Origin of the sequence: Noviherbaspirillum sp., from assembly GCF_036563305.1 — a bacterium.
Lineage (GTDB): Bacteria > Pseudomonadota > Gammaproteobacteria > Burkholderiales > Burkholderiaceae_D > Noviherbaspirillum.
In genome coordinates this window covers 55,057-166,702 of record NZ_DATCMQ010000004.1, presented here as the reverse complement: position 1 = coordinate 166,702, position 111,646 = coordinate 55,057, and the positions used below count along the sequence as shown (strand labels likewise).

The window sequence follows — 111,646 nt, the reverse complement described above, 5'->3', positions numbered from 1 at the left end:
GCCGCTCCCGGTATCGGAGACCGAAATCAGCACATAGTCGCCTTCGCCGCGCTCGGGATAGTTCGCCTCGTCTCCGCCGGGCACCGCATTCTGCGCGCGGATCGTCAGGCGACCGCTCGGCCCCATGGCATCGCGCGCATTCAGCGCGAGGTTGAGAATGACGTTCTCGAGCTGGCTGGGATCGACGCAAATGTTCCATAACGCGTCTTCCAGCAGCGTTTCCACCGTGGTGAGTTCGCCGAGGGAGCGCCGCAGGAGTTCCGACATGTCTCGCAGCAGCCGGCCGGGGTTGATGACCACCGATTGCAGCGGCTGCCGGCGGGCGAAGGCGAGGAGGTGCGCCGCGAGCTTGGCTCCACGGTCGACACCGACCGAGGCGGCCGCGATGCGGCTTTGTGCGGCATCGTTCCCGCGCGTCATCAGGCGCAGCAACTCCAGGTTGCCGCTGATGACCTGCAGGACATTGTTGAAGTCGTGCGCGACCCCGCCTGTCAGCTGGCCGATCGCTTCCATTTTTTGCGCCTGATGCAATGCCGCCTGGCTCTGCGCAAGTTCTTCCGTGCGCTGCAACAGCTCCTGCTGGCTGCGCCGCAGCGACAGGAAGGCCTCGTCACGCTGCTTGCGCGTGAGGTGGGCGCCGGCATGGTAGCGAATGCGGGCTGCGAGTTCGCGCTTGTCGGGCCACTTCACCAGGTAATCGTTCACCCCTTCGGCAAAGGCGCGCACCTTGACATCGGCGCTGTCCTCGGATGACAGCAGGATGATGGGCAGCTCCTGCGTGCGCGGATCCGCACGCATTGCAGCCGTGACGCCGAAGCCGTCGAGTCCCGGCATGCGCAGGTCGACCAGCACCACGCTAGGCAGCACGCTGGCGGCGGTCGCGACTGCGGCAGTCGAATCTGCCAGGTACTGCAGCCGGATGTCGTCCTGCTCGACGAGCATCTGCCCGACGAGGTCTTCCGCCATCTGCTGGTCGTCAATAAGGAGGACGGTATGGAATGTCGATCCTGTCTTCATTGTTCGGAGACGGTCACCGGAAAGGGCTAGGCGGCAGCGCCGAAGGGGAACTGCAGGCGTTCGGTGGCGAGGGCGATGCGCAATCCGCTACCCTGGCTGCTGCCCGGCGCCGCGGCGCTTGCCGCGCACGTCGTCCAGCACTGCCTGCATTTGCGCAAATTTCACCGGCTTGGCGAATACCCGATCAAAACCGGCCGCGATGGCCTGGTCGCAGGTCTCGGCGTTGTCGTATCCGGTCACCGCGATCAGCCAGGTGCGCTCGAGATCGGGCATGGCGCGGATCTCGCGTGCGACGTCAAATCCGTTCTTTTCGCCCGGCATGCTGATGTCGCAGAAGATGATGTCGGGGCGGAGGCTGGCCGCCTTCTCCAGTCCTGCGACGGCGTTCCACTCGATGTCGGCCTTGCACCCCAGCACTTCCAGCAGATCGCTGAACAGCCTGGCGAGGTCGCGGTTGTCCTCGACGATCAACGCGTGCAAGGGGGCGGAATTTTGATCGGACATGTCAATGGTGGTTGTGCGAGGGCGAGCCGGCAGGACGCCACGCAGGGTTCAATGGACTTCGTATTCTAACGGATCGGAAATATTGATTCTTGTCATACGTTAAAAAAGGCGGGCTGCGCCATTGTAAAAGCTGCCGGTCCCCCAGCCGATCCTGCGCGCGGTGGAGAAGGGCGGCCTCCCGGGCCTGGCTTTTGCATCAGCGGCAGCACATGTTTTTGACAGGAGGAACAGTGGAGAGATTCAAGGACAAGGTGATCATTGTCACCGGGGCCGGCTCCGGCATCGGCGAGGCGACCGCCCGCAGGTTTGCCGCCGAGGGCGGGGTCGTGGTGCTCGCCGGGCGTACTGCCGACAAGCTGGAAGCGGTAAGGCGTGCGCTGCCGCAGGAACGGACGATGGTCCGGGTGACGGATGTGGCAAAGGGCGAGGACGTCGAGGGGCTGGTGCGGGACACGGTTGCCCGGTTCGGCCGGATCGACGTCCTGGTCAACAACGCCGGCATCGCGCCGGAAGGGAAGATTACCGAGGCCAGCGTGGAGGACTGGCGGCGGGTGATGGCAACCGACGTCGACGGCGTCTTCTACGGCTGCAGGGCAGCGATGCCGGAACTGGTCAGAAGCAGGGGCTGCATCATCAACGTGTCGTCGGTTTCCGGGCTGGGCGGGGACTGGGGGATGAGCTACTACAACGCCGCAAAGGGCGCGGTCACCAACTTCACCCGTGCGCTCGCGCTGGACCATGGGCCGGATGGCGTGCGTGTCAATGCGGTCTGTCCAAGCCTGACGCGCAGCAATCTCACGCAGGACATGTTCGACGATCCGCGGATCATGGAGAAATTCCGGGAGAGAATACCCGCGGGGCGGGGCGCCGAGCCGGAAGAGGTGGCGGCGGTCATCGCGTTTCTGGCCAGCGAGGATGCACGGTTCGTGAATGGCGTGAACCTGCCGGTCGACGGCGGGTTGACCGCTTCCAATGGTCAGCCGCCGATGGTCTAGCCTCTAGTGCCGGTGCCGGTGCACCGCGAGCGTGCCGGGGCGGTCGCCGCGCATCCACTGCGCGAGACGCGCGATGACGAACGACAGCAGTGCGACGGCGGCAACCGAGACGACCACGACGCCGGCGAGGGCGACCATCAGTACCAGACCGATGGTACCCAGCGCCGCCAGGGCGGCAAGCTTCAAGCGCCACCACGGACCCAGCATGTTCTTGATTGCCGGCCCCGGTTCGGGCGCGGCGCCGGGTTTCGTTGTCGTCTCGTCGACGACTTCCCATTCCACTTTGTCACTCATGTGTGCTTCCTGAAAAACTGAAGACAAGGCCGTATGCTAAACCACGGGATCGCCCCGAAAAAGCGCATAAAACTGCGCGATGCCTTCGAAAAAACGGGCGGCGGCGATACTCCCGGGAGCATCGCGCCTGTCAGCCGTTTTCCAGCAGCGTACGCAGCTTGTCGGCGCGGGACGCGTGGCGCAGCTTGTTCATCGCCTTCGCCTCGATCTGGCGGATGCGCTCGCGCGTGACGTCGAACTGCTTGCCCACTTCCTCGAGCGTGAAGTCGGTCGCCATGTCGACGCCGTAGCGCATGCGCAGCACCTTGGCTTCGCGCGGCGGGAGCGAGTCGAGTACTTCGCGGATCACTTCGCGCATCGACGCATGCATCGCCGCATCGGCCGGCGCCACGGTGATTTCGTCCGCGATGAAGTCGCCGAGCAACGCGTCGCCGTCATCGCCCATCGGCACGTCCATCGAGATGGGTTCCTTGGCGATCTTCATGATCTCGCGGATCTTCTTCTCGGGCATGTCCATTTTCGCCGCGAGCGTGGCGAGGTCCGGTTCCGATCCGGTCTCCATCAGGATCTGGCGTGAGATACGGTTCATCTTGTTGATCGACTCGATCATGTGCACCGGCACCCGGATTGTGCGCGCCTGGTCCGCGATCGCCCGCGTGATCGCCTGGCGGATCCACCATGTCGCGTAGGTCGAGAATTTATAGCCGCGGCGGTATTCGAACTTGTCCACGGCCTTCAGCAGGCCGATATTGCCCTCCTGGATCAGGTCGAGGAACTGCAGTCCGCGGTTGACATACTTCTTGGCGATCGAGATCACCAGCCGCAGGTTCGCTTCCGTCATCTCGCGCTTGGCCTGGCGGGCACGCTTGTCGCCGGTGGCCATCTGCTTGTTGATGCTGCGCAGGGCGGTCAGCGGCAGTTCAACGCGCTGTTCGAGGTCGAGCAGCTTCTGCTGGTATTCACGGATGGCCGGCGCGTTGCGACGCAGGATCGCGCCATAGGCGGCGCCCGCATCGGCCTCGCGTTCCACCCAGTCGAGGTTGGTCTCGTTGCCGGGGAAGACCTCGATGAAATGCGTGCGCGGCATGCCGCATTTATTGACCGCGATGTCGAGGATCTGCCGTTCGACCTGGCGCATTTCTTCCACCTGGGCGCGCAAGGTGTCCGACAGGCGCTCCACCACCTTGGCGGTGAAGCGCATGCCGAGAAACTCCTGGGCGATGGCCGATTGTGCCTCCCGGTAGGCCGGCGAGCCGTAGCCGCCGGCGGCGCGCGCCTCGCGCATCGTTGCAAAGCGCGCCGCGATCGCGGCGAAGCGCGCCAGTACATCCTGGCGCAGCTCTTCCATCTGCTTCTCGGTCATTCCAGCCGCGGGCGTCACGGCACCGTCGTCATCGTCTTCCAGGTCCTCGTCCTGCTCGTCGGCATCGCCGTCGTCATCCGCGTCGGCATCGGCCGCCACCGCGGCAACCGGCTCATCGGCGTCGGCCAGCCCGTCGATCACTTCGTCGACCTTGGTTTCGTCGCGACCGATGCGGTCGGCCATGGCAAGCAGTTCGGCGATGGTGGTCGGGCACGCGGAGATCGCCTGCATCATGTCCTTCAGGCCATCCTCGATGCGCTTGGCGATGTCGATCTCCTGCTGCCGGGTGAGCAGCGGCACCGAAGCCATTTCACGCATGTACATCCGCACCGGATCGGTAGTACGGCCAAAATCGGAATCGATCGCCGACAGCGCGGTCGCCACCGCCGCCTCCGCCTCGTCTTCGCTCGAACCGCTCACCACGTTATCGGACAGCAGCAGCGTCTCGGCGTCGGGGGCCTGGTCGTAGATCTCGATGCCCATGTCGCGGAAGGTGCTGACGATGCCGTCGATCGCCTCCGGGTCGACGATATCTTCCGGTAAATGGTCGTTGATTTCCGCATAGGTCAGGTAGCCGCGTTCCTTGCCGAGGCTGACCAGCACCTTGACCTGGGCGCGCTGCGCTTCGAGGTCACGCTCGGTGCGGGGTGCCCCGGCCTGCGTATCGCGCGACTTTGCCCTGGACACCGCTTTCAACTCGGCGCGCTCGACCGCGTTCAGCGCGGCGATCTCGTCGTTCTCGGACGGGAATTCCGAAGGGCGGCGGCCGCGGCGGGCCGGCACCTTGGCGCTCGGCAGCGCATAGGAGGACGTGTCGATCTCCGCGAGGGCGGCAGGATCGGTGGTCTGGGTAACGGCGGACTGGGTGCCGGCAGCCGGCGTTTCCGGCGTCGCTGCCGGCGCCTTGGTTACTGCGCGCGCAGTCTTGCGCACGACGGTCTTCGGCTTGTCGGCGGCTTCCGCCGGGCGCTCCTCCGGCACCTGCGCGGGCGCGCCGAGCGCCGGTGCGCTACCGGCGTCCGGCGCGTCCTGCAGCGCGGCGCGACGCGGCCGCTTGGTCACGACCGTCACCTTGGCTGCCGCTTGCTGCTCGGTGTCCGTGCTTTGTTCGACTACGCGCGCCCCCTTGGCAATGCGGGATCGGGTCGGCGCATCGCCGCTGGGTTTTGCGGCGAGGGTCAAAGTCTTGGCTTGTTTGGTCATTGCGTGGATATCTGTACGAACTCGTGCCCTTGTTCAAGTAGCGACCATCCAGCCGATGGCGGGGCGCGGCGGGGACGAAGCGTGTCGCCGCATGCGTGGTCTCTACGTGACGGAGGCAAAAAAATAGAACGAACGAAGTGGGAGTTGAAGCTCGACGATTGGTTCAGAAAACGTGCGGCCGCCTGTGCAAACCGGTTTTTCCGACGGGAGCAAAAAATGCGAAGGCCGAATTATGTTTCATTGTGTCAAAGAAGTCTATCGCTACCGTCAGGTTTAGGACCGCCACTCGCATCAAATAGTTGCGACAGGCGGTGCCGTTCTGCGCGGTGGCGTTCTGCGCGGTGGCGATCGACGGTGTCGTTCGACCGCGGGATTATGTTGGTCTTTTGTGTCTGCTCAATCAGGTTCGTGTCGCCTGTCACGCGGCGGTCATTCCCTGCTTCCTATAATTTCTGCTAGATGCGTTGCAGCGATTACGGAGGATGCGATGGGCAGGACCTTGCACAACAAAATTCGACTCGGGAGCCGCCTGTCCCTGATGCGCCTGATCCGGCGCGCATTCAGCGCCGCCAGGTGATCCGTCGTTTACTGCTATCAGCACCGCCCTCCGTGGTTCGCTGGGTTCGCAGCAGCTGATAATTGGTGGCGGAACGCGCGCTATCAAGTGCATCCGGCGCCGGCGCGGCCCGGCGAAACCTTCGGCGTTTGCCTTGATCTGACCAGCCGTGCACCGCATGCCCGGCGGCGCTCCCCTTACCGGCTTCTGCGCCACGTCCGCCGGTACAACAAGCTCCGCCGGTGTGCTTTTCCGAACGCGTTCCTTGTCGCCGTGCCAAGCGTCGACCGTGTCGCATCGACTTGTTTGTCGTACGTGAAAATACCGAGGGCGAGTACCGGCAGCGGCATGTCGCAGGCGGGAAGGCAGGCGGGCAGCGCGACGATGGACAAGGTCGGCGGTGGCCATGGCGGAAATGCCGCGCGCGTCTTCGAAACCCGAGCAGGAGCAGCTTGATGAGGAATCGCTTCAAGGCGGCATTGCAAAGCGGCAGGCCGCAGATCGGCTACTGGCTCTCGCTGGCCAGCCCCTATTCGGCTGAAATTTGTGCAACGGCGGGCTTCGACTGGCTGCTGGTCGATGGGGAGCATGCGCCCAACGATGTGCGCAGCATTCTGGCGCAGCTGCAGGCACTGTCCGCCCATCCCTCGCAGCCCGTGGTGCGGCCGGTTTCCGGCAGCACGCCGCTGCTCAAGCAACTGCTCGACGTCGGCGCCCAGACCTTGCTGGTGCCCATGGTCGACACGCCGGAGCAGGCAAGGGAACTGGTGCGCGCCGTGCGCTATCCGCCGGAAGGCGTACGTGGCGTCGCGGCGTTCATCGCGCGCGCCTCCCGCTGGGGCCTGGAGCCTGACTACATGGCGCAGGCGAACCGCGAGGTCTGCCTGCTGGTGCAGGCGGAGACCCGGGCGGCCATCGACAACCTCGACGGCCTGTGCGCCGTGGATGGCGTGGACGGCGTCTTCATCGGACCGGCCGACCTCGCGGCCTCCCTTGGCCACCCCGGCGACCCCGGTCATCCGGCGGTGCGAGCGGTAATCGACGACGGCCTGCGGCGTATCATCGCCAGCGGCAAGGCGGCAGGCATATTGAGCACCGACCTCGCGCAGGCGCAGCGTTACGTGCAGATGGGCTGCCACTTCGTGGCGGTCGGCATCGACGTAGTGACGCTGGCGGCCGGAGCTCGCCGCCTGCGGAAGGCGTTTGGCGGCGACGACGCAGCGGCACCGGTCGCCGCTTACTGAGGAACATTGCCGGGCCTGAACTGTTACAAAGATTTCCCGGCGGTCCCGCTCGCTTTGTCCTTTAATATAAGAATCAAAGGAGCAGACATGAACAGGCAAATTTTTGGCGCAAGCGTGGTTCTGGCAGGCTGCCTTGCAGCGGGTGCGGTTCAGGCCGGTGGCGGTACCCAGTGGTCAATCACTGCGGGGAGCCAGTCGCGCGGCGTGGTGATGGTGCCGCAAAGTCAGTTCAGCTACGGGGCGCCGCCCTCGGTTTACAGCCCGCCGCCCCCGGTCTATGCGCCACAGCCGACGTATGGCCCGCCGCCGGTCATCTATGTCCAGCCGCCTCCCTACCCGGTCTATGTCCACCCGCCTGTGCGCGTCGAGTCTTATCCCCATCCCCATGACAGGCACGGCTATCGTGACCATCGTGACCACGGGAGACGCGACTGGAATGACAACCGTCAGGGGCAATGGGGCTACGGATACGGGCAGGGGCAGCAGGGACATGGGCACGGCCACTACCGGCGCTGACCGGGCAAACGGTTTATGATGCGGACTGCGCCGGGACCGGAAGCTCGCGGCGCTTTCGTCCATTGCCTGTTGCCAGAACATGAGTTTCAAACCTGCCCGCACTCTCACCTTCAAATGCAAGAAATGCACGAAGCCGGTCACCGTCTTCCTGCAAAAGGTTTCCGCCTGCTCCCATATCCAGCCGTACCAGGGCATCTGCGCCTGCGGCGAGGTGCACCGCCATGCGACCGGCCAGAAGGAGGCGGTAGCCGCCTACCTGGCATCGGACGGGGAATGGACGCACCATCATCACCACTGATGCACCGCCTTACTGCGGCTTCACCTTCTCGCTGAATACCGGCAGCCATTTCTGCAGGATCCGATAGACGTCGCGGTCGAAGCGGCGGCGTCCGCCTTTCAGCAAGTCTGCTTTCTCCATTTCGTTGTGCGCCGTGCCCAGGTAGGCCCAGCCGTCGACCAGGTGCCACGCGCCGTTCTCGGGGATGGCCACCGGGCCCGGGTAGGGCCAGGCCTGCAGACGCTGCGACTGCAGCGCCGCCCGTACCCGCTGATTGTGTTCCTCCACGCTTTCCAGCCCGATGCATGCGCCGCGGCAGTGCCCTGCCGCACGGGCGCTGCAGGACTTGCCCGCCCGCGTCTTCTCCAAGCCCAGCAGCGCGTGGCATAGCCCCTGGCTGTCGGCCACGGCTCGCAGCGCCTCCCGCGCCTTGGCAGGGTTCGCGTACAGGCCGTACAGCTCCGGATCGTAGGCAAAGAACAGGTCGTCGCTGGTGGCGACAGCACCCTGCAGGGCGCCGCCGCGGGGCAGCAGCCGCCATGCACACGTCTCGTCATCGCCCCGGACATGGTTGTACGGCGTCGCATGCTGGCGCAGCAACGCGGATTCCAGCAGCAGCGCCCCGAGCTCGCCGCTGGTCTCGATCCAATCGACCTCTGCCGTCTCCGCGGCCAGCAACCGGTCGCGTCCCGTCATCCGGTCCTTGCCGAAGAAACCGTAGACCCGCGCCTGCAGGTTGACCGCGCTGCCGATGAACAGCGGCGTACGATCGGCGCCGCGCAGGATATAGACGCCATGCGAGGCGGGCAGGCGGTCGAGTTCCAGTTCTTCGATGCGCGATGGCAGGGCGGGACGGCTGAGCAAGCGCCGCACCGCTTCTTCGATCTGTTCCGGCGCATGCAGATCGTGGATCTTCTGCCAGAACTGCCAGAGGAGCTGCGCGTCGCCCAGTGCCCGGTGCCGTTCGGTCACGTGCAGCGCGTGCCGCTCCGCCACGCTGTCGAGGTTGTGCCGCTCGAAACCGGGAAACAGCCGGCGCGACAGCTTGACCGTGCACAGCACTTCCGGGTGGAAGTCGCGGCCGGTGCGGCGGAAGGCCTGGCGCAGGAAGCCGTAGTCGAAGCGCGCATTGTGCGCGATGAAGATGCGGTCCTCCAGGCGGCGCGCGATGCCGGCCGCCAGCTCGGCGAAGGTCGGCGCGTCGCGCACCATGTCGTCGGTGATGCCGGTCAGCGTCTGGATGAAGGGCGGAATCGGCACCTCCGGGTTGACCAGGCTGCTCCACTCGCGCACGCCGTCCTCGTCGACTTCGATGATGCCGACTTCGGTGATGCGGTCCATGCTTGCGGTGCCGCCCGTCGTCTCCAGGTCGACGAAGGCAAGGCGTGGAAACCGGTGGAGCGATACGTTGTTCAAGCTGGTCCTGTCAGTGTCTGGGCGCCGGGATGTGGCGGAATGGATGTGACTTAGGCGCCGTGCTGCCCGCAGCACGGCCGCGGAATTGGACAGGCAAGCGGGGAATGTCGTTCTGGCCGGCCCGCGTGCCGCCCGGGGTCCGGAAGCCGGCAAAGGAAAAGGCTGTATGCATGCACAGTATTCTAGGGCATTGCCGAACAGGACGTGCGCCGATGTCTCGGGAAAGCAGAGCCGCAGGCATGAAATTGTTATCATAAGCGGTTGTTTTTCCGATCATTGCTTGCCCGTTTCCCTTACCTTCAACAAGAAAAAATCTCCATGAAAAACTTCCTGCGACTGACGCTTGCCGTCGCCACCCTGATGTTTGCCGGCCTCACCCATGCACAACAGGTGCTCCGGGTATCGGCCATTCCGGACGAAGCGCCGACCGAATTGCAGCGCAAATTCAAGCCGCTCGGGAGCTACCTCGAGCAGAAACTCGGCATGAAGGTGGAGTTCGTGCCGGTCACCGATTACGCCGCTTCGGTCGAGGGCCTGGTCAACAACAAGCTGGACATGGTCTGGTTCGGCGGCTTCACCTTCGTGCAGGCCAGCGTGCGCAGCAACGGCAAGGTGATTCCGCTGGTGCAGCGGGCCGAGGACGAGGAGTTCAAGTCGGTCTTCATCACCACGGACAAGTCGATCAACCGGCTGGAGGACCTGAAGGGCAAGACCTTCGCCTTCGGTTCCGAGTCATCGACCTCGGGCCACCTGATGCCGCGCTACTTCCTGCTCGCGGCCAACATCAATCCCGACAGCGACATGAAGCGCGTCGCCTTCTCCGGCGCGCACGACGCGACGGTCGCCGCGGTCGGCGGCGGCAGGGTGGACGCCGGTGTGCTCAACATCTCCGTCTGGGAGAAGCTGCTCTCCCAGGGAAAGGTCGCCAGCACGCTGCGGGTGTTCCACACCACGCCCGGCTACTATGACTACAACTGGTCGGTCCGCAGTGACATGGACCCGGCACTGCGCAAGAAGATCTCGGATGCCTTCCTCGCGCTCAATCCCAACGATGCGCAGGGCAAGGAAATCCTTGCGCTGCAGCGTGCCAGCCGCTTCATCCCGACGCGCACCGAGAACTATGCGTCGATCGAGAAGGCGGCGCGCAACGCCGGCCTGCTGAAGTAATGAGCTTCGACTTGCAGGCCGTCACCGTCCGCCACCGCGTCGGCGGTGACGCGCCCGCGCTGCATGGCATCGACCTGCATCTGGATGCCGGCGAGCAGGTTGCGCTGATCGGCCCCTCGGGCGCCGGCAAGACGACCCTGCTGCATACCCTTGCGCTTGCGCAGCGGCCCGCGAGCGGCAGTTTCGCCGCTTTCGGCCGCGCCGCGTGGTCGCTGTCGGAACGCGAACGCCACCGTTTGCGCGCGCAACTGTTTCTTGCGCCGCAGACGCCGCCGCTCCCGCCGCACCAGCGGGTGGTGGCGGCGGTGCTGGCGGGCCGCCTGCCGCGCTGGACGCTGCGCCGGGCGCTGGCCTCGCTGTTCCGGCCGGCCGAGCCCGAGGTCGCCTACCAGGCGCTGGCCCGCTTCAGCCTGGAGGACAAGCTTTATGCGCGCGTCGACCGCCTGTCCGGCGGCGAGCGCCAGCGCTGCAGCCTTGCACGGCTCCTGGTGTCGGATGCGCGGGCACTGCTGGTCGACGAGCCGCTGTCCGCGCTCGATCCCACGCTCGCGGTGCAGACGCTGCAGGTGCTGCAGCAGGAGGCTGCGGCGCGCGGTGCGCTGCTGGTATGCAGCCTCCACCAGGTGGAACTGGCGCTCGCGCATTTTCCGCGCGTCGTCGGTCTGCGTGGCGGAACGGTTCTGTTCGACGCAGCCGCATCCGACGTCAGCGACGCGATGATCGCCGCGCTCTACCAGAATGACGGCAGCCCCGGCAACGGGGACACGGCGGACGAAGCACGGGATGCAGGTGCGGGCAATCCATCATTGCCGACCGCCCCGGTGACGCGTTGCTTCTGAACGCATGCAGACGCTGCGCATGACTATCCTTTCCCGTCCCGGCCCGCCCCATGCCGACCCCGCGTGGCGCGGCCGGGTGGCTGCCTGCATCCTGCTGCTGGCCATGCTGTGGCCCTTGCTGGTCTGGAGCGAGTTCAAGCCATGGGTGCTGCTGGACGCGCAGAGCCTTGCCGCCACCGGGCTGTTCCTTGCCGCCTTCTTTCCGCCCGCGCATTCCGCGGATTTCCTGCTGCTGATGGCGGAGGCGGCCTGGCAGACGGTAGCGATGGCGACCGCCGGCATGACGCTGGCGCTGGCGGGTGCGATTCCCCTCACGCTGGTCGCCACGGACCGCCTGTCGGTCTCCCGCCTGTCGGGACGCATGCGTTGGCAGGCACGCCTGGTGCGCCAGTGTGCCCGCTGGTGGCTGGTGGTGCTGCGCAGCGTGCCGGAGCTGGTCTGGGCGCTGCTCTTCGTGCGCATCGCCGGCCTCGGCCCGACCGCCGGCGTGCTGGCGATCGCACTGACCTACTGCGGCATGCTCGGCAAGGTGTACGCCGAGATCATCGAGTCCTCCGATCCGCATGCCACCGAGAGCCTGCTGCGTAACGGCAGCGGCCGGCTGGCGGCATTGTTCTACGGTGCGCTGCCCGAATCCGCATCGGAGCTGGTTTCCTACACCGTATATCGTTGGGAGTGCGCAATCCGCGGCTCGGTGGTGATGGGTTTCGTCGGCGCCGGCGGCCTCGGCCAGCGCATGGATGAGTCGATGAAGATGCTGGCCGGCGGCGAAGTCGCGACCATGCTGATCATCTTCATCCTGCTGGTGGCCGCCGCCGACTGGGTCAGCAGGTTTCTGCGGGCGAGGCTGGCGTGAAGCATCCCGCACCTCCTTCGCGCACCGCGACGCTGCTGCTGCTGGCGTTCCTGCTGCTGCTGGTGGTGGCGAGCTTCGCCAGCCTGCCCTTGCAATGGGGAGCCTTGCTCAGTGCCGATGCGCTGCGCGGCGCCACCGAATTCCTGGCCGGGTTTGCCCCCCCCGAGACCGCGCCGCCCTTCCTGCGCAAGACCCTCCATGCCATGCTCGAGACGCTGGCGATGTCGGCACTCGGCACCGGCATCGCCGCCATCGCCGGCGTGCTGCTCGCGCTGCCGGCGAGCGGCCGCACCGGTGGCGCGGCGCGCGCGGCGACGCGGCTGCTGCTCAATGCCACGCGGTCGGTGCCGGAGCTGGTATGGGCCTCGATCCTGCTCGTCGCAGCAGGGCTGGGTCCGTTCGCCGGCACCCTGGCGCTCGCAGTGCACACCAGCGGGGTGCTGGGCAGGCTGTTCGCCGACGCACTGGAGAACACGCCGCCACTGCCGGAGGCAAGTCTGCGCACCAACGGCGTCTCGCGCGCCGCGGCCTTCTTCTATGCGACGCTGCCGCAAATCCTGCCGCAGCTGATGTCGTACACCCTCTATCGATGGGAAAACAATATCCGCGCAGCCGCCGTGCTCGGCGTGGTCGGCGCAGGCGGGCTTGGACAGATGCTGAAGTTCCACCTCTCGCTGTTCCAGATGCAGCAGGCGGCAACCGTCATCATCGCGATGCTGGCCCTGGTGGCCCTGGTCGATGCCCTGAGCTTCGGCCTCCGCCGTGGCCTTGCGCGTTGAGTGCGCGGAGGAATTGCCGAAAGGACTCCGGAACTCCGCTACGCTTTCTGGCATCGAACAGGCGCAGGGTGGGAATTCCTGCGGACAATACGAAGAATGCAGTTGGATGTAAACGTGCAGCCGCACGCGCCTCGCGCCGCTGCGGATTGCTACCTCTTCACATTACAGATTGCCAGCCATGACTACCAAGCCGAAGAAGGGCCGGGTGGGAGTGCTGTTGTTGCTGTCGCTGTGTTTGGGTTCGACAGCCTTTGCGCAACAGTCTTCCGCAGGCGAAAAGAAAGCGTCCTCCTCCCTCAAGTACGAGTCGCCGCACGTCAAGCGCAAGCTCGATCGCTCCGGCAAGGCTCGCCACGGAAAGGCGTCCTACTACCATCAGAAATTCGCGGGCCGCAAGATGGCGGACGGTACGCCCATGGACCCGAATTCGAATATCGCCGCAAGCAAGACCCTGCCGCTCGGGACCATCGCCAAGGTCACCAATCTCGAGAACGGCAAGAGCGAGGTGGTCGAGATCCGCGACCGTGGACCGTACATCGAGGGTCGCATCGTCGACCTTACGCCCAGGACCGCGAAGAAGCTCGAGATCCAGGAGCAGGGCGTCGCCCCGGTCGTGGTCGAACCCATCGAGGTGCCGCAGGCGGACGGCAGCAAACTGCGTGGCGTCGGCTCGGACGTCGAGCTGGCTTCGGGCGAATAGGCGCTCGCCCCAGATTCACGCAGGCCGCATCTCCACGGCGACGCCGCTCAGCACGGCGTTGCCGGAAAGCGGATCGCGCAGCCTCTCGTCCAGGACCTGGTTCAGGTTCGCGCCCGGCCGTTCGGCGGCGACGTGCATTTGTGTCCCCGGCTGATCGTGCCCCCAGCCGTGCGGCAGGCTCACCACACCCGGCATCATCTCGTCACTGATCTGCACCGTGGTTTCGACTGCGCGGCCATCGCGGCTGATGCGCGCCTTGCCGCCATCCTGCAGCCCCAGCCGCTGCGCGTCCGCCGGATGCACGAGCGCGGTGCAGCGGAAGGGCCCCTTCGCCAGGGGCGGCAAATTGTGCATCCAGCTGTTGCAGGAGCGGACCTGACGGCGGCCGACAATGACCAGCGATGCAGGCGGTTCCGCCACCGCCGCACGCACCCGCTGCAAGTCCTGGAGCAGGATCTCTGGCGCAAGCTCCACCTTGCCGCTCGGCGTGCGCAGGATCTCGGGTATGCGCGGCCGCAGCGGGCCGAGGTCGATCCCGCCCGGCGCCTGCCGCAGTTTCTGCAGGTTGATCCCGTCCTCGCGCATGCCGAACATGTCGCCATACGGCCCCATCCGCAGCGCGAAATCGACCTGCCGCTCGGGCCCTTCGAGGTGGGCGGTCGCGGCGAGCACCGCATCCGCATGTTCGCCCGCCACGCGGCGCACATCGGCGGCAAAGGCCTCGTCGTCGAGGCGCAGCACGTCGGCCTGTGCGCCCAGTCCCTGCACGATGGCGGCAAGCCGCAGCAGAATCTGCCATTCGGGCGGGTGGGCCGGATCGCGGGGCAGGACGGGCGCACTGTAGCGCGCATAGTTGCGATACGCGAACTGCGGAAAGGCGACGTCGTAGTGCATCTCCTCCAGCGGCGACAGGCCGGGCAGGATCACGTCCGCGTGGCGCGAAGTCTCGTTGAGGTAGATGTCGACGCTGACCATGAAGTCGAGCTGTTCCAGCGCGGCCGAGAGGCGCGCGCCGTTCGGCGCGGAGAGTACCGGGTTGGCGGCGATCGCAATCAAGGCCCGGACCTGGCCGTCGCCCGGCGTCTCTATCTCTTCGGCCAGGCAAACCAGCGGCAGCTCGCCCATCACTTCCGGCGCGGCCGAGACGCGGCTCCGGCGGCGGCCGATGCCCACGCCCTTGCCGATGCCCGGCTTGCCGGCGGTGTTGGCCGCAAAGGCCGGCGCCTTGGCAAACATCGCGCCGCCTTCGCGGTCGAGATTGCCGGTCAGGACATTGAGTACGTCGACCAGCCAGCTGCACAGCGTGCCGTACTCCTGGGTGCAGGTGCCGAGGCGGCCATAGACGGCGGCGCGCGGCGCTAACGCCAGCTCGCGCGCGATGGTGCGGATCGTGCCGGCCTCGATGCCGCAATGCGGCGCCATGCGTTCCGGCGAAAACGCCTGCGCCGCCGCGCGCACCGTTTCAATCCCGTTGACATGCTCCGCCAGCGTGCCCGGCCGCGCCAGGTCTTCATCGAACAGCGTATGCACCAGGCCGAGCAGGAAGAACACGTCGCCGCCGGGGCGGATGAAATGATGCGCATCTGCCGCCAGCGCGGTCTCGGTCCGGCGCGGATCGATCACGACGATGCGACCACCGCGCAGGCGCATGGCCTTGGCCTTGCCGTGATAGTCGGGCACGGTCCATAGGCTGCCATTGGAAACCAGCGGGTTGGCGCCGAGGACCAGCAGGTAGTCGGTCCGTTCGATATCCGGCACGGGAAAGGAAAGCCAGTGCCCGAATAGCAGTCCCGAGGACAGCTGCTTCGGCATCTGGTCGAGCGTGGAGGCGGAGAACAGGTTGCGCGTGCCGAGCGCGCGCGTCAGGCGCGCGTAATACAGCAGCAGTCCGATCTTGTGCGCCGAAGGATTGCCGATGAGCGCGGCCGCCGCGTCCGGGCCGTGCGCCGCAAGAAGCGGCGGCAGCCGGCGTTCGACTTCCGCGAACGCCTCGTCCCAGGAAACTTCGACGAAGCGGCCGTCGCGTTTGACCAGCGGCCGGCGCAGGCGGTCGGGGTCTTCATGCAGGTCATCGAGAGACGCGCCTTTCGGACAGATATAGCCGCGGCTGAACACGTCGGCGTCATGGCCCCGTATCCCGACCACCTTGTCGCCCCGGATCTTCAGTTCGAGCCCGCAGCATGCCTCGCAAAGAGGGCAGATGCGATGCGCAATGCGTTCCACGGCCTGTTCGTGCATGCCAGTCTCCTCGTGTCGTCCTTGATTGTTGCCGTGCGTGTCGCGGCCACTTATTGTCGGCCTATTATGCGCGTCGCGCGATGACCTTGCAGGGACTTGACTTTGCGTCCGCCCATGCTTGCGCGAAGCGGGCGGGCCTGGATGGGAACCTTCCCCTGCGCATGCTCCTCCTACCTGTGCAGCCGCATTACCCAGTCCCGTTGCAAGCAGGTCCTTACTGTCAGCCGGAGCAAGCAATGCCCTCATCCGCACGCGCCCCCAAGCATTTTTCCATGATCCGCGGCTTCCACCTCGCGGACTTCTTCACGCTGGCCAACGCCGCCTGCGGCGTGGCCGGCGTGTTCCTGGCGATGCTCTACCTGAGCAGCAGGGAGCAGGTGCACTTCCTGGCGGCGGCGGCGATGGCACCGGCAGCCTTCCTCTTCGACGTGCTGGACGGACGGATCGCCCGGTGGCGGCGGCAGCATTCTGCACTCGGGCGCGAACTCGACTCGCTCGCCGACGTGATCTCCTTCGGCGTGGCGCCGGCGGCGCTGGCATTTGCAGCCGGCATGGGCGGCTTGTGGGACTGGGTCGCGCTGATCTACTTCGTCTGCTGCGGCGTGAGTCGGCTGGCACGTTTCAACGTGACGGCGGAAAGCCTCGCGGAAGGCGGCGACAAGGTGAAGTACTTTGAAGGCACCCCGATCCCGACCAGCGTGCTGCTGACCGCGATCCTGGCATTTGCTGCCTGGCAGGGGCGGATCGGGAATGCGCTGTATTGGGGAGAATGGCAGCTTCCCGGCGGCGTGCTGCATCCGCTTTCGCTGCTGTTCGTGCTATCGGGCAGCCTGATGATCAGCAAGACATTCCGGATTCCGAAGGTCTGAGCGCCGCCTCCGACCCTTGCTGCCGCTCAAACCGGGCACCCCGCCTTGCTCTAGACTCGTGCCACTTGGAACAGGAGAACCAGATGACACGCCAGGAAACGCCGTTCGAGCAGGTAAGCTACGACCTGAACAAATTCAGGGAACGCAGGATGGCGGAGCGCCGCGCAACCCCGCGTGGCACAGCCGATCGGCGCGCCGCACCCGCGGGCGATGATGCTGGCGCACCCGGCGGCGCCGGAGTCACGCAGGAGCCTGATTCCGACGAGACCCGGGCCTGATCCTTCAGGCGTGCGCCGCCTGGTCGTGGCGGCGCTGGGTGCGGTAGGCCCGCACCGGCGTGGACTTGCGCTCGGGCAGGCCGTGCCCCATGTTGCCGAGCCAGTAGCGGGTATTCGTATCCCCCATCATCAGCCGCAGTTCACGGATGCTGATCTCGGTTGCCTCGTGCGCCGCCAGCAGCAATGCGGAGTTGACCGCCACCTGCTTGTGGCGGATCTTGCTGATCGTCGAGGGCGGGATATGCAGCATGCGCGCCAGCGCGGCGTCGCTGCCGGCCTCGAGTTTTTCCATCAGCGTGTCGAGCAAATGGTTCGGCGTGTAGTTGGCCTGATCGACCAGTCCGGATTTTTTTCTCATCAGATGCTCCCTGTTCAAGAACGAGCAATTTTGCCTTGGCGAAACATCTTCCGAACATCCAACGCGAACGGAGCTTGATTTCGCGCAAGCTCCGCCCTGTCCCGGACAAGGTTACTGCGACTTCTCCGCTTCATCCGGCGCGTACCGGGTGTTCTCCAGGTCGGCGCGGGTCGAATGCCTGCGCATCCTGATATTCAGCATTTCAACGACGACCGAGAACGCCATCGCGCTGTAGATATATCCCTTCGGGATGTGATGGCCGAAACCTTCGGCAATCAGCACCACCGACACCACTACCAGGAAGGACAGCGCCAGCATCTTGATCGTCGGATGCTCGGACACGAAGCGGCCAATCGGGCCCGCAAAGAACATCATCAGGGCCACGGACACGATGACTGCCGCGATCATCACCTCGATCTGGTCGACCATGCCGACGGCGGTAATGATGGAGTCCAACGAGAACACCAGGTCAATCACCACGATCTGCAACACGATGCCGGTAAAGGTGGCCTTCACGGCGCTCTGCTTGGTCCCGGTCGCACCCTCGAAGGATTCATGGATCTCGCCGACGCTCTTGTACAGCAGGAACAGGCCGCCCAGCAGCAGCACCAGGTCGCGTCCCGAGAAGCCCTGCCCGAGCACCGTGAACAGCGGCTGCGTCATGCTGACGATCCACGACAGGGTCAGCAGCAGGCCGATACGCATGAACATCGCCAGGAACAGGCCGAGGCGGCGGGTGAATTCCTGCCTTTCCTTGGGAAGCTTGTCGACGAGGATGGAAATGAAGATGATGTTGTCGATGCCGAGCACCAGTTCGAGTGCGGTGAGCGTGAAGAATGCGATCCATACCTGCGGATCGGCGAGCAGTTCGACCATGTGATTTTCCTTTGCGTAAACGAACGATTTCTCACAGTCCTGCCAGGCTTGGACTGTGAGAAGCCGCTCTGGTTTGAAAAAGGCGGCGCCGGATGGCGCCGCCTGGATCGGTATCGGGTACCGTTTACTCGTTGCTGGCGAAACCGAGCAGGTGCAGCAGGCTCGTGAACAGGTTGAAGATCGCCACGAACAGGCTGACCGTCGCCATCACGTAGTTGGTCTCGCCGCCCCGCACGATCTGGTTGGTCTCGTACAGGATCAGGCCCGACATCAGCAGCACGAACACGGCGGAGACGGTCAGCGACAGCGCCGGGATCTGCAGGAACACTGCCGCCAGGCCGGCCAGGAAGGCAACGAGGATGCCGACCGTCAGGAAGCCGCCCATGAAGGACAGGTCGCGTCGCGTCGTCGTCGCGTAGGCCGACAGGGCGACGAAGACCGCGGCGGTGCCGCCCATGGCCAGCATGACCGTCTGGCTGCCGTTGGGCATGCTCAGGTAGTGGCTGATGACCGGGCCCAGGGTGTAGCCCATGAAGCCGGTCAGGGCGAACACCAGGGCGACGCCGAGGCCGCGGTCACGATAGCGCGTGACCAGGAAGAGCAGGCCGAAATAGCCCGCCAGCGTCAGCAGGATACCCGGGCGGGGCAGCTGCAGGGCGGCGGCGGCGCCGGCGACCAGGGCGCTGAAGCCCAGCGTCAGGGACAGCAGCAGGTAGGTGTTGCGCAGCACCCTGCGGGCGCTGCCGTCGATGACGGCGGTGGAAGCGGCAGCTCCAAAGGCGGTGCTGCGCAGCGGGGTATGGCGGTCGTTCATGATATGTCCTTTCGTGATGTTGAAACAGTCAAGCCGTGAAATTGCATCTCTTGCATCGGGACCCTCCTGTCAAATCATGGCAGACATGATATAAGGGCATGCTGTGTTCGGAAAAGCGAACATAAACGGACAATGACTTCGGAAAATACAGTATGAAGACCACCGGCCTCAATTTTCGCCACCTCTACTATTTCTGGGTGGTGGCCAAGGAGGGCAGCGTCACCCGCGCGGCCGAGCGCCTCGACGTGGCGATCCAGACCATCAGCGCGCAGATCGCGCTGCTCGAACAATCAATCGGCAAGTCCCTGCTGGCGCCGCAGGGCCGCCGGCTGGTGCTGACGGAAGCCGGCCGCATTGCCCTTTCCTACGCCGACCAGATCTTTCTGCTGGGCGAGCAGCTGCAGGAAGTGCTGACCGAAGCGGACATCGGCAAGACCATGCGGCTGACGGTCGGGCTGTCCGACTCGCTGCCCAAGCTGACCGCCTCGCGCCTGCTCGAAGCAGCGCTCAAGCTGCCCCAGAAGGTGAAGCTGGTGTGCCACGAGGACGACTTCGAATCCCTGCTCGGCGATCTCTCGGTGCATAAACTGGATGTGGTGCTGACCGACCGTCCGGTTCCATCCGGCACCACGCTGCGGGTCTTCAGCCACCTGCTGGGGGAAAGCGACATCTCGCTGTTCGGCAGGCCCGAGCTTGCAGAACGCTACATTGCCGGCTTCCCCGGCAGCTTGAAGGGGGCGCCCGTGCTGCTGCCGACGCGCAACCACGCGGTGCGCGGCCGGATCGACCACTGGTTCGAGACGCATGACGTGCGGCCGGACGTGGTCGGCGAGTTCGACGACAATGCACTGCTCAACACTTTCGGCAGCCATGGCCTCGGGCTGTTTCCGGCGTCGTCCGCGCTGGGGGAGGCGGTGAAGGAGGAATTTGGTGCGGTCGCGGTCGGCGAGCTGACTGCCGTGCATGAGCAGTTCTATGCGATCTCCAACGAGCGCAAGATCAAGCATCCGGCGATCGAAGCGATCCTCAGTGCAAGCCACGGCGGCGTGTTCGGACGCGGGTAGGAACTTGCGCGGCGGCGCGCTGCTCGAACCCGGACGAAAGTACAAACCGGGAGAGAACGTGCGCCGACCACCGATCCGTCATGCCGCGCTGCTCGCGGCACTCCTGTACTGCATTGCGCCGGGGCCCTACGCCCAGGACGGGCAACAGCAACCGCAACAGCCGCAACAGTCCCAACCTTCGCAACAGACGCCATCGCAGGGAGAGACCCGGGCTCCGGTCGAGACGACGCTGGAACTGGCGGCGTCCGCGAAGCCGGCGCGGGCGGCGACGGGCGGAACGGTCCAGTTCATCGGCAACGCCACGGTGCTGATCCGCTACGGCGACCTCACCATCCTCACCGATCCCAATTTCCTGCACAAGGGCGACCATGTGCACCTCGGCTACGGCCTCAAGTCACAGCGCCTCACCGATCCCGCGATCCCGTTCGACAAGCTTCCCGCCATCGACCTGGTGCTGCTGTCGCACCTGCACGGCGACCATTTCGACCAGCTGGTGCAGCAGAAGATGCGGCGCGATGTGCCTATCGTGACGACGCCGGAGGCGGCGGAAGGCCTGCGCGAGCTGGGCTTCGAAAAGCGCCACGCGCTGCGCCACTGGGACTCGCTGCTGGTCCGCAAGGGCGGGACCACCCTGCGCATCACCGGCATGCCGGCGCGGCACGGGCCGCCGGGCGGGGCGGTCGCGCTACCGGAAACCATGGGGTCGATGCTGGAGTTCGAGGCCGGCGCCAACGCCCCGCGCTACCGCATGTACATCAGCGGCGACACCCTCGTCTACGAGGACATCGAGGCCATTCCGCGCCGCTATCCGGATATCGACCTCGCGCTGCTGCATCTGGGCGGCACCCGCATCCTCGGCGTGGTCAAGGTGACGATGGATGGCAAGGACGGCGTGAAGATGCTGCAGCTGGTGGCGCCCCACCACGCCATCCCGATCCACTACAACGATTACGACGTGTTCAAGTCGCCGCTTTCCGAGTTTCAGCAGGAGGTGAAGGCGGCCGGGCTGGACGGCAAGGTCACCTACCTGAAGCACGGCGATACCTACAAGTTCCGCCTGCGCAAGCCCTGATGCTCAGCCTGCCGCACGGGCGTCGGCAACCAGTCCCGCCGCGAGTGCCAGCATGACGAGGCCGATGCAGCCGTCCAGCATCCTCCATGCGGCCGGACGCGCGAACCACGGCGCCAGCAGGCGCGCGCCATAGCCGAGCAGCGGAAACCAGGCAAAGGCGGCACACATCGCGCCGAGCGCAAACCACCACTTCCCCTGGTCGCCCTGCTGGCCGCCGACGGCGCCGAGAAGCACGACCGTGTCCAGGTACACATGCGGATTGAGCAGGGTGACGGCAAGCGTCGCCGCCAGGGCGCCGCGCAGGCTGCCGTCATCCCCGGCGTGCTCGCGGGGATGCAGCGCCCCGCTACGAAAAGCGTTGCGCCATGCACGCAAGCCATAGGCGGCAAGAAAGAGGGCGCCGCCCCAGCGTGCTGCAGCCAGCAAGGTCGGGTTGGCCTGCACCGCGCCCCCGACGCCTGCCACGCCGCCGGCGATCAGCATTGCCTCGCACAGCATGCAGACCGCGACCACGAGGCCGACCCGCCGGCGCAGCAATCCCATCCGCAGCACATGCGCATTCTGCGATCCGATCGCGAGGATCAGTCCGGCGCCGAGGCCGAGGCCCTTGAGGTAACTCGACAGCATGCATCCTCCTGTGTTGGCATGTCCGCATTCTGCCCTGTCGTCCGTCTTCCATTAAGCGCATTAAGTAGAATTGGGCAATGCTTAGCAATTTTTAAGAAAGCGAGGGGGAGGCGATGGATCTCGACGGCAGGCAGTGCGCGGCCCTGCAGGCGGTGCTGCAAAGTGGCAGCTTCGAGCGGGCGGCGGAGATACTGCACATCACGCCTTCCGCCGTGTCGCAGCGCGTGCGTGCGCTCGAGACCACGCTGGGCGAACCGCTGGTGGTGCGCAGCCGGCCCTGCCGTCCGACGTCGTCCGGCCGCCGACTGCTGCAATTCCTGCTGCGCGTGCGGGCGCTGGAGCAGGACCTGCAGGCCGACCTGGACAAGCGGGAGGACCTTCCCGTGGCGCTGGCGATCGCGGTGAATGCCGATACCCTGGGAAGCTGGCTACTGCCGGCGCTGGCGCCCTTCCTGCGGCGCGAGCGTATCCTGCTCGACCTCGTGGTCGACGACCAGGACCACACCTACGCGTTGCTGGAGGCCGGCCTCGCCCTTGGCTGCATCTCGACCGAGGCGCAGGCGATGCGCGGCTGCACGGCGGCGCCGCTGGGGAGCATGCGCTACCGCTGCATGGCGTCGCCCGCCTTCCGCGCCGAATGGTTCGCGCAAGGCATGACCAGGGCAGCGGCGCGCAAGGCGCCGGTGGTCGCTTTCAACCGCAAGGACCGGCTGCAGGCCGATTTCCTGCAGCGCCACTTCGGCCTTCCCGACGGCGCCTATCCGGTCCATGCGATTCCCGCGTCCGAACCGTTCATGCAGGCGATCGCCCTCGGCCTGGGCTGGGGCATGCTGCCGGAGCTGCAGGCGCATGCGCTGTGCGCGGAGGGCAGGCTGGTCGACCTGGCGCCGCAGCGCGCGGTGGACGTCGCGCTGTACTGGCACTGCTGGAAGGTGCAGGCCCCGCGCATGGAGCGGCTGTCGGCCGCGGTGGTGGACAGCGCGCGGCGGCTGCTGCGGTGACGTCCCGGCGGCGCCGCGCTACACTGCGGTCATGTCCAGCAAGGAACCCTGGCGCATCGTCCGCCTGCTCGCCCTGACACAGCTCGTCTCCTGGGGGTCGCTGTTCTATGCGTTCGCGATCCTGGCGAACGACATCGAGCGCGAACTCGGATGGCGCACGGAAGCGGTGTTCGGGGCCTATTCCTGGAGCCTGTTGCTGGCCGGGCTGGCCGCGACGCCGGCCGGCATGCTGATCGACCGTTTCGGCGGCAGGACGGTGATGGCGTGCGGTTCGGTGCTGGCGGCAGCGGGCATGGCGCTGGTGGGCAGCAGCGCGTCTCTGTCCGGATACTTCCTCGGCTGGAGCCTGGTCGGCGTCGCCATGGCAGCCGTGCTGTACGAGGCGGCGTTCGCCACCATCAACCGGGAGTTCCTGCATGCGGCGCGCAAGGGCATCTCCCTGCTCACGCTGTTCGGCGGACTGGCGAGCACGGTGTTCTGGCCGCTGACGCTGAAGCTGAACCAGCTGGTCGGCTGGCGCGACACGCTGCTGATCTATGCCGCCGTGCAGCTGTTGCTGTGCGCGCCGGCGCACCTGCTGCTCGGTGCCCCCGGGCCGCGGCGCCGGCATGCGAAACCGGATGCCGCGGGAGCCACACTGGGCGAGGCGCTGCGCACGCCGGCCTTCTGGAAGCTGGCAATCGCCTTCTCCTGCAACCTGTTCATCTTCTCCGGGCTGGCGGTGCACCTGATCCCGCTGCTGCAGCGGCTCGGCCATAGCGCGACCGCCGCGGTGCTGGTGTCCACGCTGATCGGCCCGATGCAGGTCGCCGGGCGTATCGCCGAGCTGGCCTTCGCGTCGCGGCTGCGTGCGCAGACCGTCGGCAAGCTGACCTTTGCCGTGTTGCCGGCGGCGCTGCTGGCGCTGCTGTTCTTCGGCGAGCACCAGCCGGCGGTGGCCCTGTTCTGCATGCTGTACGGCGCCAGCAACGGCGTGTTGACCATCGTGCGCGGCACCCTGCCGCAGGAATTGTTCGGGCGCGACAACTACGGCGCGATCGCGGGCGCGCTGGGCGGGCCGGCGCTGGTGGCCAAGGCCGCCGGCCCGCTGGCGGCGGCAGCCATTGTCGGTTGGAACCCGTCGCCTGTCTGGCTGCTCGGCATCATGCTCGCCGTGTCGCTGTTCTCGCTGCTGTGCTTCATGGCGGCGACCGGGCCGACCCACGCGCGCGCCGCCGCCTCTGCGCCGGACCTATAATCGGCGCTTTCAACGGAGGCAGCCGATGGACAAGACGCAGCAGGACGAGCAGTTCGAGCAGGGCTTGCAGAAGCGCAAGCAGGTGATGGGGGAAGACTTCGTGGAGCGCGCCTTTGCCGGGGCCGACGACTTCACGATGCCGCTGCAGGAGTTCGTCACCCGCAACGCCTGGGGCACGGTCTGGTGCCGCGACGGCCTGGACATGAAGACACGCAGCCTCATCACCGTATCGATGCTGACCGCGCTCGGGCGCGCCCAGGAACTCAAGGGCCATCTGCGGGGCGCGCTGAACAACGGCGCCACGCCGGAGGAGATCCGCGAAGTGCTGCTGCACGCGGCCGTCTATTGCGGCGCGCCGCTGGCGGTCGACGCCTTCCGCACGGCGCAGGAAGTGGTCGCCGCCTGGCAGGCATCGCGCTCCGCCAAGGACTAGGGCGCAGGCACGTTCCCTGCATGGCCCCGGTGAAGCGCCGCGTCGCAGGCGCCCTGCCGAGGAGGACTTGTCATGGCCATGTTCTTGCACCGGTTCATGGCTGCGCTGTGCGCAGCCTGTCTGCTTGCCGCCTGCGGCGGCCACGACGACGACGTTCCCCTTGTCACCGCCACCATCCTCAACGGCGAGGAACAGGTGCCGGCAAACGGCAGTACCGCACTGGCGAGCGGGGCGGCCACGTTCGACTGGGACGGCGGCCTGCTTATCGCCAGCGTCTACAGCCCCGACGTCACGCCGACCGAAGTCCACCTGCATGACGCGTCCGGCGGCGGCGGAACGGTCGTGGCGCCGCTGGGCAGGGTTGGCGCAACGGCAGTGTGGCAGGCGAGCGTCGTGCTCAGCGACGCACAGTTGCGTGCCCTTGAAGTCGGTAATTTCTACTTCGACGTGCACACCGCAACCTACCCGGCCGGCGAGATCCGCGGCCGGCTGTTCCGTGCCTTCCCGCCGCAGGAGCATGTGCTCGCGTTGCAACAGGCGGCGCCACAGTCGCTGCTGCTGGCGGAACAGTTGCGCCAGCTGGACGACTATGAAGACTGGTGGCACGGCGGCAGATCGGGCGTCGGTCTTGGCCTGAGCTTCGGCTTCTGACGCGCGCCCACCCTTATTCCTTTTTGATCTGGATCAAATCCAAAAGCCTCCCGCATCCGCTATAAACGTTGCTATATGGAAACACGTTCGGCGGCGGGACCAGGTGCGCCGGGCCAAAAGAGGAGAGCAATTGCAATGCGTACCAACCTGCCCGTCACCGCCCGTGAATATCAACTGCGGGACGGCGTGTCCATCGTGTCGAAGACTGACCTCAAGGGCAGGATCACGTACGTCAACCCGTATTTCATCGAGGTCAGCGGCTTCTGCGAAGATGAACTGCTCGGCGCGCCGCACAACCTGGTGCGGCATCCCGACATGCCGCCGGCGGCGTTTGCCGATCTTTGGCGCTGCCTGAAGGCGGAGATTCCGTGGACCGGCATGGTCAAGAACCGCCGCAAGGATGGTGACTTCTACTGGGTGCAGGCCAACGTGACGCCGGTACGCGAAGCGGGACGGGTGGTTGGCTACCTGTCGGTGCGGACGCGTCCCAGCAACGACCAGGTGGCGGCGGCCGATGCGCTTTACCGGCGCATGGGCGACGGCGATACCGGCGTGGCGTTACGCCACGGCGCTGTCGTGCGAACCGGCTGGCGCGGGACCTTTGCGGAATTGCTGCAGCTGTCCACCGGCATGCGGCTCGGCCTCGGCCTGGGATTGCCGGCGGTGCTGACCGCGGTCCTGGCGGCGGTTGCCGTGGCGGAGGGGGCGCCTGCCGTGCAGGCGGGCGGGCTTGGGGGCGCGGGCGTGCTGGCCTGCATCCTTGCCTGGCGATCCCTGCATGCCGGTCTGGTGAGGCCGATCGACGCGGCGACGGACGCCGCCAGGCACATCGCCAGCGGCGACATGACCGCCCGCTTCGGCAGCGGCGGGCGCGACCAGCTGGGACAGATGCTCAATGCGCTGCAGCAGATGAACGTCAACCTGCAGGCCGTGATCGGCGACGTCCGCGACAACGTCGGCGGCATCCACACCGGCAGCCGCGAAATCGCGCTCGGCAACCACGGCCTGTCGAGCCGCACCGAGGCGCAGGCCGCCAGCCTGGAAGAGACCGCCTCGAGCATGGAGGAACTGGCGAGCGCAGTGAAGCAGACGGCAAGCCATGCGGCCGGCGCGCACCGGCTCGGCGTCGAGGCATCGGCGATCGCGGGCCGCGGCGGCGACACCATGCGCGAGGTGGTGCGCACGATGGAGGACATCAGCGCCGCATCGAAGAAGGTGATGGACATCGTCGGCATCATCGACGGCATTGCATTCCAGACCAACCTGCTGGCGCTCAATGCGGCCGTCGAGGCTGCCCGCGCCGGCGAGCAGGGCCGCGGCTTCGCGGTGGTGGCGGCCGAGGTGCGCGGACTGGCGCAGCGCAGCGCCGGCGCCGCGAAGGAAATCAAGCAGTTGATCGACAGCGCCGTGCACAAGGTCGACGACGGCATGGCGCTGGTCGGGCAGGCCGGGGAAACGATGAGCGGGATCGTGCAGGCGGTGCAGGGGGTGACGACGCTGATGGCCGATATCTCGACCGCCAGCGCCGAACAGGATGCCGGCATCGAGCAGGTCAACCGCGCGATCGCGCAGATGGACGAAGGCACGCAGCAGAACGCGGCGCTGGTCGAGCAGGCCGCCGCGGCGGCGGAATCCCTCGCGGAACAGGCGTCCCGACTGACGCAGGCGGTGGCCATGTTCCGCTTTGGCGACTCGCCTGCGCAATGAGAGCGGGCTTCAGTCGGCGGCGGTCATCGCGCGCAGGGACAGTTCCAGTCCGCGTACCGCCAGCGCCAGTCTTTCGTAGTCGAGCTTGTCCGCCGTGTCTTCCGGAGTGTGATAGTACGGATAGCGGTAGAAGGCGGTGTCGGTGACCATCAGCGCGGGAAACCCCGCTTGCCGGTAGGCCCAGTGATCGGACCAGTCGACGCCCCGCAGCGAAGCCGGCGCGGCGACGCCTTCGGAAGGCAGGCTCGCATGGCCGCGAAAGGCCTGGATGACCCGGTGCAGCAGGTCGCGCGAGCCGAGATCGGCGACGAAGCCGAGGAAGTTGCCGGTGTCGGGATAAATGCGGTCGAGCGGCTTCGGGTAACGCTGGCTTCCCTTCTGCTGCGCGTAGTAGCCCATCGTCTCCAGCGACAGCATGCCGGTCACCTTCTCGCCCCGCTTGCGCAGTTCGCGCGCATGCACCAGGCTGCCCATTTCGCCGGTGCCGAAGTAGGGCGCTTCCTCATTCACGAACAGGACCAGCCGGATCTCGTGGCCGTGTACCGGCGGCGCGTTGTGCAGGCCGCGTGCGAGCTCCAGCAACGCCGCGCAGCCGCTGGCATTGTCATTGGCCCCAGGCGTGCCCCGGGCGGAGTCGTAGTGCGCCCCCACCACCAGCACCGGCGGCGCCTGCAGCCGCGGCGCCCGCGGCGGAATGGAGACTTCCAGGTTGCGCACCCTGACACCGTCGGCCATGAATGCCTGCTCGCGCACCGAGAGGCCGAAGCCGGACAGGGTTGTTTCGAGATACTCGGCCGCGGCTTCCAGGTCCGCCGGCCGGGAAGTATTGCGTTCGCTGCGGGCGAGACGCTCCACGTGCGCATGCAGGCGTTGCGCCAGCAGCTTCTCCTCGGCCGTCGGCGCGGGCAGCGCCCCCGGGTAGCTCTGGCCTGGCATCTTCAGCATGTAGCCGGCGCCGCTTCCCGCCAGCGCCACCGCCCCCAGCAGGGGCGCAAGCACGGCGCCGCCGGCGGTCGCCCGCCACCCGCGGAAGGGATTCCTCATGAGGTGATCCATGCACTGCAGCCGGCCGGCAGCACGGTGCCGCTGACCAGCAGCGCGCCGTGGGCATACAGCCGGTAGGCGTCGCGCGGCCGTTCCAGCGCCAGCACCCAGACCTCGCCGCCGGCGCTGCTCCATACCACCCGCGCGTCCTCGTCCAGGCCTTTCAGCAGATCGGCCGGCGCGGCGCCGGGGCGCAGCACGACCGTAACGCTGCCGTTGTCGGGCATGCGGGCAGCGAACGCCCCGGCGGTCAGGGCGGCCACTGCGAGCAAGGGCGCGACCCAGCCGTACATGCGCGACTCGGCAGCGGCGCGCTGGCGCAGGAGCGCTACGCCGCCCGCAATGAACAGGATGCCGAACAGCGTGAACCAGAGCAGGTCCCAGAACAGCGGGTTGGGAACGTCCATGCGGATCCGGTGGATGCCCAGCAGCCAGTGCGAAAGGACGCCGTCGACCACGTGCCAGCTGCCGAAGCCGATGAGCGCATGGGCGGCAAGATCACGGCCGGCTCCCGGGGCGGCCAGCGCCCGGTGCGCCCGCAGCAGTTTCCACAGCCCGACGGCGGCGACCAGGTACATCACGCCATGAAAGGCGCCGTCCGCAAGGATCTGCACGCGCAGGTCGTCGAAGGGCGCGGAGGGAACCGCGCTCAGCAGGTGGTGCCACTGCAGGATCTGGTGCAGCAGGATGCCGTCGAAGAAACCGCCCGATGCGAAGCCCAGCAGGAAGCCGGCGCCACCGAAGCGTTGCAGGCGAAGTACGTTCATTTCACCACTCCGGAAGCGGGATGACCACCGCCGCCGATGCAGTTAGCATGCCATGCGACCGGGGGCGCCGCGATGCCGACGTACCCCGGCCGCGGCCGGCTTCCCCGCTGTAATGCTTACCCGGTCTGCCTGTAAGAGCTGCCGCGCTACTTTGGATACAGCTGGTAGATCGCGCCGGCCAGGTCGTCGGAGATGAGCAGGTTGCCGCGGGCATCGGCGATCACGTCCACCGGGCGGCCCCAGGCCGAGCGGGCGTCGGGATCGGTGACGAAACCGGTCACGAGGTCGATCTCGGCGCCGGCGTTACCGCTGGCATCGAAGGGGAAATAGGTGACCTTGTAGCCGGCGCGTAGGCTGCTGCAGTTCCAGCAGCCGTGCTGCGCGACTGCCGCGCCGCGGCGGTAGGCTTCCGGTACGCCGCTGCGGTGCAGGAAGCTGAACCCGAGCGGCGCGGAATGCGCCCGCATGCCTTTGGCCGGACGGTCGATCGCGGCGCAGTCGAGCACGCTGTTGTCCGGATTCAGGTCCAGGTCGAACACCGAGTCCAGGTTGCTCATCGTGGGGTTCGGCTGCGCGTTGCAGAACGGCCAGCCGTAGTTGCCGCCATCCCGTACCGATGTGAAAGGCTCGATGGGATTCTCGTCAATGTACTGCGGCAGCTGCTTGCCGCGATCGCTCTCGCCGTCGCCGTCGATATCGGTGTCGGTAGGCACGCGCAACTGGTCCCGGTTGTTGACCGCCACCCAGAGCGTGCTGGTGCCGGGCAGGAAATCCAGGCCCTCGGCGTTGCGGATGCCGCGCGCGAACAGCCGCCCGTCCTTGCCGTCCGCACTGTACTGGTAGATCGCGCCGCGCACCGGATCGGCGGTCGTGTCCTCCGCGCAGGCATTGCAGGCGGAGGCGATCGATACATACAGCTTGTCGTCGGGCGACAGCGCGATGTTCTTCAATGCATGCTCATAGGTGCCGCGCAGCTCCGAAAGCGAAGCATCGGGCAGGTCGCCCACGACGGTCTGCCGCTCCGCCGTCGCCGTCTCTCCCGAACGGTAAACCGAGCGGGTGATCCGGTTGGATTCGGCCACATACAGCCAGGTAGTGTTGCCGATGGTATGGAAGACCATGTCGTGCGGCTGGTTCAGGCCGCCGGCAAAGGTGAACTCCTCCGGCGTGTCGTTGGGCCGCTCGCGCAGCAGCGCGATACGGCCTTCACTCGGCACCGAGACCAGCACGTCGCCGTTCGGCGCCAGCGCCATGAAGCGGGGCTTGTCTAGCCGTGCCCACACCCGTATGCCGAAGCCCGGCGGCACGGTCAGGTTGCGTTCGTTATTGATCAGCCCGCCGCGCAGTGTTTCGGGAGATTCAAGCGGCTGGGATACGGATGCCGCCGTCGCCTGCCGCGCGGTCGCGCCGCTGTCGGCGGCGCTGTCGGCGGTGCTGTCGCCGCCGCCGCCACCGCCGCCGCAGCCGTTCAGGAAAGCAGCGCACAGGAGCATGCCAAGCCAGCGCGCAGGGGTTGGGCGCGCCATCGTGTTCGAGGTCATTTTCATTCCGGTAGTCTCTCTATTGATTCGAATTTGATACAGAATTCGGATATTCGCCTGCCGCTTTGGTTCAGGCGTGAGAGCAAAATTGAGACACATCGGGACCGTGCAGCCCGAGCGCGGGCCGCAGGCATGTTGCGGAGGAAATCGGCGTTGCCGGACGGGCCGGCAGGTGAAGGGTGGACAGTGCAACCGGCCAGCGGTTGCACCAGGGGCGAAGCGTTATTTGGCGGGCGCGGCGGCGGGCACGGCGAGCGGCTTGTCCTTCTCGACGACGAACACGCCGACCAGCTTGAAAGGCCCGCTGCCGGTGTTGCGCGCATCGTGCACCTTGCCGGCGGGAATAACAAATGCGTCGCCGGCTTTCAGCTTGCGCGCCGGCTCGCCGTCGATCAGCAACTCGCCTTCACCCTCGATCACGTAGCTGATCTCCTCGCCGTGATGGCTGTGCCGGCCCGCCATCACGCCGGGAGATACTTCCACCCGCGCCACGATCGCTTCGCGGCCGGGGACCGAAAGGTCGGCGCGCTGCACCATCTCTCGCTTGATGCCGCTGCCCTGGGAATGGGCAGCGGGAAGGGCGGCGAAGCCCCCCAGGCAGGCCAGCAACATCAGCGCGGTCGTTTTCATTTTCATGGTCATCCTCTCTTTGATTGGCTTGGCGTTCGCGGTGCGAACGCACCGATTATAAGAGGATGACCCCGCGTGACGGCACCGTGACCGACGGCGCGGAAAAGGCGGCGGCGGCCCGGCGCCGGACCTACAGCCAGTATTCGAGCAGGCGCGCCGTCCATTCCTTCAGGCGATGCTGCAGGCCGCGGTTCCGCCACTGCGCGGCAGTCACCTCGACCGAATCCTGCAGGTCGCGGCGGAACAGGTCTTCCATGCGCGCAGCGAAATCGACATCCAGCACCACCGCGTTGACTTCGTCATTGTGCAGGAAGCTGCGCATGTCGAGATTGGTCGAGCCGATGGTGGACCAGACGCCGTCGATGACGGCGGTCTTCGCATGGAGCATGGCCGCCTTGCGCTCGTAGATCCTGATGCCTGCCTCAAGCAACTGGTCATAGTAGGAGCGGCCGGCATACAGCAGCATGCCGACATCGGTGAAGCTGGGGAAGATGATGCGCACGTCGACGCCCCGCCGGGCGGCGTCGACCATCGCCTGCACCACCTGCTGGTCCGGAACGAAGTACGCGGTCGTCAGGAAGACGTTGCGGTCGGCGCTGGCGATGGCGGAGACGTAGGTCTTGTACACCGCATAGTCACCGCGGTCGGGCGTGCTGGCGATGGCGCGCAACAGTGCGCGGCCTTCCGCCTTCAGTGGCGGAAAGAAATTGGCGTCGGGCAGCGCCGCACCGGACTGGCGCTGCCAGGTATCGAGGAACATGCGCTGGAATTCCGCCACCGCCGGTCCCTCGATCTGCATGTGGGTGTCGCGCCAGGCAGCTTCCTGCGCATCGTTCGGGGCAGGGGCGCTGCGGCGGCTCGGCAGGAACGAGCTCTTGCCGTACACGCGGCTGATGTTGACGCCGCCGGTGAAGGCAATCCGGCCATCGACGACGAGCACCTTGCGGTGGTCGCGCTGGTTGATGTCCCAGCCGCGACGGGCATTCGCCGGGTTGACGGGATTGAACTCCAGCACCCGCACGCCGGCCGCGCGAAGACGCTCGAAGAATTCCGGCGGCGTGCCAAGCGAACCGACGCTGTCATAGATCAGGTTGACGTCGACGCCGGCGCGACGCTTGTCGATCAGCAATGCGGCGAGCGCGTTTCCGACCTCGTCCGCTTCGATGATATAGGTCTCGAGATTGATGTGCCGCCGGGCTCCGCGCACCGCGTCCATCATCGCGCGCATTGTCGCCGGACCGTCGTCCAGCAGCAGCACCTTGTTGCCGGAGATCAGCGGACGGCCGCTGATGGCTTCCTCGACCGCGGCGTGGCGCGCGAGGATGTCGGTCGCCCCGGCGCGCGCTTCCATGCGGTCCAGCATGGCCTGGGTCTTTTTTCTCGATATCTCGCCGCCGTTCGCGGTGACCACCGTCGGCGCCTGGCCGGGCAGGAGCTGGCGGTCACGCAGGTAACTGACCTCGGGCAGGCTGGCGCAGGCGGCGAGCAGCCATGCAACAAGCAGCACGCTGCCGCGTGCGAGCAGGGAGGAGGATGCGCTGGGGCGGGCCACGACGTGCCTTGTTGTTATTGATTCAAGCGTTGGAGTTGTTCCTTGTTCAGATAATTCCGGCAATGCGCACAAGGATTGAAGTAGAGCATGCCATGGCGGCATGCCTTCCCGGGAACGGCTCGCTTACACTGCGTCCATGAACATCATCGGCGTCGATTTCACTTCCGCTCCCCGCAAGGCCAAACCGATCACCGTCGCCCACGGCGTCGCCGACGGCACACTGTTGCGGATCGAGCGCCTGGTCCGGCATCCCGACTGGGCCTCTTATGAAGCATGGCTTGCGCAGCCGGGCAACTGGATCGGCGGCTTCGATTTTCCGTTCGGGCTGTCGCGCGAGCTGGTCGACTTTCTCGGATGGCCCGGGGAGTGGGACGCGCTGGTCCGCCATTGTGCGGCGATCGATCGCGCCGCCCTGCGCGCCATCTTCAAGGCGTATTGCGACGGCCGGCCGGCGGGCAGCAAGTTTGCACACCGCGCCACCGATCGCCCGGCTGGATCCAGTCCCTCGATGAAATGGGTGAATCCGCCGGTCGCCTACATGTTCCACGAGGGGACGCGGCGGCTGCTGCAGGCCGGGGTGACGGTGTTCGGGCTGCACGACGGCGATCCGGATCGCATTGCACTCGAGGCCTACCCGGGCCTGCTCGCGCGCGCGGTTACGCGTGCCTCATATAAGAGCGACGAGCGGGCTCGCCAGACGCCAGCGCGACGGCAAGCGCGCGTGGCGATATTGCAGTCGCTGTTGCAGGACACGCATCCGTTCGGCATCCGGGTACGCATGGAAGCGGGGCTGTCGGCAGAAGTGCTGGAAGACGGCACTGCGGATCTGCTCGATGCCGTGCTGTGCGCGGTCGCCGCCGCCTGGGCTGCGCGGCGGGCGCGCTTCGGCATGCCTGAGAGGATGGATCCCGTCGAAGGCTGGACGGCGGGCGCCGCGCACGACGAGACCGGATGAGGAGAACCGGGTCGGTCGCACCCGGTACCGGGCCTCAGGCGCGGGAGCTGCTCCCCGCGTGCGACTTCACGCTCGAAATCGCATACCCCTTTGCGCTGATCTGGGCGAGCGCATCATCGGCCGACATGCCGTCGATCGACTGGTTGTCCGGGTCGAGGTCGATGTTGTGTTCCGCGGTCTCCCAATCCACCGCGGTGGCTTCCTCGGGAATCGGCCTGCCCTGGGGCACGGCCAGGTAGGAATATTTTCCATTGGTGTCAGGGCGTTTGTACACGTCGACTTTCATGGTTCCATCCTTATAAAAACAGTGTCCGGGATTGACCCTCGGACAACGCAAAGGTTGCGCCTTTCATCCGCGCAGGTCCTTCATGCAACGTCCCCAACCGTTCCCCCCCATCCTGCTTTTCTTGCCAGTACTTTCATGGATGCGGCCGTTCGTTGATCACATCACAATGAATCCGTAAATAAATGTTTCGGAGTTGCATAAACATGCATTGACCACAGGAATCCGGTCTTTAGAATGGGTAACGTTGTCGCAGGTCAAGATTGACGCGCGGCACTCCGGCGGTCCGCCACGCGGGCCGATGTTATTCCTTCGACGTGTACCGGACGTATGTCAGAACTGCATCAGAATCAAGACGCGACGAAGCGCGGTAAGCTCGGCAAGTTTCTCGGCCTGTTCGCCATCGCTGCAAGCCTCTTCGCTACCGGCGCCCAGGCGCAACTCCTCGAAACCGCATTCAACGAGCAGGTCGTCATGGTGCCTGCCGCTGCCGGCAACGCCGCGATCGAGCTGGAGACCACCGTATTCCGCCCGACCGGCGACGGTCCGTTCCCGATCGTCATCATGAATCACGGCAAGGCGCTCGGCAATCCGCGCAACCAGAGCCGCGACCGCTTCGTCGTCCTGAGCCGCGAATTCGTCAAACGCGGCTACGCCGTCGTCATCCCGATGCGCAAGGGCTTCTCCAAATCCAGCGGCGAATACGTCGATCCCGGCTGCAACATGACCGCGCACGGCAATCAGCAGGCGGAAGACCTGCAGAGCACCGTCGCCTGGCTGCAGACGCAGGCCTGGGCCGACAGCGAGCACATGATCGTGGCCGGGCAGTCCTATGGCGGGCTCACCGCGCTGGCCTTCGGCACGCAGCAGGTGCCCGGCGTGCGCGCGCTGATCAATTTCGCCGGCGGTCTCAAGATGCACGGCGGCAGCTGCCGCTGGGAGCAGTCGCTGGTGGACGCCTTTGCCGCCTACGGCGGGCAGAGCCGCCTCCCCAGCCTCTGGTTCTACGGCCAGAACGACAATCACTTCGGGCCGGAACTGGCGTCCCGCCTGTACCAGGCCTATACCCAGGCCGGTGGACAGGCGCAGCTGGTCGCCTTCGGCCCGTTCAAGAAGGATGCGCACGGCATGAGCGCGAGCCGCGACGGTGTCCAGATCTGGTGGCCGGAGACGGAGCGCTTCCTGCGACAGGTCGGCATGCCGACCGAGACCGTGTTTGCGCTGGCGGACGAGGTCAAGATCCCCGAGGTCGAATATGCGTCGATCGACAATTTGGACGCCATTCCCTACCTGCGCGGCAACGCGCGTGAACAGTACCGCGTCTTCCTGAGCAAGACCGGACGCCGTGCGTTCGCCGTATCGCCGACCGGCGCCTGGAGCTGGGCGGAGGAGGGGGACGACCCGGTGTACCAGGCGCTGTCCGACTGCCAGAAGCACAGCAGCGAACCCTGCCGCCTCTATGCCGTCGACAACCATGTGGTCTGGGCCAACGAGGCGCAGCCGGTGACCGCCTCCGCCAATCCGGTCGCTGCGCCTACCGCGGCCATTACCGGCCCCTGATCGCGCGTATCATGGTCGTCCCTCAGAAGGATGACCATGACCCTTGCCGCATGCGGTGTCGATTTCGGCACCTCCAACTCCACCATCGGCTGCCGCCGGCCCGGGCAGCCGCTGCTGCTGCCCCTCGAGGACGGCAGGCCAACCCTGCCTTCCGTCGTCTTCTTCAACGCCGATGACAACACCGTCAGCTTCGGGCGCGCCGCGCTTGCCGATTACCTGGAAGGCCATGAAGGCCGCCTGATGCGTTCGCTGAAGAGCCTGCTCGGCAGCGGCCTGATGGATGGCTATACCGAGGTCAACGGAAGGGCGCTGCGCTTTCGCGAATTGCTGGAGCAGTTCCTGCGCGAGCTGAAGCGACGCGGTGAACACGCGACCGGCAGCCGCTTCGAGCATGCGGTGTTCGGCCGTCCGGTCCACTTCGTCGACGACGACGAAGCCGCCGACCGGCTGGCCGAGGACACCCTGCGCGAGATTGGCCACGCGGCCGGCTTCCGCGATATCCATTTCCAGTACGAGCCGATCGCCGCCGCTTTCGCCTACGAGGCCGGCATCACGCGCGAGGAACTGGTGCTGGTGGCCGACATCGGCGGCGGCACCTCGGACTTTTCCCTGGTGCGGCTGGGACCCGGCCGCAGCGGCCCGGACCGCCGCGAGGACATTCTCGCCACCGCCGGGGTGCACGTCGGGGGCACCGACTTCGACAAATACCTCAGCCTGTCCAGCGCGATGCCGATGCTCGGCTACCGTTCCGTCATGGCCAACGGCAATGAAGTGCCGTCGAGCTACTACTTCAACCTGGCGACCTGGCACACCATCAATCTCGCCTATACCCGCAAGGTCTGGACCGAGCTGCAGGACGTGCGGCGCGACGCGCGCGAACCCGACAAGATCGAGCGGCTGCTGCGGCTGGTGTCGCAGCGCGACGGCCACTGGCTGGCGATGAAGATGGAAGAGGGAAAGATCGCCCTGTCGCAGGCCGACGAAAGCCTGCTGCCGCTGGAGCGGCTCTCGCCGGATACCGCGCTGCGGCTGCAGCGCCCGGTCTTCGAGCAGGCGGTCGGCGAGCTGGTCGACAGCGTTGCCGGTGCCGTCGCCGCGTTGCTGCAGCGCAGCGGCATTGCCCGCGACAAGGTGGACACCCTGTACTTCACCGGCGGCTCCAGCGGCGTGCCGCTGCTGCGCGCGCGCATCCGTGCGCTGCTGCCCGCCGCGCGCGCGGTCGAGGGAGACTTGTTCGGCAGCATCGGCGCCGGCCTGGCGCTGGACGCGGGCAGGCGCTTTTCCTGAAACGTCTTGCCGTTTCGCATGAACAGAAACTTCAGCAAGGCCCCATTGTCATTTCATGCATTGCATGGGGATTGCAGATGCTCGAACAGAAATGGCCGCAACAAATCTGGATCGTCCGCCACGGGCAGAGCGCCGGCAACGTCGCGCGCGATGCGGCGGAGGCCGCCGGCCTGCCGCTCATCGACATCGCCACGCGCGACATCGACACCCCGCTGTCGATGCTGGGGAAGCGCCAGGCCGAGGCGCTCGGCCACTGGTTCGGGCAGATGCCGCCCGGGCAGCGGCCGAACGTGGTGCTGTGCTCGTCCTACGTGCGGGCCCGTGACACTGCCCGCATCGCACTCGAGGCTGCCGGCATCGAGCGCGAGGAGATCAGCTTCACCGTCGACGAGCGCTTGCGCGAGAAGGAGTTCGGCATCCTCGACCGGCTGACCAAGCACGGCATCATGCAGAAATACCCCGAGCTGCACGAGCAGCGCGCCCATGTCGGCAAGTTCTATTTCCGGCCGCCCGGCGGCGAAAGCTGGTGCGACGTGATCCTGCGGCTGCGCAGCGTGCTCGACACCATCAGCCGCGAATACCGCGGCGAGCGGGTGCTCATCGTCGGCCACCAGGTCATCGTCAACTGCTTCCGCTACCTCCTGGAGCGGATGGACGAACAGCAGATCCTGGACGTCGACCGCATGGCCGACGTGCCCAACTGCAGCGTGACCTCGTATGAATTCGACCCTGCGCGCGGCCGGCGCGGCAAGCTGGTGCCGCGCCTGGTGAACTTTGTCGCGCCATTGAGGGAGGCCGGGGCCCCGGTCACCGTCGAGCCGGACGTGCCGGCCGCACCCAAGTCCTGAGGATGGCATGACCGGAGACACAAGCACGCCCCGCTCGATCAACGACGCGCTGCTGCGGGCATGGCCGCTGCCGATGCCGGCCCGCGAAGGCGACAAGGAGGAGCGCGGGCGGGTGCTGGTGATCGCCGGTTCGCGCGAGATCCCGGGGGCCGCGCTGCTGTCGGCCACCGCCGCCCTGCGCGCGGGCGCCGGCAAGGTCACGGTCGCCACCGTCGCCGGCATCGCCCAGCCGCTGGCGTTCGCCATACCCGAGACCCGGGTGGTCGAATTGCCGGAGACGGCCGCCGGCGGCATCGCGCCCGCCGCGGCGGAGACCATCGGCCCGCTTGCCGCGCGCTACGACGCGGTGCTGATCGGACCGGGCCTGCAGGATGAACAGGCGACCTGCGCCTTCGTGATGGCGCTGATGCCCCACCTCGGGCAGGCGCGACTGATCCTGGACGCCGCCGCCATGAGCGTCGTGCGGCGCCAGCTGCAGGCGGTCGATGCCTGCCACCATGCGCAGCAGAAGTTCATTGCCAGCTTCGGATCGCCGGCGTTGCTGACGCCGCATCCGGGCGAGATGGCGCACCTCGCATCGCTCGACAAGGACACGGTGCTGGCCAATCCGATGGAAGCCGCGCTGCAGGCGGCGCGCCGGTGGAATGCGTTGATTGCGCTGAAGGGGGCGATAACCTGGATCGCCGCACCCTCCGGCCAGCTCTGGCGGCACGAGGGCGGCAACGTCGGCCTTGCCGTCTCCGGCTCGGGCGACGTCCTGGCCGGCGTCATCGCCGGCCTCGCTGCGCGCGGGGCGCCGCTGGAGCAGGCCGCCGCCTGGGCGGTGGCGCTGCACGCGCGCGCCGGCGAACGGCTCGCGCAGCAGCACGGGACGCTGGGCTACCTGGCGCGCGAACTGGCCGCCGAGGTGCCGGCACTGATGCATGGACTGGCGGCGCGGTAGAATCGGCGCCATCGTCCCGAGGGGACGTCTCCCGCTTGCCGCCATGACCACTGACAATCCGCACCGCTGCGCCTGGGCCAATCCCGCCAATCCCCGCTACCTTGCCTACCATGACGAGGAATGGGGCGTGCCTTGCCGCGACGAGAACCGCCTGTTCGAGATGCTCAACCTCGAAGGCGCGCAGGCCGGGCTCAGCTGGGAGACCGTACTCAACAAGCGCGAGCACTACCGCAAGGTGTTCGACGGCTGGGATGCGGAGAAGATCGCGCGTTACGACGACGCCAAGGTCGCCGCATTGCTGGCCGACCCCGGCATCATCCGCAACCGGCTCAAGGTCGCGGCGACGATCGGCAATGCCCGCGCCTACCTGGTACTGAGGGACGAGGCCGGCGGCCTCGCGCCCTTCCTGTGGGCGTACGTGAACGACAAGCCGATCGTCAACACCTGGGCGCCGGGCACGACGCCGGCGAAGACCGCGCTGTCGGATCGCATATCGAAGGACCTCGGCAAGCGCGGCTTCAAGTTCGTCGGCTCCACCATCATCTATGCCTACATGCAGGCGGTCGGCATGGTCAACGACCACGCCCCCGCCTGCTTCCGGCATCCGGCGCAAGCGTGATCACCGCGGCGAGTCGCCGGTCCGCTCGCGCAGCAGTCCGCCCAGCATGCCGTCCTGCCTGATCACGAATGCCCGCAGCAGCGCCGGATAGTCCGGACCGACCGCGTTGCGCACCGACGGACGGGCGGCGAGGGCGGCGCGCCAGGCCTGCAGCTTCGGCAGTCCCGCCATGAGGTCGACGCCGCCGGCGGCGTCGAACACCTCGAAGTAGCGCCAGGCCGGGGCGAAGGCGGCATCCACCAGCGAGAACGCCTCGCCGTTGAAATACGGTCCGTCCCCGAGGGCCGCCTCCACCTGCAGGAACATGTCCCGCAGCGCCGCAGCCGCCTGCCCGTAACCCGCTTCGTCGCGCGCGGTATAGAAGCGCCAGATGGCGTTGAGGACGGCAGACGAGAACTCCATCCAGGAGCGGTTGCGCGCGCGCTGCAGCGGATCGGCCGGATGCAGCGGCGGGTCCAGCGTGTCCTCCAGGTACTCGCAGATCACCGCCGACTCGAACACCGTCTCCTCGCCTACCCGCAGCAGCGGCGTCTTGCCGAGCGGGGACAACGCGAGGAACCACTTGGGCTTGGCCGCCAGGTCGATGTCCACCCGCTCGTAGGCGGCGCCCTTCTCCTCCAGCGCGATGACCGCGCGCTGGACGTAGGGGCACAGCGGGTGGCTGATCAGCACCGGCTTCATCATGCATCCCCGGCCGGCGGCTGCAGGCCTTCGGCTCGCATCGCCGCCTGCACCGCCGGACGCGCGCCAATGCGCTTGCGGAAGGCGACGATGTGCGGCCAGCGGTCCAGCGACAGCCCGACGAAACCGGCCCATCCCGTTACCACGAACAGGTAGGCGTCGGCGATCGAGAATCCGCTGTCCAGCAGGTACGCATGCTGCGCCAGCCGCTGCTCGACGTAGTCGAGGCGTTGCCCGATCAGGTCCTTGAACTGGGTCTTCGCCTCGGCCGGCATGCCCGGCTTGAACAGCGGGGTGAACGACTTGTGCAGCTCGGTCGTGATGAAGTTGAGCCACGACTGCAGCCGGTAGCGGTCGATGCTGCCGTTCTCGGGGGCCAAGCGGGCCTGGGGCGCGAGGTCGGCGATGTACTGCATGATCGCCGGGCCTTCGGTCAGCACCAGGCCGGGCCGGATCTCCAGGGCCGGCACGTAGCCGTGCGGGTTGACCGAGCGGTAGGCGGCGCGGTTACTGTCGTCGACCTTCTCGAGCTGGACGTCGATGCCTGCCTCGCGCAGGGCGATATGGGGTGCCAGGGAGCAGACGCCAGGGGTGAAGTAGAGTTTCATGATGTTTCCTTTTCGGTTGAGGTGGTGCTACTGTATGTAGGCAACCGTACAAAGAAAATAGGCATCCATGAAAACTTCGTATGCAGGAATGCAATCGACGCCCGACCCGGCCGACCTCCAGCTGCTGCTGGCGCTGGTGCGCGGCAGGACGCTGGCCGGCGCGGCCGAGCGACTGAAGGTCGACGCCTCTACCGTGTTCCGCTCGGTGCGGCGGCTGGAGCGCGCGCTCGGCGGGCCGCTGTTCGAGCGCAGCCGCCAGGGATACGCGCCGACCGAACTGGCACGCACCCTGGCGGTCCACGCCGAGCGCATCGAGTCGCAGCTGCAGGAAGCGCGCGAGGCGGCATGGGGCCGCGGCGGAGAGGCCGCGGGGCTGTTGCGCATCACGACCACCGACACCATTCTCAACGGCCTGCTGCTGCCGGCGCTGTCGCGCTTCGCCGGCCAGCATCCGGCCATCGAGCTGGAGCTCCTGGCCAGCAATGCGCTGGCCAACCTCAGCCAGCGCGATGCCGACGTCGCCATCCGCGCCACCCGCAAGCCGCCCGAGCAGGTGGTGGGCAGCCGGCTGGGAAGCATTCCGTCGGCCGTCTTCGCCGGCAAGGACTACCTTGCGCGGCATGGTCATCCGCTCGACCTCGAGCGGGCGGACTGGATCGCCCTCGACGACACGCTCATCGACCATCCGTCGGTGCGCTGGCGCCGCCAGCGCTATCCGAAGGTGATCCCGCGCATCCGCTGCAACAGCGTGCTCGCGGTTGCGGGCGCCATCGTCAACGGACTCGGGACCGGCGTGTCGCCGCTGTTCCTGCTGCGCGACCATCCCCGCGTCGAAATGATCGGCGGCCCGGTGGCGGAACTCGAGACCGACCTGTGGATGCTGTCCCATCCGGAGGTCAGGCACTGGCAGCGGGTCAGGCTCCTGTTCGACTTCCTGAGGCAGGACCTGCAGCTCGCGGCTGCCTGACCGCAAGGCGGCCGTGCCGGTCGCTTGCGCGTCCTCAAGCAGCCCCGCCGCCGCTTCGCTACTGTTGGCAAATCCCCGCCAACTCCCCGTCTTCCGCCATGACCGCACTGCGCCTGCATGCGCCGCCTGCCTTGCTCGCCCTGTCCCTGCTTGCCGCGGCTTTCCCTGCGCGGGCCGACACGTCCGATTTCAGCGGCGCATGGCAGGCCTGGCTGTGCCCGGAGGGCGTGCAGCGCGAGTCCGGCAAGTGCTCGACCTTCGTGCTCGAGCTGCATCAGAAGGGGGAAAGGCTGTGCGGCGTGCATACCTTCTCGACAGCCGACGCCACCCGCGTCGACGAGGGCGTCGCGCCTTCCCTGTCGGGAACGATGTCGGACGAGGTGGCGACCGTTACGGTCACCAGCACTTTCGGCCGGGCGCCTGTCCCGGTGAAGGCCGAATTGCGACGGACCGGGGCCACGCTGCAGTGGCTGCGGCTCGACGCGCCGAAAGGCGATTTTCTGCTGCCGCAGAAGGCGCGCCTCACCAGGGCGAAAAAGAAAAGCCTGTTCGCCCCGCTGTTCGCGCAGGAACTGCAGGCGGTCTGCCTGTCCGCGTTCAATGCCGCCGAGCTGACGAATGCCCCGGCCACGGCAGGTCAATCGCCCGGCAGCGCCGGCAACGCCCCGTCCGCGGGGCCGCTTCCGAAAGAGTGAACCCCCGCCGCGCGGCCTGAATTTTCTTGGCTGGCGCCGTGTTTCTTCCGGATTTTCTCCGGCATGCCGCCTGCTACATTTCCCGCACGATGGACGGTTATTTCCGTCCGCGGGTCTCGTTCGTTTCCGATTACCTCAGTGTCTCCTGAGGTTTTGGGGGTGGGGGACGGCGTCCTCCACTCCGTTTTTTCGCGCCCGCGGGTTCTATAATCGCCAGGTGCGGCGCCTGGCCGCATGCCGCAGGTGCCCGCACATGCCGATCCGTTATCTCGCGTCCCTTACCGCCCACGAGCGCACCGCCCGCGCCAACCTCCACCTGGGCGCGGCGCTCGCCTTCGTGGCCGGGGCGCTCAATGCGGGCGGCTTCCTCGCCATCGGCCAGTACACCTCGCACATGACCGGCATGCTCTCGTCGGCCGCCGACAACCTCGTGCTTGGCCAGCTGCCGCTGGTGGCCGGCGCCTTCCTGTCGGTCCTGGCGTTCGCCGGCGGCGCCGCCTCCACCGCGCTGATGGTCAACTACGCCCGCCGCGACGGCGCGCGCAACGCCTACATGCCGGCGCTGCTGCTGGAGGCGATGCTGCTGCTGGTGTTCGGCCTGCTGGGCGCCAACCTGCGCCAGCATGAACTGGTCGACCTGTCGCTGACCGCGATCCTGCTCTGCTACACGATGGGAATGCAGAATGCGCTGATCACCAAGATCTCGAACGCGGAGATCCGCACCACCCACGTCACCGGCCTGGTCACCGACATCGGGATCGAGCTCGGCAAGCTGTTTTACTGGAACCGGGAAGGAGAGGGCACAGGCCGCCGGCTGGTGCGCGCCAACCGGGAGAAGCTGCGCGTGCACCTGGCGCTGGTTTTTTCCTTCCTGCTTGGCGGCGTGGCGGGGGCATCCGGGTTCAAGTACGTCGGCTTCTCCTCCACCGTTCCGCTGGCACTGGCCCTGGTCGCCCTGTCCGCGGCGCCGTTCTTCAGCGAGCGGAAACAGCAGTAAGGGCGCTGCCCGCCAGAAGGCGCATCGCGGAGGGCGTCATCCGCGGATCTCGACCGCGGTGCCGGCCGGCACCAGGTCGAACAGTTCGATCACGTCGTCGTTGCGCATCCGCACGCATCCGTGCGACAGCGGCACGCCCATCGGCGCGTCGTCCGGACAACCATGAATGTAGATGTAGCGGCGCATGGTATCGACCGGTCCCAGCCGGTTGCGGCCGGGTTCGCAGCCGGACAGCCAGAGGATGCGCGACAGTATCCAGTCGCGCTGCGGGTACCGCGCCGCGAGCGCGGCGTCGTGGATCTCGCCGGTCGGCCGGCGGCCGACGAATACCGCCCCCCGCGGCTGCCCGGCGCCGATCCTCGCGCGCACCACGTGGCGGCCACGCGGGGTGCAGTTGCTGCCGGGGCGCTCGCCGGGGCCGTTGGCGGCGGTGGATACCGGATAGCTGCGCAGCGGCTGCCGGTCGTCGCCGTACAGCTTGAGCACCTGCTGCGGAATGCTGATGACGATGCGGGGCATGCGGGAAAGGAAGGCCGGGATGGCGGCTACGATAGCAGCCGCCGCGGCCCGGCACAAGCAGGCGTCAGGGCTGCGGGTGTCCCGTTTCTCTGCGCCACGGCAGCAGCCGGCCGAAGGACAGGCCGAGGGCCAGGGCCGTCGCGCACAGCACGATTGCGATTCCCGCCACCGTGCCGCCGGTGACCGGCTCCGCAAGGAACAGCCAGGCCCAGACCGAGGCGGTGGCCGGCACCAGGAAGGTGACGGTGATCGCCTTGGACGCTCCCTCGCTGGCAATCAGGTGGAAGAACAGCGCATAGGCGAGGCCGGTGCACAACACCCCGAGCACCGCGGCCGCGCAGAGCGCGGCAAGCGAGGCGCTGAGCAGTGCCGGCGCCGCGGGCAGGCCGAACGGCAGCAGCACGAGCGCGGACATCAGCTGGCTGCCGGTGGCGACCGCCAGCGAGGGAAGGTGGCCGGCCCGCATCCGGGTGTAGGTGGCGGCGAAGCCATAGCAGACCGCGGCGCAGATGCAGGCCAGGACGCCCAGCACCGCCAGCGGGGTGACGCTGGTCGGGCCGACGCCGACCAGCACCGCCACGCCCGCCATCCCCAGCAAACAGGCGCCCGCCCTGCGCAGGGTGAAGCGCTCGGCCAGCAGCAGCACGCCAAACAGGCTGGTGAAGATCGGCGCCAGCGAATTCATGGTCGCCATGTAGGCCGACGGGATATGCAGTGCCGACCAGGCAAACAGCGCGAACGGCACCGCGGTGTTGAACAACCCGATCACGAGGTAGGTCAGCGCGTTGGCCCGCCACGCGAACCGGATGCCGCGGCTCCGCGCGAACAGGTATAGGGCAGCGGCGCCGAGCGCCGCGCGCAGCAGCGTCGTCAGCATCGGTCCCAGTTCCGGCACGGCGATCCGCATCAGCATGAAGCTGGTGCCCCAGATGGCCCCGAGCAGCAGCAGGCGGACGATGTTCGCGGTTTTCATTGTTGTCCTTCATGTGTGCCGGCAGGGGGCGCAATCCGCCGATTGTAGGCGCGCCCCGCGGGCACGGCTAACGAGATATTTTGGCAGGAGTTGTTAATAAAACTAACAACGCGACGGTGAGCGGATCGTCCGCATGCGACACCGCCTGCGCGCGCCGCGCTTGCGCAAACCGGTACAAGCGCCTGGCGGACAAAGGCAGTACCATGCCGGGCTGAAAGGAAACCGCATGTCCCATCCCACCCGACTATCCAGCCTTGCCGCCGGCGCACGCGACACGCTGCCGATGCTGGTCGGCGCCGCCCCGTTCGGCATGATCTTCGGCACCCTGGTCAGCGCCGGGCCGCTGGCGCCCTGGCATGGCCAGATGATGTCGCTCGGGGTCTACGCCGGATCCAGCCAGTTCATCGCCGCCGGCCTCGCCGCCGGCCACGCCGGCATGCTCGTGATCTGGCTGACCACCTTCATCGTCAACCTGCGCCACATGCTGTATGCCGCGTCGCTGCTGCCGTACGTCGCGCACCTGCCGCCGCGCTGGCGCTGGACGCTCGGCTTCCTGCTCACCGACGAAACCTTCGCGGTGATGAACGGCTATTACCGGCAGCACCCGGCGGCGCCACTCGGCCACTGGTACTTCCTCGGCTCGGGCCTGTCGATGTACCTGAACTGGCAGCTGTGGACCCTGGTCGGGCTGGTGTTCGGCGCGGTGTTTCCGCAGCTGCAGTCGCTCGGCCTCGACTATGCGATGGTCGCCACCTTCCTCGCGATCGTGGTGCCGCAGCTCGGCCGCCTGCCGCACCTTGCCGCCGCCCTGGTGGCGGGGACCTGTGCCTTCCTGCTGCGCGACCTTCCCTACAAGCTGGGGCTGATGTCGGCGGTGCTGGCAGGGGTGGTGATGGGCATGCTGCTGACGCAGTGGCAGGAGCGCTCGCGCGCGGCGCAGGAGGCGGCATGAACTACACATTGATGGTGCTCGGCATGGCGCTGATCACGTTTGCGATCAAGGCGACCATCTTCATCCTCGGCGGCCGGGTCGCCTTTCCGCCGCTGCTGCAGCGCGCGCTCGGGTTCGTGCCGGTGACGGTGCTCACGGCGATCATCGTGCCGATGATCCTGGCGCCGCACGGCGAAGGGCTGGAACTGCACTGGCGCAATCCGCAGCTGGTCGCCTCGATCGTCGCGGTGCTGGTCTGCGCCGCCACCGGACGGCAGCTGCTGACCATCGTGCTGGCGCTGTTGGTGTTCTTCGGCTGGCAGCTCGCGCTGCCATGAAGCCGGACTGGCGGCGCGCGGCCGCCGGCGCCTGAAAGATTTTTGCAGGGCAGGTACACTGGCGGCAGCCCGGCCGCGCAATGCGGCCGGGCCTGCACCGCGGGGACGACCCTGCGCGCGGCGCCCGCCGCGGCATCTGTGCGTGGACGGCCACGCCTATCATCAATGAGGACAAACATGGCGTGGATCATCCTGTTGCTGGCCGGCTTGCTGGAAGTCGGCTGGGCGGTCGGACTGAAATATACCGAAGGCTTTTCGCGGCTCTGGCCGTCGGTATGGGTAGGGCTGTCGATGCTGCTCAGCGTCGGCTTGCTCAGCATCGCAATGAAGAGCCTGCCCGCAGGCACCGCCTACGCGGTATGGACCGGCATCGGTGCGGCCGGCACCGTCATCCTCGGTGCGGCGCTGCTCGGCGAGCCGCTCGGCATCGGTCGCGTGGTATGCCTGGCGCTGATCCTGTGCGGCGTGATCGGCCTGAAGCTGGTGAGCTGACCCGCCTTCAGCGGGTGCTCTTCCTGCGCTTGGGGGCCAGCAGCGTCTGGCGGCAGCTTGGCGTGCCGCACAGGCAGCGGTAGGCCTTCTTCAGGGCCGGGGTATATCGCTCTTCCATGATCAGTCCGTAGTCGTAGTACAGCTCCTCGCCGCGGGCGATGTCGCGCAGCGCGTAGATGTGGACCCGGCCGTCTTCTTCCCGCGCCTCGCAGTTCGGCTCGCAGGAGTGGTTGATCCAGCGCGCATCGTTGCCGTCGTCGCCGCCGTCGATGATCTTGCCGTCGTCCAGGCTGAAGAAGAAGGTATGGAAGTCGTCCGCCGCCTTCAGGTTCTCGCGGCGCACCGCCTCCTTCCAGCTGATGCGCTTGCCGCCGTACTCGATGATGCGGGTACCCGCGGCGATCTTGCGCGCCGCGAAGACGCCGTTGCCGTGGATCTTGGAGTTGCGGACCTTGTAGAGGGGAGAGGGGCTGGCTGCAGGCGTGCTGGTCATGTTCTTCGGCGGGTGGGGAAAGGCGGCGGGGCCGCGGCAAAGGCTGCAGTGTAAACAATCATGGGCACGGGCGCACGTTCCGCATGCCGCCGCTACAATGACGCGTCTCGTGTCGTCACGCCCCCCGTTCCGTCCTCCGGCCACACTACCGCACCATGTCCAGCCCGCGCCTGATTCCCGCCACGCTCGCCTATGCCGGCGGCGTTCCCTATGCCAGTGCCTACGGCGACGTCTATCACTCGGCGGACGGCGGGCTGGAGCAGGCCCGTCACGTCTTCATGGGCGGGAACGGACTGCCGGCGCGCTGGGCGGGCCGACCCGACTTCACCATCCTGGAAACGGGATTCGGGCTCGGCCTGAACTTCCTCGCCACATGCCAGGCCTGGCAGGCCGGAGAGGCAAGCGACGCCCGCCTGCACTACATCGCCATCGAGAAGCATCCTTTCGTCGCGGACGACCTTGCGCAGCTGCACGCCCGCTGGCCCGAACTTGCCACGCTATCGGCTGCACTGCTGGCCGCGTGGCCGCCGCTTACCGCCGGATTCCATCGCCTGCTGCTGGATGGCGGCCGCATCACGCTCACTTTGGTCTTCGGCGACGTCGCCGACTGCCTGCCGCAGATCGACGCCGCGGTGGACGCCTTCTACCTCGACGGTTTCGCCCCCAGCCGCAATCCCGACATGTGGTCGCAGGCGGTGCTGTCGCGACTTCGCCGGCTTGCGGCACCCGGGGCCACCGCCGCCACGTATACCGTGTCAGCGGCGGTGCGCGGTGCGCTGTCCGGATCCGGATTCGTCTGCGAGAAGCGCCCGGGCTTCGGCCGCAAGCGCGACATGCTGGCGGCGCGTTATGCACCGCGCTGGCCGCTGCCGCCCGCAGCGCCGCCGCCGCAACGCCGGGCAGTGGTGATCGGTGCGGGCATCGGCGGCAGCGCGGCGTGCGAACGCCTCACCGCGCGCGGCTGGGAAGTCACGCTGGTGGAACGGCATCCCGCGCCGGCCGCCGAAGCGTCGGGCAACCTGGCCGGCATCGCCATGCCGCTGCTCTCGCGCGACGACAGCCTGCCGTCACGCCTGGCGCGCGCCGCCTTCCTGTTCACCGTGCACCTGTGGGAGCGGCTCGGCGGGGTCGGGCGGGCGTTCGCCGGCGAAGCCTGCGGCGTGCTGCAACTGGCGCGCGACCCGGACCATGCGCGACTGCAACGGGAGACGGTCGAAGCACTCGGCCTGCCAGCCGACTATGCCCGTTTTGTCGACGCCGCCCAGGCCGCTGCGTTGAGCGGCAACCCCGGCGCGCACGGCGGCTGGCTGTTCCCGCGCGGCGGCTGGGTCACGCCGTCCAGCCTGTGCGCCGCCATGCTGGCGTCGTGCGGCGAGCGCCTGCAGCGGCGCTTCTCGTGCAGCGTGCAGGCGCTGCAGCACGACGGAGACGCGTGGCGCGTGTGCGACGACACCGGCGCCGAGATTGCGCGCGCACCGGTGGTCATCGTTGCAAGCGGGACGAACGCGGCGCTGCTGCCGCAGACCCGCGACCTGCCGCTTGCGTCCATCCGTGGCCAGATCACCCATCTCGACGCAGCCGAACTCCCGGCCCTGCCGGTCGTATTGTGCGGCGAGGCGTATCTCACCCGGCCTGTCGGTGGCATCTGCTGCGCCGGCGCGACCTACGACTTCGACGGCGATCCGGCGCTGCGCCAATCGAGCCAGGGCGAAAACCTGCAGCGCCTGGCGCAGATGCTGTCGTTGGAAGACCGCGACGGAATGGTCGGCCGTGCCTTGACTGGCCGTGCCTTGACCGGCCGTGCCTTGACTGGCCGTGTCGCCTTTCGCAGCGTGGCGCCGGATCGGCTGCCGCTTGCCGGCGCCTTGCCCGATCCGGCGGGGCGCATCTCCGGCAGCCGCCTGCGCGACGTACCACGCTTGCCCGGTCTGTATGGCCTGCTCGGCTACGCCTCGCGCGGCATCATCTGGGCGCCGCTGGCCGCCGAGCTGCTGGCCGCGCAACTGGAGAGCGAGCCGCTGCCGGTCGAGAACGACCTGGTCGCCGCGCTCGATCCCGCCCGCTTCGCACTGAAAGCCTGGCGGCGCAACACCGGCTGACCCATTCTTCCCGCGCGCATTTCCCGCGCATCCCCGCACGCCATCGAATCTTCCGCAGCATGCCGTTTCCGGGCAGGGAAGCGCACGCGCGCATGCGGGCAGCGTGCACAAAAAAAAGGCAGTGTCAGGAAGGGAAGAATCGGTGGGAAAAGCGCGCGCATCCGGCATTGCCTGCGCCGGTGCAGCTATCAATATAAGTGAAGTTTTCCATTCCGCAAGAAAAAAGCTGCGTCGCCGTGAGAACGGCGATACGACAAATCCGGTGTGGCATTTTCGACGCGTCGCTGCGCCTTCCGACAGCGGTCGCGAAAGGCGGGTGCATCCGCGTTTTCCCCGCATGGGAGCAGGGCAAACGCGCACTGCACCAGAAGAATAATCAATTGAATAGCGGATTTGAGAAGCTATTTTTGCAAGCGTTTCACACACATAAAAAAAGTCGGAAATTCTCCTATGTACGCCAGGCAAGCGGGCGTATTATTAAATTGCGGGTTGGAAATCCAATCGAACATCCGCCCCGGCTTGTACCCCGTAGATCCATATCAAAGGAACCCCATGAAAATCTTTGACAACTACGCAGCACGGTATGAAAGGACTCGGGAGGAGGAATACTCACTGCAAGAATATCTGGAGCTGTGCAAGCGCGATCGCCTTGCATATGCAACCGCCGCGGAGCGCATGCTGGCCGCGATCGGCGAACCCGAACTGCTCGACACTCGTCACGACTCTCGCCTCTCCCGCATCTTCGCCAACAAGGTCATCAAGATCTATCCCGCCTTCCGCGACTTCTACGGCATGGAAGAGGTCATCGAACAGGTCGTCTCCTATTTCCGCCATGCGGCCCAGGGCCTGGAAGAACGCAAGCAGGTGCTGTACCTGCTCGGCCCCGTAGGCGGCGGCAAGTCGTCGATCGCCGAGAAGCTGAAATCGCTGATGGAGCAGGTGCCGTTCTATGCGATCAAGGGATCGCCGGTAAACGAGTCGCCGCTCGGCCTGTTCAGCGAGGAGGAGGATGGCGCGATCCTCGAGGAAGATTTCGGCATTCCGCGCCGCTACCTGAAAACCATCCCCAGCCCGTGGGCAGTCAAGCGACTGCACGAGTTCAACGGCGACATCAACCAGTTCCGCGTGGTCAAGCGTTATCCGTCGGTGCTGAAGCAGATCGCCGTGTCCAAGACCGAGCCCGGCGACGAGAACAACCAGGATATCTCCTCGCTGGTAGGCAAGGTCGACATCCGCAAGCTGGAAGACTATTCGCAGGATGATCCCGACGCGTACAGCTATTCCGGCGGCCTGTGCCTCGCCAACCAGGGCCTGATGGAATTCGTCGAGATGTTCAAGGCGCCGATCAAGGTGCTGCACCCGCTGTTGACGGCCACGCAGGAAGGCAACTACAAGGGCACCGAGGGCTTCGGCGCGATTCCGTTCGACGGCGTGGTGCTGGCGCACTCGAACGAGTCGGAGTGGAAGGCCTTCCGCAACAACAAGAACAACGAAGCCTTCCTCGATCGCATCTACATCGTCAAGGTGCCGTACTGCCTGCGCGTGTCGGAAGAGATGAAGATCTACGACAAGCTGATCCGCGGCTCCTCGCTGGGCAATGCACCGTGCGCGCCCGGCACCCTGAAGATGATGGCGCAGTTCGCGGTGCTTTCACGCATCAAGGATCCGGAAAACTCCAGCATCTTCTCCAAGATGCAGGTGTACGACGGCGAGAACCTGAAGGACACCGACCCGAAGGCGAAGTCACGCCAGGAGTATGTCGACTACGCCGGTGTCGACGAGGGCATGAACGGCCTGTCGACCCGCTTCGCCTACAAGATCCTGTCGCGCGTCTTCAACTTCGACAACACCGAAGTCGCGGCCAACCCGGTGCACCTGCTGTACGTGCTGGAACAGCAGGTCGAGCGCGAGCAGTTCCCGCCGGAGGTCGAGCAGCGCTACATGTCCTACATCAAGGACTTCCTGGCGCAGCGCTACGTGGAGTTCATCGGCAAGGAGATCCAGACCGCCTACCTCGAAAGCTATTCCGAGTATGGCCAGAACATCTTCGACCGCTACGTGACCTTCGCCGACTTCTGGATCCAGGACCAGGAATTCCGCGATCCGGACACCGGCGAGAGCTTCAACCGCGAGGCGCTGAACAACGAACTCGAGAAGATCGAGAAGCCGGCAGGGATTTCCAACCCGAAGGACTTCCGCAACGAGATCGTGAACTTCGTGCTGCGGGCGCGCGCGCAGAACAACGGCAAGAACCCGAGCTGGACCAGCTACGAGAAACTGCGCACGGTGATCGAGAAGAAGATGTTCTCCAACACCGAGGACCTGCTGCCGGTGATCTCTTTCAATGCCAAGGCCAGCGCCGAGGATGCGAACAAGCACCAGGAGTTCGTCGCGCGCATGGTGGCCAAGGGCTACACCGCGAAGCAGGTCAGGCTGCTGTGCGAGTGGTACCTGCGCGTACGCAAGTCCTCGTGACCTGACGCCGCGCCGACGACGTTGTAGATAAGGCGCCGCCCACGCAGGCGGCGCTGGCTCCCGCGCCGCCGGGCGGCGCGGGAGCGTGAACGCCCATACAGTATCAGGAGGCATCTTGGCTTACCTCATCGACCGGCGACTGCAAGGCAAGAACAAGTCCGCTGGCAACCGCGAGCGCTTCCTCAGGCGCTACAAGGGCCAGATCAAGGATGCCGTTGCGCGCGCCATCAAGGGCCGCTCGATCACCGACATCGAGAAGGGCGAGAAAATATCCATCCCCGTCAAGGACATCAACGAACCCAGCTTCGGCCACGCGCAGGGCGGCGTCTGGGAAGTGGTCCGCCCGGGCAACCGGGAATACCAGAAGGGCGACCTGGTGCAGCGGCCGAAGGGCGGCAGCGGATCGGGCAAGGGCCGTGCGGGCAACAGCGAGGAGATCACCGAGGACGACTTCACCTTCGAACTGACCCGCGAAGAGTTCATGAATTACTTCTTCGAGGACCTCGAACTGCCCAACCTCGTCAAGACCCAGCTGAAGTCGATCACGGAGTTCCGTACCCAGCGCGCGGGCTACACCATCTCCGGCACGCCGACCAACATCCACGTGCTGCGCTCGATGCGGGGTGCGATCGGCCGCCGCATCGCGGTCGGCGGCAAGTCGCGCAAGCGACTGAAGGAGGCGGAGCAGGAGATGGCCGAGCTGTCGCGCACCGCGTTCGAGGACGATCACCGCATTCTCGCGCTGCGCAAGGAAATCCATGCGCTGCGCATCAAGCTCAATGCGATTCCTTTCCTCGATCCGATCGACCTGCGCTACAGCAACCGCATCAAGGTGCCCAAGCCGTCCAGCCAGGCGGTCATGTTCTGCGTGATGGACGTGTCGGGCTCGATGGACCAGCAGAAGAAGGATGCCGCCAAGCGCTTCTTCATCCTGCTCTACCTGTTCCTCGAACGGGCCTACGAGAAGATCGAGCTGGTGTTCATCCGCCACCATACGCAGGCGACCGAGGTCAGCGAGGACGAGTTCTTCAACTCGCGCGAGTCGGGCGGCACCGTCGTGTCCTCGGCCCTGCACCTGCTGGGCAAGATCGTCGAGGAGCGCTACGCCAGCAGCGACTGGAACGTGTACGTGGCGCAGGCATCGGACGGCGACAACTGGGACAACGACTCCACCACCTGCCGCGAGCTCCTGCTCAGCCGCATCCTGCCGATGGTGCAGTACTACGCCTACGTGGAGATCACCGAGGGCGAGCCGCAGAACCTGTGGGAGGAATACACGCAGATCCCGCCGCTGTGCCCGCACTTCGCGATGCAGAAAATCGAGTCGCCGGCAGACATCTATCCGGTATTCCGTGAACTGTTCAAGAAGCAGCCGAAATGACGACAACCATCACCGCAGATCCGGGCCGGAAAACGGCACGCAAGCCCGGCCGCAAGAAGGCGCAGCGCTTCCGCCTGCCCGACCAGTCCGAATGGACCTTTGAACTGATCGAGCAGGTCCACGCCGAGATCGGCCGGGTGGCGTCGGACTTCGGCCTCGATACCTATCCCAACCAGCTGGAGGTGATCACCGCCGAGCAGATGATGGATGCCTACGCGTCGGTCGGCATGCCGGTCTCCTACGGCCACTGGTCCTTCGGCAAGCAGTTCCTGGCAACCGAGAAGAGCTACAAGCGCGGCCACATGGGCCTGGCCTACGAGATCGTCATCAATTCCAATCCCTGCATCGCCTACCTGATGGAGGAGAACAGCCTGACGATGCAGGCGCTGGTGATCGCCCACGCCTCCTACGGCCACAACTCCTTCTTCAAGGGTAATTACCTGTTCCGCACCTGGACCGACGCGGAAGCGATCATCGACTACATGGTGTTTGCCAAGAATTACATCGCCGAGTGCGAACAGCGCTACGGCGTGGAGGAGGTGGAGCTGCTGCTCGACTCCTGCCATGCGCTGCAGAACTACGGCGTCGACCGCTACAAGCGCCCGGCCAAGCTGTCGATGGCCGAGGAGCGCGAGCGCCAGGAGGAGCGCGAGCGCTACCTGCAGTCCCAGGTCAACGACCTGTGGCGCACGCTGCCGCGCAAGGAAGTCGTGGAGCAGGAAAAGGAGGTTCGCCGTTTTCCGGCCGAGCCGCAGGAGAACCTGCTGTACTTCATCGAGAAGTACGCGCCGCTGCTGGAACCCTGGCAGCGCGAGGTGGTGCGCATCGTGCGCAAGATCTCGCAGTACTTCTACCCGCAGCGGCAGACCCAGGTGATGAACGAAGGCTGGGCGACGTTCTGGCATTACACCATCCTCAACCAGCTGTACGACGAGGGCGTGGTGGGCAACGGCTTCATGATGGAGTTCCTGCAAAGCCACACCAATGTCGTCTACCAGCCGCCGGTGACCAGCAAGTACTTCAGCGGGATCAATCCCTATGCGCTTGGCTTCGCGATGATGCGCGACATCCGTCGCATCTGCGAAGACCCGACCGAGGAGGACCGCCGCTGGTTCCCGGACATGGCGGGGTCGGACTGGAAGAAGACGCTCGATTTTGCGATGCGCAACTTCAAGGACGAAAGCTTCATCGCCCAGTACCTGTCGCCCAAGCTGATCCGCGACTTTCATTTCTTCTCGGTGCTGGACGACGACCAGGACGAGCACCTGAAGATCGCGGCCATCCATGACGAGGATGGCTACCGGCATGTGCGCGAGCAGCTCGCGGGCCAGTACAACCTCGGCAATCGCGAGCCGAACATCCAGGTGTGGTCGGTCGACACCCGCGGACAGCGGTCGCTGACGTTGCGCCACAACCAGTACCTGCGGCGCCCGCTCAATGGCCAGACCGACGAGGTGCTCAAGCATGTGGCCCGGCTTTGGGGATTCGACGTGGTCCTGGAGACCGTCGATCCTGCCGGGAAGGTGTTGCATACGCAGGAATGCAGAAGCGAAAAGAGGGAGCGTAGCTGAGGCTTGCAGGGGTGCCGCCTATGGGGAGCGCCGCGAGGCGCGCGGCATCCTTCGCCTACCGGCACGGCTTGTGCTCGTCGCTTGCCCTGCCTGGCTATGTACTTCTCTTTCATGGGCGCTTGCCGGAGCAATCCGGCAAGAGTTGATGCCAGGGTGAGAACCCTGGCATTTTTTTTTGCAGTGGGGCGGCAGCGCCGTCCCCATGGCAATCTCATTCATTCCGCGGCGGCGGCGCCTGGAGCGCGCACGGCGGGTCCGCTTGCGCCCGCTGTAATTTTTTCCGGGTGCATTGCCCGCTTCTACAACTTCCCTGCGCCAATCGCCCGGTAAGCCACTGAGGATGCGCACCTTGCAAGACTGGCATGCGGATTGCGTCACGTTCTCGCTGTTTCATCCCGCAGGTTAATGCTTTGTTGCTTACCAAGGAGAACTGAACATGAAGAAATCCCACCATTTGCTCAGCGTCGCCGCCCTGGCATTGCTGTTCGGCGCCACATCCGTCCATGCCCAGTCGTCCGCAGGCACGACGCCGGCAGGCGGCGGCGGAGCGACCCAGTCGAGCGCCGCCAAGGGCGATTCCGCCAAGTCATCGCTGAGCAAGGCCGAGCAGAACATGATGCGCGACCTCGCCCATGCCAACCTGTCCGAGATCGCCACCGGCGAACTGGCGCTGAAGCAGTCACAGAACGACCAGGTGAAAGCCTTCGCGCAGAAGATGATCGACGACCATACCACCGCGCAGAAGGAGCTGGAACAACTGGCCCAGTCCAAGGGCGTGACCCTGCCGACCGAGCCGGACGCCAAGCACAAGGCGGCAATGAAGGCCCTCTCCGTGCTCGAAGGCGAGAAGTTCGACAAGATGTATATGGCGCAGGGCGGTGTCCGCGACCACAAGAACACGCACCAGCTGCTGACCAAGGCGCAGAAGAGCGCGAAGGATCCGGAACTGCAGGCACACGTGAAGAAGGTGACGCCGATCGTCGAGCAGCATCTGACGATGGCGCAGGAACAGAGCGGCAAGAAGGGCTCGGGCGGCAAGTCGTCCGGCGCTAGCGGCAGTTCCTCGGGTGGCGCAGGCAGCGCAAGCGACGGCTCGTCCGGCGGCTCCGCCGGCAGCGGCTCCTCCGGCTCGGGCAGCTCGCCCGGCGCCACCAGCAGCGGTGCAACGAGCAGCAGCTCGGCCAGCCCCGGCGGCGGCGCGCCCTCCGGTTCGTCGGGCGTGAGCGGCACCAGCGGCTCGTCCAACAGCGGCGGCGGCAGCCGCTGAGGCACTTCCACTTCCTTCATCCAGCATGCGCAGCCCCCGGCCACGCCGGCCGGGCGCCTGCGCCCTTCAATCGAAACGGGAGCACAAATGAACAACGACGACATCATCTCGACCCTGAACGACCTGATCGAAACCAGCAAGGACGGCGAAGACGGCTTCCGCAGCTGCGCCGACCACGCGACAGACCCTTCCCTGAAGACCTTCTTTGCCAACCGGGCGCAGAGCTGCGCGGCAGCCGTGCTCGAGCTGCAGCAGGCAGTGCGCAACCACGGCGGCAACCCGGAGACCTCGAGCGGACTGGGCGGCGCCATCCACCGCCGCTGGCTCGACGTCAAGTCCATGCTGACCGGCAAGGACGACAAGGCCGTCCTGCAGGAATGCGAGCGCGGCGAGGACTATGCGAAATCCAGCTACCAGGCGGCGCTGAAGAAGGATCTGCCGGCCGAGATCCGCAGCATGATCGAGAAGCAGTACCAGGGCGTGCTGAAGAACCATGACCAGGTGAAGAGCCTGCGCGACCAGTACGGGGGCTGAGGCCGCCTCCGCAGCAGGGGGCTGGGGTAGAATGGCGGCCTGCCGGCGCAGGCGATGCACTCCATGCCGGCGCGCCGCCGCCCGGCAGGGCCGGCCGGCCCCATCTACCCGGAATACCCCGCATGCTGCGACTGACCAACGTAATCCTTCCGCTCGACCATCCCGAGGCGGACCTGACCGCCGCCATCCTGGAACGCCTGCAGATACCTGCGCAGGACCTGCTCGGTTTCACCATCTTCCGGCGCGGCTACGACGCCCGCAAGCGTAGCGCGATCACGCTCGTCTACACGCTGCATGTCGAAGTGCGGGACGAGGCGGCGCTGCTGGCGCGGCTCGGCCCCGTCGCGCATGTCGGCATCGCGCCGGACACCAGTTACAAGTTCGTCGGCCAGGCGCCGGCCGCGGTGAAGGAGCGGCCGGTCGTCATCGGCTTCGGCCCCTGCGGCATCTTCGCCGCGCTGATCCTGGCGCAAATGGGCTTCCGGCCCCTGGTGCTGGAGCGCGGCAAGGTGGTGCGCGAGCGCACGAAGGACACCTGGGGGCTGTGGCGCAAGCGCGAGCTCAACCCGGAATCGAACGTGCAGTTCGGCGAGGGCGGCGCCGGCACCTTTTCCGACGGCAAGCTGCACAGCCAAATCAAGGACCCGAAGCACTACGGACGCAAGGTGCTGACCGAATTCGTGAAGGCCCATGCGCCCGAAGAGATCCTGTACGTGAGCAAGCCGCACATCGGCACCTTCCGGCTGGTCAAGATGGTGGAGGCGATGCGCGCCACCATCGAGTCGCTCGGCGGCGAATTCCGCTTCGAGTCCCGGGTGGTCGACCTCGACATCGAGAACGGGCAGATGCGGGGCGTGGTGCTGGAAGGCGGCGAGCACATCGCCACCGGCCACGTGGTGCTCGCGGTCGGCCACAGCGCGCGCGATACCTTCCAGATGCTGTACGACCGCGGCGTCTACGTGGAGGCCAAGCCGTTCTCGATCGGCTTTCGTGCCGAGCATCCGCAGTCGCTGATCGATCGCGCCCGCTTCGGCAAGTTTGCCGGCCATCCGCTGCTCGGCGCCGCGGACTACAAGCTGGTGCACCACGCGCGCAACGGCCGCTCGGTCTACAGCTTCTGCATGTGCCCGGGGGGCACCGTGGTCGCGGCGACGTCGGAACCGGAGCGCGTGGTGACCAACGGCATGAGCCAGTACTCCCGCAACGAGCGCAACGCCAACAGCGGCATCGTGGTCGGCATCACACCCGAGGACTATCCGGGCCATCCGCTGGCCGGCATCGACTTCCAGCGCGAGCTGGAGTCGCGGGCCTTCGTGCTCGGCGGGCGCACCTATGATGCGCCCGGCCAGCTGCTCGGCGATTTCGTGGCCGGCAGGGCGTCCACGCAACTCGGCTCGGTCCAGCCATCCTACAAGCCGGGCGTGCACATGACGGACCTGGGTCCGTCCCTGCCCGATTATGCGATCGAGGCGATCCGCGAAGCGCTGCCGGCGTTCGACCGGCAGATACGCGGCTACGCGCTGCATGACGCGGTCTTGACCGGCGTCGAGACCCGCACCTCGTCCCCGGTGCGCGTCAAGCGCCTCGACAACTTCCAGAGTCTGAATACACGCGGGCTGTTCCCGGCAGGCGAGGGCGCCGGCTACGCGGGCGGCATCCTGTCGGCCGCGGTGGACGGGATCAAGGTGGCGGAGGCGCTTGCGCTGAGCATGCTCGGCCATACCGACGTGCGCGGCGGCGCGCAGCAGGGCGAGCAGCTCTACTAGGCGGCGCGTAACGCAGTGACGCCGCTGCAGCGAGACGCGGCGACCGCGGTGATTGCGGGGTGAAAACCTGTCTGCTACTGCGCCGCTGCACACCCTTCCGGTTTGTACACCCGCTCGTTCGATGCCGGATAACGCGCCAGCTTTTCGGCCGGCCGCCGCGGACGCGCCAGCAGCTCGCCGCCGCAGTTGGGGCATACGCCCTTCAGCCGCACATCGGCGCACTCGGCGCAGAACGTGCATTCGAAAGTGCAGATGCGCGCCTCGGTGGTCGCCGGCGGCAGGTCCTTGTTGCAGCATTCGCAGTTCGGTCGCAGTTGCAGCATGTGATCCTCCTTCGTGTCGGGAGGCCATCTTAACCGAATGCCCCGCGTCCCGAGCGGAGGCAGGGGCAGGACGGATACCGATATCCGCGGCACGCCCTGAACCGGCACGACGGCACGGTGTCACACTTGGGCACCGTGCGCGCCGCTCCCGCCGGGGATGGCGTTGCACATGCTGTGGCCGGACGCGCCCGCAGCGAGTAGCCAACAGGGGAGACACATGGACCGCGCCGAAATACTCAACTTCATCACGCAGGTCGAGACCGAGGATGTCGATCCGGTAGGGGTGGCCAAGGCCTTTGCCGCCACCGTCGATGAACTGCAGTCGCGGATCTCCGAACAGGACATGCAGCGCCTGCTGCTGGTCGGCGCCGCGATGTTCCGCAACAGCATCAAGGGCACCCAGGCCGAGATGCAGCTGCCGCCCGAGCCGCTATGCCCGGACCGGGCGCATCTGCTGGAGAACGAACCGTTCAAGGGCATCCTGCACTGACGATGGCGGCGGCTGCCGTACCGGCGCCCGGTCCATCTCTTCAGTCCACCTCGAGCATTTGCACCCGGGCCGTGGGGGTGCCGTCCGCAATCTCCAGTATGGCCAGCGATACCGGCAGGCGAAATCGGCGCGGCCCGGCGCTGCCAGGGTTGAGATAGAGCACGCCTCCCTCCCTGGCAATATTCGGCCGATGTGAATGCCCGGTGATCACCACCATGGCGCCGGACGCGGCGTCCGCTGCGCCGACGTCCGCCTTGTCGTGCACCACCAGCACCCGCACGCCCCCGATCTCCTCTACCAGACGATGCGGCAGGTCCTCTGCCCAGTCGCCGCGGTCGTTGTTGCCGCGCACCGCCAGGACCGGCGCGATGGCGGCGAGCTGCTCCAGGACCGCCGGGCCGCAGATGTCCCCGGCGTGGATGATGCGGTCCACTCCCGCCAGCGCGAAGCGCGCCTCCGGCCGCAGCAGATTATGGGTGTCCGAGATAACCCCGATGCGTAGTTTTTTCATGTCGGTTGTATGCATCCTGCCCCTGTCGCCGCCGCGCGGCGACGCCGGAAATATGCTCTAATGGTCCCGACAGCAGGATCCGCATATTCATATCCATTTTTCGTTTAGACGCATGCGCGCACGACTTGTTTCCCTGTTGACTTGTTGTTTTCGGCGGCCACCGGGGCTTGCCGAATAGCGGGTGCGCATTTCGTCAGAGTCCGATGGCCGCAGCGTTGAAAAACCTGCGGCCATCGTGTTTTTAGGGCGCCGCCTGACGGCGCAGGAAAGGAAAGCCATGGATGGAGCACAAGCCAGCCAGCGTCGCCTCGACGCGCCAGCCTCGTCGCGCCCCGTGCTCGTGATGAGCGAAGACGCGCAGCCGGACGCCGCCCTGCTTTGGTCGGCAATACGCCAGGCCGCAGAGCAGGCTGCAGGCCGGGAACCGCTGCTGCGGGCGCGGCTGCAGTCGCTGGTGCTGGCGCACAGGTCGCTGCCGGCGGCGCTGGCGGCGATCCTCGCGCGCCGCATGGCCTGCGCAGACCTGGACGAGGAAGCGCTTTGCGACCTGATGGGATCGGTGCTGGCCGAGCACCCGGATGCGGTAGGGCGCTTTACCGCCGACCTGCTGGCGGTGCAGGAGCGCGACCCCGCCTGTCCCGACTACCTGCATGTGCTGCTCAACCTCAAGGGCTTCCAGGCCTTGCAGGCCTATCGCATCGCCCATGCGCTGTGGCAAGGCGGGCGTCGTGAAGCGGCGTTCGCGCTGGCCAACCAGGCATCCGTCACGTTTGCCGTCGACATCCACCCCGCCGCACGGATCGGCGCGGGCGTCATGATCGACCACGGCACCGGCGTCGTGATCGGCGAGACCACGGTGATCGAGGACAACGTGTCCATCCTGCAGAACGTGACCCTGGGCGGCACCGGCAAGGAGCATGGCGACCGCCATCCGAAGATCCGCACCGGCGTCATGATCGGCGCGGGCGCCACCATTCTCGGCAACATCGAGATCGGCGCGATGAGCAAGGTGGCCGCCGGCAGCGTGGTGCTGCACCCGGTGCCGCCGCATTGCACGGTGGCAGGGGTGCCGGCGCGTGTGGTGCGCCGCCACCAGGCCGACAGCTGTCCGTCGCAGGAAATGGATCAGACGCTGTAGCCCGTGCCGCCGGCCGGCGCCGCGCCGGTTTCCTTGTCGGCGTCGATGGGGCCCACGACAGCGCTGAGCATGCTGATGGCGCCGAGGGCAAAGCCGTCGGCGGCGATTTCGACCCGTTCGTCCGGTTGCAGGGCGCCCGCCACGTACAGCAGCGGAAGGAAATGCTCGGCGGTCGGCACGGAGAGCAGCGCGTCCTGGCCCCAATCGGCATAAGACGCGAGCTGATCGACCCGGCCGGCCAGCAGCAGTTCGCGCACCCTGTCGTCGAATCGCCGGGCCCAGTCGTACGGCTCGCCGTCCCGGCGCATCATGCGCAGGTTATGCACGACGTTCCCGGTTGCCATCAGCAGCACGCCTTCCTCGCGCAGGGCCGCAAGCCGTCTTCCGGTTTCCAGGTGCCACGCCGCCGGGCGGGTGGCGTCGATGCTGAGCTGCAGCACCGGGATGTCGGCGGCGGGGAAGGCCCTGGCAAGCACCGACCATGTGCCGTGGTCGAGTCCCCATTCCCGGTCCGGCACGACCTCGACCGGCGCCAGCAGTGCCTGTATGCGACGCGCGAGCAGCGGGTCGCCCGGCGCCGGATAGCGCATGTCGAACAACGCCCTCGGAAATCCGTGGAAGTCGTGGATGGTCGGCGGGAACGGCATCGCCGTCACGGCCGTGCCGTTTGTAAGCCAGTGGGCAGAGACGACGACGATGGCCTTCGGCCTCGGCATCGCGACGGCAAGGTTACGCCATGCAGCCGTCCAGCGATTGTCCTCCAGTGCATTCATCGGGCTGCCGTGCCCGATGAATATTGCCGGCATGCGGCCGCCGCTGTCGTTTGCCATTGCCACCCTTCCTTTCGATGACACTGTAGTCCATCGGGCGCAGGAGCGCACGGCGCGTGATCCTTGTCTCCGGACGAGGGGCGGCAGGGACTGCGCCGGCAGAACCGGATCCGCCTGCAGCGCGGTAGCGGGGACTTTCGTGCCCGCCGGCGTGGCGGACGCGGCAGCGGGACGCTGCTGTTCCGGCGCGCTTGCTCCTTAATGCCGGCTTTGGCCTTCGGCCTGCAGCGCCGCCTGCACCGCGGGGCGCGCGGCGACACGCTGCAGGTAAGCCTGAATATTGGGCCAGCGGGCGAGGTCGATCTGCAGCGGCTTGCTCCAGCTGACGACGGTGAACAGGTAGGCATCGGCCACGCTGAACGTGTCGCCGCTCAGGTAGTCGCGTCCCTGCAGCTGCTGCTCGACGTAGTCGAAGCGGCGCGCGAGCTGCGTGTGCAACACCTGCTTTGCGGCGTCCGGGGTGTCGGGCTTGAAGAAGCCCGAGAAGGTCTTGTGGATTTCGGTGGAGATGAAGCTGAGCCACTCGACCAGCCGGTACCGCTCGAGACTTCCCGCCGGCGGGGCCAGCCGGCGGTCCGGGACCTGGTCGGCAATGTACTGCACGATCGCCGGACCTTCGGTGAGCATCTCGCCGCCGTCAAGCTGCAGCGCGGGCACGTAACCCTTGGGGTTGATGTCGTTGTAGTCGTTGCCGGCTTCCGTTGTCTTGTCACGCAGGCTGACTTTCTCGATGTCGAACTGCAGGCCGGCCTCGCACAGCACGATGTGCGGCGACAGCGAGCATGCACCCTGGGCGTAGTAGAGTTTCATCTTTCCTCCGTATCGTTGCAGTGCCAGGGAATGACTGCGTTGCGGCCTCAGCCGGAGAGGCGATTGGCCTGCCCGTCCGGCGTGGTCTCGTGCACCAGAACGCCGCCGCCCTCCGTCGTCGCCCGGCGCCAGGCGCCATCCTCGATCGCGCGCAGCGCGTCCTGGTAACCCTGTTCCCAGCGCCATTCGATCGAGCCGCGCGAGAAGTTGATGTCTTTCGACGCCATCTGCCAGTCGCGCCCGGCATAGGCCAGGCGCACGATGTGCATCGTGGTGTCGGCGCCGACGGCATCCAGTTCGCGCTGCTCCTCGTCGCTCAGCGCGCCCTCGGGCACCTTGTCGCGCAGCAGGCGTACCAGCCGGCGCAGGCAATGCCCGCGCAGGTAGGCGTCGATATGCCGGCGCGAACGCGATGCATACATCACGTCCTTCTGCCGCGTATGGACCTGCTCCAGCGTCACCGGCTCCGGCCCCTCCGCGCTCCACAGGTCGACCATGAAGCAGGTGGTGTTCACCCGCGGTTCGTCGGCCAGCACCATCTCCAGCGGCGTATTCGAGTACAGGCCGCCGTCCCAGTACAGGTCGCCGTCCACCCGCACCGGCGGGAACCCCGGCGGCAAGGCGCCGCTCGCCATCACATGCGGCAGGCCGACGTAGCCGCGCGCGGTATCGAAATTTTCCAGGCGGCCGCAGGTGACCCGGATCGCACTGACCGTCATCCGCATGCCGCCGGGCGCATTCAGGTAGTCGACGTCCACCAGCTGCGCCATCGTCTGCTCCAGCGCGCGCGTGTCGTAGAAACTCGCTTCGTCCGGCGCGACGGGCAGGCCGAAGGCAAACGGACTTGCCCAGCGCGGTGTGAAGAAGCCCGGCACCCCGGCGGCAAGCGCATGAAAGGTGGTGATCAGGATGTTGAAGCGCCGCACAACGTCGGGCACCCTGCGCATGTCGAGCAGGTCGCGGTGCGCCACCTCGTCCCAAAAGGACTTCAGTCGCTCGACCCGTCGTCCGCGCACATTGCCGGCGATCAGCGCGGCGTTGATCGCGCCGATCGACGTGCCGACCACCCAGTCCGGTTCCAGCCCGTGCTCGTGCATTGCCTGGTAAACCCCGGCCTGGTAGGCGCCGAGCGCGCCTCCGCCCTGCAGCACAAGCGCGATGCGCGGACGGCCGCCAAAGGGCTTGATGTTGGATTGCATGGCATTCCCCGTCCAGCAGTGGAACAGGTAGGCAGGCCTGGCACCGGATGGTTCCCGCGCTGCACCATCGCGGTGCCTGTTTGGCGCCGCGTAAAACGCATGTTTAACCGGGATCAAAGCGAATGGGCGTGGCCCTGACGCGCGGCGCCGGCAGCATGCAGAATGGTGCCCTCGAGCACAAATGCCGCCGTCCTGCAACCTGTACGGTCACGGCCTATAATCGCTTTCCCGACTACAAAAAAACAGATACGGAGACACATGAACACCCTGCACCACGCCCATTGGCCCACGGGCATGCCGCACGCCATTTCCACGCCCGACACCAGCGTCTACACCAATCTCCAGGTATCCGCGCTGCGCTACCCGTCCCGCCCGGCGATCATCTTCTATGACACCGTGCTGTCCTATGCAGAAGTGCATGCTGATGTCCTGGCGCTTGCCGGTTACCTGCAGAAGGTCTGCGGCGTGCAGCGCGGCGACCGCGTGCTGCTCGACATGCAGAACAGTCCGCAGTTCATCATTGCCTACTACGCAATCATGCGGGCCGACGCGATGGTGGTGCCGGTCAACCCGATGCTGATGACCGACGAGCTGCAGCACTATGTGGAGGACAGCGGCGCCAAGGTCGTGATCGGTTCGCAGGAGATCTTCGCGCGCGTCGCGCCGCTGGTCGGCAAGGGCAGCCTGCGTCATGGCGTGGTCGCCGCCTACGCCGACTACGTGCGCACGCAGACCGATCTGAACCTGCCTGATTTCGTGCGCGCGCCGTATGCGTTCCCGGCGACCGACGGCATCATCTCCTGGACCCAGGCGCTGGCCGAGCAGCAGGCGCCGGGACCGCATCTCGCCGGGCCCGACGATCTGGCCTGCATGCCGTACACCTCCGGCACCACCGGCAAGCCCAAGGGCTGCGTCCATACCCACCGTTCGGTGATGTTCAACGCGGTCGCCAGCCCGACCTGGTCCGGCCCGATGGCGCCCGACCATGTGACGCTGGCGGTGCTGCCGTTCTTCCACGTGACCGGCATGCAATCGGTGATGAACGCGATGATCTATACCGGCGGCGCGATCGTCGTGCTGCCGCGCTGGGATCGCGACGCCGCCGGCCAGCTGATCACCCGCTACAAGGTGACCACCTGGACGCTGATTCCGACCATGATGATCGACTTCCTGTCGAACCCGCGCCTGTCCGAGTACGACATCTCCGGCCTCAAGCGCATCTCCGGCGGCGGCGCCGCCATGCCTGCCGCAATTGCGCAGAAGATGCTTGACCTCACCGGCCAGCAGTACATGGAAGGCTACGGCCTGTCCGAGACCATGGCGGCATCCCACGTGAACCCGCCCAACCGCATGAAGCAGCAATGCCTTGGCGTGCCCTACCTGAACGTCGACTCCCGCATCGTCGATCCGGTCACGCTGAAGGAGCTGCCGCAGGGCGAAGTCGGCGAGATCTGGATCAACGGGCCGCAGGTGTTCCAGGGCTACTGGAACGACCCGAAGAAGACCGAGGAGTCGTTCGCCGAGCTCGACGGCAAGCGCTTCTTCCGCTCCGGCGACCTCGGCTACATGGACGAGGAAGGTTTCTTCTTCTTCACCGACCGCCTCAAGCGCATGATCAACGCCAGCGGTTTCAAGGTCTGGCCGGCGGAGGTGGAGTCGATGCTGTACCAGCATCCCGCGGTGCAGGAGTGCTGCATCATCGCTGCGCGCGATCCTTATCGGGGCGAGACGGTGAAGGCGGTGGTGGTCAAGCGGGCGGGCGCGGATGCGGTCGCCGAGGACATCATCAAATGGGCGCAGGAGAAAATGGCGGCCTACAAGGTGCCGAAGATGGTGGAGTTTGTAGAAGTGTTGCCGAAGTCGGCAACGGGGAAGGTGATGTGGAGGGCGTTGCAGGAGAAGGAGATGGCGAAGGGGTAACCTGGCTGTTCGAGCAGTGCTTTCGGTACTGCTTCTCTTCGATGCCTTTGTGCCTGCCTTGCGTAAGAAAGTCGTCTGCCGTCGAGACGACTTTTTTTATTGCCAGAGCTGTTCCTCTTTCGCTCGAGGGAAACTGCCACTGCAACTGCATCTTTGAACCCCGGCAACCTGGCATTGCTGGATCGTTTGCGTACTTGAACCATTGCCGACGGCTATGAGGAAGCGCACTATTCACGCAACGCGCAGTAGGGATGGTGGTTGAAGTTGGCCTTGGAAGTGCCGCTTTGCGAAACAAACTTGTGCGGGCCGGAGACAAACTACTCTCGCTTCCCGCTGCCGGTTCGCCCTGCAAGCGACATGATCAAGTCCACCCTGGTCACCATCCGGGCGCCAAAGAGAAAAGCGTAAAATGCCCCTTGTGCCCCGCAAGCCCCCCACCATGACCATCCTCCTCTCCACTCTCAACGCCCGCTACACCCACGCCTCCCTTGGCCTGCGCTACCTCTACGCCAACATGGCCGAGCTGCAGCCGCAAACGCAGCTGATGGAGTTCGTGATCGGCGCGAAGACCGCCGACGTGGTCGAGCGCCTGCTGGAGAAGCAGCCGCGCATCGTCGGCTTCGGCGTGTATATCTGGAACGTCGAGGAAACCACCCGCGTGGTCGCGATGCTCAAGCGCGTGGCGCCCCAGGTCAGGATCGTGCTCGGCGGACCGGAGGTGTCGTACGAGCCCGGGGAGCAGCCCATCGTGCAGCTGGCGGATTTCCTCGTCACCGGCTGGGGCGACGTTACCTTCCCCGCGCTGTGCAGACAGATTCTCCACGGGCCGCAGCCGCTGATGAAGATCCATGCGGGGGTGCAGCCGCGGCTCGAAGAGATCCGGCTGCCGTATGCCAGCTACAGCGACGAGGACATTGCGCACCGGACCTTGTATGTCGAAGCGTCGCGCGGCTGTCCGTTCAAGTGCGAGTTTTGCCTGTCGTCGCTGGACAAGACGGCGTGGCCGTTCGATCTCGACCAGTTCCTGGCCGCGCTGGAGGGCCTGCACGCGCGCGGCGCGCGGCTGTTCAAGTTCGTCGACCGCACCTTCAATCTCAACATCCGCGCCAGCCTGCGCATCATGCAGTTCTTCCTCGACAAGCTGGAGGCGCATCCGGACGATCCGGTGTTCGCGCATTTCGAGGTGGTGCCCGACCATCTGCCGGAGGCGCTGAAGGAGGCCATCAGCAGGTTTCCGCCGGGGACGCTGCAGTTCGAGATCGGCATCCAGAGCTTCAACCCGGCGGTGCAGGCGACGATCAGCCGCAAGCAGGACAACGAGAAGTCCGCCGACAATATCCGCTGGCTGCGCATGCACTCGCACGCCCACCTGCACGTGGACCTGATTGCCGGGCTGCCGGGGGAGGACCTGGAGAGCTTCGCCCGCGGCTTCGACCGCCTCGTCGCCCTCGCGCCGCACGAGATCCAGTTCGGCATCCTCAAGCGCCTGCGGGGCACCCCGATCATCCGGCATACCGAGGCCTACGGCATGGTCTTCGACCCGGCGCCGCCGTACACCGTGCTGGCAACCGACCGGATCGACTTCAATACCATGCAGCGCCTGCAGCGTTTCGCCCGCTACTGGGACCTGGTGGCGAATTCGGGGCGCTTTGCCCATACGCTGCCGGTGCTGCTTGCGGACGCCCCATTCGCCAATTTCCTCGCGTTGTCGGACTGGCTGTACCGCAACACCGACGCCACGCACCGCATCGCACTGGACCGGCTGGCGGCGCTCGTGGGGGAATGGCTGTGCGAAAGGGGACTAAATGCGGCGCAAGCGCGGGCGCTGGTCGAGAGCGACTATGCCGGGCAGGCGCACCGGCTGCACCGGAAGCCCAAGCCTGCGCCTGCCGAAGCGGCGCCGCGGCGCCAAGCGCGCCATCTTGCCGCTTGAGCGGCAAGTGCGACAGATTCCGCTGGCGCGGGTCCGCGCATCATTCCGCGGTCAGCCCGGCTGGACGACTCGCGTCTTGCGCCAGCTTTCCAGCAGCTGCCGCACGGCTGGCGCGAGCGCGGCTTCCGGCACGCTGCGACTCTTCTGGTAGATCATCAGCGCGTAGACGGTGGCGAGCGTGTTGACTTCCGGCGAGAGCGCATGCTCTTCCCCTGTCGACGGCCGCAGCGCGCGCCAGTGGTTGATCGCCTGTTCGAGTTCAGAGAGGGAAATGTCCATCGGCGTATTTTACGGCAGCCGGGCCGGCGGGCTTGTCGTCAGGCGCCCCGCCGGCCTTGCAGGAATTTCTCCAGCCGCCGTGCGCCTTCGTCCAGCCGCTCGATGGAGCTGGCGAAGCACCAGCGCACATAGCCTTCGCCTTCCGGGCCGAAGGCGCTCCCCGGCGCCAGGCCGAGCCCGGCTTCGCTGACCATCCGCTTGCACAGGGCCAGGGTGTCCTGCACGCCGTCGACGCGGAAGAACAGGTACATGGCGCCCTTCGGGCGGGGTGTGGCGACACCGGGCAGCGCGTTCAGCCGGGTGTACAGGAAGTCGCGTGCGGCCTGGTAGCGCTGTATGGTGTGGGCGACGATATCCTCGCCACGCTCGACGGCGGCAATACCCGCCCGCTGCACGAAGCCGGGCGCACAGGAAGTGTTGTACTCGACCAGCTTGCCGAAGTCGCCCATCAGCGCTTCCGGCGCCACCACCCATCCGAGGCGCCACCCGGTCATCAGCCAGGACTTGGAGAAGCTGTTGGCGCTGACCAGCCGGTCCTCCGGCGCCGCGATATCGAGGAAGGACGGGGCGCAGCCACGCGTCCCGGGCGGCGTGTCGTAGACCAGGCGTTCGTACACGTCGTCGGAGAGGATCCAGATGCCGTGTTTTCGGCAGTGCGCAAGAATCTGCTCCTGCTGGTCGGCGCCGATCACCCAGCCGGTCGGATTGTTGGGCGAATTCAGCAGCACCGCGCGGGTGCCCGGCGTGAGGGTATCCAGCAGCTGCTGCACGTCGAGCTCCCAGGTCTGGCCGAAGCGCAGCGGAACCTGCACTACCTCGGCCCCGAGGATCTTCGGGATTTCCACCAGGTTCGGCCATAGCGGCGTCACCGCCACCACCCGGTCGCCCGGGCTGACGATCAGTTGCGCCAGCAGCATCAGCGCCGATACGCCCGAGGAGGTGACGGCCACCCGCTCCGCCGACAGCGGACGGTGCAGTGTCGAAAGGTAGGCGGCAATTGCAGCGCGCAGCGGCGCAATTCCCAGGTTGTGGGTATAGAAGGTGTCGCCGGCGTCGAGCGCGTCCTTGGCGGTGTCGCGGATGAAGCGCGGGGTTTCCTGGTCGGGTTCGCCGAACCAGAACGGCAGGACATCGGACAGGCCGATGCCGGCGTTCGCCACTTCGCGGATGCGCGAGGCGCCGAGGCTTTGCACGACCGGGCGGGCCTGCGGAAGATTCAGAAGCATAGGACGATGCGGTTGGCGAGATCGACGACGAAGGCGGGACGCAGGTAGCCGACGAACGCAAGCGCCAGCACCGCCGCCAGCAGGGCGTAGAGCAGCGCGCGTTTCATCAGTCCCATGGCAATTCCTCAGGCAAGTGCCGGCTGGCGACGCTCGATGGCCTTTTCGTTGATTGGCAGATTGACCAGCGCCGCGAACACGCCGAGCGCGATGGTGATGATCCAGACGGTATTGTAGTTGCCGTCGCGGGTGAACATGTAGCCGCCCAGCCAGACCCCGAGGAAGCTGCCGACCTGGTGGGAAAAGAAGACGAAGCCGGACAGCATCGACAGGTACTTGACCCCGAAGATGCCCGCGATCACGCCGTTGGTCAGCGGCACCGTGGACAGCCAGAGCAGGCCCATCGCACAGGCGAACACATACACGGACCAGGAAGTCAGCGGCGCCAGCAGGAACAGTGCAATCACGATCGCGCGGGTGAAGTAGATGCTCGACAGCAGGTAGCGCTTGGGCAGGAAGCCGCCGAGCTTGCCGGCGTAGTAGGAACCGAAGATGTTGAACAGGCCGATCAGCGCCAGCGCCATCACCGCGACCGAGGGATCCGTCATTCCCTTGTCCTTCAGATAGGCCGGCATGTGCACGCCGATGAACACCAGCTGGAAGCCGCAAACGAAGTAGCCGGCCACCAGCAACAGGAAGGGACGGTAGGCGAAGGCTTCCCGCGTGGCCTCCCAGATGCTCTGCTGCGGACCGCTGGTTTTCTCCGCCGGCATCTCGCGCAGGCCGAATGCCATCGGCAGCATCAGCAGGGCGACCAGGGCAGCCAGTACATAGAAGGCGCCCTGCCAGCCCGCCGCCGAGATCAGCTGCTGTTCGATCGGCATCATGACGAACTGGCCGAACGAGCTTGCCGCCGACGAGATGCCGAAGGCCCAGGAGCGCCGCGATTCCGGCGCGGTGCGGCCGACGATCCCGCTGATGGCGCCGAAGGCGGTGCAGGCCAGCGCCGCGCCGATCAGCAGGCCGGTGCCGAGCACGAAGGCGGTGGGGTTTGATACGGCCGCCATCCAGACCAGCCCGGCAACGTAGAGCAGGGCGCCGACGATCACGACGCGCGCAGTGCCGAAACGGTCGGCGGCCATGCCGGCGAACGGGCCGAAGACGCCCCACATCAGGTTCTGCAGCGCGAGGGCGAGGGAATAGGTTTCCCGGGTCCAGCCGTGCGCCTGCGAGATCGGCTGCAGCCAGAAGCCGAAGCCGTGGCGGACGCCCATGGCCATCGTCAGCACGACGCCGCCGGCAATGAGTACGGTCTTCAGTTGCGGCGGGCGGGTAGCGGTCAGCATGGCGATTTTCGGGAGTGGCGTACAGGCCGACGAGTGTAGCGCAAAGCAAAAATGCATGTGGACTGCCGGTTTCACCGGGCCAGACCGGATGCGCCTGCCGCAAATGCGGGCGGCGCACCGGGCCTACCCCGGCGCGCCGTCCTCGATCGCCCGGCCGACTGCCCGCCGGCTATTGTTTCCGGGCCAGGAAGCCGCCGATGGCCGTCACGCCGCCGCCGGACAGGGTGAATGTCCCTGCCGCCTCCGCCGGGCCCGTTCCGGCGCCGCCGCCCGCCACCGGGCCGAACAGCCTTCCGCCGATGCCGCCGCTCAGGCTGCCCGCCGTCAGCGTGCCGGTCATGTAGTTGGCGACATTGCTGCCGTTCGCGCCGAAGCCGGCAACGGTGCTGAAGTTAACCGGGACCGCGGCGCCCGCCGCATCATAGGTCACCGCATTCTGCACGGCGATCGTCGCCTGCCGGGTGGCAAAATCCACGGTGACGGTCGCCGCGCCGCGGAACGGCGTGGGGTCGACGGTCGCATTCGGCGCATACCAGCCATAGGCAATGCCGGTATAGGACGCGGTGCCGGTGGACGGCACCGCCGCCGGCTCGGTGACCTGGCCGTAAGCCACCATGCCGCGCCGGTTCTTGTTGTGTTCGTTGCCGAGGGCGGCCCATTCCTCGATCAGGACGGTGTCCTGCGTCACCCATGCGCCGAGGTTCGCATACTGCAGCCCCCAGTTGTCCATGCCGCGATAGCCCTTCGAGCCGGGGAAGGGTACGCCCGGGCCGGTGCCGCCGGTGATATAGGTGGGTGTGCCGCTGCTGGTGGCGGGGCCGTTGCCCGCGTGGACGTCGCCATCGCCGTGCACCCGTATTGCACTGACGATGTCGGGCGTGGTGCCGCCGGTACGCCAGTCTCCGGGCGAGGGCTGCAGGCCCGTGGTCTCGGTGGTCGCGCAGGTGCCCGGCGGCGTTCCCGCCGGGCAGCGCGACGGATTGGTACGAGGGAAGTAGCGGTTATTCGCGTAGTTGGCCTGCGTACCGTTGACGCGGCGCGACGCATAGTCGAAGAAGGCGAGGTCGGTTTCCGGGGGCAGCGTCGCCGATTGCAGTGCGCCGGTCGAGGTCAGGGTGGTGCGTCCCGCGGTCGGGTTGAATGTCTCGATGATCAGCGGCCGGTCGTTGTCGCCGTCCCAGGACAGGCCGAGGTTGCTGAGCAACAGGGCGACCTGGGTAACCGCCGATGTCGCATTCTTTGCAACCCGTATCTCGGCCAAACCGCCAGAGGCAGGCGCAAAGCCGAAGGCAGCGGTGGCATCGGCGATCGGGCTGGCGAGGTCGCTGGTAGAACGCCCGTATGCCTGGACGCCGGAACTCGTGAGTGCAATGCCGTTCTCCTGCCGGATCAGGCTGCTGCCGCTGCACTGGAAGCCGGCGCCGTCCGGACAGGACATTACCATCGAGGCGGTGGAGGCGACGGCCGATGGCAGCGGGGCCGCGCTGGCTGGCGGCGGCGTCGATCCGCCGGGCGTCGATCCGCCGGGTGCGTTGCCGCCGCCAGCCTGACCGTCGTCGCCGCCCCCGCCTCCGCCGCCGCACGCGGAAAGTATCCCGGCTGCCATCAGGGCCATCCAGATCGGGCGGGTACGGGTTGGTGACGCAGGGCGCGGGCGGAGCAGAGACGCGCAAGACTTGTTCATGGCTTACCTTTCGCTGAAGAGGGGATGGTGCTGGCCGGCTTGCGTCAATGTGGCGAGAAGGGGGCGGGACTGCCGCAGCGGGTTGCCGGCGGCGCCGACCGGAAGTGGTAGCCGGCACGGCCCTCCCGGTCGATCGATATTCCTCCGTTTTTCTTGATGCACATTTGATAACAGATAAGCCTGGCAGCCTTGCTGTTGCGCGAGCACGACGACAAAGACGGCGGGTAAGCCCGGGTAATGCCGTGCGGCTAGGCTGAGCGCCAGGCGCTGAGGCCGCGCTTGAGCGAGCGCGCCGCATGCAGCAGGTGGAAGGCCGCGCGGGTCGCGGCGGGAAGTTCGTGCAGGCGCCCGCCCATCTCCAGCAGCGACGCGGCGCGATGGCGTGCCGCGTCGCGCGCCACTGCGCAGGCCATGCGGCCGTTGGCCAGCATGTGCAGGCGCGAGCGGTAGATCACCACCCGTGCCAGTTCGCGCCGGCGTGCGCCGAGCGCGAACTTGTACTCATACTCGTTCCACATGAAGTTGTATTCGCTGCAGCCGCGCTCGATGCAGGCACGGATCATCAGGAAGCAGCAGAGGATGCCGAGCGACCACGGGTTGTACTGCGGGTCGTGTCCGATGATCTTGAAGAAAAACCGGTCCCCGACCCGATAGCCGAGCGCGCCGCAGCAGATCTTTCCGTCGATGCGGCCGACACCCGCCAGTCCGCATTCCTGCAGCAGCGCGAGAATACGTTCCTCCTCGTCATCGATCGAATATGCCTGCTGCTTGCCGTTGATGCGCGCGCGGTTCAGGGCGATCACTGCCCGCGCATCCGCCGTGCCGAGCGCATTGCGTTCATGCACGTCGAAGCGGAACGACGGAAAGCGCTGCAGCAGCTTGTCCATGTACCGTCGCAGGTTGCGGCGCGTGTTCTTGCCGAGGCCGGCGATGTACGCGTCGACAGTGGACGGCAGAGCCAGCGGCATCTCGGCCGTACAGACCGCTTGCTGCAATGGAAAGGACAAGGACAGCGGCGCGCTCTCGATAGCATGGAATTCGATCGCCGCGATGCCGGGGGCCGTGGCGAACACGAAGCGCGCGAACGCCTCGGCAGCCGCCGTATCCACCCGCATGCCTTCGTTGACCACGCGCAGCCGCGGGCCCTCCTCCCGCAGCAGGAAGATCGCGCGCGCGCCGCCTTCATGCGTTGCCACGTAGGCCTGCGTGACCGTATCTAGGCCGCCGTAGACGCGCAGGTGTGCCGGCGACGAGTGGATATTGCCGTACAGCCGGCACAGCTCTTCGCCGATCGCATCGGGAAGACCGTGCCGGCGGCAGTCGATCAGGCGCTGGTCGATTGCCCGTCCGTTGCCCGTCGGGGACGCAGGGAAGAAGTCAGTTCCGTTCACGCATGCCCGCCTAGTGTCTATTCACTTCACTGTGAACTTCGTCAGGAATTGCGATGTCACTGTATCCGTCATGACCCGTCGTGTCATACGCAGACCGCAGCATTTTTGCGATGGCATAAACCGGTTGCCCAAGGAGCACCCGGAGGAAGGGCAATGTGTCTCGACAACGCTCGGGGAGAAGCGAATGCAGTGCCAGGAAGTGACCATCTCCCTCTATGAAGGCGCGGTGCCGGGGTTTGCGTCGGTGGAAATGGACAGGCTCTACCAGAATCCGTTTTCCTCGCTGCTGCATCACGCGCAGCACGGCAGCATTGATGCCATGACGAGCACCTATGTGGCGCGCATGAACGGCCGCGTCACCACGGCGCTGATGTTTCGCCGCGAAAAGGGCGTCGTGCGCGTCCTGAACGAGCAACTGCAGATCGATGCCGGCGAGATGGAGCGCTTCGCCCGCCACGTCTACGCCGCGTACCCGGACGTCAACATCATCGAGTTTCACGCGGTGGCCGTTCACGGCGGCCGGCTCTCGCTGCCGTACCAGCGCTTCCACTGCACCGAGGACATCGTGCTGGAACTGCCGTCCGATGCCGGCGCCTACCGCGCCCGCCTTGGCAAGTCCACCCGCAGCTACATCAGCCGCTACATGAACAAGCTGCGGCGCGAGTTTCCCGACATGGTCCACGAGGTCCGTGAAGGCGGGCAGGCCGCCGAAGCGGATCTGCGTGCCATCATCGCCATGAATGCGGCCCGGATGGAGGGGAAGCAGCATGAAAGCTACATCGACGAAGCGGAGACCGGCCGCATCATCGAGATGGTGAGGCGGCACGGTCTGGTCAGCACGGTGCGGCTCCGCGGCCGTCTCTGCGCCGGGGCAATCAATGTGCGCGTCGGCGGCAACTACTTTCTGAAGGTGATCGCGCATGATCCGGCCTATGACGAATACCGGCTTGGCACCCTGTGCTGCTTCCTGACCATCTGCGCCTGCATCGAACGCGGCGGGCGGGAATACCACTTCCTATGGGGACGCTACGAGTACAAGTACCGGCTGGCGGGCGTGCAGCGCGACCTCGACCACATCGCGGTGTACCGTTCTCGACGGCAGGCGCTGCGCAACGGCCGCCTCGTCCTGCGCAATGCATTGACCGGCTGCAGCCTGGAGGCGCGCAGCTGGCTGACGACGATGCTGCGCGAACACGCGTCCCTGGTGTCGGCGTGGCGACGGACCAAGCACGTGCTGGGGAAGCCGAGGCAAGCCGGGGGCGCGTGCCGCGTCCGGCCGCAGCCGAATGACCTGCGCTAGCGCGAGGCTTGCGGGGCGCGCAGGAGGCGCCCGAACTCCTCCGCGGGCAGCGCATGCGAGAACAGGAAACCCTGGCCGAAATCACAGCCGGCGTCGAGCAGGGACGCGCGTTGGGCGTCGGTTTCGATTCCTTCCGCAATGACCTGCATGCCGAGTTCATGCGCCATGGCGATGATGGAACGGACAATGGCCCGGTCGCCGCTGTCGACCGCGACCTCGCGCACGAAGGAACGGTCTATCTTCAGGTAGTCGATGTCGAACTTGCGGAGATACGCCATTGATGAATAGCCGGTGCCGAAATCGTCGATGGCGACCTGGATGCCGGCGTCGCGAAACTGCAGCAGCCGGTCGGCCACCATGTTGGACGCATTCAGCAGCAGGCCTTCGGTGATCTCGACCGAAATGCTGTTCCCCGGCAGGCCGAGTTCGTTCAGATGGCGCCCCCAGTCGCTGTCCCGGCCGCGCGCCAGGAATTGCACCGGCGACTTGTTCACGCTGACCTGGAACGGCATGTCGAGGCGGGCACTCCATTCCCTGGAACGCACCGCGGCTTCGCGGAACACCCACTCGCCGATTTCGTTGATCAGTCCGGATTCCTCGGCATACGGGATGAAGTGCTGCGGTTCGACGCTGCCGAGACGGGGGTGGAACCAGCGCAGCAAGGCCTCCGCCTTGACGATCCGGCCGCTGGCCAGCTCGACCACCGGCTGGTACCAGACCTGCAGCTGCCCGGCAGCAAGCGCACCGCGCAGATCGGCGATCAGGCGCAGCCGCATCTGGGCCAGCTTCTGCATGGCCGGGGTGAAGTAGCTGAAGCGGGAGCGACCGCTGTTCTTCGCCGCATACATCGCCTGGTCGGCATTGCGGATCAGGTCCTCGGGCGTGGACGCGTCGCTCGGGAACAATGTGATGCCGACGCTGGCGGACAGGTATACGACCTCGTCGCCGAGACGGAACGGCTCGCCCAGGATGGCGATGATCTTCTGCGCGATCCATTCCACGTGCGCGAGGTCGTCGAGCTCGGCGAGGATCGCCGTGAACTCGTCGCCGCCGAGGCGCGCCAGCGTATCCGACGAACGGACGCAGTGGCGTATGCGGTTGGCCGCCTCGATCAGCAACTGGTCTCCCACGTCGTGCCCCAACAGGTCGTTGGCTTCCTTGAAGCGGTCGAGGTCGATGAACAGCAGCGCCATCGGCAGGCCGTTGCGCCGCGCCTTCAGCACCTCGTGCTCGAGACGGTCGCGGAACAGGCGCCGGTTGGGCAGGCCGGTCAGCCCGTCGAAGTTCGCATGGCGCCAGATGACTTCCTCGGACTTCCGCTTTTCGGAGATGTCGGTGATCGTGCCCGTCATCCGCAGTGGCGCGCCGTGGCTGTCACGCGCGACGACGATGGCGCGCGCCATCACCCATTTCCAGTCGCCGTTCCGGCACATCACCCGGTGCTCCTGGCGGTAGGCCTTGGCGCGCCCGTCGAGGCAGCGCGCCAGCGCTTCCGCCACCTCCTGCCGGTCATCCGGATGCATGCGGGCCTGCCAGGCGCAGTGCGAATCAAAACCTTCGCCGGGGCGGTAGCCGAGCATCTCCTGCAGGCGGTCCGAATACACCACCTTGTCCTGCGGTATGTCCCAGTCCCAGACGAGGTCGCCCGAGCCTTCGATGGCCAGTTTCAGGCGTTCGTTGCTGACCTGGAGCTCTTCCTGCGCGAGCACGACGTCGGTAATGTCAATCGAGAAGCCGACGTGTCCCGCATAGCGGCCTCCGGCCGAGAACCAGGGAGAGGCATGGGTCTCCAGCCAGAGCCAGCTGCCGTGCGCGGTCCGCACGCGCACCCGCAGCTTGATGGGCGACCGGCTGCGTTGTGCGTCCGCCATCCGCTCGATATAGGCCGCGCGCTCGTCCGGGTGCAGCTCCGCCGCCCAGTTCTTGTCCAGATATTCCGCGGTGCGGCCGGTCATCTCCATGTAGCGCTGGTTCAGGTACGTCACCCTGCCGCGCGGATCGATATGCCAGATCAGTGCCGGCGATGCCTCCGCCAGTGCCCGGAAGCGGGCTTCGCTTTCGGCCAGTGCCTGTTCGGCGAGCTTGTGCGGCGTCAGGTCCACGGTGACCGCCAGCACCGTCCGGTCCGCGCCCTGCCCAAGCAGGGTCAGGCTGCTGCGCGCCCAGACCACCGTGCCCCCGGCGTCGAGATACCGCTTGTCCAGCGACACCGGCCCGCGGGCTTCGCGCAGGCGGGAAAAGGCCTCCAGGGTGGCCGGCACGTCGTCCGGATGGGTCACGTCCTGCACCGTGCGCTGCAGCATGTCTTCGCTGCCGCGGCCGAGCATGCGGCACAGCGCATCGTTGACCCCGAGGAAGCGGCCCGTTCCGGAGATTTCGGAAAGGCCGACCGGCGCGCGGGCAAAGAGCGCGGCCAGCCTTGCCCGGCTCTCCTGCAACTGGCGGCCGAGCGTCATGCGGGCAGTGGTGTCGGTCGCCACGACGAAAGCCCCTGCCGGCTTTCCGTCGTCAGCCGGCACCGGCGCGTAGTCGAGGCTGAGCGAGACCGGCGGTTCCCCGGGCTGCGCCGGGCACGCGAGTTCCAGGTCGTGGAAGCGGGCTTCTCTCCCCGCCAGCACCGCGTCCAGCGCCTCTGCATGCCGGCGCGACAATGCGTCGGCGCTTTCGGTCACATGGCTGCCCAGTACGCCTGCGCGGGTTTCGCCGGCCAGCGCGCGCCAGCGTTCGTTGTAGATCAACGCGCCGCGCCGGCCCCACAGCAGCAAGGCGGGGGCCGGCAGACCCAGCAGGATGTCGACGGCCAAGCGCAGGCATGACGGCCACTGTCCTGTCTCCCCCAGTCCGCTGGCGCGCCAGTCATGCGCGCGTATACGCTCCTGCATCGCGCCCCCGCCCGCCGGCCACTCCCGGACTTCGTTCTGGTTCATGCGCGCCCCTGTGGCCCTGATCTGTGAAACAAGAACCCGCACACAGGGAAAAGTTCGGTCCGGGGCAATACAAGATTTCGATGGATGCCGGGAGGCGACAAGGCACGGCGGCGTGCTATCGTTCGAGAAAATTCAAGGGAGACCGCTCATGCCGCTCGTCGCAAACATCCTCATCGCCGTCGTCCTGCTGATCCACGTGTACATCGTGCTGCTGGAGACGGTACTGTTCCGCGGCCGGGGCCGCCGCGTTTTCGGGCTCAGCGCGGAGCAGGCGGAGATCCTCGCGCCGGCCATGTCGAACCAGGGCTGCTACAACGGCTTCCTGGCCGCCGCGCTGGCGGTCGGCCTGCTGCATCCGGACGCCGCGATTGCGCAGGCGTTCCAGGTCTTCGGCCTGCTGTGCGTCGCGGTGGCGGGCGTCTGGGGCGCGGTCACCGTACAGCGCCGCATCCTGTTCGTGCAGACGCTGCCGGCGCTTGCCGCGCTGGCAGCGGTATCGACCGCCTAGACAGCGAGGAAGCGACGCACCAGCGCGATCTGCGCCGGCACGTTCAGCGCCGGCGCATGGCCGCAGCCGGGGATCACCGCAAGTTCGGCGCGCGGGCCGCGACGGGTCATCTCCTCAGCGGTGTCCTGCAACAGCAGGTCGGAGTCGGCGCCGCGCATCACCAGCGTCGGCATGTCCAGCGTGTCGTAGGCATCCCACAGGTCATAGTCGCGCGGATGCACGAAGAACTGCCGCACCATCGCCGGGTCGTAATGCGGCGTGATCCTGCCGTCCGGCAGGCGGCGCGCCGAGGTCTCCGCCATGCTGCGCCACTGCGCGTCGCTCTGCCAGCCGTAGGGCTGGTAGACGGTGCGCAGGAAGGTCTCGAACTCGCCCATGCTGCCGAAAGCCGGCGGGTTGCCGGCATAGGCCTTGATCCGCTCCACCGCCGGGGCGGCCAGCGCCGGGCCGATGTCGTTGAGCAGCAGGTGGCTGATGCGGCCCCGCAGGGTGGTCGCCGCCGCCACCATTCCCGTCGCGCCGCCCATCGAGGTGCCCACCCAGCGGAGTTTTTCCAGCCCGAGCTGGTCGGCCAGTTCGCGTGCCAGCCCGGCATAGAATGCCAGGCAGTATTCCTTGTCGGGATCCGGGCTCCATTGGGAGTAGCCGCGGCCCACGGTGTCGGGGCAGATGATCCGGTAACTGTCGGCGAGTTCAGCGGCAAGCGGGTCGAAGTCGCGCCCGGTACGGGCCAGGCCGTGCCACATGATGACCGGCGGCGCATCCGGGCTGCCCCATTCGACGAAATGGATCTCGCGGCCGCTGCAGCGCAGGTAATGGGAGGACGGCGTCATTTCGCGTTCCAGGTGCGCAGCTTGCCTACCACGCCGCTCGGGAAGAAGTAAACCGACAGGATGAACAGGATGCCGAGCCAGAGCAGCCAGCGGTCCGGCGACAGCAGGGCCGGCAGCAGCGGGATGCCCTGGGTGGCGTCGGCCGCCAGCCGCATCAGGTCCTGCAGGTAGTTCTGCGCGAGCAGGAACATGGCCGCGCCGCACACCGCGCCGTACATCGTTCCCATGCCGCCGATCACCACGATCAGCAGGATGTCGACCATGATCTCGAAGGAGAGCGAGGTATCCGGGCCGTTGTAGCGCAGCCAGACCGCCAGCATGCAGCCGGCCAGCGTCGCGAACACCGCCGCCAGCACGTTCGACAGCGTGCGGAAGACCACGATCCGGTAGCCGATTGCCTCTGCCCGGAAATCGTTCTCGCGGATTGCCTGCAGCACCCTTCCGAACGGCGAATTGACGATGCGCAGCATGGCCAGGAACAGCAGCACGCAGGCGGCGAACAGCAGGTAGTAGGTGATGAACCGGCCATCCAGCCAGGCTCCGAGAAACTGGTCCTCCTTCAGCAGGAAGGACGGCGACAGCACTTCCGGCAGCTTGAAGTTGAGACCGTCCTCGCCGCCGGTGAACTGCGAGAGCTGAGAGGCCAGCGTCTGGAAGGCCGACGCCACCGCCAGCGTGATCATCGCGTAGAAGATCGCCCGCACCCGCAGCGAGAACAGGCCGATCACCAGCGACAGCACCAGCGACAGCGCCACCGCGCACAGCGCGCCGATCGCCAGGCTGCCGAAACCGGGGCCGAGGCGGGTGCAGGCAATGGCAATGCCATAGGCGCCGATGCCGAAGAACATCGTATGCGCGAACGAGACGATTCCCGTGTACCCGAGCAGGAGGTCGTAGCTGGCGACCAGCACGATGAAGATCAGGATCTTGGCCGACACGTTCAGCGCCTTCGCGCCCGGAAACAGGAAGGGCGCAAACGCCAGGCACAGGAAGATGGCGACCAGCACCACCGCCAGCAGGCGGTTGCGGGGCAGGTCGTGGGAGAGCAGTCGGTTCAGCATGCGATCACCTGTTGGTTACCTGGTAGACCCCCTGCGGCCGCCACAGCAGGATGGCGACCATCAGCAGGATGTTGGAGAACAGCGCGACCTTGGGCGCAAGGAAGCCGGTATAGTTGGCAAGCAGGCCCACCAGCAGTGCGCCGAGGAAGCAGCCGCCGGTGGAGCCGAGGCCGCCGATGATGATCACGATGAAGATCAGCACGTTCACGTGCGCGCCCATCTGCGGAATCACGCTCTGCTGGTACAGGCCCCACATCACGCCGCCGAGCCCGGCCAGCGCCGACCCGGCGATGAATACGCCGACGAACAGCCGCTTGATCCGGTAGCCCAGGCTTTCCACCATCTCCCGGTCCTGCACGCCGGCACGGATCAGCAGGCCGAGCTTGGTGCGGTTCAGGATCAGCAGCATCGAGATGAACACCGCGAGGCCGACCACGACCGCCAGCAGGCGGTATTTCTCGATTGCCGAGTCGCCGATGAGGATCGCGCCGCGCAGGGTCGCCGGCAGGTTCAGGGCAATCTGCTGCGGTCCCCAGAACACCTTGATCAGCTCCTCGCCCACCACCATGCCGCCCATCGTGATTAGAATCTGCTTCAGGTGCTGGCCGTACACCCGACGCACGATCACCTGCTCGAACAACAAACCGATCGCGCCGGCCGCGGCCATCGCCGCCAGCATCGCGATGCCGATGGCCGCCAGGTTGAGCGCCAGGTTGTCGGCGCCGGTCAGGTCCGGCATCCGTCCCAGCACGCTGACCGCGATGAAGGCGCCGAGCGCTATGAATACGCCATGGCCGAAATTGAGCACGTCCATCAGGCCGAAGATCAGCGTCAGTCCGGAGGCGATGATGAAGATGATCATGCCCATTGCCAGTCCCGCGGCGGTGAGCGTGACCCAGGTGGAGCCGGATCCGATGAGCGGGAGCGCAGCGAGCGCCAGTGCCGGCACCAGCGCCAGCGGCAGCCAGTCGATCTGGCGCCGCGCCAGCACCGCAGGGGCGGCAGCTGCCTGCGTCACGGGGATGGGGGGTGTCTGTTCCATGCTTGCTCCTCGAATCTCAGTGGTGCGCGGCCAGCGACAGGCCGAGCAGGCGCGTCTGCAGCCCCTCGTCCTCCGCCAGTTCCTGCATGCTGCCGCGATGGACGATACGGCCGTCGTCCATCACCGCCACGGTGTCGCCCAGCTGGCGTGCAAAGTTGAAGTTCTGCTCGACCAGCAGGATCGTGGTGTCGGTCTGCTTCAGCTCACGGAAGGCCGAGATCATGTTGGCGATGATGGCCGGCGCCAGACCCTTGCTGGGCTCGTCGATCAGCAGCAGCTTGCGCGGCTCGACGATCGCGCGCGACACCGCCAGCATCTGCTTCTGCCCGCCCGACAGCTTGCCGGCGGGGTGCAGCCAGAACTTCTTCATCGCCGGGAACAGGTTGAAGATCCAGTCCAGCCGCTGCTGGTCCACCTGTTCGATGCGCCCGGCGCTACGTGCGGCCAGCAGCATGTTCTCCTTCACGCTCAGGTCACCGAAGATCCCCATGTTCTCGGGGACGTAGGCAATGCCGGCGCGGGCGATGTCGGGCGTGCTGCGCCTGGTAATGTCCTGTCCGTCGAAATGGATGCTGCCCTGCGATGCCTGCCACAACCCCATGATGGTGCGCAGCGCGGTGGTCTTGCCGGCGCCGTTCCTCCCGAGCAGCATGGTCAGCTGCCCGCGCGGGACTTCCAGGTCGACACCGTGCAGGATGTGATAGGCGCCGATGTGCGTGTGCACGCCTTCGAGCTTCAGTATCGGGCGATCCGCGACCGGACCGGCCGGCGGGATGGTCGTATGGTTGACTGGCGGGGTCATGCTGCACTCTCCTCGACCGGGGCAAGCCCGAGATAAGCCTGTTGCACCACGGGCGAGGCGATGACCTCGGCGGGATCGCCGTCGGCCATCAACGTGCCGTTGTGCAGGACGATGATGCGGTCCGCCAGTTCGCGCACCACGTCCATCTTGTGCTCGACCAGCAGGATGGTCTTGTCGGTTTGCGTCTTGAGCTTGCGCACCAGGTCCAGGATCACCGGGACCTCGTCCACGCTCATGCCGGCGGTCGGCTCGTCGAACATGAAGATGTCCGGGTCGAGCGCCATCAGCAGGCCGACTTCCAGCTTGCGCTGGTCGCCGTGCGGCAGGTTGGCCGCATGCACGTCGCGCCGGTGCGTCAGCGCCACGTCCTCCAGCACCTGGTCGGCGCGCTCCACCAGCGCCTTGTGCCTGTTCCAGACGTTCCACAGGTCGAGGCCCAGGCCTGCGCGCGACTGCAGCGCGAGGCGCACGTTTTCCATCACGGTCAGGTTGGGGAACAGGCTGGTGAGCTGGAAGGCGCGCCCAAGTCCGGCGTGCGTGCGCGCGGATGCCGAATGACCGGAAATGTCGGTGCCGTTCAGCAGCACTTGGCCCGCGCTTGCCTTGAGCTGTCCGGAGATCAGGTTGAAGTAGGTCGTCTTGCCGGCGCCGTTCGGGCCGACGATGGCGGTCAGCGTACCGCTCTGGAATGCGCAGGAGACCGCGTTCACCGCGACATGGCCGCCGAAGCGGATGGTCAGGTCGCGGGTTTCGAGCGAGGTGCGGGCGCCGGGTCGTTGCTGGAGCATGGCGGTCCTCCGCCGTCCGGACGCAAGAGCGGCCGCACCGGCGCGTGGACGATGCGGCGGCCGCATCCGGCGGCAGCTATCGATGGAAAACGCCCCGCCGGGAGAGGGCGGGGCAGGCTGGGATTAACGCTTGTTGGTGACAGGGACTTTCATCTCTTCCGGCTTGATCTCGCGGATCAGTTCCGGAATGCCCCATTCCACCTTCGGGTCGACCTTGATCTTGAAGTGATACATCGACTGCATCGCCTGGTGGTCTTCCTTGCGGAAGGTCATCGTGCCCTTCGGCGTCTCGAAGCTCATGCCTTCCATGGTCGAGATCAGCTTTTCGGAATTGGTGTCGCCATTGGTCTTGCGCAGGGCCTCGACCAGCGCCATGCCGGCCGACATGCCGCCCGCGGTGAAGAAATCGGGCGGGCCGTTATGGCGTTTCTGGTGCTCGGCGACCAGCCAGTCGTTGGCCGGGTTCTTGGGGATGCCGTAGTAGTAGTACGCCGCGCCTTCCATGCCCGGGAAGCTCTTGTACGAGGCCATCGCCGGCAGGATGTTGCCGCCGCTGGCGACTTCGACGTTGTAGCGCTTCGGGTCGAGGTCGGCCAGCTTGCCGATCGGCGACGGACCGGCCCAGATCACGAAGATCACCTTGCGGCCCGACTGGCCCTTGAGCGCGTCGAACATGCGCTGGGCGCCGGCGGTGAAGTCCGTGGTATTGCCGGGAAGGTATTCCTCATGCACCAGCTTGGCCGTCTTCAGCGCATCCTTGAAGGCCTTGACACCGTCACGTCCGAAGGCCGTGTCCTGCGCCATCGTCGCGATCGACACGCCGGCCTTGTCGAGCGCCACCGCATTCGAGATCGCATCCTGGGAAGAGTTGCGGCCGGTACGGAAGATGTAGCGGTTCCACTTCTCGCCGGTGATCGCATCCGCAACCGCCGGCTCGACCAGCAGGATCTTCTTGTATTCCTCCGCCACCGGCAGCATTGCCAGCGCCACGCCGGAGCTGGTCGGGCCGACGGCGATGTCCACCCGGTCGTCGGCGTAGGCCGATGCCAGCTGCGATTTGCCCACGTCGGGCTTGCCCTGGCTGTCCTTCTCGATCACGACCAGCTTGTTGCCGTTGATCGCCATCGTGCCCTTGGTTGCGTACTCCAGCCCCATCATCAGGCCGATATGCGTCTGTTTTGCATAGGCCTCGAGCGCGCCGGTCTTGTCGTAGACGTGGGCGATCTTGATGTCTTTTGCTTGGAGCGAGGTGGTGCAGCAAAGAGCGGCGAACGCCGCCAGCAGGTGGTGTCTCATGTTGTCTCTTCCTCTTGTGGGTTTTTCTATGCCTGGCGCCCGCCGGGCGGCGGACGCAGGATCAGGCTCCGGGCAGCTTACTCCAAAGCCAGTTGCCGGCGGAAGTAGTAGAAATACGAGGGTGACGAGCAGCGCTTCAGCGCATGCCGGACAGGGCGGCGGTGGCGCCGCGGGTCAGCCAGACGACGTCGGAATGGAGCGAGATGAAGTTGATGCCCATCTCCCGGTACCGCTTGGCCACCTCCACATCGGGGGCGTAGACGCCGACCGCCTTGCCGTGCTGCTGGCAGACCGCAGTGATGTAGGCGATCGCGGTCTGCACGTCGGCGTGGGAGGCATTGCCGAGGTGACCCATGTTGGCGGCGAAGTCGGAGGTGCCGAAGAAGATGCAGTCGACCCCTTCGGTCGCGGCGATGGCCGCGATGTTGGAGAAGCCCTTCGGCGACTCCACCTGCACGATCACGCTCGCCTGCGCATTCGCCGTCGAGATGTAGCTCTTGTCCAGCCCGTAGGTGCCGGCGCGCACCACGCTGGAAATGCCGCGGATGCCGTTATTGTTGTCTTGCGGATAACGGGTCGAGGCGACGGCGAGCTGCGCATCCTTCTCGGTCTCGACCGCCGGGAACATGATCGTTTGTGCGCCGCAGTCCATCATGCGCTTCACCAGCGCCGCATTGTTGCGGCTGACCCGCACCACCGCCTGTGCATGGGCGCCATGGGCGCGCGCTGCATCGATCGCCTGCATCTGCGCGAACACGTCCTGGATGTCGTTGGGCCCGTGCTCGGCATCGATCAGCAGCCAGTCGAATCCGCAGTGCGCCAGGGCTTCCGCCACCGGCGCGCTGGCAAGCGACAGCCAGCAGCCGAGGCTGGATTCCCGGCGCAGCAGACGCTGCTTGAGTTGGTTGATCGGCGCCGGCATGCATCATCTCCTCATTCGTGTTTAACCAGGATTGTAGTCAAAATGTGTTGCAAAATGGAATCTCTTTCTTCTTTTCGGGACGGCCGCCGGCCCTATTGAGATGTCCGAAAACGGCTGGACGACAGGTGCCCCCGGGCGTATAAAACCGGCATGAACACTGCACGCCCTTCATCTCCGGCGCCTGCCGCCGACCTCGACCGCGCCAGCTGCTACCGCGCGCTTGCGGCCAGGGACACGCGCTTCGACGGCGTATTCTTCACCGGGGTGAAGACCACCGGCGTGTACTGCCGCCCGGTCTGCGCGGTGCGCACGCCGCGCGAGTCGTCGTGCGAATTCTTCGGCAGCGCGGCCGCCGCGGAAGCTGCCGGCTTTCGGCCCTGCCTGCGCTGCCGCCCCGAGCTGGCGCCCTATGCACTGCAGCAGAACCTCGCGCATGCGGTCTGGCAGCGCATCGCGGGTGGTGCACTCAATGACGGCAGCATCGAGCAGCTCTCCGAGGAAGTCGGGTTGTCCTCGCGCCAGCTGCGCCGGGTGCTCACGCAGCATTTCGGGGTGACGCCGGTCGAGCTGGCGCAGACCCACCGTCTGCTGTTCGCCAAGAAGCTGCTGCAGGAGACGCAGCTGCCGATGGCCGACGTCGCGTACGCCGCGGGATTCGGCAGCGTGCGCCGCTTCAATGCGCTGTTCGCCGGCCGCTACGGCATCGCGCCCGGCAACGTGCGGCGCAGTGCGCCGCGACAGGGCGCAAGCGCCGAAGGCAGCCTGACCCTGCGGCTGGCCTACCGCCCACCCTATGACTGGCATCGCATCCTGCGCTACCTCGCCGGAAGGGCGGCAGCGGGTGTCGAAGCGATCGATGAAGAGCATGGAAGCTATGCGCGCAGCGTCAGGTTCGGTGCGGCGGCCGGGTGGCTTCGTGTGACGCAGCTGGCAGAACGCAGCCAGCTGGAGGCCGAGGTATCGGCGTCGCTATCGGCGGTGCTGATGCCGTTGCTGGCGAAGCTGCGCAGCCAGTTCGACCTTGACGCCAACCCGGCCGTCATCGAGGCGCATCTCGCCGCCGATCCGTTGCTTGCCTCGCGCATCGCGGCCGCACCCGGTCTGCGCGTGCCGGGCGCGTTCGACCCTTTTGAGCTTGCGGTGCGCGCGGTCCTTGGCCAGCAGGTGAGCGTGGCCGGCGCGACGACCCTTTGCGGCCGCCTGGTTGCCCGCTTCGGTAGCCCTGCGGACACACCGCTTGCAGGCATCAGCCGTCATTTTCCGACGCCTTCGACGCTGTCGGCGGCGAGCGAGCAGGACATTGCGGCCATCGGGCTGCCCGGCGCGCGCGCCGCTGCGGTGCAGGCACTTGCCCGGTACGCCCAGGAAGGGGGACTTGAGCCGCGGCCCGGCATGCCGTTGGAGTGTGCGGTGGCCGAGCTGAAGTCGGTCAAGGGGATCGGCGACTGGACGGCGCATTACATCGCGATGCGCGCGATGCGCTTTCCCGATGCCTTTCCGGCCGGTGACCTCGGCCTGCAGAAGGAGGCCGCCGAGGGCGGCCAGCGGCTCACGCAAAGGCAGCTTGCGGAACGTGTTTCCGCCTGGTCGCCATGGCGCGCTTACGGCGCGCTCGCACTATGGATGGGATAAACAATGATCAACTATCTTGAACACCCCGGCCCGCTCGGCATGCTGCTGGTGGCAGCGTCGCCGGAAGGCATCTGCGGCGTCTACTTCGAACAGCACAAGTATTTCGGCGGCACCGCCGGATGGAAGCAGGACAGCGGCAGCACGCTGCTGCGTCAGGCGGCACGTCAGCTCGACGAATATTTCGAGGGACGGCGCCACAACTTCGACCTGCCGCTCGACCTGCGCGGGACTGCGTTCCAGCGGGCAGTGTGGCATGCCTTGCTTGACCTGCCATTCGGCGGGACCAGCAGCTATCGGCAGGTCGCCGCGCGCGCCGGCAATCCCGCCGCGGTACGCGCCGCAGGCACGGCAATCGGCAGGAACCCGGTATCGATCATCGTGCCCTGCCATCGCGTCCTGGGCAGCAGCGGCGGGATATCGGGATACGCGGGAGGGTTGGAGCGCAAGCGGTACCTGCTTGCACATGAAGCGACGAAGACGCCGGCGGGCGACCGTCCGTGAAAAATGGCAGTGAAGCCGTTGGAATCCGTGCGTGATGGAAGCGAAGCCGTCGGCAGATAATGACGCGTCGCCGTCTCTTGTCTCTGCTGGCAATCCTGCCTCGCTCTGCATGTCCCTCCCTGTCATTTCTGCCCTTGCTTCCGTCGAGCGCAGCGATTCCCCCAAAAGCAATCGCCGGCAGCGGAATGCCACTGCCGGCGACTTAATGCGCTACAACAATGGTAGCGGGAGTGGATTACTTGCCGGGGCTGCCGCTGCCGGTACCGGCGCCAACGCCCACGCCCTGGCTGCCACCGGTATTGCCACCGGCCGGGGTGCCGCCGCTGGTCGGGTCAACGCTGTTGCCCATGCCGCCGGTCGTGCCGCCGCTGCTCATCCCGGAGGAAGACGCACCGGAGGAAGACGAGCCCGAAGCGCCGCTGCTCGGCATCGAGGAGCTGCTCGAGCTGCTCGGGCTCACGCTCGGCGAAGACATGGTCGAGCCCGAGCTCGAAGTGCCGTAGCCGCCCGAGGCGCCGGAACTGGAGCTGCGGCTGCCCATGCCTGAAGTGCCGCATGCGGTCAGTACCAGGGCGCAAACAACGGGAATAGTCCATTTGATCATTATGAGTTCTCCTTTAAAGTCTGTCGGTGAATCCTGCATGGTGCTCATGCGCGGACTGCAGGCATGCGACTGTGTAGAATCTAACAACATGCGAAAGTTCCGGCGGCTTCCGACGGGCCCGGTGTTGAGTGACCTGCATCAGCCCCGTAACTTTTCGTAAGAGACGTGGCGATGCAAATGGGCGTCCAGCCGTAGGGCGTTTCGCAGGGCTGCATTACTTCGAAACTTCGCTGCCGAGGACACCGCCGACTGCAGCGCCGCCCACGGTGCCAAGCGTGCTGCCGCCGGAAATGGCATGACCGGCTGCGCCGCCGAGCGCCGCGCCGCCGACGGTGCCGACGGTATGGCGGCTGGCGCAGCCGGAAACGGTGGAGACGAGAGTAACCGCACTGAAGATTGCCGCAACGAGACGAGTATTCATTTGATCCTCCGGGAAGTGGTTGCCAGATGAGCGCAATGATTGAATGGCAATGGTTCGACAGGGCCCGGCGTGCTGGAGTTCCGGCCGGTATTGCCGCGGTAAAAAGCGATGTGAAACGCGCCTGGAAAGGCGCAAGGAGCAGACTTGATTAACGGAAGTTGCCTGTGTGGCGGGATTCGGTATGCGTATGGCGGAACGCTCGGCGCCATTTCCGTCTGCCACTGCAGTACCTGCCGCAAGGCGCAGGGAAGCGCCTCCTCGATTGCCGCGGCGGTCGAACGCGACACGTTCACATGGTTGTCCGGCGAGGAGCTGATTGCGGAACATGCGTCTTCCCCCGGGAAGATGCGGGCATTCTGCCGGCGATGCGGATCGCCGCTGTATTCCCGCAGGGACGATACGCCGGGTGTGCTGCGGCTGCGACTCGGGACGGTCGAAACCTTGCTCGACATTGCGCCGGTCGCCCATATTCATACCAGGTCCCTGCCCGCATGGGCGGCGCTCGACGACACCCTCCCACGCTATCCCGGCCGGAACCGGAGCGCTGAAAATGCAAACGGCCGCGGCAGATTGCCGCGGCCGTGGTCCTTGCGCCATGCCTGGCATGCACCAGGCCCAGGGTAAGTGGGATCAGGCTGCCTTTTTCGCTGCCGCCTTCTTTGCGACCGCCTTCTTCGCGACCGCTTTTTTCGCCGCCGGCTTGGCGGCTGCTCTCTTCGGCGCCTCCTCCTGCGCGACTTCGTCCTTCCCGGCGGCCTTGCCCTTGGCGGGCACCTTCGCCTTGCGCTCCTCGAACTCGAAGCTCACCTTGCCATTCTTGTCCTTCACCAGGAAGGCTTTGAACGGACGACGCGTGCGCTGCGAGATGAAGCCGGGCAGAAGGTCCGTCTTGCCGTCGTTGAGCAGCTTCGCCATCTGCTCGGGGACAATCTCCTGCTGCAGGATGATGCGACCGCTGCGGAAGTCGCATGCCTTCGGTTTCGCCACTGCCTTTTCGCAGACATAGGCCAGGCCCATCTCGTACACGCCGTTGCCGCATTTCGGGCAGCTGCCGAGTGGCGTATGGTTCGAGAAGTCGACACCTTCGCCGTCCTCGCCTTCATCCTGGGCCTGCCCGAAGTCGAACTCCAGCTTGAAGTTGTTGATGTCTTCGTCGCGGGAGATCCGCAGGATGGCCGCGAAAGGCCGGCCCATCTTGGAACGGAATCCCTGCAGCGGGCCGATCTCCCGCTTCTCGAGCAGCTCCTCCACTTCGGGGATCTCGAACTGCCTGCCGCCCGGCGTCTTGCTCATCGAAAATTCACACTTGGTGCAGGCAAAGCGCCGGTAGTTCTCCTTGACGACGCCGCGGCAGTTCGGGCACGGCGTCTTGAGCGTCGCGTAGTCCCCGGGAATCGTGTCCTTGTCGTATTCCTTCGCGCGCTTGACGATGATCTGCGTCATCTGCGCGATCTCGCGCATGAATTCCTCACGGCTGATCTTGCCGCGTTCCATCTGCGCCAGCTTGTACTCCCATTCGCCAGTCAATTCCGGTGCGGTGAGTTCGTCGACGCCGAGACCGCGCAGCAGGGTCATCAGCTGGAAGGCCTTGGCGGTCGGAATCAGCTCCCGGCCTTCGCGCAGCAGGTACTTTTCATTCAGCAGCCCTTCGATGATCGCTGCTCGCGTGGCAGGCGTCCCAAGTCCCTTGCCGGCCATTGCTTCCCGCAGGTCTTCGTCGTCAACCAGCTTGCCGGCGCCTTCCATTGCGGACAGCAGCGTCGCTTCGGAGTAGCGCGCAGGCGGTTTGGTGACGAGGCCGTTGGCGACCACCTTGTCGGTTTGCACCTGTTCGCCCTTTGCGACAGGCACCAGCGTCCCGGCGTTCTCCTTGTCGTCGTCGTTCGCCGCTTCCCTGCCGTAGATCGCCAGCCAGCCGGGGTTGGTCATCACCTTGCCCTCGGTCTTGAACTGGTGCCCTGAAACCTCGGTGTAACGGGTGGTGACCTGGAATTCCGCCGCCGGGAAGAACACCGCCATGAAGCGCCTGGTCACCAGGTCGTACAGCTTCTGCTCCGGCTCCGACAGGTTCTTCGGCGCCTGCGTGGTCGGGATGATCGCGAAGTGGTCGCTGATCTTGCTGTTGTCGAAGATGCGCTTGTTCGGCTTGACCCAGTTGTTCTTCAGGATCTGCTTCGCATACTGCAGGTAATTATTGTTCTCGGAGACGACTTCCAGCGTCTGTTTCACCGTGTCCAGGTAGTCTTCCGGCAGGTGCCGGGAGTCGGTACGCGGGTAGGTGAGCACCTTGTGCCGTTCGTACAGGGCCTGGGCCAGCGCGAGCGTATTCTTGGCCGAGAAGCCGAAGCGCGCGTTGGCCTCGCGCTGCAGGCTGGTCAGGTCGAACAGGGCCGGTGCCATCTGGGTCGCCGGCTTGGATTCCTCGGTCACATTGCCCTGCCGCCCGCGGCAGGCGGCGACGATCGATTCGGCTGCCGCCTTGCTCCACAGACGCTCGGCGCGCTTCTCGGGATCGGCCTCGTCCTTCTTGAACTTGGTGTCGAGCCAGCGGCCTTCGTACACGCCTGCCGCACAGACAAACTCGGCGCGCACTTCCCAATAATCCCGCGGCACGAAGTTCTTGATCTTCTCTTCGCGCTCCACGACGATCGAGAGGGTCGGGGTCTGCACGCGGCCCACGGTGGTCAGGTAGAAGCCGCCGTCCTTGGAGTTGAAAGCGGTCATCGCCCGCGTGCCATTGATGCCGATCAGCCAGTCCGCTTCGCTCCGGCAGCGCGCGGCGTCGGCAAGCGGCAGCATCTCCTTGTCCTCGCGCAGCCGTGCAAATCCGTCACGGATCGCACCTGGCGTCATCGACTGCAGCCACAGGCGCTTGATCGGTTGCTTGGCTTTCGCATACTGCACGATGAGACGAAAGATCAGTTCGCCTTCCCGCCCGGCGTCGCATGCGTTGACGAGGGCGGTGACATCCTTGCGCTTGATCAGCTTGTTCAGCACCTTCAGGCGCGATTCGGTTTTTGCAATCGGATTCAGCGCAAAGTGCGGGGGAATCATGGGCAGGTGCGTGAAAGTCCACTTGCCGCGCTTGACGTCGTATTCCTCCGGCACCGCGATCTCGACCAGGTGGCCGACCGCGGACGACAGGATGTAGTCGTCGGATTCAAAATACTCATCGTGCTTCGTGAAGCCGCCGAGCGCCTTCGCGATATCGTTCGCGACAGAGGGCTTCTCTGCGATGATGAGGGTCTTAGTCATAGAAAGTGTTCTCGAAATTGGCGCGGTCGTGCGCGCGTGGACTGCATGGGGCCGCCTGATCCAGGTTGGCCCGCCCCGGGTTTGCTCAGGCTTAAGCCCTACAAATATAGCAACGTTCCGGGGAATTAGCGGCCAATGATAAGCGGGTTGCGGCGAAAACCGCAAGCGAGGGAGGAATAGCCTGAACCGTCTTTGAAGCTTGATCTATCGTCAACTGTTGCGCACTGCGCCTCAGTGCAGCAGGCGCGGCTCTGTGTCTTCGTCGTCGGAAAACAGCTCGTCGAAAATGAGCGCATCGGGTTCCTTGCCCTGGCTCCAGAGCACCATCAGGACGATCACCTTGATCTTGTCGAGCGAGACCTGCGGATCGCTCGCAGCAAGCGCCCGCTCGATGATGATCTCGCGTTGCATCGGGTCGATCACCTTGGCCGACTCGAGGAATTGCAGGAAGCCGACGGTCTCGGTGCCGAGCACTTCCATTTCCTGCGGCGCGTAGAAGCGCATGCCGAACGAGAAGGCGGTCTGCTGCGGATAACGGTTGGAGTACTCGCTGGTCGCTTCCGCGAGGTCGGTCAGCCAGCCCAGCGCCTTCGAGATTTCTTCCGCTTCGAAGCCGACTGCGGACAGTTTCTTGACGAGGGCTTCGGAGTCCGGGCAGGCTTCGGGACGGTAGTATGTTTCGTAGAGGTAAACGAGAACGTCGAACATGATTTCACTGTACCGTTAAGACCAGCGGCTTGCGCAGCATGGCCAGGTTGCGAATAAATGACACTCTCGTGATCATCTTTTCTTGCATGAATGCACTCTGATTTGCAAGAAAAGAGGTGCCATGCCCGGGGACAGTACAAATATATTGCAGTCCTGCGCGTACAGCATATCTTAAAACCCGAGTTGCTGTCAGCGCATTTGGTTTTACGCTTTGACGACACGCCGGAGCATTCCACCGGGCAGCAACTCGACGAGCCCGCGCAACTCGAGGTCGAGAAGCCGGCCCTGGAGTTCGGCGATGGACAGGCCGGTGCGTACCGCGAGGCTGTCCGGCGCCACCGGGTCGAAGCCGATATGTTCAAGCAGACCGCCGGGTTCGACTTCGACTGGTGCGGCGGCAGCGCGTGGGCGAAGCCGCATCGCAAGCCCGATCTCGTCCAGCACGTCCTGCGCGCATTCCACCAGTTTCGCGCCTTGCTTGATGAGCAGATGGCACCCCTTGGACAGTGGCGAATGGATCGAGCCGGGAAGGGCGAACACGTCGCGCCCCTGGTCGGCGGCGGTGCGCGCGGTGATCAGCGATCCCGACTGGTCGGCGGCTTCGATCACAAGGACGCCGAGCGACAGGCCGGAGATGATGCGGTTGCGGCGCGGGAAGTTGGCCGCGAGTGCCGGCGTGCCCAGCGGGTATTCGCTCAGCACGCAGCCCGACTCCTCCAGTGCGAGCGCGAGCGAGCGGTTGCGGGCAGGGTAAATGATGTCGGGACCTGTCCCGGTGACGGCAACGGTCGAACCTGCTCCACGCAGTCCGCCGCGATGGGCGGCGGCGTCTATTCCCAGCGCCATTCCCGAAACGACGGTGATTCCCTGCGCGCTGAGTGCTTCGCTGAATCGCTCGGCATTGATGGCGCCCTGCGCCGAGGCGTTGCGGCTGCCGACGACGGCGATGGCGGGTTGCAGGAGGAGGTCAGTGCGACCCTTTGCGTACAGGATCAGAGGCGGATCCGGTATGTCGAGCAGCCTTGGGGGAAAGTCGGCATCGGCGAGGGTCAGTATCCGGTTGCCGGGCTTTGCGGCCCAGGCCAATGTCGCATCGATGCTTGCGCGCATGGCCGCCGGCGCGGAAGTGGACAGTGCGGCGGCGACCGGTTCAGGAACGACTGCCGCGAGCGCCGCGAACCCGGTACGGAAGATATTGTGGGGCAGGCCGAAAGCCGCAAGCAGCCTTTTTGCGGAAACCGGGCCGACGCCGGGAGTGAGTTGCAGCCTTATCCAGCCACCAAGTTCCTGTTCCTCCCCGGAATCCCTTATCGGCATCCTGTTACTGCGGCGATTTCGCGACGTCCCCGATCTGAACCGTGTCGGTGACCTGCATCACGAGGCCGTAGGAAATCTTGTCGAACACCCGGAAGACGAACAGCGAACCGTACTGCGAATCCGGCAGCTTCACCTGCTTCTTCCCGGAGAACCAGCCGCGCTTTTCCGTCGGATCCTTCACGATGGGGCCGTAGCGGTAGAGTTCGAGTACGGTGCCGAGGTCGATGCCGTCCGCCCGGCCGCGATTGATCGCAACGATCTGGTTCTGTCCGGCCTGGGAAACACCGCCGTAAACCGACGCGATCCGGGCGCCGATGTCGCGCTCGGGTGGATGCGGCACATAGCTCAGGATCGGGGTCGGCGGCACCGGCAGCAAGCGGTCGCCAATGCCCATCTCCTGCTTGATCGTCACCACGCGGAAGGCGTGCGCCTGGTCCTGCGACGAGGACGGCTGTTCGAGCTTGACCGTCCCGAGATAGGCGGCTTCATATCCGATGATTTTCCCGTCGTCGGGATCCCGGACCGGGATGCCGGGGCGAAATACCTGGAAGGATGTGCCGTCTTTCAGGTCGCCGAGAACGAAAGCCTTGTCGCCCTTGCCGAGGACTACCCGGCTGCCTTCGGTCGCCATGATGCGCGGCGCGTCCTGCAGGTCATTTTCGCCCACGATCAGGGGTTGAGAAAGGAAGGGTTCGATCGCATTTGATGGTATGGCCGGGACGGCTTGCTGGCCGAGACCCTCGGTACGCATCTGCGGACTCAGGCGGACGGTCTGCAACGCCGCGGCGCCGGCGCTGCCGGTCGGCACGCCGAGCCTGAGGCGGCCGGCCGTCCGGTCGAAGTAGACGACCTGGCCCGGGTAGATCAGGTGCGGGTTGCGGATTTCCTCGCGGTTCAGCCCCCAGACCTGAGGCCAGCACCAGGCGTGTTGCAGGAACTTGCCCGAGATGTCCCAGAGGGTGTCCCCGCGAACGACGGTGTGCTGGTCGGGTGCATTCTGCAGGAACGCGCAGCGTCCGGAATCCGGGGTGCCGGAAGGTGTTGCAGCCTGCGCGCCCGCGGTGGCGCCAAGAGCGAGGACGAGGGCGGCTGTGCTAAACTTTTTCATAGATTTGTCCGGTGAATGCGGCCCGCTCCCATCCGGCGCGAACAAGCGCTTGTTCGTACCACTGCATGTTGTATTCATGCAAACAGTTGCCCGGCAACACTTGTCAAAGTGAATCAAATTCTGCACATAAATCCTTGAACTAGCAAGAGAAGCGACACGCCAATGAACGGGTGTTGTTGCACAAAAGCCGATGTCCCTACTGAATATTCTGCGTTACCCCGACACTCGTCTCCACAAGGTTGCCAAGCCGGTCACCGTTTTCGACGACCGCCTGAAGAAGCTGGCGGCCGACATGGCCGAGACCATGTACGCCGCGCCAGGCGTCGGCCTCGCTGCGACGCAGGTCGATGTGCACGAGCAGCTCATCGTCATCGACACCTCCGACACGCACGACCAGCTGCAGGTGTTTATCAATCCCGAAATCGTCTGGGCCAGCGACGACAGGCAGGTCTATGAAGAGGGCTGCCTCTCGGTGCCCGGCGTGTATGACGGCGTGGAGCGTCCGTCGCAAGTACGGGTGCGCGCGCTCGATCTGGATGGAAAACCGTTCGAGATCGACGCGGACGGTTTGCTGGCTGTCTGCATCCAGCATGAAATGGATCACCTCAAGGGCAAGGTGTTCGTCGAATACCTGTCACCGCTGAAACGCAACCGCATCAAGACCAAGCTGTTGAAGGAAGAGCGGGAAATGATCCGCGACAAGAAGAAGGCTGTTGCAGCGCGCTGAGCGCCGGCGGCCCGGCCACTCGACCATGCGGGCGGCCGCGCCGCCGCGCCAGCACATCGCCTGAACAATGAAAGTCATCTTCGCCGGTACGCCGGAATTCGCAGCGGTCGCCCTTGCCGCCTTGCGCGAGAACGGGTTCGAGATCCCCCTGGTGCTGACCCAGCCCGACCGTCCCGCAGGGCGCGGCATGCAATTGCAGGCTTCGCCGGTCAAGCAGTACGCGCAGTCGCACGCTATCCCGGTGGCCCAGCCGGTTTCCCTCCGGCTCGACGGCAAGCATCCGCGCGTGGCGGAAGAGGCGCATGCATTGCTGCGCGCCACGCCACACGATGTCATGGTGGTGGCAGCCTACGGCCTGATCCTGCCGCGCAGCGTGCTCGCTATCCCACGCCTGGGCTGCATCAATATCCATGCCTCCCTGCTGCCGCGCTGGCGCGGCGCCGCGCCGATCCATCGGGCGATCGAGGCGGGCGACGCGGAAACCGGCGTGACCATCATGCAGATGGAAGAGGGGCTCGATACCGGGCCCATGCTGCTTGCGGAGTCCATGCCCATCCTGCCCGGCGATACGACCGGCAGCCTGCATGACCGGCTTGCCACTCTCGGCGGCAAGCTCATCGTCGACGCCCTGCGACGCGTGGACGAGACCGGACTCGAAGTGATTCCCCAGCCGGAGCAAGGGGCAAATTACGCGGCGAAGATCAGCAAGGAAGAGGCGGCGCTCGATTTTCGGCTGGACGCCGCGTCGCTGGTCCGCAAGATTCGTGCATTCAACCCTTTTCCCGGCGCCTACGGCCTGTGCAACGGCGTCCCTGTGAAACTGTGGCAGGCCGAAGTGCAGGATAGTCCCGCCGGCAGAAATCCGGGTGATGTGATTGCGGCAAGCGCCGAGGACGGCGTCCTGGTTGCGACCGGCAGCGGCGTACTGCGAATCCTCGAATTGCAGAAACCCGGCGGCAAGCGGCTGCCCGCGGCGGAATTCCTCAAGGGTTTCCCGATGGGCGGCGCGACTTTTTGTCAGCCCTAGCCCACTTGCAAGCCGGCGGCCCGGCCGTCGAATCGGGCGGTCCGGCCATTCCGACCGGCGCATCGATGGCAGCCGCGCCGGCCGCGGGCCGGCGCTTTTCCGCTTACCCAAGCCATTGATCTAACGTATAATTTTCGGGCGCCGATTTGATTGCAAAAGTCAAAACCAGCTTGCGGGCGCCAGGGTGAAGTCCCACCAATAAATGCAGCTAAAGCGGAGATCCAAACCCGGTCCTGCTTTGCTGACCGGGTTTTTTGTTTGCGAGAGAAAAATGAAACGTGACGCCATTTCTTCAACCGAAGCGCTGCTGCGCGATCTGCTGTCCCAACGCATCCTGATCCTGGATGGCGCCATGGGCACCATGATCCAGCAGTACAAGCTGAGCGAAGAGGATTATCGCGGCGCGCGTTTCGCCGACTTCTCGGTGGAGGGCAAGGAGACCTTCATCAAGGGCAACAACGACCTGCTGGTGCTGACGCAGCCGCAGGTGATCCAGGAAATCCACGAGAAGTACCTTGCGGCCGGCGCCGACCTGATCGAGACCAATACCTTCGGCGCCACCAGCATCGCGCAGGAAGACTACCGCATGGGGCATCTCGCCTACGAGATGAACGTGCAGGCGGCAAGGCTGGCCTGCGCCGCGCGCGACAAGTATTCGACGCCCGACAGGCCGCGTTTCGTCGCCGGCGCGCTCGGACCGACGCCGAAGACAGCCTCCATCTCGCCCGACGTGAACGACCCGGGCGCACGCAATGTGAGCTTCGACCAGCTTGCAGCCGCCTACCTGGAGCAGGTGCGCGGCCTGGTCGAGGGCGGCGTCGACCTGCTTCTGGTCGAGACCATTTTCGACACGCTCAACTGCAAGGCGGCCCTGTTCGCAATCGATACCTTCTTTGAGGAGGCCGGTCGCCGCCTGCCGCTGATGATCTCGGGCACCGTCACGGATGCATCCGGACGCATCCTGTCCGGCCAGACCGTGCCCGCGTTCTGGCACTCTGTGCGCCACGCGCGGCCGCTGACCATCGGACTCAACTGCGCGCTCGGCGCCGCGGTGATGCGGCCGTATGCGGAAGAGCTGTCGAAGATTGCCGATACCTTCGTCTGCATCTATCCGAACGCCGGCCTGCCCAATCCGATGGCCGACACCGGCTTCGACGAAACGCCCGACGTCACCTCGTCGCTGCTCAAGGACTTTGCGCAGAGCGGCTTCGTCAACATCGCGGGCGGATGCTGCGGCACGACGCCCGATCACATCCGCGCGATTGCCGAAACCCTGCACGGGATCCCGCCCCGCATTCCGGCGCAATCCGACCACCGCATGAAGCTGTCGGGGCTGGAGCCCTTCTTTATCGACGAGGACTCGCTGTTCGTGAACGTGGGCGAGCGTACCAACGTGACCGGCTCCAAGGCCTTCGCCCGGATGATCCTCAACGAGCAGTACGACGAGGCCCTGTCGGTCGCCCGCCAGCAGGTCGAGAATGGCGCGCAGATCATCGATATCAACATGGACGAGGCGATGCTGGACTCGGTCGCCGCGATGTCGCGCTTCCTGAACCTGATCGCTTCCGAGCCGGATATCGCCCGCGTGCCGATCATGATCGACTTGTCCAAATGGTCGGTGATCGAAGCCGGCCTCAAGTGCGTGCAGGGCAAGGCGGTCGTCAACTCCATCTCGATGAAGGAGGGCGAGGAAGAGTTCCTGCGGCAGGCATCCCTGTGCCGGCGCTATGGCGCCGCCGTCATCGTGATGGCCTTCGACGAGACGGGGCAGGCCGACACCTTCGAGCGCAAGATCGAGATCTGCTCCCGGGCGTACCGCCTGCTGGTGGAGAAGGTCGGTTTTCCGCCCGAGGACATCATCTTCGATCCGAACATCTTCGCCATTGCCACCGGCATCGAAGAGCACAACAACTACGCGGTCGACTTCATCAACGCGACCCGCTGGATCACCGAAAACCTGCCGCATGCCAAGGTCAGCGGCGGCGTATCCAACGTCAGCTTCTCGTTCCGCGGCAACGACCCGGCGCGGGAGGCGATCCATACGGTCTTCCTGTACCACGCGATCAAGGCCGGGCTGACGATGGGCATCGTCAATGCCGGCATGGTCGGCGTCTACGACGAGCTCGCGCCGGAACTGCGCGAACGGGTGGAGGACGTGGTGCTGAACCGCCGTCCCGATGCCACCGAGAGGATGATCGAGTTTGCCGCCACCCTGAAGGCCGGCGGCAAGAAGGAGGAGCAGAACCTCGCATGGCGTGACGAGCCCGTCGAGAAGCGTCTGGCGCATGCGCTGGTGCACGGCATCACGCAGTGGATCGTCGAGGATACCGAGGAGGCGCGGGTCAGGACGCTTGAGGCGGGCGGGCGCCCGATCAACGTGATCGAAGGGCCGCTGATGGATGGAATGAACATCGTCGGCGACCTGTTCGGCCAGGGCAAGATGTTCCTGCCGCAGGTGGTGAAGTCCGCGCGCGTGATGAAGCAGGCTGTGGCGCACCTGATTCCGTTCATCGAGGAAGAGAAGCGCCTGGAGGAGGAACGCACCGGGATCGCGGCGAAGGCCAAGGGCAAGATCGTGATCGCGACGGTCAAGGGCGATGTGCACGACATCGGCAAGAACATCGTGTCGGTGGTCCTTCAATGCAACAACTTCGAAGTGGTGAACATGGGCGTAATGGTGCCCTGCTCCGAAATCCTCGCGAAGGCCAAGGCGGAGAACGCCGACATCATCGGCCTGTCCGGCCTGATCACGCCCTCGCTGGAGGAGATGGCGCACGTCGCCAAGGAGATGCAGCGCGATCCGCACTTCCGGATGCTCAAGATCCCGCTGCTGATCGGCGGCGCCACCACCAGCCGCGCCCATACCGCCGTCAAGATCGCGCCGAACTACGAAGGACCGGTGGTCTACGTGCCGGACGCCTCGCGCTCGGTATCGGTTGCCCAGTCGCTGCTCACGCCGGAGCAACGCGACCAGTACATCGCCGATATCACCAGCGACTACGAGCGCATCCGCGACCAGCATGCCAACAAGAAGGCCGTGCCGCTGGTTCCGCTCGCCGACGCGCGTGCCAACAAGGCCCGGCTCGCCCATGCGCCGGCGCGGCCGAAGTTCATCGGCAGGCGCGTGTTCAAGAACTACGACCTGGCCGCCCTGGCCGAGTACATCGACTGGGGCCCGTTCTTCCAGACCTGGGACCTGGCCGGACCTTTCCCCGCGATTCTTGAAGACGAGGTCGTCGGCGAGCAGGCCACCAGGGTCTACGAGGAAGGCCGCGCGATGCTGAAGAAGCTGGTGGAGGGGCGCTGGCTCACGGCCAATGGCGTGGTGGCGCTGCTGCCCGCCAATTCGGTCAACGACGACGATATCGAGATATACACCGACGAGACGCGTACCCGGGTCGCCTTCACCTACTATGGTCTTCGGCAACAGACCGCCAAGCCGGTGATCGACGGCGTCGCCCGGCCCAACCAGTGCCTGGCCGATTTCATCGCGCCCAAGTCCTCCGGAATCGCCGATTACATCGGACTGTTTGCGGTGACCGCGGGCATCGGCATCGAGAAGCATGAGAAGCGCTTCGAGGATGCGCACGACGACTACAGCAGCATCATGCTGAAGTCGCTCGCCGACCGCCTGGCGGAAGCATTCGCCGAACATCTACATGAGCGCGTGCGCAAGGACTTGTGGGGCTATGCGCCGGATGAGTCACTGTCCAACGCAGACCTTATCAGGGAGGCGTACAGCGGCATCCGTCCGGCGCCGGGATACCCCGCCTGCCCCGAACACACGGTGAAGGCCGACATGTTCCGCCTGCTGCAGTGCGAGGAGATCGGCATGCAGGTCACCGAATCGTATGCGATGCATCCGGGTGCCTCGGTCTCCGGTTTCTACTTCGCCCATCCGGAGTCCAAGTACTTCGTCGTCGGCAAGATCGGTGAAGACCAGCTGGCGGACATGGCGGCGCGGCGCGGGGTGGACAAGGAACAGCTGGAGCGCTGGCTGGCGCCAAATCTGTCCTAGGACAGGACGACGGGCGGGTGCCGGCCCTCAGGCACTGTGTGCGACGGCGTCGCTCCATTCGAACGCCGCGAGCTGCAGCCCGTTGAGGTCTTCGCCCGACAGCGCGAAGCGATCGATGAGCGCACCCAGCGCCGCGCCCGCTTCCTCGACGCGCTCCAGCCCCTCGACCAGCGTGAGCATTTCACCGAAATGGCCGCGGCGATGCAGCAGTGCGTCACTGACGGAATCCACCACGCATACCTGTTCCAGGATCTCCTGCATCGGCATGCCGAACAAGGTGTCCATCAGTGACATGATGCCGACGGTGAAGGCGGTGTCTGCGGCAGCGCGCTCGCGCGGCGCGTCCTTCGAGGCAATCAGCTCCAGCAGCTTGCCCCGCGTGGCGGCCAGTGCCAGCAGCGGCGTCACGCCCTGGCCCTTCTTGCACGGCTCGGCATACAGCATGATCTGCAGCCATCGCTGCAATTGCATGCGGCCGAGAACGAGCAGCGCCTGGGCGACCGAGTCGATCCGGCGGCGCACGCCGATCGCCGGCGTGTTCACCAGTCTGAGCAGGTTGAAGCAGAGGGCAACGTCCTTCTTGATCGCTCCTTCGATGTCCGCGTTGTCGGCATCGGTATTGATCAGCGACATCAGGTTCATGATGGCGATCTGCGACGGGGACAGCTTCTTGCCGCTGAGGATGGCCGGTCTGGCAAAGTAGTAGCCCTGGAAGTAGTCGAAGCCCAGCTTCATGCACAGCTCGAACTGTTCGCGCGTTTCCACCTTTTCCGCCAGCAGCTTCTTGTTCTCCTGCTTGAACCGGGCCACCAGCTTGAGCAGCGCCGACAACGGCATGTCGCGCAGGTCCAGCTTCACTGTTTCCACCAGGGGGAGAAGCTGGCGTACGTCCTCGCTATCGGTGATCACGTCGTCCAGCGCGAAACGGAATCCCTCCTCCGAGAGCTGACGCACCCTCGCCAGGACTTCCGGCGTGGCGCGGGTTGTCTCGACGATCTCGAGCACGAATTTTTCGCGGGGCAGGAACTGGAATATGTCGCTCATCAGCACGGCCGCGTCCGCATTCAGGAAACCGATCGAATGGCCGACCACCTTCTCCATGCCGAGCTGCGACGCATGCGCGATGACCGAGGCCGTTGCCGCAAGGTCGCTGGTAAAGCGGGCCGGTCCGGATGCCGTGCTGCGGAACAGAAGCTCGTAGGCCACCAGTGACTGGTTGCGATCCAGAATTGGCTGGCGCGCAAGGAAGAACTCTCGCACGCGAAGCGGGATCGTGGCACCGGACTGGGGCGGGGAAGGAGCAATCATCGCAGCCTGGGTTGTTTTCCGTTGTGGCCGTTGGTAGGGGAATCTGCAAGCGGCCAGTCCGTCACGGCGCAGGCCTGTTCCTTCCACTCTACCTTATATTATTTCCGAAGGGAAATTTTCGATGCTGCGCCGCAGTAAGGGCTCAACTGCCCACCTGCACCGGCGCTCCTTCGACGAACACCTTCAGTTCGCCGGGCTGAAACGGCGTCCAGCGCTCGTTGCTGGTCAGCGGCGTCGTGACGATGACAGCGACGCGGTCATTCGGCGTCGTGACCTCGGAGAAATCGACGCTCATGTCTTCGTCGGACAGGACTGCGGTGGCGAATGGATGCTGGCGGATGATGTAGTGCAGGTTGGTCGAGCAATGGGCGAACAATGCGCTGCCGTCGGAAAGCATCATGTTGAAAGTGCCGTGACGGGCTACCGCCGCGGTCAGCTCGCGCATGGCTTCATGCAAGGCGGGAAGCGGCGGCGCCGCAATACCGAACCGGCGCCGCAATTCCTGCAGGATGTAGCAGAAGGCGAGCTCGCTGTCGGTGCTGCCAACCGGCCGATACGTGCCGTCGAGTTCGGGTACGAAGCCCTTGAGATCGCCGTTATGGGCAAAGACCCAGTAATGCCCCCACAACTCGCGCATGAAAGGATGGCAGTTCTCCAGGGCGACGCGGCCCTGCGTGGCCTTGCGTATGTGGGCAATCACGTTCTTCGACTTGATTGGCCAACGCTTGATCAGGTCGGCGACAGGAGAAGCAGTGGCCGCTTCATGGTCGACGAAGTGGCGTACGCCTGCGCCTTCGAAAAACGCTATCCCCCAGCCGTCGTTGTGCGTGTCGGTGTGACCGCCACGCGTGGAAAAACCGGTAAAACTGAAGACGATGTCCGTAGGGACATTGCAATTCATTCCAAGTAGCTGGCACATATGCGGGTCAGAGAGACGCAGGGATACGAGAACATAGCACGTTCGGACCGACGTCCGGCCCTCACGCATCCAGCCATGGGTCGCTTCCGGGTTGCGGAAAATGCGAAACCATGAAATCGACGAAGCTGCGTACTTTCGCAGAGAGCAGGCGCCGGCTCGGATACACCATCACCACGCTCAGCTGTCCGAGATTATGGCCGGGAAGAAGCCGTACCAAGCGCCCCGCGGCAAGGTCATCGCCGAGCGAGAACGAGGGGCGAATGGCGATGCCCATGCCTGCGATGGCGCAGCGACGCAGGAAATCGCCGTTGTTCGAAATCAGCCTGTTGTTGATGGGCACATTGATGGTCGTGCCGTCGTCTCCCTTCATCGGCCATGCGTTGCGCAGCTGCTCGTAGGAGAAATTCAGGCAGGCATGCTTGACGATGTCGTCAAGCGTCTGCGGTGCGCCGTGACGCGCTACATATTCCGGCGAAGCGCACAGCAGGATCTCGGAAATGCCGAGCTGACGCGCAATCATGCTGGCGTCGAACTTCTGGAAGTCGATGAAGATGCCGACGTCGATTCTTTCTTCGACAAGATCGATTGTCCGATCCGAGATTGTCACGTCGAGTGTTACCTCGGGCTGCTGTGCCGCGTACATGGGCAACAACTGTGGCAGCTGCTGCTGGCCGAAGCCGAGGTGGGAGTAAATGCGCAACAGGCCGGCCGGTTTCGTGGACTGCGACGACGCTATCGCTTCTGCGTCATCAATTTCCTGCAGGATCTGCACAACCCGTTCAAGGTAGGCGTGTCCGGTCTCGGTCAGCGAAAGCCGTCGCGTGGTCCGGTTCAACAGGCGCGTTCCGAGATGTTCCTCGAGGTCAGCGACCAGCCTGGTCACCACTGCATTCGACATCTCAAGCGCTTTTGCTGCCCCGGCAAAACTGCCTTGGTCGACCACCTTTGCAAAGACCCGCATCGACTGAAGCCTGTCCATTCCATTCCTTGTTGTTCCTGTCAGAAGAATATTCTACGGCCTACGGCCGTGGCATCGCAGTGCCGGTGCTGCTTTGGTCGCTTGCGCTTAGGTACTTTACAGAACCGGACCTGTCGATTTTCCTTCCAAATCAGGAACAGATGTAGAAGGGGAAAGGCTTCCCAAGGAATGTGAAAAGCGTGGTCTCTGCTCAGTCCGGAAACCTTGCATGACCGGTGCAACACTCCCGGACCTAAACGGAAGTAAATGCCTGCCTCGCCGCGAACCCGCGTCCGGAAAGCCAGTCCTGCTGCGGAGTGGCACGGGGCTTGCGATGCATGCAGCGTCGCCGGTGCCCGATGTGAAGCAATGCCACCGGCAAAACAACTTGCGTGGCACCTTGGGTTTAGAAGGCGCCACGGACGCTCTCCGGTTCCCGCCATTGTCTGCAAGTGCAGGCGTGGCGGGTTTTTTTTGCCCCTCGCCAACCTCGCCATGTTCTTGCTTTCTGTACATATGAGTTGCTGTGACGGTCGCGGACTGTAAATTAAGTTGTACAAAAACTTGTCGGTGGGGGCAAAGCGGGGCTCGTCTCTCCTTGTTGCATTGATACCAGAGTCATTGTTGTTCGACCACCGACAATTGGTACCCGATCGCTTGCACGCTGGCAGCACGCTTTCCCAAGAGACCGAAAAGGCCTCATTCGTCCTGTTACACGTTTGGACTGAAATTCCGGCTCTGAACAAGGAAACCTCTATTAATCAATCGCTTATGGGGTGGGCTTGGGACTTGCATTGCGTCGATTCCTGGTGCAGGAGTTCGATCAATCTCCGTCACCAACGTCAAACATGCCTCAGTCGCGAAGGATGTCGCCGCAATTCTCATTGCATTGATACCAGAGGAAACCATGAAGCTATCCGGAAAACAGCCAGCCGAAAAAATGACGCACTTCCAGGCACCGCGCGCGACTTATCGCTCACGCCCCTACGACATCCACAACTTGTACGTCAGCCTTAAACAATGGCGCATCTTCCATGCCGTCATAGACTGCGGCGGCTTTGCCGAAGCGGCCAAGTGCCTTCATCTGAGTCAATCCACCATCAGCTACACCGTATCGAAACTGCAGGATCAGCTTGGCACCGCGCTGCTGAGGATAGAAGGCCGGAAGGCGATGCTGACGCCTGAAGGACGCGCACTGCTCGATCGCTCGCGCCACGTGCTCAAGGAGGCGATCGAACTCGAGACTTTTGCCAAGAATCTCGGACAGGGATGGGGCGGGGAAGTCCGGCTGGTCGTCGACCACAACTTTCCGCCGCAGTTGCTGATGCAGGCGTTGAGCCGCTTCTCTCGTCTTGGTCGCGGCGCGACGCATGTGAAACTAAGCGAAGTGGCGACGCTGCATACCGAGGATGTGCTTCGCGATCTCACGGTCGACCTCGCCATCAGCGAGCGCGTGCCGCTCGGCTTCCTCGGTGAGCCATTGGTCGAAATCGAGTACGTGCCCGTCGTGCATGCCGCCCATCCGTTGCTGCAATTGGGCAGGGATGTGACGGCAACCGACCTGGCGGAGCATGTCCAGATCGGGATCGGCCACTCGAACGAGCGGGAGCGTGGCGTCCAGGGTAGCCCGAAGCAGTTGCGTCGCTGGATGATGAGCAGCGTGGACACCGTCGTGGAGGCGGTGACGGAAGGCCTCGGGTATGCGTGGCTGCCGGAGCACCGCGCACGATCCTGGCTGGACAAGGGGGCCCTGGTGCGATTGCCGTTGGGTGACAAGCGGCCGCACAAGGGAAACCTGTATCTCGTACATGGCCGCCCCTGGGCGGCTACCCCGGCCGCATGCCGGTTGGCCGAAGTCCTTCGCAGTCTTTCGACAGAGCCGGCTTCCGAGGAGTCACTCCACTCTCTTCGTGCCCCGCTCTGAGACCAGGTCCGCGGACGACACCTTCACGGGTCGTCCGGGACGACGCGTGACCTGAGCCAGTGCTATGGCTTACTTGTGCACTTCCAGGTCATGCGCAGCATTGTTTGCATTGGACAGAGGAGGGCGGCCCGGTGCAACCATGTCGGGCCGGATGTTGTACTTCTCGATGAGGCGATAGAGCGTCACCCGCGACACGCCGAGCAATGAGGCGGCGCGTGATATCTGGTTGCGCGACTGGGACAGGGCGCGCCTGATCATGGTCCGTTCAGCGGCAGCGCGCGCATCCTCAAGGGACATCAGTTGCGCGTGGCTGTTGCTTCGGTCGAAGCCAAGGTCTTCCGGCTGGATGAACCGGCCCTCCGCCATCACCGTTGCACGCTGCACGCGATTAACGAGTTCGCGCACATTGCCCGGCCAGGAGTGGCTGAGCATCGCGTTCATCGCGGCCTTGGAAAAGCCGCGCAGGCTTCGATTGTGCGTGCTGGCGAAGCGGGTGAAGTAGTGCTTTGCAATGTCCTCGATGTCCTGGCCACGATCGGCGAGCGGCGGCATGTTGATGCAGACGACGTTGATCCGGTAGTAGAGATCTTCACGGAAGCGCCCGTGGCGCACGGCCTCCGCGAGATCGACGTGCGTCGCCGCGATGACCCTGACGTCGATCTCAATGGTGTCGGTGCCGCCAACACGCTCAATGGTCTTCTCCTGCAGGAAGCGCAGCAGGTTGACCTGCATGTCGAAGGGCATGTCGCCGATCTCATCGAGGAACAGCGTGCCTCCTTGTGCCGCCTCGATGCGTCCGATCTTGCGCTGGCTTGCGCCGGTGAACGCGCCCTTCTCATAGCCGAACAGCTCGGACTGGAAAAGCTGGGGTGCGATGGCGCCGCAGTTCACGGCGACGAACGGAGCATTCCGGCGCGCCGACTGACGGTGGATCGAGAGTGCGGCGAGCTCCTTGCCTGTGCCGGAGGGGCCGGTGATGAGGACCGACGCATCGGTGCGGGCGACTTTGCCAAGCTGATTGAACAATTGCTGCATCTGCGGCGTCTTGCCCACCATCGTGAAGTCTGATCCAGGCTCGGAAGCGGCCGGTTGCAGCGCCTGATGGCACTGGCGCAAGTCGCGCATGAATGACATGCCCCACGCATGGCGCAGCGTAAGGACGATGTGATCGAGGTCCGCCGGGATGGTGATGAAGTTGAAGAGATGCTCGCCGATGAACTCCCGCATGCGCGGCATGGAGACCAGCTCCTGCGCAACCAGTCCGACCCACGAGACCCGGTTGTTGCTGACGAAGGGTTCGAAGCTGTCGAGATGCGCCAAGTCGTTCTCCTGCGTGACGATCAGGAGGCCAACCCGGCAACCACTCTGCATTGCATTCTGCGCCGCCTCGTGCGTGAAGCATTCGACGAGGTTGAGGCCGTGCTCCTTGAGTGTCTCCGTGTACTTGCAATGCTGGCCGCTACGGCTGGCAAGGCGCAAGACCAGGACGGGCTGGGCAATCGGTGCGGAATCGGAGACATACAGCATTGGTCGTTACCTTATCGTGTCGATGCCTGTCGTTCGATGGCAGGTGCAAATCGAAACGGACCGGCATGCCGAAGAGAATTTCCGTGCCTGGACTGAAACGTTCCTGCGATCTGCCCATCCTCCGCAAGGGAGAAAAATCTCCGTGAAGTCCTGTACCTGCGGCATTCGCATTGCATCGCTGAAGGATTTCGGAGTTTGTCGACGGCTGTCGGTTGATAGCGGCGAGCCACTGAAAGGCCCGAACAAGAGCCGAGCTTACCGTCTTTTAATTACCCGAACAATGCCATAAATACGGGATGCCACACCTACACTGCACCCGTTTGTGCTTCGTCAAGAAGGGTTTTTTAGACGGAAAAAGCGCCTTTCGCCAGTCACGCAAACGTGCTTGTACAACGCCACAAGCCATGACCGGAGTCACGGTATTTCTGTTCGAAAGGAGTGAGCGGGGTCGCCGCGAGATGCTGTTCGACGGATACCGCGGCGACGCCCAGCACGCCCAGTGCCAGCGCGCATTCCTCGATATAAATTCGCCAGTTGCTGCGGCATTCGAATCTGCCGCCCAGTGCAGGCAGCGTGGGGAAGGCCGGATGCCCATGCCATCGGCGCTGCAACTGGCCGATCTTCGGCCAGGGATTGGGATAGAGAAGGTAGTGGCGGGCCAGTCGTATTCCCGCGTCATGCATCAGGCGCCAGAAATCGGCGAGCTCAGCCCGCACACAAAGGTGATTGGATGGCGGCTCGCCCTGCCAGAACGTGTTGCGCGCGAGCCGATGGGCCGACTGGTCGACGCCGAGTACGAAGTGGTCCGGGAACTGGGTTGCGAGGCGCATCGTCGAGAGGCCGACACCGCAGCCCGAATCCAGTATCAGCGGTGGTCTCCCGGCATCTTGCCAGGCGACCACGGCAACATCGAATGCCGCGCGGTTGTAGGGAGCGATGGGCTTGCGGAACTCGGTGTTCGCATGCTTGCTGACGATCTCGGCCAGCTTTTCATGCGTGCCAGTCTGTGCGCTGGCTACAGGGCGGGAATTGGCATACATGATCAGGCGCGGCAGGGAAAACGATACAAACCATCGGCAAAATCGATAGAGCGCCAATTCCCATGCAGAGACTGCCGGCGACCGCACCGGGGCACACGTGACGCTCGTTCGCCATGTCGTGCCGGCGCGTCGCGAGTCGTCATTGCAAGAACGGGAGGGAAACGGCGGGCGGCCTGCATCGTACGCGCGCAGGCCAAGCTGCATTGTCGCCTGCTGGTCGCCTGCGTAACGGCGGCTGCGCCGTCGACATGTGCACGAATGCCGATCCATCCGGTCACGACCGCTGCGCGAACCAGGTCAAACTGCGCCATCTGACACTCCAGCAAATGCCCCCGCGCAGCGAGCAAGCGAACCGGCGACGGATGTCACGAGGTCGGCCGCATAGGATTGAACGGGGAATCGATTGAAATGCCCGGCATCATGCCATACGGCAGAAGTAACGGGCACGCATCGACAGGCTGTATGCCAGTGGCAAGTCCCGCCCGGGCCGTTCGGCCCTTTCGGGGCTTTGTAAAAAGTACTAATGCAGCGTGACGGGCTGACGCATCAATGCGTCATATTTGCCAAGGAAGTCATCGATCTCCTCGACGGTGGGCTCAGTGGCGATCAGATTCTCCACTTCTTCACGGAATGCCCTGGCCAGCGTGCCGCCGATGAAGATCTCGCGCTTGCCGGACTTGTCCATGATTTCGTAGCCGCCAAAGCGCAAGGCCTCGCGGCCGTCATCCGCACCGAACTCGACTACGCTGTACTGTTCGCTGTTATAGATCAGGTTCATGTTGCGCTCCTTGTCCTACCTACTTGAAAACTGGTGGTGACCCTGTAGGCCTTGATGCAAAAATAAGGCCACCCCAAGTTATTTCAAGGACACGCTTCGTGACAGCAGGGTTTTGGTCTGTTCAGACGCAAACGTCGGGTGCCAGCTGGAGCAGGTCGGCGTAGGGTGGAGACTGGAGAAAGCTGCGTATCGCCGGGAGATGCGTGGCGGAAGCGAGGCCGATGTAAAGGCGCGCCGGCTTGTTGCGGAGGAGGCGATTGAGCGTGACGCGCATGGTCAGGTTTCCGGTGCAGCACATGCATGCGGGCGCGATGCGGACGACGGGCATCCCTTGCGCTGTGAAGGCTTCGAGCAGTGATTTTCCGGACGGGATGCCTTCGAGGATAACCGCTGTCGTGGCGGGTGCGTCGACAGCAGCGGCGATGACTGCCTCGCGCCTGTCGGCGCCGTCACCGATAACCAGTGTCGTCAGCGTCACCGGCTGTTCTTTCCCTGTCGGTCATCCCTTGCGGGCAACTTTCTGCGGCTCGACGCCCAGCTGCTTGAGCTTGCGATACAAGTGGGTACGCTCGAGTCCGGTGCGTTCCGCGACCCTGGTCATGCTACCCCCTTCGCGTACCAGGTGATGCTCGAAGTAGGCCCGCTCGAAAGCGTCCCTGGCTTCGCGCAAAGGCATGTCGAACGACAGGCCGAACACCTGAAGGTCGGTCACCGGCGGCCCGGCGGGAGGCACGGCATGGGCGCTGCTGTTGCCGGCTGACGCGTAGGCGGCGCTGGCGACGGAGACCGCCGCCGGCACTTCCGGCTGGACCGCGGGGCGGGGCGGGCTTGCGTAGACGGGTTGAGGACGCAGGACTTCGGGAGTGCGCGTCAGGCCCTGCTGCACCGCTTTCAACAGCTTCTGCAGCGCAATCGGCTTTTCGAGGAAATTGAGGGCGCCGATGCGGGTGGCCTCGACTGCGGTATCAATCGTCGCATGCCCGGACATCATGATTACCGGCATCGTCAGCAGGCCGTCGCGCTGCCACTCCTTCAGCAGGGTGACGCCGTCCGTGTCCGGCATCCAGATGTCGAGCAGGACCAGATCCGGCGTCTCCTGGGCACGAAGCTCCCGTGCCTGCTGCGCGTTCTCGGCCGTCACGACCGCATGCCCTTCGTCACCAAGGATTTCCGAGAGCAACTCGCGGATTCCCATCTCGTCATCAACTACCAGAATATTCGCCATATGCTTGCCTTGTCTGCTTCCATTGTCGTTGAGCTGTCGTCGCCGGTGACGTCGGTGCGCCCGATAGTTCTGACCGGTTTTTGGAGATTCCGCTCTTGCCGCGGTCATCTCCTTCGAATTGCATCAATTTCAATCCGGGGCTAACTTTAACAGCAAAATTGCCACTTTTGCACCATTTCCGTCCGTGCGGTTCTTGATGTCGACGCGCCCGCCGTGCTCGTCGATGATCTTCTTCACCATCGCGAGGCCAAGGCCGGTGCCGCGCGCCTTCGAGGTCACGTAGGGTTCGAAGGCCCGGGCCAGTATCTTCGAGGAAAAGCCGGGGCCGTTGTCGCAGATCGTGAGACGGACCGCCATGCAACGGCCGCCGTCCGAATCCTGATAACGGACGATCTCCGTCACCACGTCGATCCTTGCCTTCTCCGGATGCTGCGTCCGGTCCGCGACCGCGTCCTGCGCATTCTGCAGCAGATTGTGAATGACCTGCCTGAGTTGCGTCTCGTCGCCCATGACCCGCGGCAGGGTTTGGCCAAGCTCGGCATGAATAATGTCGCGCTCGTCGCCATGAACATAGAGATGCAGGATTTCCTCGATCAGTTCGTTGAGATCGAGTGGAGACAGCACGGCCGGCGGAGTCTTGGCGTAGTCGCGGAAATCGTCGACCATGCGTTTCATGGCCGAGACCTGGTTGACGATGGTGCTGGTGCTCTTCAGAAGGATGGCGGCGTCGTTCTCGGCCAGCTTGGACTCCAGTTTCATTTGCAGGCGTTCGGCGGAAAGCTGGATCGGCGTCAACGGGTTCTTGATCTCGTGGGCGAGGCGACGCGCGACTTCGCCCCATGCGATCGAACGCTGCGCGGAAATGACGCTCGAGATATCGTCGAACACCACGATATAGCCGTTGCCGCCGGCGACGGGGAGGAAGGAGCCGCGCGCCAGCAGGGTGATTTCATTCTCCTTGTCGGGATCGGTCTCGAGGCGCGGCACCTCGATCTGCTTCTGCCAGTGCAGGTCGCCTGCACTGTCCGCGCCGGCTGCCGAGCGTGCGCTCTGCTCGGAGAAGGCCCGGGTGATCGCGTGCGCCAGCGGCTCCAGGCCAGGGATGCCGGCCAGCGGCTGCCCGATGTGCGTATCGAAGTCATGATGCAGGATGCGTTCGACCGATTCGTTGCAGGTCACCAGCCGGAACTGCGCGTCCAGCACCATTACCCCCGCCGACATGTTCGCCAGCACCGACTCCAGGTAGGCCTTGGCGTTTTCGAGCGCGGTGCGGTTGCGCTCGACCGACGCGCGCGCCTCGGAAAGCTGCCGGGTCATCGTATTGAACGACTGCGTCAGGGTGCCGAGCTCGTCCGAGGTTGCAACGATCGGCCGCGGTGAAAGGTTGCCCTCGGCGACTGCCTTCGTTCCTTCGGCCAGGACCAGCAGCGGCTGCGCGAGGTCGCCGGCGATCAGGAAGGAGGCGGCGACTGCGCCGAAGATGGCGAGCAGCAGGGTGAGGGTGAGGGTCACGATGTAGATCTTGCGCAGCCCGACCCTGGCCAGCGAACGCTCCTGGTATTCGCTGTAGGCGGCGCGCAGCGCCTCGGCATTGACGCCGAGGTGGGCGGGCACCGGCTGCAGCAACTGCAGGTAGCGCGATTCGCTTTGCAGCGAGAGGCCGCTGCCGGACGCCGGAATCGCGACCACCACCCGCATGCGCATGTCCCCCGGACCTGCGCTGGCGCTGCCGCCGGCCTCGCGCGCCCCTTCGCCCGTTGCGCTTTCATGTCCCTCTTTCGCCGGATTTTCGTGGAAGTCGACACCACCCTCGATCGCCGCGTAGCCACGCGTCATGCGCGCCGAGCGCAGCATGGAAGCCGTCGGCAAGTCGGGCACGAGGGCGCCCAGGGCGCCCCCCGAGGTGGCGACGATTTGACCGTTGGATGTAACGATGGTTGCTTCCAGCGCCTGTCCCTGGTCGCGCAGCCGGGTGAGCTGCGTCACCTGGCCCGACTCGGTCATTTCGGACATTTCGAGCGCCAGGTTGCGCGCCCTTGCGCTGAGGTCGGAGAGCGAGCCGTCGAGGGCGGTGCGGCCGAGCGTAAGGCCGGCCTCGAGGGCGGATTCCACCCGCACATCGAACCAGGACTCGATCGAGCGGGACACGAACTGCACCGACACGACGTAGATCACCGTGCCCGGCAGGATGCCGATGATCGCGAACAGCACGACCAGGCGCGCCATCAGGCGCGAACCGAACTCGCGCCGCTTGTAGCCCTTGTACAGCCGCACCAGCAACAGTCCGACGAGCGCGAGCAGGGCGGCGGCGATCACCGCATTGAGC

General features: G+C 65.6%; 105 protein-coding genes (2 of these 105 running past the window's edge). 51 read left to right on the top strand and 54 right to left on the bottom strand.

Going from position 1 to position 111,646, the window contains the following annotated elements:
- Nucleotides 1-1,017: the 5' portion of a response regulator gene (locus tag VIM12_RS01745; protein WP_331939883.1), read on the bottom strand. The gene continues 615 nt to the left of window position 1, outside the view; only the first 1,017 of its 1,632 coding nucleotides appear in the window; the start codon lies at nt 1,015-1,017; its stop codon lies beyond the left edge, outside the window.
- Between the two features lie 87 nt (nt 1,018-1,104).
- Nucleotides 1,105-1,521 carry a response regulator gene (locus tag VIM12_RS01740; protein ID WP_331939882.1) on the bottom strand — a complete coding sequence of 139 codons (417 nt, stop codon included), beginning with the start codon at nt 1,519-1,521 and terminating at the stop codon, nt 1,105-1,107.
- A 209-nt stretch (nt 1,522-1,730) separates the two neighbouring features.
- Between VIM12_RS01740 and VIM12_RS01735 the strand changes: the two genes are divergently transcribed.
- Nucleotides 1,731-2,516, top strand: coding sequence for an SDR family NAD(P)-dependent oxidoreductase (locus VIM12_RS01735; protein WP_414691733.1), 786 nt, complete (start codon nt 1,731-1,733; stop codon nt 2,514-2,516).
- 3 nt (nt 2,517-2,519) lie between these two features.
- On the opposite strand, the gene VIM12_RS01730 is transcribed toward VIM12_RS01735, so the two are convergent.
- Together VIM12_RS01730 and rpoD are read right to left on the bottom strand one after the other, a co-directional pair.
- The gene (locus tag VIM12_RS01730; RefSeq protein WP_331939880.1) at nt 2,520-2,810 is read right to left on the bottom strand and encodes a hypothetical protein; all 291 of its coding nucleotides are present in this window, start codon (nt 2,808-2,810) and stop codon (nt 2,520-2,522) included.
- A 130-nt stretch (nt 2,811-2,940) separates the two neighbouring features.
- Nucleotides 2,941-5,376, bottom strand: a complete 2,436-nt coding sequence (rpoD, locus tag VIM12_RS01725) for an RNA polymerase sigma factor RpoD (RefSeq protein ID WP_331939879.1) — start codon at nt 5,374-5,376, stop codon at nt 2,941-2,943.
- A gap of 1,011 nt (nt 5,377-6,387) precedes the next feature.
- Between rpoD and hpaI the strand changes: the two genes are divergently transcribed.
- The 3 genes from hpaI to VIM12_RS01710 all read left to right on the top strand — a co-directional run bounded on the left by hpaI (nt 6,388) and on the right by VIM12_RS01710 (nt 7,990).
- On the top strand, nt 6,388-7,176 hold the full coding sequence (gene hpaI / locus VIM12_RS01720; RefSeq protein ID WP_331939878.1) for a 4-hydroxy-2-oxoheptanedioate aldolase: 789 nt from the start codon (nt 6,388-6,390) through the stop codon (nt 7,174-7,176).
- 87 nt (nt 7,177-7,263) lie between these two features.
- Nucleotides 7,264-7,692, top strand: a complete 429-nt coding sequence (locus VIM12_RS01715) for a hypothetical protein (RefSeq protein ID WP_331939877.1) — start codon at nt 7,264-7,266, stop codon at nt 7,690-7,692.
- A 79-nt stretch (nt 7,693-7,771) separates the two neighbouring features.
- Nucleotides 7,772-7,990, top strand: a complete 219-nt coding sequence (locus VIM12_RS01710) for a hypothetical protein (protein ID WP_331939876.1) — start codon at nt 7,772-7,774, stop codon at nt 7,988-7,990.
- A 9-nt stretch (nt 7,991-7,999) separates the two neighbouring features.
- Here VIM12_RS01710 and VIM12_RS01705 read toward each other — a convergent pair whose 3' ends face one another.
- A complete protein-coding gene (locus VIM12_RS01705; protein WP_331939875.1) occupies nt 8,000-9,385 on the bottom strand; it encodes an exonuclease domain-containing protein in 1,386 nt (461 codons plus the stop codon).
- Nucleotides 9,386-9,703: 318 nt separating this feature from the next.
- On the opposite strand from VIM12_RS01705, the gene VIM12_RS01700 reads away from it, so the two are divergent.
- The 5 genes from VIM12_RS01700 (at nt 9,704) to VIM12_RS01680 (ending at nt 13,726) form a co-directional block, all read left to right on the top strand.
- Nucleotides 9,704-10,552 carry a putative selenate ABC transporter substrate-binding protein gene (locus VIM12_RS01700; RefSeq protein WP_331939874.1) on the top strand — a complete coding sequence of 283 codons (849 nt, stop codon included), beginning with the start codon at nt 9,704-9,706 and terminating at the stop codon, nt 10,550-10,552.
- Nucleotides 10,552-11,391: a phosphonate ABC transporter ATP-binding protein gene (locus VIM12_RS01695; RefSeq protein WP_331939873.1), complete on the top strand. Its 840-nt coding sequence runs from the start codon at nt 10,552-10,554 to the stop codon at nt 11,389-11,391. Before VIM12_RS01700 ends, VIM12_RS01695 begins: the two co-directional genes overlap by 1 nt.
- Nucleotides 11,392-11,410: 19 nt before the next feature.
- Nucleotides 11,411-12,247, top strand: coding sequence for an ABC transporter permease (locus tag VIM12_RS01690; protein ID WP_331939872.1), 837 nt, complete (start codon nt 11,411-11,413; stop codon nt 12,245-12,247).
- The gene (phnE, locus tag VIM12_RS01685; protein WP_331939871.1) at nt 12,244-13,026 is read left to right on the top strand and encodes a phosphonate ABC transporter, permease protein PhnE; all 783 of its coding nucleotides are present in this window, start codon (nt 12,244-12,246) and stop codon (nt 13,024-13,026) included. Before VIM12_RS01690 ends, phnE begins: the two co-directional genes overlap by 4 nt.
- Nucleotides 13,027-13,204: 178 nt before the next feature.
- Nucleotides 13,205-13,726: a septal ring lytic transglycosylase RlpA family protein gene (locus VIM12_RS01680; protein WP_331939870.1), complete on the top strand. Its 522-nt coding sequence runs from the start codon at nt 13,205-13,207 to the stop codon at nt 13,724-13,726.
- Between the two features lie 15 nt (nt 13,727-13,741).
- Here the strand turns inward: VIM12_RS01680 and VIM12_RS01675 are convergent, their stop codons facing one another.
- Nucleotides 13,742-15,964, bottom strand: coding sequence for a molybdopterin-dependent oxidoreductase (locus VIM12_RS01675; protein ID WP_331939869.1), 2,223 nt, complete (start codon nt 15,962-15,964; stop codon nt 13,742-13,744).
- Nucleotides 15,965-16,200: 236 nt separating this feature from the next.
- Here VIM12_RS01675 and VIM12_RS01670 point away from each other — a divergent pair, with 236 nt between their 5' ends.
- On the top strand, nt 16,201-16,833 hold the full coding sequence (locus VIM12_RS01670) for a CDP-alcohol phosphatidyltransferase family protein (RefSeq protein ID WP_331939868.1): 633 nt from the start codon (nt 16,201-16,203) through the stop codon (nt 16,831-16,833).
- 83 nt (nt 16,834-16,916) lie between these two features.
- Nucleotides 16,917-17,111, top strand: a complete 195-nt coding sequence (locus VIM12_RS01665) for a hypothetical protein (protein ID WP_331939867.1) — start codon at nt 16,917-16,919, stop codon at nt 17,109-17,111.
- A gap of 4 nt (nt 17,112-17,115) precedes the next feature.
- Here VIM12_RS01665 and VIM12_RS01660 read toward each other — a convergent pair whose 3' ends face one another.
- From VIM12_RS01660 to VIM12_RS01650, 3 genes are all read right to left on the bottom strand, one after another.
- Nucleotides 17,116-17,469 (bottom strand): hypothetical protein, encoded by a 354-nt coding sequence (locus VIM12_RS01660; RefSeq protein ID WP_331939866.1) that lies wholly within the window; start codon nt 17,467-17,469, stop codon nt 17,116-17,118.
- A gap of 111 nt (nt 17,470-17,580) precedes the next feature.
- Nucleotides 17,581-18,345 carry a TerC family protein gene (locus tag VIM12_RS01655; protein ID WP_331939865.1) on the bottom strand — a complete coding sequence of 255 codons (765 nt, stop codon included), beginning with the start codon at nt 18,343-18,345 and terminating at the stop codon, nt 17,581-17,583.
- A gap of 124 nt (nt 18,346-18,469) precedes the next feature.
- The gene (locus VIM12_RS01650; protein WP_331939864.1) at nt 18,470-19,159 is read right to left on the bottom strand and encodes a Bax inhibitor-1/YccA family protein; all 690 of its coding nucleotides are present in this window, start codon (nt 19,157-19,159) and stop codon (nt 18,470-18,472) included.
- Between the two features lie 152 nt (nt 19,160-19,311).
- On the opposite strand from VIM12_RS01650, the gene nhaR reads away from it, so the two are divergent.
- The gene (nhaR, locus tag VIM12_RS01645; protein ID WP_331939863.1) at nt 19,312-20,223 is read left to right on the top strand and encodes a transcriptional activator NhaR; all 912 of its coding nucleotides are present in this window, start codon (nt 19,312-19,314) and stop codon (nt 20,221-20,223) included.
- Nucleotides 20,224-20,281: 58 nt separating this feature from the next.
- A complete protein-coding gene (locus VIM12_RS01640; protein WP_331939862.1) occupies nt 20,282-21,295 on the top strand; it encodes an MBL fold metallo-hydrolase in 1,014 nt (337 codons plus the stop codon).
- Between the two features lie 3 nt (nt 21,296-21,298).
- Here VIM12_RS01640 and VIM12_RS01635 read toward each other — a convergent pair whose 3' ends face one another.
- Nucleotides 21,299-21,922 carry a LysE/ArgO family amino acid transporter gene (locus tag VIM12_RS01635; RefSeq protein ID WP_331939861.1) on the bottom strand — a complete coding sequence of 208 codons (624 nt, stop codon included), beginning with the start codon at nt 21,920-21,922 and terminating at the stop codon, nt 21,299-21,301.
- Nucleotides 21,923-22,035: 113 nt separating this feature from the next.
- Here VIM12_RS01635 and VIM12_RS01630 point away from each other — a divergent pair, with 113 nt between their 5' ends.
- The 5 genes from VIM12_RS01630 to VIM12_RS01610 all read left to right on the top strand — a co-directional run bounded on the left by VIM12_RS01630 (nt 22,036) and on the right by VIM12_RS01610 (nt 26,951).
- Nucleotides 22,036-22,923: a LysR family transcriptional regulator ArgP gene (locus VIM12_RS01630; protein ID WP_331939860.1), complete on the top strand. Its 888-nt coding sequence runs from the start codon at nt 22,036-22,038 to the stop codon at nt 22,921-22,923.
- Between the two features lie 31 nt (nt 22,924-22,954).
- The gene (locus VIM12_RS01625) at nt 22,955-24,160 is read left to right on the top strand and encodes an MFS transporter (protein ID WP_331939859.1); all 1,206 of its coding nucleotides are present in this window, start codon (nt 22,955-22,957) and stop codon (nt 24,158-24,160) included.
- Between the two features lie 25 nt (nt 24,161-24,185).
- Entirely contained in the window at nt 24,186-24,593 is a 408-nt protein-coding gene (pcaC, locus tag VIM12_RS01620; RefSeq protein ID WP_331939858.1) for a 4-carboxymuconolactone decarboxylase, read from the top strand.
- Nucleotides 24,594-24,665: 72 nt separating this feature from the next.
- The gene (locus tag VIM12_RS01615) at nt 24,666-25,244 is read left to right on the top strand and encodes a CHRD domain-containing protein (RefSeq protein ID WP_331939857.1); all 579 of its coding nucleotides are present in this window, start codon (nt 24,666-24,668) and stop codon (nt 25,242-25,244) included.
- Between the two features lie 135 nt (nt 25,245-25,379).
- Nucleotides 25,380-26,951 carry a methyl-accepting chemotaxis protein gene (locus tag VIM12_RS01610; protein WP_331939856.1) on the top strand — a complete coding sequence of 524 codons (1,572 nt, stop codon included), beginning with the start codon at nt 25,380-25,382 and terminating at the stop codon, nt 26,949-26,951.
- A 9-nt stretch (nt 26,952-26,960) separates the two neighbouring features.
- Here the strand turns inward: VIM12_RS01610 and VIM12_RS01605 are convergent, their stop codons facing one another.
- The 5 genes from VIM12_RS01605 to cls all read right to left on the bottom strand — a co-directional run bounded on the left by VIM12_RS01605 (nt 26,961) and on the right by cls (nt 32,485).
- Complete coding sequence (locus VIM12_RS01605) at nt 26,961-27,995, bottom strand: M28 family peptidase (RefSeq protein ID WP_331939855.1); 1,035 nt, start codon at nt 27,993-27,995, stop codon at nt 26,961-26,963.
- Entirely contained in the window at nt 27,992-28,762 is a 771-nt protein-coding gene (locus VIM12_RS01600) for a DUF2243 domain-containing protein (protein WP_331939854.1), read from the bottom strand. Before VIM12_RS01600 ends, VIM12_RS01605 begins: the two co-directional genes overlap by 4 nt.
- Before the next feature lie 146 nt (nt 28,763-28,908).
- Entirely contained in the window at nt 28,909-30,303 is a 1,395-nt protein-coding gene (locus VIM12_RS01595) for a sugar dehydrogenase (RefSeq protein ID WP_331939853.1), read from the bottom strand.
- A 222-nt stretch (nt 30,304-30,525) separates the two neighbouring features.
- Nucleotides 30,526-30,933 carry a cupin domain-containing protein gene (locus VIM12_RS01590; RefSeq protein WP_331940093.1) on the bottom strand — a complete coding sequence of 136 codons (408 nt, stop codon included), beginning with the start codon at nt 30,931-30,933 and terminating at the stop codon, nt 30,526-30,528.
- 130 nt (nt 30,934-31,063) lie between these two features.
- The gene (gene cls / locus VIM12_RS01585; protein ID WP_331939852.1) at nt 31,064-32,485 is read right to left on the bottom strand and encodes a cardiolipin synthase; all 1,422 of its coding nucleotides are present in this window, start codon (nt 32,483-32,485) and stop codon (nt 31,064-31,066) included.
- Between the two features lie 136 nt (nt 32,486-32,621).
- Here cls and VIM12_RS01580 point away from each other — a divergent pair, with 136 nt between their 5' ends.
- Nucleotides 32,622-33,440: a DUF429 domain-containing protein gene (locus VIM12_RS01580; RefSeq protein ID WP_331939851.1), complete on the top strand. Its 819-nt coding sequence runs from the start codon at nt 32,622-32,624 to the stop codon at nt 33,438-33,440.
- Between the two features lie 34 nt (nt 33,441-33,474).
- Here the strand turns inward: VIM12_RS01580 and VIM12_RS01575 are convergent, their stop codons facing one another.
- Nucleotides 33,475-33,726 (bottom strand): DUF6139 family protein, encoded by a 252-nt coding sequence (locus VIM12_RS01575; RefSeq protein ID WP_331939850.1) that lies wholly within the window; start codon nt 33,724-33,726, stop codon nt 33,475-33,477.
- Nucleotides 33,727-34,053: 327 nt separating this feature from the next.
- Between VIM12_RS01575 and VIM12_RS01570 the strand changes: the two genes are divergently transcribed.
- The 5 genes from VIM12_RS01570 to VIM12_RS01550 all read left to right on the top strand — a co-directional run bounded on the left by VIM12_RS01570 (nt 34,054) and on the right by VIM12_RS01550 (nt 38,980).
- Nucleotides 34,054-35,283, top strand: a complete 1,230-nt coding sequence (locus VIM12_RS01570; protein ID WP_331939849.1) for a dienelactone hydrolase family protein — start codon at nt 34,054-34,056, stop codon at nt 35,281-35,283.
- Between the two features lie 36 nt (nt 35,284-35,319).
- Nucleotides 35,320-36,570 (top strand): Hsp70 family protein, encoded by a 1,251-nt coding sequence (locus VIM12_RS01565; RefSeq protein ID WP_331939848.1) that lies wholly within the window; start codon nt 35,320-35,322, stop codon nt 36,568-36,570.
- A gap of 77 nt (nt 36,571-36,647) precedes the next feature.
- On the top strand, nt 36,648-37,418 hold the full coding sequence (locus VIM12_RS01560; protein ID WP_331939847.1) for a histidine phosphatase family protein: 771 nt from the start codon (nt 36,648-36,650) through the stop codon (nt 37,416-37,418).
- A 7-nt stretch (nt 37,419-37,425) separates the two neighbouring features.
- Nucleotides 37,426-38,361, top strand: a complete 936-nt coding sequence (locus VIM12_RS01555) for an NAD(P)H-hydrate dehydratase (RefSeq protein WP_331939846.1) — start codon at nt 37,426-37,428, stop codon at nt 38,359-38,361.
- Nucleotides 38,362-38,404: 43 nt separating this feature from the next.
- Nucleotides 38,405-38,980, top strand: a complete 576-nt coding sequence (locus tag VIM12_RS01550) for a DNA-3-methyladenine glycosylase I (protein WP_331939845.1) — start codon at nt 38,405-38,407, stop codon at nt 38,978-38,980.
- On the opposite strand, the gene VIM12_RS01545 is transcribed toward VIM12_RS01550, so the two are convergent.
- The gene (locus VIM12_RS01545) at nt 38,981-39,661 is read right to left on the bottom strand and encodes a glutathione S-transferase family protein (RefSeq protein ID WP_331940092.1); all 681 of its coding nucleotides are present in this window, start codon (nt 39,659-39,661) and stop codon (nt 38,981-38,983) included.
- Nucleotides 39,661-40,269 carry a glutathione transferase GstA gene (gene gstA, locus VIM12_RS01540; RefSeq protein WP_331939844.1) on the bottom strand — a complete coding sequence of 203 codons (609 nt, stop codon included), beginning with the start codon at nt 40,267-40,269 and terminating at the stop codon, nt 39,661-39,663. Before gstA (VIM12_RS01540) ends, VIM12_RS01545 begins: the two co-directional genes overlap by 1 nt.
- Nucleotides 40,270-40,336: 67 nt before the next feature.
- Between gstA (VIM12_RS01540) and VIM12_RS01535 the strand changes: the two genes are divergently transcribed.
- The 3 genes from VIM12_RS01535 (at nt 40,337) to VIM12_RS01525 (ending at nt 42,928) form a co-directional block, all read left to right on the top strand.
- Nucleotides 40,337-41,236, top strand: coding sequence for a LysR family transcriptional regulator (locus tag VIM12_RS01535; protein WP_331939843.1), 900 nt, complete (start codon nt 40,337-40,339; stop codon nt 41,234-41,236).
- Between the two features lie 98 nt (nt 41,237-41,334).
- Nucleotides 41,335-41,931 carry a hypothetical protein gene (locus VIM12_RS01530; protein WP_331939842.1) on the top strand — a complete coding sequence of 199 codons (597 nt, stop codon included), beginning with the start codon at nt 41,335-41,337 and terminating at the stop codon, nt 41,929-41,931.
- Between the two features lie 253 nt (nt 41,932-42,184).
- Nucleotides 42,185-42,928: a YoaK family protein gene (locus tag VIM12_RS01525; protein ID WP_331939841.1), complete on the top strand. Its 744-nt coding sequence runs from the start codon at nt 42,185-42,187 to the stop codon at nt 42,926-42,928.
- A 36-nt stretch (nt 42,929-42,964) separates the two neighbouring features.
- Here VIM12_RS01525 and VIM12_RS01520 read toward each other — a convergent pair whose 3' ends face one another.
- Nucleotides 42,965-43,447, bottom strand: a complete 483-nt coding sequence (locus tag VIM12_RS01520; RefSeq protein ID WP_331939840.1) for a L,D-transpeptidase — start codon at nt 43,445-43,447, stop codon at nt 42,965-42,967.
- Nucleotides 43,448-43,511: 64 nt separating this feature from the next.
- Entirely contained in the window at nt 43,512-44,420 is a 909-nt protein-coding gene (locus VIM12_RS01515) for a DMT family transporter (protein WP_331939839.1), read from the bottom strand.
- A gap of 226 nt (nt 44,421-44,646) precedes the next feature.
- Here VIM12_RS01515 and VIM12_RS01510 point away from each other — a divergent pair, with 226 nt between their 5' ends.
- The 3 genes from VIM12_RS01510 (at nt 44,647) to sugE (ending at nt 46,181) form a co-directional block, all read left to right on the top strand.
- Entirely contained in the window at nt 44,647-45,372 is a 726-nt protein-coding gene (locus VIM12_RS01510; RefSeq protein WP_331939838.1) for an AzlC family ABC transporter permease, read from the top strand.
- Nucleotides 45,369-45,689: an AzlD domain-containing protein gene (locus tag VIM12_RS01505; protein WP_331939837.1), complete on the top strand. Its 321-nt coding sequence runs from the start codon at nt 45,369-45,371 to the stop codon at nt 45,687-45,689. Before VIM12_RS01510 ends, VIM12_RS01505 begins: the two co-directional genes overlap by 4 nt.
- A gap of 177 nt (nt 45,690-45,866) precedes the next feature.
- Nucleotides 45,867-46,181: a quaternary ammonium compound efflux SMR transporter SugE gene (sugE, locus tag VIM12_RS01500; RefSeq protein WP_331939836.1), complete on the top strand. Its 315-nt coding sequence runs from the start codon at nt 45,867-45,869 to the stop codon at nt 46,179-46,181.
- A 7-nt stretch (nt 46,182-46,188) separates the two neighbouring features.
- Here the strand turns inward: sugE and VIM12_RS01495 are convergent, their stop codons facing one another.
- Nucleotides 46,189-46,674 carry an SET domain-containing protein gene (locus tag VIM12_RS01495; protein ID WP_331939835.1) on the bottom strand — a complete coding sequence of 162 codons (486 nt, stop codon included), beginning with the start codon at nt 46,672-46,674 and terminating at the stop codon, nt 46,189-46,191.
- Between the two features lie 155 nt (nt 46,675-46,829).
- Here VIM12_RS01495 and mnmC point away from each other — a divergent pair, with 155 nt between their 5' ends.
- From mnmC to VIM12_RS01460, 7 genes are all read left to right on the top strand, one after another.
- The gene (gene mnmC, locus VIM12_RS01490; RefSeq protein WP_331939834.1) at nt 46,830-48,773 is read left to right on the top strand and encodes a bifunctional tRNA (5-methylaminomethyl-2-thiouridine)(34)-methyltransferase MnmD/FAD-dependent 5-carboxymethylaminomethyl-2-thiouridine(34) oxidoreductase MnmC; all 1,944 of its coding nucleotides are present in this window, start codon (nt 46,830-46,832) and stop codon (nt 48,771-48,773) included.
- Nucleotides 48,774-49,325: 552 nt separating this feature from the next.
- The gene (locus VIM12_RS01485) at nt 49,326-51,248 is read left to right on the top strand and encodes a PrkA family serine protein kinase (protein WP_331939833.1); all 1,923 of its coding nucleotides are present in this window, start codon (nt 49,326-49,328) and stop codon (nt 51,246-51,248) included.
- Nucleotides 51,249-51,363: 115 nt separating this feature from the next.
- The gene (locus tag VIM12_RS01480) at nt 51,364-52,629 is read left to right on the top strand and encodes a YeaH/YhbH family protein (protein WP_331939832.1); all 1,266 of its coding nucleotides are present in this window, start codon (nt 51,364-51,366) and stop codon (nt 52,627-52,629) included.
- Entirely contained in the window at nt 52,626-54,200 is a 1,575-nt protein-coding gene (locus VIM12_RS01475) for a SpoVR family protein (RefSeq protein ID WP_331939831.1), read from the top strand. The genes VIM12_RS01480 and VIM12_RS01475 overlap by 4 nt, the downstream gene beginning before the upstream one ends.
- Before the next feature lie 436 nt (nt 54,201-54,636).
- Nucleotides 54,637-55,467 (top strand): DUF4142 domain-containing protein, encoded by an 831-nt coding sequence (locus VIM12_RS01470; protein ID WP_331939830.1) that lies wholly within the window; start codon nt 54,637-54,639, stop codon nt 55,465-55,467.
- Nucleotides 55,468-55,554: 87 nt separating this feature from the next.
- Nucleotides 55,555-56,001 (top strand): PA2169 family four-helix-bundle protein, encoded by a 447-nt coding sequence (locus tag VIM12_RS01465; RefSeq protein WP_331939829.1) that lies wholly within the window; start codon nt 55,555-55,557, stop codon nt 55,999-56,001.
- 122 nt (nt 56,002-56,123) lie between these two features.
- Nucleotides 56,124-57,767: an NAD(P)/FAD-dependent oxidoreductase gene (locus VIM12_RS01460; protein WP_331939828.1), complete on the top strand. Its 1,644-nt coding sequence runs from the start codon at nt 56,124-56,126 to the stop codon at nt 57,765-57,767.
- A 74-nt stretch (nt 57,768-57,841) separates the two neighbouring features.
- On the opposite strand, the gene VIM12_RS01455 is transcribed toward VIM12_RS01460, so the two are convergent.
- Nucleotides 57,842-58,090 (bottom strand): DUF1272 domain-containing protein, encoded by a 249-nt coding sequence (locus VIM12_RS01455; protein WP_331939827.1) that lies wholly within the window; start codon nt 58,088-58,090, stop codon nt 57,842-57,844.
- Nucleotides 58,091-58,307: 217 nt separating this feature from the next.
- Between VIM12_RS01455 and VIM12_RS01450 the strand changes: the two genes are divergently transcribed.
- Nucleotides 58,308-58,580, top strand: a complete 273-nt coding sequence (locus tag VIM12_RS01450; RefSeq protein WP_331939826.1) for a hypothetical protein — start codon at nt 58,308-58,310, stop codon at nt 58,578-58,580.
- A 40-nt stretch (nt 58,581-58,620) separates the two neighbouring features.
- On the opposite strand, the gene VIM12_RS01445 is transcribed toward VIM12_RS01450, so the two are convergent.
- Nucleotides 58,621-59,091 carry a metallophosphoesterase family protein gene (locus tag VIM12_RS01445; protein ID WP_331939825.1) on the bottom strand — a complete coding sequence of 157 codons (471 nt, stop codon included), beginning with the start codon at nt 59,089-59,091 and terminating at the stop codon, nt 58,621-58,623.
- 277 nt (nt 59,092-59,368) lie between these two features.
- Here VIM12_RS01445 and cysE point away from each other — a divergent pair, with 277 nt between their 5' ends.
- Nucleotides 59,369-60,229 carry a serine O-acetyltransferase gene (cysE, locus tag VIM12_RS01440; RefSeq protein WP_331939824.1) on the top strand — a complete coding sequence of 287 codons (861 nt, stop codon included), beginning with the start codon at nt 59,369-59,371 and terminating at the stop codon, nt 60,227-60,229.
- Here the strand turns inward: cysE and ygiD are convergent.
- From ygiD to VIM12_RS01425, 3 genes are all read right to left on the bottom strand, one after another.
- Entirely contained in the window at nt 60,217-61,059 is an 843-nt protein-coding gene (ygiD, locus tag VIM12_RS01435) for a 4,5-DOPA dioxygenase extradiol (protein ID WP_331939823.1), read from the bottom strand. The genes cysE and ygiD overlap by 13 nt on opposite strands.
- 198 nt (nt 61,060-61,257) lie before the next feature.
- The gene (gene gstA, locus VIM12_RS01430; protein ID WP_331939822.1) at nt 61,258-61,869 is read right to left on the bottom strand and encodes a glutathione transferase GstA; all 612 of its coding nucleotides are present in this window, start codon (nt 61,867-61,869) and stop codon (nt 61,258-61,260) included.
- Nucleotides 61,870-61,916: 47 nt separating this feature from the next.
- Complete coding sequence (locus VIM12_RS01425; protein WP_331939821.1) at nt 61,917-63,068, bottom strand: patatin-like phospholipase family protein; 1,152 nt, start codon at nt 63,066-63,068, stop codon at nt 61,917-61,919.
- A 258-nt stretch (nt 63,069-63,326) separates the two neighbouring features.
- Between VIM12_RS01425 and VIM12_RS01420 the strand changes: the two genes are divergently transcribed.
- Entirely contained in the window at nt 63,327-64,988 is a 1,662-nt protein-coding gene (locus VIM12_RS01420; RefSeq protein WP_331939820.1) for a long-chain fatty acid--CoA ligase, read from the top strand.
- Between the two features lie 439 nt (nt 64,989-65,427).
- The gene (locus tag VIM12_RS01415; protein WP_331939819.1) at nt 65,428-66,921 is read left to right on the top strand and encodes a B12-binding domain-containing radical SAM protein; all 1,494 of its coding nucleotides are present in this window, start codon (nt 65,428-65,430) and stop codon (nt 66,919-66,921) included.
- A gap of 51 nt (nt 66,922-66,972) precedes the next feature.
- Here VIM12_RS01415 and VIM12_RS01410 read toward each other — a convergent pair whose 3' ends face one another.
- The 6 genes from VIM12_RS01410 to VIM12_RS01385 all read right to left on the bottom strand — a co-directional run bounded on the left by VIM12_RS01410 (nt 66,973) and on the right by VIM12_RS01385 (nt 72,844).
- Nucleotides 66,973-67,200 carry a DUF3717 domain-containing protein gene (locus VIM12_RS01410; protein ID WP_331939818.1) on the bottom strand — a complete coding sequence of 76 codons (228 nt, stop codon included), beginning with the start codon at nt 67,198-67,200 and terminating at the stop codon, nt 66,973-66,975.
- A 38-nt stretch (nt 67,201-67,238) separates the two neighbouring features.
- The gene (locus VIM12_RS01405; RefSeq protein ID WP_331939817.1) at nt 67,239-68,426 is read right to left on the bottom strand and encodes a pyridoxal phosphate-dependent aminotransferase; all 1,188 of its coding nucleotides are present in this window, start codon (nt 68,424-68,426) and stop codon (nt 67,239-67,241) included.
- Nucleotides 68,417-68,542, bottom strand: a complete 126-nt coding sequence (locus VIM12_RS01400; protein ID WP_331939816.1) for a hypothetical protein — start codon at nt 68,540-68,542, stop codon at nt 68,417-68,419. The genes VIM12_RS01405 and VIM12_RS01400 overlap by 10 nt, the downstream gene beginning before the upstream one ends.
- Nucleotides 68,543-68,551: 9 nt before the next feature.
- Nucleotides 68,552-69,769 (bottom strand): MFS transporter, encoded by a 1,218-nt coding sequence (locus VIM12_RS01395; protein ID WP_331939815.1) that lies wholly within the window; start codon nt 69,767-69,769, stop codon nt 68,552-68,554.
- Between the two features lie 169 nt (nt 69,770-69,938).
- Nucleotides 69,939-71,375, bottom strand: a complete 1,437-nt coding sequence (locus VIM12_RS01390; RefSeq protein WP_331939814.1) for a hypothetical protein — start codon at nt 71,373-71,375, stop codon at nt 69,939-69,941.
- A 326-nt stretch (nt 71,376-71,701) separates the two neighbouring features.
- Entirely contained in the window at nt 71,702-72,844 is a 1,143-nt protein-coding gene (locus tag VIM12_RS01385) for a GNAT family N-acetyltransferase (RefSeq protein ID WP_331939813.1), read from the bottom strand.
- A 184-nt stretch (nt 72,845-73,028) separates the two neighbouring features.
- On the opposite strand from VIM12_RS01385, the gene VIM12_RS01380 reads away from it, so the two are divergent.
- Nucleotides 73,029-74,144, top strand: a complete 1,116-nt coding sequence (locus tag VIM12_RS01380) for a GNAT family N-acetyltransferase (RefSeq protein WP_331939812.1) — start codon at nt 73,029-73,031, stop codon at nt 74,142-74,144.
- Here the strand turns inward: VIM12_RS01380 and VIM12_RS01375 are convergent.
- Nucleotides 74,141-77,071, bottom strand: a complete 2,931-nt coding sequence (locus tag VIM12_RS01375; protein WP_331939811.1) for an EAL domain-containing protein — start codon at nt 77,069-77,071, stop codon at nt 74,141-74,143. The genes VIM12_RS01380 and VIM12_RS01375 overlap by 4 nt on opposite strands.
- A 148-nt stretch (nt 77,072-77,219) precedes the next feature.
- Here VIM12_RS01375 and VIM12_RS01370 point away from each other — a divergent pair, with 148 nt between their 5' ends.
- Nucleotides 77,220-77,579, top strand: a complete 360-nt coding sequence (locus VIM12_RS01370) for a DUF1304 domain-containing protein (protein ID WP_331939810.1) — start codon at nt 77,220-77,222, stop codon at nt 77,577-77,579.
- On the opposite strand, the gene VIM12_RS01365 is transcribed toward VIM12_RS01370, so the two are convergent.
- From VIM12_RS01365 to VIM12_RS01335, 7 genes are all read right to left on the bottom strand, one after another.
- Nucleotides 77,576-78,424 (bottom strand): alpha/beta fold hydrolase, encoded by an 849-nt coding sequence (locus VIM12_RS01365; protein ID WP_414691739.1) that lies wholly within the window; start codon nt 78,422-78,424, stop codon nt 77,576-77,578. The genes VIM12_RS01370 and VIM12_RS01365 overlap by 4 nt on opposite strands.
- Nucleotides 78,409-79,473, bottom strand: a complete 1,065-nt coding sequence (locus tag VIM12_RS01360; protein WP_331939808.1) for a branched-chain amino acid ABC transporter permease — start codon at nt 79,471-79,473, stop codon at nt 78,409-78,411. The genes VIM12_RS01365 and VIM12_RS01360 overlap by 16 nt, the downstream gene beginning before the upstream one ends.
- A gap of 4 nt (nt 79,474-79,477) precedes the next feature.
- On the bottom strand, nt 79,478-80,515 hold the full coding sequence (locus VIM12_RS01355; protein WP_331939807.1) for a branched-chain amino acid ABC transporter permease: 1,038 nt from the start codon (nt 80,513-80,515) through the stop codon (nt 79,478-79,480).
- A gap of 16 nt (nt 80,516-80,531) precedes the next feature.
- Nucleotides 80,532-81,317, bottom strand: coding sequence for an ABC transporter ATP-binding protein (locus VIM12_RS01350; protein ID WP_331939806.1), 786 nt, complete (start codon nt 81,315-81,317; stop codon nt 80,532-80,534).
- On the bottom strand, nt 81,314-82,105 hold the full coding sequence (locus tag VIM12_RS01345) for an ABC transporter ATP-binding protein (protein ID WP_331939805.1): 792 nt from the start codon (nt 82,103-82,105) through the stop codon (nt 81,314-81,316). Before VIM12_RS01345 ends, VIM12_RS01350 begins: the two co-directional genes overlap by 4 nt.
- A gap of 123 nt (nt 82,106-82,228) precedes the next feature.
- Nucleotides 82,229-83,401 carry a substrate-binding domain-containing protein gene (locus tag VIM12_RS01340; protein WP_331939804.1) on the bottom strand — a complete coding sequence of 391 codons (1,173 nt, stop codon included), beginning with the start codon at nt 83,399-83,401 and terminating at the stop codon, nt 82,229-82,231.
- 136 nt (nt 83,402-83,537) lie between these two features.
- Nucleotides 83,538-84,323 (bottom strand): HpcH/HpaI aldolase family protein, encoded by a 786-nt coding sequence (locus VIM12_RS01335; protein ID WP_331939803.1) that lies wholly within the window; start codon nt 84,321-84,323, stop codon nt 83,538-83,540.
- Nucleotides 84,324-84,473: 150 nt separating this feature from the next.
- On the opposite strand from VIM12_RS01335, the gene VIM12_RS01330 reads away from it, so the two are divergent.
- From VIM12_RS01330 to VIM12_RS01320, 3 genes are all read left to right on the top strand, one after another.
- Nucleotides 84,474-85,955 (top strand): AlkA N-terminal domain-containing protein, encoded by a 1,482-nt coding sequence (locus VIM12_RS01330; RefSeq protein WP_331939802.1) that lies wholly within the window; start codon nt 84,474-84,476, stop codon nt 85,953-85,955.
- A gap of 3 nt (nt 85,956-85,958) precedes the next feature.
- Complete coding sequence (locus VIM12_RS01325; protein WP_331939801.1) at nt 85,959-86,456, top strand: methylated-DNA--[protein]-cysteine S-methyltransferase; 498 nt, start codon at nt 85,959-85,961, stop codon at nt 86,454-86,456.
- A 230-nt stretch (nt 86,457-86,686) separates the two neighbouring features.
- Nucleotides 86,687-86,959, top strand: a complete 273-nt coding sequence (locus VIM12_RS01320; protein WP_331939800.1) for a hypothetical protein — start codon at nt 86,687-86,689, stop codon at nt 86,957-86,959.
- Between the two features lie 315 nt (nt 86,960-87,274).
- Here VIM12_RS01320 and VIM12_RS01315 read toward each other — a convergent pair whose 3' ends face one another.
- Complete coding sequence (locus VIM12_RS01315) at nt 87,275-87,481, bottom strand: glycine zipper 2TM domain-containing protein (RefSeq protein ID WP_331939799.1); 207 nt, start codon at nt 87,479-87,481, stop codon at nt 87,275-87,277.
- Nucleotides 87,482-87,625: 144 nt separating this feature from the next.
- Here VIM12_RS01315 and VIM12_RS01310 point away from each other — a divergent pair, with 144 nt between their 5' ends.
- A complete protein-coding gene (locus tag VIM12_RS01310) occupies nt 87,626-88,105 on the top strand; it encodes a GFA family protein (RefSeq protein ID WP_331939798.1) in 480 nt (159 codons plus the stop codon).
- A 6-nt stretch (nt 88,106-88,111) separates the two neighbouring features.
- Here the strand turns inward: VIM12_RS01310 and VIM12_RS01305 are convergent, their stop codons facing one another.
- From VIM12_RS01305 to VIM12_RS01290, 4 genes are all read right to left on the bottom strand, one after another.
- Nucleotides 88,112-90,736 (bottom strand): DNA topoisomerase III, encoded by a 2,625-nt coding sequence (locus VIM12_RS01305; protein ID WP_331939797.1) that lies wholly within the window; start codon nt 90,734-90,736, stop codon nt 88,112-88,114.
- A 231-nt stretch (nt 90,737-90,967) separates the two neighbouring features.
- A complete protein-coding gene (locus VIM12_RS01300) occupies nt 90,968-91,444 on the bottom strand; it encodes a DUF494 domain-containing protein (protein WP_331939796.1) in 477 nt (158 codons plus the stop codon).
- A gap of 204 nt (nt 91,445-91,648) precedes the next feature.
- Nucleotides 91,649-92,761: a DNA-processing protein DprA gene (gene dprA, locus VIM12_RS01295; protein ID WP_331939795.1), complete on the bottom strand. Its 1,113-nt coding sequence runs from the start codon at nt 92,759-92,761 to the stop codon at nt 91,649-91,651.
- Nucleotides 92,762-92,765: 4 nt separating this feature from the next.
- Nucleotides 92,766-93,869 carry a LysM peptidoglycan-binding domain-containing protein gene (locus VIM12_RS01290; RefSeq protein ID WP_331939794.1) on the bottom strand — a complete coding sequence of 368 codons (1,104 nt, stop codon included), beginning with the start codon at nt 93,867-93,869 and terminating at the stop codon, nt 92,766-92,768.
- 190 nt (nt 93,870-94,059) lie between these two features.
- Between VIM12_RS01290 and def the strand changes: the two genes are divergently transcribed.
- From def to metH, 3 genes are all read left to right on the top strand, one after another.
- A complete protein-coding gene (def, locus tag VIM12_RS01285; RefSeq protein WP_331939793.1) occupies nt 94,060-94,596 on the top strand; it encodes a peptide deformylase in 537 nt (178 codons plus the stop codon).
- A 67-nt stretch (nt 94,597-94,663) separates the two neighbouring features.
- Nucleotides 94,664-95,623 (top strand): methionyl-tRNA formyltransferase, encoded by a 960-nt coding sequence (gene fmt, locus VIM12_RS01280; RefSeq protein ID WP_331939792.1) that lies wholly within the window; start codon nt 94,664-94,666, stop codon nt 95,621-95,623.
- Nucleotides 95,624-95,894: 271 nt separating this feature from the next.
- A complete protein-coding gene (gene metH / locus VIM12_RS01275; protein ID WP_331939791.1) occupies nt 95,895-99,641 on the top strand; it encodes a methionine synthase in 3,747 nt (1,248 codons plus the stop codon).
- Between the two features lie 27 nt (nt 99,642-99,668).
- Here metH and VIM12_RS01270 read toward each other — a convergent pair whose 3' ends face one another.
- From VIM12_RS01270 to VIM12_RS01260, 3 genes are all read right to left on the bottom strand, one after another.
- Nucleotides 99,669-100,949 carry an EAL and HDOD domain-containing protein gene (locus tag VIM12_RS01270; RefSeq protein ID WP_331939790.1) on the bottom strand — a complete coding sequence of 427 codons (1,281 nt, stop codon included), beginning with the start codon at nt 100,947-100,949 and terminating at the stop codon, nt 99,669-99,671.
- A gap of 142 nt (nt 100,950-101,091) precedes the next feature.
- On the bottom strand, nt 101,092-101,868 hold the full coding sequence (locus VIM12_RS01265) for a class II glutamine amidotransferase (protein WP_331939789.1): 777 nt from the start codon (nt 101,866-101,868) through the stop codon (nt 101,092-101,094).
- 61 nt (nt 101,869-101,929) lie between these two features.
- Nucleotides 101,930-102,847 carry a LysR family transcriptional regulator gene (locus tag VIM12_RS01260; protein ID WP_331939788.1) on the bottom strand — a complete coding sequence of 306 codons (918 nt, stop codon included), beginning with the start codon at nt 102,845-102,847 and terminating at the stop codon, nt 101,930-101,932.
- An 886-nt stretch (nt 102,848-103,733) separates the two neighbouring features.
- Here VIM12_RS01260 and VIM12_RS01255 point away from each other — a divergent pair.
- On the top strand, nt 103,734-104,750 hold the full coding sequence (locus VIM12_RS01255) for a LysR family transcriptional regulator (RefSeq protein WP_331939787.1): 1,017 nt from the start codon (nt 103,734-103,736) through the stop codon (nt 104,748-104,750).
- 69 nt (nt 104,751-104,819) lie between these two features.
- Here the strand turns inward: VIM12_RS01255 and VIM12_RS01250 are convergent, their stop codons facing one another.
- From VIM12_RS01250 to VIM12_RS01225, 6 genes are all read right to left on the bottom strand, one after another.
- Complete coding sequence (locus VIM12_RS01250; protein WP_331939786.1) at nt 104,820-106,277, bottom strand: sigma-54 dependent transcriptional regulator; 1,458 nt, start codon at nt 106,275-106,277, stop codon at nt 104,820-104,822.
- A gap of 371 nt (nt 106,278-106,648) precedes the next feature.
- Complete coding sequence (locus VIM12_RS01245; protein ID WP_331939785.1) at nt 106,649-107,521, bottom strand: SAM-dependent methyltransferase; 873 nt, start codon at nt 107,519-107,521, stop codon at nt 106,649-106,651.
- Nucleotides 107,522-107,837: 316 nt separating this feature from the next.
- Nucleotides 107,838-108,095, bottom strand: coding sequence for a BTH_I0359 family protein (locus tag VIM12_RS01240; RefSeq protein ID WP_220808363.1), 258 nt, complete (start codon nt 108,093-108,095; stop codon nt 107,838-107,840).
- Nucleotides 108,096-108,216: 121 nt separating this feature from the next.
- Nucleotides 108,217-108,573: a GTPase gene (locus tag VIM12_RS01235; protein WP_331939784.1), complete on the bottom strand. Its 357-nt coding sequence runs from the start codon at nt 108,571-108,573 to the stop codon at nt 108,217-108,219.
- Nucleotides 108,574-108,594: 21 nt separating this feature from the next.
- Nucleotides 108,595-109,320: a response regulator gene (locus VIM12_RS01230; protein WP_331939783.1), complete on the bottom strand. Its 726-nt coding sequence runs from the start codon at nt 109,318-109,320 to the stop codon at nt 108,595-108,597.
- Nucleotides 109,321-109,449: 129 nt separating this feature from the next.
- Nucleotides 109,450-111,646: the 3' portion of a sensor histidine kinase gene (locus VIM12_RS01225; protein ID WP_331939782.1), read on the bottom strand. 125 nt of this gene lie beyond the right edge of the window; only the last 2,197 of its 2,322 coding nucleotides appear in the window; its start codon lies beyond the right edge, outside the window; the stop codon is at nt 109,450-109,452.

Excerpts from the sequence above, each read along its gene's own strand:
- VIM12_RS01740 (WP_331939882.1), bottom strand. The coding sequence starts at position 1,521 with ATGTCCGATCAAAATTCCGCCCCCTTGCACGCGTTGATCGTCGAGGAC.
- VIM12_RS01735 (WP_414691733.1), top strand. The coding sequence starts at position 1,731 with ATGTTTTTGACAGGAGGAACAGTGGAGAGATTCAAGGACAAGGTGATC.
- VIM12_RS01730 (WP_331939880.1), bottom strand. The coding sequence starts at position 2,810 with ATGAGTGACAAAGTGGAATGGGAAGTCGTCGACGAGACGACAACGAAA.
- rpoD (WP_331939879.1), bottom strand. The coding sequence starts at position 5,376 with ATGACCAAACAAGCCAAGACTTTGACCCTCGCCGCAAAACCCAGCGGC.
- hpaI (WP_331939878.1), top strand. The coding sequence starts at position 6,388 with ATGAGGAATCGCTTCAAGGCGGCATTGCAAAGCGGCAGGCCGCAGATC.
- VIM12_RS01715 (WP_331939877.1), top strand. The coding sequence starts at position 7,264 with ATGAACAGGCAAATTTTTGGCGCAAGCGTGGTTCTGGCAGGCTGCCTT.
- VIM12_RS01710 (WP_331939876.1), top strand. The coding sequence starts at position 7,772 with ATGAGTTTCAAACCTGCCCGCACTCTCACCTTCAAATGCAAGAAATGC.
- VIM12_RS01700 (WP_331939874.1), top strand. The coding sequence starts at position 9,704 with ATGAAAAACTTCCTGCGACTGACGCTTGCCGTCGCCACCCTGATGTTT.
- VIM12_RS01695 (WP_331939873.1), top strand. The coding sequence starts at position 10,552 with ATGAGCTTCGACTTGCAGGCCGTCACCGTCCGCCACCGCGTCGGCGGT.
- VIM12_RS01690 (WP_331939872.1), top strand. The coding sequence starts at position 11,411 with ATGACTATCCTTTCCCGTCCCGGCCCGCCCCATGCCGACCCCGCGTGG.
- VIM12_RS01680 (WP_331939870.1), top strand. The coding sequence starts at position 13,205 with ATGACTACCAAGCCGAAGAAGGGCCGGGTGGGAGTGCTGTTGTTGCTG.
- VIM12_RS01675 (WP_331939869.1), bottom strand. The coding sequence starts at position 15,964 with ATGCACGAACAGGCCGTGGAACGCATTGCGCATCGCATCTGCCCTCTT.
- VIM12_RS01670 (WP_331939868.1), top strand. The coding sequence starts at position 16,201 with ATGCCCTCATCCGCACGCGCCCCCAAGCATTTTTCCATGATCCGCGGC.
- VIM12_RS01665 (WP_331939867.1), top strand. The coding sequence starts at position 16,917 with ATGACACGCCAGGAAACGCCGTTCGAGCAGGTAAGCTACGACCTGAAC.
- VIM12_RS01660 (WP_331939866.1), bottom strand. The coding sequence starts at position 17,469 with ATGAGAAAAAAATCCGGACTGGTCGATCAGGCCAACTACACGCCGAAC.
- VIM12_RS01655 (WP_331939865.1), bottom strand. The coding sequence starts at position 18,345 with ATGGTCGAACTGCTCGCCGATCCGCAGGTATGGATCGCATTCTTCACG.
- VIM12_RS01650 (WP_331939864.1), bottom strand. The coding sequence starts at position 19,159 with ATGAACGACCGCCATACCCCGCTGCGCAGCACCGCCTTTGGAGCTGCC.
- nhaR (WP_331939863.1), top strand. The coding sequence starts at position 19,312 with ATGAAGACCACCGGCCTCAATTTTCGCCACCTCTACTATTTCTGGGTG.
- VIM12_RS01635 (WP_331939861.1), bottom strand. The coding sequence starts at position 21,922 with ATGCTGTCGAGTTACCTCAAGGGCCTCGGCCTCGGCGCCGGACTGATC.
- VIM12_RS01630 (WP_331939860.1), top strand. The coding sequence starts at position 22,036 with ATGGATCTCGACGGCAGGCAGTGCGCGGCCCTGCAGGCGGTGCTGCAA.
- VIM12_RS01625 (WP_331939859.1), top strand. The coding sequence starts at position 22,955 with ATGTCCAGCAAGGAACCCTGGCGCATCGTCCGCCTGCTCGCCCTGACA.
- pcaC (WP_331939858.1), top strand. The coding sequence starts at position 24,186 with ATGGACAAGACGCAGCAGGACGAGCAGTTCGAGCAGGGCTTGCAGAAG.
- VIM12_RS01615 (WP_331939857.1), top strand. The coding sequence starts at position 24,666 with ATGGCCATGTTCTTGCACCGGTTCATGGCTGCGCTGTGCGCAGCCTGT.
- VIM12_RS01610 (WP_331939856.1), top strand. The coding sequence starts at position 25,380 with ATGCGTACCAACCTGCCCGTCACCGCCCGTGAATATCAACTGCGGGAC.
- VIM12_RS01605 (WP_331939855.1), bottom strand. The coding sequence starts at position 27,995 with ATGAGGAATCCCTTCCGCGGGTGGCGGGCGACCGCCGGCGGCGCCGTG.
- VIM12_RS01600 (WP_331939854.1), bottom strand. The coding sequence starts at position 28,762 with ATGAACGTACTTCGCCTGCAACGCTTCGGTGGCGCCGGCTTCCTGCTG.
- VIM12_RS01595 (WP_331939853.1), bottom strand. The coding sequence starts at position 30,303 with ATGACCTCGAACACGATGGCGCGCCCAACCCCTGCGCGCTGGCTTGGC.
- VIM12_RS01590 (WP_331940093.1), bottom strand. The coding sequence starts at position 30,933 with ATGAAAACGACCGCGCTGATGTTGCTGGCCTGCCTGGGGGGCTTCGCC.
- VIM12_RS01580 (WP_331939851.1), top strand. The coding sequence starts at position 32,622 with ATGAACATCATCGGCGTCGATTTCACTTCCGCTCCCCGCAAGGCCAAA.
- VIM12_RS01575 (WP_331939850.1), bottom strand. The coding sequence starts at position 33,726 with ATGAAAGTCGACGTGTACAAACGCCCTGACACCAATGGAAAATATTCC.
- VIM12_RS01570 (WP_331939849.1), top strand. The coding sequence starts at position 34,054 with ATGTCAGAACTGCATCAGAATCAAGACGCGACGAAGCGCGGTAAGCTC.
- VIM12_RS01565 (WP_331939848.1), top strand. The coding sequence starts at position 35,320 with ATGACCCTTGCCGCATGCGGTGTCGATTTCGGCACCTCCAACTCCACC.
- VIM12_RS01560 (WP_331939847.1), top strand. The coding sequence starts at position 36,648 with ATGCTCGAACAGAAATGGCCGCAACAAATCTGGATCGTCCGCCACGGG.
- VIM12_RS01555 (WP_331939846.1), top strand. The coding sequence starts at position 37,426 with ATGACCGGAGACACAAGCACGCCCCGCTCGATCAACGACGCGCTGCTG.
- VIM12_RS01550 (WP_331939845.1), top strand. The coding sequence starts at position 38,405 with ATGACCACTGACAATCCGCACCGCTGCGCCTGGGCCAATCCCGCCAAT.
- VIM12_RS01545 (WP_331940092.1), bottom strand. The coding sequence starts at position 39,661 with ATGAAGCCGGTGCTGATCAGCCACCCGCTGTGCCCCTACGTCCAGCGC.
- gstA (WP_331939844.1), bottom strand. The coding sequence starts at position 40,269 with ATGAAACTCTACTTCACCCCTGGCGTCTGCTCCCTGGCACCCCATATC.
- VIM12_RS01535 (WP_331939843.1), top strand. The coding sequence starts at position 40,337 with ATGAAAACTTCGTATGCAGGAATGCAATCGACGCCCGACCCGGCCGAC.
- VIM12_RS01530 (WP_331939842.1), top strand. The coding sequence starts at position 41,335 with ATGACCGCACTGCGCCTGCATGCGCCGCCTGCCTTGCTCGCCCTGTCC.
- VIM12_RS01525 (WP_331939841.1), top strand. The coding sequence starts at position 42,185 with ATGCCGATCCGTTATCTCGCGTCCCTTACCGCCCACGAGCGCACCGCC.
- VIM12_RS01520 (WP_331939840.1), bottom strand. The coding sequence starts at position 43,447 with ATGCCCCGCATCGTCATCAGCATTCCGCAGCAGGTGCTCAAGCTGTAC.
- VIM12_RS01515 (WP_331939839.1), bottom strand. The coding sequence starts at position 44,420 with ATGAAAACCGCGAACATCGTCCGCCTGCTGCTGCTCGGGGCCATCTGG.
- VIM12_RS01510 (WP_331939838.1), top strand. The coding sequence starts at position 44,647 with ATGTCCCATCCCACCCGACTATCCAGCCTTGCCGCCGGCGCACGCGAC.
- VIM12_RS01505 (WP_331939837.1), top strand. The coding sequence starts at position 45,369 with ATGAACTACACATTGATGGTGCTCGGCATGGCGCTGATCACGTTTGCG.
- sugE (WP_331939836.1), top strand. The coding sequence starts at position 45,867 with ATGGCGTGGATCATCCTGTTGCTGGCCGGCTTGCTGGAAGTCGGCTGG.
- VIM12_RS01495 (WP_331939835.1), bottom strand. The coding sequence starts at position 46,674 with ATGACCAGCACGCCTGCAGCCAGCCCCTCTCCCCTCTACAAGGTCCGC.
- mnmC (WP_331939834.1), top strand. The coding sequence starts at position 46,830 with ATGTCCAGCCCGCGCCTGATTCCCGCCACGCTCGCCTATGCCGGCGGC.
- VIM12_RS01485 (WP_331939833.1), top strand. The coding sequence starts at position 49,326 with ATGAAAATCTTTGACAACTACGCAGCACGGTATGAAAGGACTCGGGAG.
- VIM12_RS01475 (WP_331939831.1), top strand. The coding sequence starts at position 52,626 with ATGACGACAACCATCACCGCAGATCCGGGCCGGAAAACGGCACGCAAG.
- VIM12_RS01470 (WP_331939830.1), top strand. The coding sequence starts at position 54,637 with ATGAAGAAATCCCACCATTTGCTCAGCGTCGCCGCCCTGGCATTGCTG.
- VIM12_RS01465 (WP_331939829.1), top strand. The coding sequence starts at position 55,555 with ATGAACAACGACGACATCATCTCGACCCTGAACGACCTGATCGAAACC.
- VIM12_RS01460 (WP_331939828.1), top strand. The coding sequence starts at position 56,124 with ATGCTGCGACTGACCAACGTAATCCTTCCGCTCGACCATCCCGAGGCG.
- VIM12_RS01455 (WP_331939827.1), bottom strand. The coding sequence starts at position 58,090 with ATGCTGCAACTGCGACCGAACTGCGAATGCTGCAACAAGGACCTGCCG.
- VIM12_RS01450 (WP_331939826.1), top strand. The coding sequence starts at position 58,308 with ATGGACCGCGCCGAAATACTCAACTTCATCACGCAGGTCGAGACCGAG.
- VIM12_RS01445 (WP_331939825.1), bottom strand. The coding sequence starts at position 59,091 with ATGAAAAAACTACGCATCGGGGTTATCTCGGACACCCATAATCTGCTG.
- cysE (WP_331939824.1), top strand. The coding sequence starts at position 59,369 with ATGGATGGAGCACAAGCCAGCCAGCGTCGCCTCGACGCGCCAGCCTCG.
- ygiD (WP_331939823.1), bottom strand. The coding sequence starts at position 61,059 with ATGGCAAACGACAGCGGCGGCCGCATGCCGGCAATATTCATCGGGCAC.
- gstA (WP_331939822.1), bottom strand. The coding sequence starts at position 61,869 with ATGAAACTCTACTACGCCCAGGGTGCATGCTCGCTGTCGCCGCACATC.
- VIM12_RS01425 (WP_331939821.1), bottom strand. The coding sequence starts at position 63,068 with ATGCAATCCAACATCAAGCCCTTTGGCGGCCGTCCGCGCATCGCGCTT.
- VIM12_RS01420 (WP_331939820.1), top strand. The coding sequence starts at position 63,327 with ATGAACACCCTGCACCACGCCCATTGGCCCACGGGCATGCCGCACGCC.
- VIM12_RS01415 (WP_331939819.1), top strand. The coding sequence starts at position 65,428 with ATGACCATCCTCCTCTCCACTCTCAACGCCCGCTACACCCACGCCTCC.
- VIM12_RS01410 (WP_331939818.1), bottom strand. The coding sequence starts at position 67,200 with ATGGACATTTCCCTCTCTGAACTCGAACAGGCGATCAACCACTGGCGC.
- VIM12_RS01405 (WP_331939817.1), bottom strand. The coding sequence starts at position 68,426 with ATGCTTCTGAATCTTCCGCAGGCCCGCCCGGTCGTGCAAAGCCTCGGC.
- VIM12_RS01400 (WP_331939816.1), bottom strand. The coding sequence starts at position 68,542 with ATGGGACTGATGAAACGCGCGCTGCTCTACGCCCTGCTGGCGGCGGTG.
- VIM12_RS01395 (WP_331939815.1), bottom strand. The coding sequence starts at position 69,769 with ATGCTGACCGCTACCCGCCCGCCGCAACTGAAGACCGTACTCATTGCC.
- VIM12_RS01390 (WP_331939814.1), bottom strand. The coding sequence starts at position 71,375 with ATGGCAGCCGGGATACTTTCCGCGTGCGGCGGCGGAGGCGGGGGCGGC.
- VIM12_RS01380 (WP_331939812.1), top strand. The coding sequence starts at position 73,029 with ATGCAGTGCCAGGAAGTGACCATCTCCCTCTATGAAGGCGCGGTGCCG.
- VIM12_RS01375 (WP_331939811.1), bottom strand. The coding sequence starts at position 77,071 with ATGAACCAGAACGAAGTCCGGGAGTGGCCGGCGGGCGGGGGCGCGATG.
- VIM12_RS01370 (WP_331939810.1), top strand. The coding sequence starts at position 77,220 with ATGCCGCTCGTCGCAAACATCCTCATCGCCGTCGTCCTGCTGATCCAC.
- VIM12_RS01360 (WP_331939808.1), bottom strand. The coding sequence starts at position 79,473 with ATGCTGAACCGACTGCTCTCCCACGACCTGCCCCGCAACCGCCTGCTG.
- VIM12_RS01355 (WP_331939807.1), bottom strand. The coding sequence starts at position 80,515 with ATGGAACAGACACCCCCCATCCCCGTGACGCAGGCAGCTGCCGCCCCT.
- VIM12_RS01350 (WP_331939806.1), bottom strand. The coding sequence starts at position 81,317 with ATGACCCCGCCAGTCAACCATACGACCATCCCGCCGGCCGGTCCGGTC.
- VIM12_RS01345 (WP_331939805.1), bottom strand. The coding sequence starts at position 82,105 with ATGCTCCAGCAACGACCCGGCGCCCGCACCTCGCTCGAAACCCGCGAC.
- VIM12_RS01340 (WP_331939804.1), bottom strand. The coding sequence starts at position 83,401 with ATGAGACACCACCTGCTGGCGGCGTTCGCCGCTCTTTGCTGCACCACC.
- VIM12_RS01335 (WP_331939803.1), bottom strand. The coding sequence starts at position 84,323 with ATGCCGGCGCCGATCAACCAACTCAAGCAGCGTCTGCTGCGCCGGGAA.
- VIM12_RS01330 (WP_331939802.1), top strand. The coding sequence starts at position 84,474 with ATGAACACTGCACGCCCTTCATCTCCGGCGCCTGCCGCCGACCTCGAC.
- VIM12_RS01325 (WP_331939801.1), top strand. The coding sequence starts at position 85,959 with ATGATCAACTATCTTGAACACCCCGGCCCGCTCGGCATGCTGCTGGTG.
- VIM12_RS01315 (WP_331939799.1), bottom strand. The coding sequence starts at position 87,481 with ATGAATACTCGTCTCGTTGCGGCAATCTTCAGTGCGGTTACTCTCGTC.
- VIM12_RS01305 (WP_331939797.1), bottom strand. The coding sequence starts at position 90,736 with ATGACTAAGACCCTCATCATCGCAGAGAAGCCCTCTGTCGCGAACGAT.
- VIM12_RS01300 (WP_331939796.1), bottom strand. The coding sequence starts at position 91,444 with ATGTTCGACGTTCTCGTTTACCTCTACGAAACATACTACCGTCCCGAA.
- dprA (WP_331939795.1), bottom strand. The coding sequence starts at position 92,761 with ATGCCGATAAGGGATTCCGGGGAGGAACAGGAACTTGGTGGCTGGATA.
- VIM12_RS01290 (WP_331939794.1), bottom strand. The coding sequence starts at position 93,869 with ATGAAAAAGTTTAGCACAGCCGCCCTCGTCCTCGCTCTTGGCGCCACC.
- def (WP_331939793.1), top strand. The coding sequence starts at position 94,060 with ATGTCCCTACTGAATATTCTGCGTTACCCCGACACTCGTCTCCACAAG.
- fmt (WP_331939792.1), top strand. The coding sequence starts at position 94,664 with ATGAAAGTCATCTTCGCCGGTACGCCGGAATTCGCAGCGGTCGCCCTT.
- metH (WP_331939791.1), top strand. The coding sequence starts at position 95,895 with ATGAAACGTGACGCCATTTCTTCAACCGAAGCGCTGCTGCGCGATCTG.
- VIM12_RS01270 (WP_331939790.1), bottom strand. The coding sequence starts at position 100,949 with ATGATTGCTCCTTCCCCGCCCCAGTCCGGTGCCACGATCCCGCTTCGC.
- VIM12_RS01265 (WP_331939789.1), bottom strand. The coding sequence starts at position 101,868 with ATGTGCCAGCTACTTGGAATGAATTGCAATGTCCCTACGGACATCGTC.
- VIM12_RS01260 (WP_331939788.1), bottom strand. The coding sequence starts at position 102,847 with ATGGACAGGCTTCAGTCGATGCGGGTCTTTGCAAAGGTGGTCGACCAA.
- VIM12_RS01255 (WP_331939787.1), top strand. The coding sequence starts at position 103,734 with ATGAAGCTATCCGGAAAACAGCCAGCCGAAAAAATGACGCACTTCCAG.
- VIM12_RS01250 (WP_331939786.1), bottom strand. The coding sequence starts at position 106,277 with ATGCTGTATGTCTCCGATTCCGCACCGATTGCCCAGCCCGTCCTGGTC.
- VIM12_RS01245 (WP_331939785.1), bottom strand. The coding sequence starts at position 107,521 with ATGCAGCTTGGCCTGCGCGCGTACGATGCAGGCCGCCCGCCGTTTCCC.
- VIM12_RS01240 (WP_220808363.1), bottom strand. The coding sequence starts at position 108,095 with ATGAACCTGATCTATAACAGCGAACAGTACAGCGTAGTCGAGTTCGGT.
- VIM12_RS01230 (WP_331939783.1), bottom strand. The coding sequence starts at position 109,320 with ATGGCGAATATTCTGGTAGTTGATGACGAGATGGGAATCCGCGAGTTG.